Here is a 113225-nt window from a genome sequence, read left to right as displayed (position 1 = left end):
AAAGCCTCTTCGGTTGCACCTGTTGGCCCGTCTGAGGCGATGATGAACGGTGCAGTGACGCCGCCTCCGTCGCCGCTCAAGGACACGATCGACGCGAATTCCGGTCGCTTCGAGTTCTTGAAGCAGACGCTGACCCTCGGTTTGGTCGGCATCGGCGGCGTCGCGGCCCTTTTCACGGATCCGTCGCGCATTCCTGCAGATGGTTTGGCGAAATGGATATTGGTCGTTGCCGGGGCGGGGCTTCTCGTCGTCGTGGCGTTCGCCATCATGGGATTGTCGGCCTACGCAAATTTGCTGACCGTGACGGCGCGAGACCCGAGGGACCCCGACGAGGTCGCGAAGTACGCGAACGGAGTGCGCGATCACGCGCGCATCGTCATCATCGGTCTTTCGGTAGTGCTGGTCTTCACGGCAACTTTCGCGGTGAATCGCCTCTTCGCGTCATCGGGTTCGCCAGAGAGTGCTGTTGCCGCCGCCGCCGATTTCGTCGCCAAAGAAACGAAGCTCACGACCGACAGGATCCACTTCACCGAAATGGTGACCGACAACGACGCCTACGTCGTCACATATTCGGTGCCCACGACCGGTAACGACGTCACCGTCCGTGTCGGGAAGAAGGACGGTAGCATCGCGCGAGTCACGCAACAGAAGAAGCCGTAGCTCGCTCCTATAAACCGCCGACTCCGTGGAGCGGTTTAGCGAGAGAAGCCCGCGGCGAAGCGCTGATTGGCAACCCTCAACTCATTCCGCGCTCTCGGCGCACCCCCGATCGAAACGGCACGTAGCCACTCGATCTCTGGCCACCAGCATTGCAAGAAACGAACATGACCACGTCCTCTACCGTCACGCCTGCCCAAGCGCTTCTGAAGATCTTGAATCCTGCCCCCAGAGCGCAGGCCGCTCTGCCGTCCGATGCTGCCGCAGACAAGGCGATGGCGGATTTCCTTGCCGACATAGCGGCGCTGGACCGCAAACATAATCGCGGTCAATCCCTTAGCCAGGATCAACTTGCCGAACAGATTTTTCGACAAAGCCCAACGTTCAAAAACGAGCGAGCGATTATACCCTACTTGCGATACCAGTTGCGGGTCGCGTTGGAGGAGCTCACTATCCTCGATCGCGAGATGCGCGGACAAAGTGGCGGTTCGATCACCTACGCCGTCCTCTCGAGGTACGGCCGCGTCATCATCGATTTTCTGTTCGACCTGCGCGAGATACTGCCCTTCCTTCAGCGAAAGGAGGTCGGTTGGACATTCTTCAACGGCGTAAAGAATTCGCATGCCACTAGCTGGGAGATTTTTGGACTGGCGCGTGGTTTGGCGTTCCAATCCACATACGTAGCTTCGGGGCCGCCGTTCGACCACAAGATTGCTCAGATCGCCTCGATATTCGTTCTTCGGCAGGCGATGGAGCTCCGCTTTGAGCGGTTGATCGCGGTTTATCCAAACGACCGCAAGGGCAAGCCGCCGAAACTCCGGCACGGCTTCCATCAAGAATTTATAGCTGCACATCCGGAATTCTTTCAGGCCGATGGGTTCCGTGTGAAGGAGCTTCGCCATCTGTACGATTGGTGCAGCGAGATTGTACATCAGGCGTATCAGCCCTACGCATGGCAGATCTCCATGGCGTTGCGACGTGGAGGCGATCTGCTCCGTTCGCGATCGGCGCCGCCCACCGAAGCATGGTCGATCTTTAACTCCGTTAAGGTTGCGGATGTCGAAGCGATGCAGGCCGCCTACGAAAACCATTTCCTCTCGACGTACGGTCACGGCGCCTGGCTATTCACACGCGAGAAGCCCGAAGCGTTTGTCCCGAACTGGAAAAAGGAGATGGCGTTCACCAGCACCACGTACCGAGCGGTGCTCAACCGTCCGAACCTATGGATTCGAATACGAGCGCGCATTCGACGGACGTGCTTTGGCAAGCGTTCAACTGGTGCCTGACGTTCCTACTTTCAGATCGGCAGGCCAAGTTGCGGTCCAGGCCGTCGCCCTGAAGCGAGGCGAGAGACGCCCAGAAAGCGGACCGGCTTCGCAAAAGGATTTTCATTCTCATGCCGAACTAGAACATGTCATGAACATAAGAGTCGAGTCCGCCGAACGATGTCGAAAGGCGAAATTGACCCCCTGGGAAGGGTCGGTTGGCCTGCCTAGGTTTCTGCTACCGGGCGTTGCGATCTGGCGACAATTGCTTTCTATTGGCGCCTCCGACAGCAGCCGATTCGATCGTTTGGTCCAAGTCTCGAACTGCCGGACAGGCTGAAATCTCTCCGGCAGTCCTCGGCTTTCGGCGCGGACAGTCAAGTTTCGGAGTAAAACCGTGGCCCTCGACTACAAGAAGATCAAATCCGGCCTGCCGTCGGCGAAGCCGACCGACCCCCGCAAGATCTTCACTACGCTCAAGCGCGACACCGCCAAGTTCAAGCGCCCGTCGGATGAGCAGGGCGACGTATTCGACGCCTGGTACGGCAAGCGGACGCGGGCCGACAACACCCTGAAAATGAATACCGGCTCCGGAAAGACCGTCGTCGGTCTGCTGTGCCTGCAGAGCAGCCTGAACGAAGGCGTCGGACCCGCGGTGTACGTCACGCCGGACAACTATCTTCTTCGTCAGGTCATCGCCGAAGCCGGCTCCTTGGGGGTGGCCGTGACCGAAGACGAGGGAGACGCGGCCTTTCTCTCGGGAAACGCGATCCTCGTCATCAACATCTGGAAGCTCGTAAACGGCAGATCCGTCTTCGGCGTCGGTCGCGGTGGAACCAAGATCGAGATCGGTAGTCTCGTCATCGATGACGCGCACGCCTGCCTCGCAACCGTCGCCGATCAGTTCAAGATAAGGCTTTCGTCGTCGCATCCTGCTCACGATGTCTTGCTGGAGCTTTTCAAGCCGGATCTCGAGAATCAATCGGCCTCGGCGTTCTTGGACGTCGAAGATCATGATCCGCAGATTGCCATGGCGGTACCGTTTTGGGCTTGGAAGAATAAGCAAAGTGACGTTCTTCGAATCCTTCATCCGCATCGCGGCGATGAGACGCTGAAATGGCCGTGGCGGCTGGTCGAGGACGTCCTCGAACTCTGCCAGTGCGCATTCGGAGGCGGCAACGTCGAGATCGCGCCGCGCTTCATTCCGATCGACAACATTCCTGCGTTCACCGGTGCGAAGCGGCGCATCTACATGACCGCCACGCTGGCGGACGACGGCGTTTTGGTGAGCCACTTCCAAGCCGACGCCGAACAGGTCGCCGATCCCATTCGGCCCAAGGGCGGCGGCGACATCGGCGACCGCATGATCCTCGCGCCGCAGGAGATCAACCCCGACATCACGATCGACGAGATCAAGGCGCTCGTTGCGGCAAAGGCCAAGACCATCAACGTCGCGGTCATCGTGCCTTCGAAGAAAAGGGCCGAGTTCTGGTCGGATATCGCCAACCAGACGCTTACGGCCGAGAACATCGAAGAGGGGACCGACAAGCTTCGCAAGGGGCATGTCGGCTTGACGGTGTTCGTCGGCAAATACGACGGCGTCGATCTGCCTGCGAAGGCGTGCGAGCTCCTGGTGATCGACGGTCTGCCCGAGCTCTACGGCCTGCTGGAGAGGATCGAACAGGAAGCGCTCGACGGCACGCGCCGACAGCTAGTCCGCCAAGTGCAGCGGATCGAGCAGGGGATGGGGCGCGGCGTGCGTTCGAGCCAGGATCACTGCGTCGTTCTCCTTGTGGGCGCCAAGTTGACGCAACGCCTGCATCGTCCAGATGCCCGCGCGCTGTTCTCTTCCGCGACGCGCGCGCAACTGGATCTCGGACGGGAAGTCACCGCGCAGTTGAAGGGCAAGCCTCTATCTGAGATCGCGTCGGTGATGGACCTTTGCTTGACAGGCGACGACGAATGGCTCGACGCCAGCAGATCGGCCGTCGTGAATGCCGATGCCGGCGATGCAAGCCACGTTGATGAAACCGTGGTTGCGCTGCGCAAGGCCTTCGATTTCGCGCGCTCGAAGCGTTTCGATCTCGCGGAACAGACGGTCCAGGAGGCCGTCAGGAAATTGACCGAGAAGAAGGCCCTGGGCTATCTGAAGCAGCAGTTGGCCGAATACGTCCATCACAACGATCAGATGAAGGCGCAAGAGCTCCAACTGGCCGCGGTTCAGCTCAATCCCGCGCTGGTTCGCCCGATAAGCGGCATCGCCTACAGCAAGCTGAACGTTCCCAAGGACAGTCAGGCCGCTATGGCCGTGGCCTTCATGAAGCGGTTTCTCGAGTCGAACGACCTGATCATGTGGGTCAACGCGCTCATCGAATCTTTGGCGTGGGGCGAGGAGAACAGCAAGAAGTTCGAGTCCGCGATGCTCGATCTTGGTCTTTTCCTGGGCTTCGGATCGCAGCGACCCGAACAAGATACTGGTCGCGGGCCTGATAATCTCTGGGCGCTGGGCGCTCTGCAGTACCTTGTGATCGAGTGTAAGAGCGGCGCCGTTAAGGCGGGCTCGATCAATAAGCACGACTGCAATCAGCTAAATGGTTCGATGACTTGGTTCGCCGACAAGTACGACAAGAGCTGCAGCGCGACGCCCGTCATGGTGCATCCGAAGATCACGCCCGAACACGCTGCGACCCTGCATGCCGATGCTAGGATCGTCACAGAGGAGTGCTTAGCGCGACTGGTCGAGGCGATCAGGAAGTATTCGGTGGCGATCAGTCAGAAGAACGGCTATGCGGAACCCAAGGTTGTGGCCGCTCAGTTGAACCATTTCGGCCTGACGCAAAAGGATTTCGTCACGAAATTTGCCGTCCGCTCAAAGAAATCCTGAGCGCAGGCGAGGTTTGATGAACGCGAAGCTGGGCCAGAAGAAACGCAGGCGTCTCGATCTGCTCGGCCGAGAGGCCCTATGCATCTTTTGCGGCGGGACGACGCCTGCGTCGACCATCGACCATCAGCCGGCGCGGGCGTTCTTCGACGCGAAGGTGGGACCTGAAGGCTACGAATTCCCAGCCTGTGAGCCGTGCAACAAGAAGTCCAGCGCTCACGAACATGTCCTGACCACCCTTGTCAGGCTGAATGGCGGAGGGGAGCAGAACGCGCAACGGGAGGTCGACTTAGCCAAGTTTGCGAAGGCGATGAAGAACAACTTCCCTGGTCTCCTGCGCGTGCTCGGTCCAGACGAGAAGAATGGCTTCATCAGATCCCGAGGTCTTTGGGTTCCGGTAGGAAGAGCATTCCCACAGCACCTTCCCATGGTCGCGATCGATCCGCAGATCGCCGGCACCGCCGTCGACGCCGTCTTCCGGAAGCTGATGTGTGCACTTCACTACAAGCACGCGGGCAACATTCTGCCAGCAGATGCGACGATCACCGTGAAGTGGGCGACGAACGCGGGTCTACCGGAGTTCATCACCGAGGATATGAAGGCGTTTGTTGCCGGCCTTACCGAGAAACCCCCGCTCGTCCGCAACGGCAAGGACCTGTCCGACCAGTTCGACTATCGCTACTCGAAGGCGGACGACGGCAGCGCTTCGGCCTACTTCATCAAATTCCGCCAATCGCTGTTCGGGGCGGGCGTCGAGCTATCGAAACCGGGTGTTGCTGTCGAGGAGGCTGCGGAGAGGTCCGGAGAGCAGGCCCATCCGGCTCAAGACGCAAGCGGGCTGGTGACTTGAAGAAGATATCAACGATAGATTAACCAAGACCGACCGAACGAAATCGGCAGAACAGGCCGTTCAGCGATTTCGCTCGGTCCTATGGTGCCGTTTTAGCCAGATCACGCCGCGAAGCGTGACGCACTTATGTGTGTTTTGACGCTCTTTTGAGGTGCATCACACCTAGCCAGTGATCGGGTCGATTTCAATCCGGATGCGGCTGTTTGGATCGCCGGTGGCACGCAGCATCCACATTGGCAGGACGTGCTCGCGCGACCGATCCGCCTTTCCGACGGGCTCTCCGCAGAAAATGCAATTCGACCAGCCCGGACCCTGTTCTTTTCTACTCAATCCGAAGATCCGGCAGGCATTTCCTCATCCGTTTCAGCGGATTTCGCAAAAAACTATAACCATTAGGTTGCAAATTTCGGAGCCTTCCCGGCCGAAAAACGTGACACTCTTATGTGTCCTTTGACACTCTTATGAGTCCCAGCACAGCAAAGAAGACCCCGGATGGCATAATGCGACATCACTCCCAAATGAAAGTACGGCTGCACATCTTGATAGTAGTCACCCGAAAGCCGCAGCCCACCTGGAGTCTTGGATAGATGTCAGAATGTCAGCTAGGCTGGGACGAATTCGTGAGAGCGAAAAGGATCTGATCGTCCAGGTCGGCAAAAAGCGTGGGCGCATGCATCGCATCTAACCGCAAAAGAGTTTCAGTCGCCCATTCGAACTCCAATCCGAAACGCCTAAAAAATCCTCCTCGTTGCAGATAGCGATCATGGCATAAATGGCATCTCGACAAAGTGCAGGCGAAATTCTTCGGGATAACAACGTGGCAGGTTTCAGTTTTTTATACAGCTGCGGTCCTAATTCCTGAAACGAGTGTGGGTCCATCACCGTGACCGCTCGGCGCACCAAGGCATCTGCGCAAATTTCAGATGCGTCTCGATTCGATCTAAGTTCGGCATTTGCTTCAGCGCTCGACCCGAAGGTTACCTGGAAGCCACTACGCCGAAGTTTATCGACCTCATCGTCGATGCTTTCAACTCCGTAGACAAGCGATCGGCAAGCCGCATCGCGTCTCTGGTTCGGCCGGGGACCGGGAAGATAGCGGCTGACTACATGGATATGTTCGGGTCCGGCGCTGCCGACCTCGAGCGACAGCATCGGAGTCTCCCGCGTTCCTCGGGGAACGCCAAAGTATACGGGACATCCAGCTTCAATGTAGACCAGATCGTCGCAGAACAGCGTGCGATCGGCGATCCTTTGCGGCAAACGCCATCGCTCCTCACTCGATGGGCCATCCACCTGCCGCGCGAAGATTTGTTCGAAGAAACGCTTGGCCTCCCGTCTCGGTTTCGAATAGACGGTCGCCGGCGAAAGGTTCATCATCGAAAGGAACGGGCCTTCGCTTTTGGTCGCGCTCGCCACGTACTCTTTTACAGGCATATGCCTAGGCCCGTCGGACAGCGGCCACCAAAACCTACCCTCGAACGATCTCACCGAGAATTCCGGCGTGACACCGTTCTTGCCCGGACGGACGCGGCAGACGGCGGGCGCCTGCTGGGCTGCGACGGTCCGAATCGCAACCGTCCCGTCTTCCCAGAAGATTCCACATTCCGCCTTCCTGCATCTTCGTCTGACGAATTCGATGAGAAACGGCACGCTCGCCTTGACGAGAGTGTGCTTCATGCGTCCGCTTCGCCTCCTCGCTTTTTTCAGCCGGTTCTCGCTCGACTGGCTTTCCAGGAAATTAAAAGTATGGCGCCGCCCTTACCCAGCCCCCACTCATTTTGTTCATTGATGAATGAATCCTTCCGGTTCGCAAATTGTGATCTCGCGCTCCCGATAAGCCTGAATGCGGTCCATCAAAGCGCAACTGAGAGATAGCCACTTGGAGCCCCTTGTTCCCGGAGAGGCCCAAGGACTCGCGGCCGCGGGCAAAGCCCTGCCGTTCGCAGGGGAGACCGCCTGCGCGTCTGCTTCTTGAGATCGGATAAGATTGAGGAGTTTGTGTCGCACCCCCGCTGCCCCTGAAGCCTTCGGTATGGCGGCTCGGTGGTCGAGACGAGGCGCGCGGATAGGATGTAGGTCGTGATGCTCATGACCCAACTCATGATTCGAACCCTTGAACGGTCCGTCCGCAGAATCGCTAAAAGTTCGATCGAATCCGATCTCAGTCGCACTAAGCGCAGGATCGCATGAAGGTTGAACTAGAGGCGGAGGCTGGCTGGAAGTTCTAGGTTCTCAAGGGCGGCTGGACTGAGCACGTTATGACGCCATTCGGCGACTCCACGCGGAGCGCCCATCACATGAGCCTCACGAGGGATAGATCAGGCGGCCGAAACCGCAGACCATTCCGATGGTCATGCAAATCGCGACTATGGCGGCCTCTCTAAACGAAACATCGCGCATAGCAATAGTCTCCTGCTCTCAGCTTGATACACCGAGAACAGTCAAGGCCCGCGTTTGATGGGCCGGCGTTTGGAATTCGATGGTTTGACCGACCGATAGGCCGATGAGTGCCGTCCCGGCCGGCGTAAGAACCGAGAGGCGTTTCAGCGCTATCTGGGCTTCGTGCGGATACACCAACACGACGTCCCTCACATCACCGGTCTTGTGGTCGCAATAACGCACTTGCGAGCCCATATGGACGACGCCGCGCAGATCAGCATTGTCCGGCACTACATTTGCCCGGTTCATTTCGCGCGCTAGGAAGGTAGCCTCGCGCGGAAAGAGCGTCATGTTTGAGTTTGCTAACGCGTACAAGCGACGTGCTTCGTTCGTGGCGACTACTATGGGCGGTAATACCGAGCCGGACTTGCTCTTTCTCTTAGTCATTGCATTCTTTCCTCGCACTTACGCGGCGGTTGGTCCTGGATCGTCATCGAAGGGCTCTTCGTCTCTATGGACAGGCGCGCGAAACAGCAGCGGAATAGCGTTCGGCTCTGCTCGACTCACGCGTTCGACGTTGACGATGTGTGTGCATCCTGCGGCAAAAAAGGGCATCTGGCTTCCGACCTTGAGCCCGATCAGTGCCGCGCCCAGAGGTGACAACACTGGGATTTGGGTCTCTTCGAATGTGTAATCTTCAGGGTACACCAATCGCCTAGTCTCGCGCGGGTATCCCCAATTGGTCCAAAACGTCACCCACGATCCCATAGTGACGACGGAATCCAATTGAGCGGCGCGATCCGGGATGGTTTCCGCGCGATTGATTTCACCCATCAGGCAGAGGGCGTCCGTGTCACCTTGCTCCGCGGCCGCGCGCGCTAACTTTTCCAAGCGCCGACGATCGGACGCGGACATCGTAATGGTTGGAAGAAACTGGTTGGACATAGCGTGCCTCCATCCGGGATTTCACATCGTGGTTTCTTGCAAACGACCGAGAACTCTCAGCAGGCGGACGCGAACTCCCGAACTTTAGATCATGGCTATCAAGGTTGCCGATGGCCGGTTCAATGTGACATCAGGGTTGGAGCAACCGTCGATTCGAGAATGTCGCGCGTCGCGCCACCGAGAACGAACTCACGAAGCCGCGAATGGCCATAGCCACCCATAACAATCAAATCTGCCGATTGCTGTGCCGCATGAGAACGAATCCTAAGTGACACGTCTTGGCCGTGAGCGACAATATTCCTGACTTCGACAATCACATCATGCCGAGCAAGATGATGCGCTATACACAGTCCGGCCATGCTGTCATCAGCTCTCCCATCAGTTGCAACGGTTACCACTTCGACCTGTTTGGCGCGCGTCAGGAATGGCATCGCGTCGGCTATCGCGCGCGCGGCGTTGTGGCTGCCGTCCCAGCAAACAAGAATCCGGTCATACTTGACCCCGCCTTCGGTGAAATAGGGAACGATCAAGATTGGGCGACCGGATCCCAGCAAGGCTGCTTCGATCATCACCTCTCCTGAACGTTCGTCTTCCGGGTCAGCCTGAGGAAGGATTGTCAAATCGAACCTTCGCGCTGTGCGTGCAAGGAGTTCAGGGAGGCTGACCGCTCCTGCGTTGAGGACCACCGATTCGGCAGAGATGCCTTCTCGCTTGCACGTTTCCTCGAATCGGACTTTGGCAACTTCAGCGGCGGCTTCCACTTCTCGACGATAATCATCCAGAACAATAGCCGGCGCCCAATCAAACAACGCTCCAGCGCGGGCCACGTCTTGCACAAATGCAATGCCCGTGAGGTGCGCATTGAAAGTTCTGGCGACTGCTACGGCGTAGTCCAACGCGAATGCCGGCGCATCGCCCGCCGGAAGGGTCACCAGAAGGTCCTTGATCATCATCACTCTCCACTTGTCGTCGCATATACCGCTTCGCATTAAGAGCGTCTCGGCAGGACTTGAGGATCCATCTGGCGAGGACGTTAGACAAACGAATTCTATTGACGCTTGAATACATTTTTGCGGTTGCATGAGAATGGACAGCGCCTTGTCAAAACCTTTTGGTCTGCGCACGGACTCGCACCCTTCAATAATAGCTTGAACAGCCACCCTGGCGCAAAGGCGGAGCATCGTTGACGCGCGGGATCGGAGGAGGCAGCCGTCGCCTATGCCTAGCCGGCGTGGCTGATTTGTAGAGCTCGTGGATTCATCTATTCAATTCGGGGCAAGACCTCAAATTGATGAAACGGCGGCGGCGAAGATAACGTCCACTCCAGCGTAGTCGCGCCAGGCCCCCACGGATTGCCTGCAGCCTTCTCCTTCCGCACGAAGGCATTGACCATGCCCACGAAGAACACGATCAGACCAACTGCGGAGATGTAGGAGCCGATCGAGGAGATCTGGTTCAGGCCTCCAAATGCATCGGGGTAATCTGCAATTCGTCGCGGCATTCCCGACAATCCGAGAAAATGCATCGGAAAAAACGCAAGATTGACACCGACAAATGTCAGCCAGAAGTGCAGCTTGCCGACGGCTTCCGAGTACATGTATCCGGTCATTTTCGGAAACCAGTAATACCAACCTGCGAAGATCGCGAACACGGCGCCAAGCGACAGCACATAATGGAAATGCGCAACGACGTAATAAGTATCCTGCAACGTCCGGTCGATGCCAGGATTGGCGAGCACAACACCAGTGACGCCGCCGACTGTAAACACGAAGATGAACCCGATCGCCCACAGCATCGGAGTTTTAAATGTTATGGAGCCGCCCCACATGGTGGCTATCCACGAAAAGATCTTGATGCCGGTCGGTACCGCAATCACCATGCTGGCGAGCGCAAAATAAGCCTGGGCGCTGCTTGACATCCCGACCGTGTACATATGATGGGCCCAGACGAGAAATCCGATAAATCCGATCGCAACCAGTGCATAGACCATTCCGAGATAGCCGAAGATCGGCTTGCGGCTGAATGTGGAAACGACGTGGCTGACGATGCCGAAGCCCGGTAGAATCATAATGTAAACCTCGGGATGACCGAAGAACCAGAAAAGATGTTGATACAACACCGGATCTCCGCCGCCCTCCGCCGCGAAAAACGTGGTTCCGAAATTGCGATCCGTCAGAAGCATGGTAATGGCGCCGGCGAGCACAGGCAGCGACAGCAACAACAGGAAGGCCGTCACGAGGACCGACCAGGCGAATAACGGCATTTTATGCAGGCTCATACCCGGCGCCCGCATATTGAATATGGTGGTGATGAAATTGATCGAGCCGAGGATCGAGGACGCACCCGCGATATGCATCGACAGGATCACGAAATCGACGGCTGGCCCCGGATGACCCGAGGTCGACAACGGCGCGTAGAGCGTCCAGCCCGTACCAGCGCCGTTCGAGCCAGGCGCACCTTCGACGAACATCGAGATGATAAGCAGTGCGAACGACGCTGGCAGCAGCCAAAACGATATGTTGTTCATGCGCGGAAACGCCATGTCCGGCGCGCCGATCATCAGCGGCACCATCCAGTTGCCAAATCCACCCATCATCGCCGGCATGAGCGTGAAAAAGATCATGATCAGGCCGTGGCCGGTTACGAATACGTTGTAGGTGTGCGTGTTCGTGAAAATCTGCAAGCCGGCCTGCTGCAATTCCATCCGAATCACAACTGAAATGATTCCACCGATGAGACCTGCACAGATTGCGAACACGAAGTACATCGTGCCGATGTCTTTGTGGTTGGTTGAGTAGAGATAGCGACGCCAGCCGCTCGGATATGCGTGATCTCTCCCGTGCGCGTAGTTAACTCTCGACATAGCCGGCATCACTAGCTCCGATCAAGCAGTTCACCCGCGAGTGATACAAGCACCGAATGCTCCCACGGCGTTTCAGACGGTTAGACCGACTTCAGCTCGATGCTCGTTACACCGGCTGTCAGAGCAAGTCTGCTATCTGTGTCTCATCGGAGGATGCATACGACAATCGAATTTAATTGTAGTTTGAGTGCATGATTCTTGATCAATCCGACCGGCAGCGTTCTCACAAATCAACACCGGTCGCCCCCGGGAGGGCTCACAGTTCATTTGACTGCGTAGACCCACGATCAAAAGAAATGAACAGTCGCGCTCCCCAATCGCCGACCACGCTTTCCCACATCGCGAAAGTCATCAGGGGCTCTTCCCATCGATACTCAGGATGTTAGATGAGCCCTTAGGATGTACGGAGAGTCGAATGACGAAGCTGGACCCTCGTCGGCATCTGGGCGTCTAATCTGTTTAGTCTTAACGAACCGCTCTATCCACCACGTAGCGAGACTTCAGGCCACTAGCCTTCTACTCTTGAAGTGAAGCGAGCTGCCTTGTGATCAGTGCAGCAGCCAGCTGATGCAGTTGGCGCCCACCGTTGGTGATGTTTCGTTAGCAGCCAACAATTCCAGCGCGGACGATCCTTGCTAACCGTTCGCCTATCTTCTACCTAAGACCGCCTTGAATATCTGGGGGTTACCACCGGATACATCTCGTGGATCTTCCGGAACTCGCGTGCGACCTCTCCATAGCCGACTGCATCGAGGAAGCCGCAGAGAACCGTCTCAGCGTTCGCGTGCACGTTGGAGCCTTCGCCGTTCCGTTGTAGCGATTTAAGTTCATTAATCGCGTCTTGCTTGGCCATGGCGTGCTCGTTTTCTGGTTTAGGCGGAACTAGCAACTCAACCTGCCTTCCTTCCGACTTGATACGAAACTGTGTCATCGCGGCCAGTTATGGCATCGGACAGACGTTACTCTCTACAGACGCCCCCAGGATGATGTCTTTTGTAGCGACCGAACCTGACGGCATCGTAAAGGATGCGGCCAATAGCAATAGGGCTGACAGACTAGAGGTTTTCGACACGAGGTTCATCTTTTCCCCCGCGCCTTCAGTTGCTGAATCGGCGTGACGTTACTCGCCCTTTGCTCGGACTTTACGGCAACGAGCACGCTGCATGGCGGTTGATGCAAGATTGATTCGCCTACCGAGCCGTTCAACCAGCGCGCAAGCGTGCCTTGATCCCGATGACCAACGACGATTAAGTCCGCGTGTATCTCTTTCGCGGACAGAATTATCTGGTCTGTTGGCTTGCCGTACTTGAGTTCGCTGGTTGCAGCGCATCCGGCGCGTCGTACACGCCTCACGCCCTCATCAAGCACTGCCTGGATTGCAAAACGTTGATTATCGGGGATGAAAGACATGGTCTCCACGATAAGCATGCTTTCGGACGGGTCTATGACCGCAACAAGATGAACCGTCGCACCACACGCTGATGCCAACTTCTCAGCTTGAGCCAGGGCTTCGCGACCATCGGGTGAGCCGTCGAAAGCTAAGAGAATTTTTTGATACATGCGAGATCTCCCTTCTGACATTCGGACACTGAGCCGACGACCGGCGCATGCGCCGCCCGAGGTCTGAGGCTCCGCCCTGCGTCGGCACTAAGGGAATCGCGTTTACTCACGAGCCTGCCATCGATACTAAGGACGCCCGAAGCAAGGCTGTTGCACCCTCTGTTAGGGTCGCCGGCGGCTACTGCGAATGCGTATTAGTCCAGGCCGTAGGCGTTCTAAGCCGTTGAGGCGACGACCGATCGTGCCGAGAATTTCAGGACTAACAATACGCGAGCGAGCGTCCATCACCCGGCTTAGCGTTCTGAGACGAGAAGTCGCCAGCTCAACCTCCCGAAACGATGCCGGTATCCATCCGGGTCTCCTATTGTTGCGAGTCGCAGCCGGTGCACCGATCACCGATCGTCGTGCGAACGTTGCCATCAACGTATGCCCGCAATGAATTTTGACAAACGAAAAGTACTGCCACTTAGTATCGATTTTATTGATGGGAGGTTCTCGCGTGGACACGGAGCTGACAAGGACCTCTCGTTGTTATCGCGAGTGGAGGATCATCAGCGCCACTAACCGGTTCACGTCAGCCAGTCGACGGTCAGCACGCGCATTCACAAGACCAATTGGGTTGCACATTCTTTGTCCGCAACAAGGCTGGCACGCTCACGTCTGCCGGTCGACAATTTCAAAGGCACGTCCCGCCACGCGCGTTCGAACGATAGAGCAGGCGCGCCATGACATTGGAATTCCTGACGGCTTGAGCGGTACCTTGGTCGTCGGTGGACGGATTGGCCTGTGGGAAGAATTCCTGCTGAAGTGGCTTCAGAACTGATGCGCGAAGCCAGGTCGGAGATATCCGTTCGCGCCGATAGCGGTCTCGAGCCGGAACTCATGCATGGCGTCTCATCGAGGGGCGCATTGATATCGACGTCATGTACACCCCCAGAGTCGGCCCGGTTTGAAACCTGAGCATGGTTCGAGGAAAAGCTCGTCATGGTTTCGACAAATCCAAAGGGGAATCCGGAGCCTCACCCCGGCTATGTGCATGTGGGTTGGGGACCCGAGTTTTATACGAGGCTCGGCATCGCGTGCGAGATCATGCACGGGTCGCACAGCCGAAAACAACAGTAAGAGGGTTGGAAAAACTTCCGAAGCGATCGAGAAGAACGCGCTAGTGCAGGCGCAATGCAGGATGTGACAAATGGGAGGCTCGGTCCACGCGCTCCACCCTCGAAGTGGACGAAGGAGCCAGCGCGCGCATACCAAACGACAAACTGAGCCATTTCGAACTTTTCCGACGTAACAACTTTCTTGATGCAAATCGACAATATTTCTCGCTTGTGAAATTGGACCAAAGGGCGAGAGTTGGATGCAGCCCATAAGCAATAGACGACCTGACGGAAAGCAGGAGGGCTGCCGCTCCTCATCTCGTTCTCGCAGGGAAACGAAATCATGCAGAAGGCTCGGTTACTAAAACAAGCTGACTTAGACGACACCATCAAGGAGCCCACATCCACTCCGTGTGGAATGAATAGCGGCGATCCCGCTTACTTCGACTGTTGGTCTAAGGAAGAAGTACTCAGTTTTCTAACGGAGCTTCTTGAAAGGGAGCGCATCGGCGTCAAGGCGTTTGCAGCAATCGGACGCATGGCTGCCTTTCATATTGCAGATACAGACCTGGTTTTCGAGTCTGAACTGGCGCAAGCGGCGATCTGCCTTTTACTCAAGAAAGAGATTGCCATGCGAGGAGGCGCTGACGCGGTTCGCAGCAAAGACACAACTGCTATGCCTAGCGCAAAATGCAGCCTGCTGCGTGTGATTGCATTCGCAAGCTGCAATCAGACCGGATTGGCCGATATGATTGAGGAAGCCGTTATGAACATCTTCGATTCAACGCTGAATGCAAAGCTCATGTATCTGCTTCTGCTGCACCGTAAACAGGTCGAGCAACTTGAAATCCTTCACCTAAACGCCTCGGATGCGACTTCCTGATCTCTGTCAAATTCGTCGTGGGCAGCCGGGAGAACGCCTTCGTGCCGAGCTTTGAAACTAACAATTACAGACCAATGGTTGTTTGATGAATGTTCTCCACGCTGACAGCGCCGGCTCTGACATTGCTACTTATGGCCATTGTTGTCGGCCTGGGCATCGCCTTCGTGTGGATGCTCTGGGAGATCGAGCAGGCGTCCAAACCGCGACGCGGCAACGATCGCTTGGATTAGGCCACAGTCATGCAGCGCCACATGTATGAAGATGGAGGATCCTAATGGCCGCAAGAGAGACTTTTGCGCAACGGAAAAAGAGGGAGCTCGACCTTCAGTTGGATGAGGAACTGGAGGGCACGTTTCCAGCAAGTGATCCGCCTAAGATTACTCGCTTTCCCGTCAAATCCCACCGCGCTGCGGACCGAGCACAGGAAAACGTCACGGTACCAAAGAGTGGTTGAGTTCTCTTGAGCAGGCAGTCGCGGCTCCATCCGTGTTTGGGGATCGTCTTGATGCACTCACCTGAAGAGTTTTGATTTTGTAGAGAAGCACGCGATGGTGGACTCCAAACGGAAGAGAACAGCGAGCGTACCGCACGGTCTTATCGAGGCGATTCTCGGGACAGTTTCGGATGCGGTCATTGCCACCGACGCCGACGGCCGTATCAGCTTTTGGAACCCTGGGGCGGTTCGAGTATTCGGCTTTAACTCAGAGGAAGCGGTCGGGAGTTCTCTTGATTTGATCATTCCGGAAAGTCTCAGAGCACGCCATTGGGCGGGATACAATCGGGTAATGGCGACCGGCGAAAGTCATTACACCCAGGGCGACCTCTTGTCCGTGCCGGGATTGACCAAGGATGGCCGGCGCATTTCTGTCGAATTCACGATTGTTTTGTTACACGACGAAGGGAGAAAGCCCATTGGGGCTGCAGCCATCCTCCGTGACGTAACAAAGCGCTTTGAGGAGGCCCGCGAACTGAGGCGTCGGCTCACCGAATCCAGGGATCGAGATGCAAAGGATTTGGGGAAACAGCTAACAATGCAGGAAGCCGACTGTGGGGTGAACGAGATCACTCAAGGTGTAATGGTCAAGCACGCCCATCGGCGCATCAGACAAGATGTTGGAATATCCGATTGCTGCAACGACGCCGCAACGTTTGCCAACACGGCGTCTTCCTCATCGAGAGTGGGAGTGTGAAATGACCAAACTTTCTCGTCCCGAGTCCCAGTACGATGCTTTTCTATACGCGTCGGTTTGCGAGACAGATGAGATGACATTGAGCGTCTTGTCCCTACTCGCGTGTCAGGACGTCGATCCTTGGCAAGAGGCCGCACGCTTGACCCAGCTTTCCAGGGATCAGGCGATAAACAGCCTTGCTTCGACGATAGGGAAATCGAATAGCGACCGGTGGTCGCCGTCGGAAGCAAGCATACTGGCGGTTCGTTTGATCGAGCTTCTTCCTTCACATAGCCGCCCCCGTTCCAGCCCACCCTCGACGGATGACGGCAACGGCAGGCTGACGTTTTGGGTGGTCGCTGGGATGCTATTTATGTCAATCACCATATCGGGAAACAGCATGCAGAAATTGGCCAAGGACTCCAGCGTCTCGACCCATAGCGTGAGCATGGCTGTCCAGGGTGATGCCTTGACACGATCGTCCCGCGGGATTGGAACAGATTAAGACATCGGAGATACAGGAGGATATCGATGAGCAAGAGAATTGTTGCCGAGAACATCAAACTGAAACGGGCATACGATTCGGCTGGCTCGGGCGATGGCACTCGAATACTGATCGACCGTCTGTGGCCCCGTGGGGTCAGAAAAGCAGATGCTGCGATTGATCTGTGGGCCAAGGACATTGCCCCCAGCACCGCGCTGCGGAGGTGGTTCGGACATGATCCTGCTCGCTGGCACGAGTTTCGACGGCGCTACTCGGAGGAGATACATCGGCATCGCGACCGGCTCGGCGAACTACGCAGCATCGCTCAAAGAGGACGGATTACACTCGTTTTTGCAGCGCATGATGAGGCTCATAATGACGCCGTTGTTTTGAGAGAGATCCTACTTGGTCGGAGCATCCCGCGAGGGGCGCATCTTCGACGATCTGGCGCAGTGCATCCGACGTGACAAGGAAGTCCCGCCGATACAAAAAACCCAGTATCGTCCTCCACGTCAACGGAAACACGTCGCTCCGGCGCAATCCGCGCCAGATCGTGTCCAGTCGCTGAACCCCTTCAATCGTGGGGTTGCCCGCATAGTAAGCACCATTCAGTGCGCCGACGCTTGAGCCGACGACCATATCGGCGGCAATGCTGCGGCTCGCCAGCGAATGCAGCATGCCGACGTGAATGGCACCAAAGCTGCCACCGCCCGCGAACACAAATGCGGTTCTCGATCGCTCGTCATAGCTGGACATGGGGTGCCGGCTCCTATGTTCGGAGGGGGGGCGCTGCAACGTTGTGCGGCCGCGAAGCCGCGAATTGGCAGTAGAGAGCGACATCTTGCGTCACGCTCTGCATGCTGAATTGCCCGGAACGATTCTGAAGCGCGGCGTGATAGCGCGGACACGCCCGCGGCAACAGTCAGGGGACTTCAGCGCATCACGTTTCGCTCCATGGCCAGTTCGGCCTGCAGGCTGGCAAGGTCGCGGTAGATCGAGGCGACCGCAAGCACGCGGCCCTTGCGTTTGTATTCCAGCAGGCAATCCCGGGCCGCGATGCTACTGTCGAGAACAATCTCATCCCACGTCTCGGCGTGACCGACGTAGTTGATCCTTACGTCGTAATGCGTACTCCAAAAAAATGGCACCGCATCGAACGCCTCACGCTGTCCCAGCATGTTCCGAGCGGCGGTTTGTCCCTGGCGCTCCGCCACTACCCAATGCTCGACTCGGATACTTTCGCCTGAATGCGGATCGGGCCAGCGCGCGATATCACCCGCCGCATAGATCCCGGCGACGCTGGTTTCAAGATAGGCGTTCACGGTAACTCCGCGCTCCAGCGAAAGCCCAGCCCGTTCGGCTAGGCCGAGCCGCGGACGCACGCCGACGCCGACGACCACAACGTCGGCCTCCAACACGCCACCGCTTTTCAGTATCGCCCGTTTGCCATCGATCTCGGCCACGGTATCACCGAGATGGAAGATAACGCCCTGCTCTTCGTGCAGCGCGCGTACGAATTCCCCCATATCGGACCCAAGCACGCGCTCCATCGGCCGTTGCTCCGGCGCAACGACGTGGACCTCGATATCTCGTGCACGCAATGCCGCCGCGGCCTCAAGGCCGATGAAGCTGGCGCCGATCACGATTGCGCGGCGAGCGCCGTTCAGGGACGCAATGATCGCCCGGCAATCCGCAAGCGAGCGCAGCGTATGGACATGCGGCTGGTCAGCACCCGGGATCGGCAGCCTCACCGGCTCCGCACCTGTCGCCAGCAGTAAACGGTCGAAGGGAATATCGCCGCCACCTGCGATGACGACGTTGCACGCCTTGGTATCGATCGAGAGGACCTCTGTATTGAGCCGCAGATCGATACCGGCTTCAGCGTAGAAGCTGCCTGGACCCAACGGCAACCATTCTTCCGGAGCGCTGCCAGCGAGATAATCCTTTGACAGGTTCGGCCGATCGACTGGCGACGCGGTATCGTTGCTCAGCATGACAATGCTGCCGCGAAACTCCTGCCGCCTCAGCATCTCCGCCGCAGCGAATCCCGCTGCTCCGCCGCCGACGATCACGATCTTGCCGGGCGCATCAACGGGTCCCTTGCCGCGCGGTTTCGGCTGTTTGCGCTTTTGCCGAACGAAGATGCGATCGCCTTCGTACTCGATTTGCCAGACCGCAAGCGGGGTAAGCGCCGGCGCGCGGGTTGCTTCGCCGGTCCGCAAATCAAAACAGGCGTGGTGCCAAGGGCAGCGGATGCTCTCGCCGACCACAAGTCCTTCGGCGAGCGGTCCGTGATAGTGGCTGCAATGCGCGTCGACGGCAAAGATCTCCGGGCCGAAGCGTACCAGCAGAACATCCTGATCGCCGACATGCCCGAGAAGGGTTTCGCTCGTGAACGCGCTCAGCGCGATGCCCTGCGCCAGATCCGGACCACTAGGCTCCGCTTTTTCTTCTGTCATGTTCCCCTCCTTCAGAGGTTGCACTTTGCATCAAACAGCCATGCCGAGGAATTCCTGGCGCGTCAGCGCGCTGTCGCGAAAGCACCCCAACATCCGGCTGGTGACCAGATCGGTGCCGGGCTTGTGAACGCCGCGGGTGGTCATGCAGTGATGCGTCGCCTTGACGATCACGCCAACGCCCTGCGGCTTCAGCACATCGTTGATGGTGTTGGCGATTTGCGCGGTCATCTTCTCCTGGATTTGCAGGCGCTTCGCGTAAGCGTCCACCACCCGGGCTAGTTTGGAAATGCCGACCACGCGGCCATCCGGAATGTAGGCCACCCAGGCCCGGCCGATGATCGGCGCAATGTGGTGCTCGCAATGGCTTTCGAAGCGAATGTCCCGAAGCACGATCATTTCGTCGTACCCTTCGATCTCCTCGAAGGTCTTTTCCAGAATCTGAGCCGGATCCTGACCGTAGCCCGAGAAAAACTCCTCGAACGAACGGGTCACGCGAGCGGGCGTTTCGATCAGGCCGTCTCGGTCCGGATCTTCGCCGGTCCATCGGATGATGGTTCGTACCGCTGCTTCGACTTCCGTTCGGCTCGGCCTTTGAGTTTCCGGTTGCGACGCTCGTGGGTCCAGCATATGCACGTTCGGATTCATCGGTATGCCCTTCTTTGGCCGAGGTCGAAGCGACCGGCTCACGTTGAGCCGGATGGATGATCCGTGAGCAGAACGGTTCCCGAGCTCACGCAGGCAGGCCGAGCGAAGCGAAGCAGTGGTGTTCACAAGCTCGACCACCCGCAAACTGAAGAGCATTTGTCCACAGGAAGCCGATCAGTTTTGTCCAATTGCTCGCGGACTCGATGTAGCTTGGCCTGACGACTGAGCTACTTTCCTTATGGCAGCACCGATTGCTGTCAGACGGTCCTTGGTACCGTGAGCCTAACGCTCACTCCAGACAAACGAATTTACCTGACACTTAAGAACACACTTCATGCTGCGTGGTTGATGGCGGACAGGGCGAAGTGCGCGTCATCTACGCGTTCTGTGTAGCGCTCGACTTAGGTGCCTGGAACTCTACGGACTCCACCGTGTTGAGCCCTTATAGGGGGGACCGCAACGGAGGGAATTTATGGGAAAACGGTTCGCGGTTGGCGATCACGTGACCTGGAATTCGGAAGCGGGATATGTGAGCGGCACGATTATCAGGGTTCACGTCAAGGACGTGAATTACAAAGGCCATATGCACCGTGCCAGCAACGATGAACCGCAGTATGAAATCCAGAGCGATAAGACGGACCACATCGCGATGCACAAGGGCGCGGCCCTGCGTAAGACCAAAGGTTGAGAGCCGTCGCGATCACCGAACCAACCGTTACTTTCCGCTAGTTTAGTGAGATTGGACGGCGGCCACTCGTCGCGCGCACTGCCACTTTACTGAGCTCGCGAAGCGACAGCACCGAACTTGCTATCGCCATGCAGTACAGCCAGTCGCTGAGGTTCAGTCCGACGGTCGAAAACGCCTCTTGCAGAAACGGCACATAGATCGCCGCTGCATGCAGAACGAGCGATAATGCGACCGCTGCCCATAGCCAGCCATTCTCAAATAGTCCTTCGAAAGCGCTCCGCTCGTCGGAACGTGCGTTGAAGACGTTGAATAGCTGAAACAGCACGAGAGTCGTAAAAGCCATTGTCTGCCCATAACGCACATTGCCGGAGCCTTCGATCAGGCCACCGGGAAGCGACGCATCAAGTATGGTGAGCGTTCCCGTTGCCATCACCGAGCCAACGAAAAAGATGCCGGCCCACATGCGACCCGTGATCACACCTTCTCCATGAGGGCGCGGAGGCTGGCTCATCGTTCCCGGGTCCGCGGGATCGACGCCGAGGGCGAGCGCGGGCGCTCCGTCGGTGACAAGGTTTATCCAGAGAATCTGCGTCGCCAGCAACGGAAGCACAACGCCGCTACTGTCTGCCATAGCCAATCCGAGCGGCCCTGCCAACAGCACGCCAAAGAACATCGTCATGACTTCCCCGACGTTCGACGACAGCAGGTAACGCAAGAACCTCCGGATATTCGAGAAAGTCGCGCGTCCCTCTTCGACTGCGGCTACGATAGAAGCAAAATTGTCGTCGACGAGCACAATGTCTGCTGCTTCCTTGGAAACATCCGTCCCGGTAACCCCCATCGCGATACCGATATCAGCCGTCTTCAGAGCCGGCGCGTCGTTGACGCCGTCGCCGGTCATCGCAACCGTCATCCCGTCGCGCTGCAACGCCTTCACGATTCGTAACTTGTGTTCGGAATTGACCCGCGCAAAGACGGACACGTCGTGAACCGTCCGATAGAGCGCTTCGTCCGACATCGTCTCTAGCTCGGCGCCCGTGACGGCACGGCCGTCAACTGCGATACCCAGCTCGTTAGCAATGACCGCAGCCGTTTTCGGGTGATCGCCCGTTATCATGATGGTCCGAATGCCGGCGCCCCTCGCGCGCGCGACCGCGCCTTTCGCTTCGGCGCGCGGTGGGTCGATCATGCCGACGAGGCCAAGAAAGACGAGATCCTGTTCCGCGTCCTCATCAAATGCTTCGCGCGAGGAAACGGTTTTTAGCGAGCGGAAGGCGACTCCAAGTGTTCGCAAGGCCTCTCCGGCGAGTTCCTCGTTGTGCGCAAGGATCTCTGCGCGACGCGCCCCCGTCAAAGGGGTCGCTTCCTCGCCTACCAACTCGTGCGAACAAAGCATCAGCAGAATGTCCGGTGCGCCCTTGGTAAAGACGAGCAAACGTTCAGGCTGCTCGGCGTCGGTGTGAATCGTGCTCATCAACTTCCGCTCGGAAGAGAAAGGAACTTCACCAATGCGCGAGAAGCGGGCGTCAAGCAGTCTTGCCTTAAGACCAATCTTGCGTGCGGCGACGATTAGCGCTCCTTCCGTCGGATCGCCCTGTACCGTCCATCGCTGGTCGTGTTCCTGCAGTACAGCGTTGTTGGCGCGATCGGCGGCGACGAGCGCGCGTCGCAGTTCGAACCGCAGAGCGCCGTTGATTGGCCGTCCCCCATGGGCGTACGCTTCACCTTGCGGTGAGTAACCCGCACCGCTCAGGGTTACGCGGCCGCTTGCTGTATCAACCACGCGCACAGTCATCTCGTTCTTAGTGAGCGTTCCGGTCTTGTCAGACCCGATGATGTTCGCCGAGCCGAGCGTCTCGACTGCCGCTAGATGGCGTATGATGGCGTTCCTTTTCGCCATGCGCTGCACGCCAAGGGACAGCACGGCCGTCACGATCGCCGGCAAGCCTTCCGGCACTGCCGCAACCGCGAGCGCCACGCCCAGGATGAGCACATCAAAGATGGCGGGGAAGCCCCTCACATCCTCGACAAGCATGATGGTCGCGATCATTGCGACAGCGATGACCGAGACGATCACCCCGAGCAATTTGCCGACGCGGTCGAGTTCCTCTTGCAGGGGCGTGATGTCGTCCGGCACTTCCTCCAGCATGCTGGCGATGCGCCCCATTTGCGTCCGCATCCCGGTTGCCGTGATCACCGCGTGTCCGTGGCCATAAGTCGCTGCCGTGCCGCTAAAGATCATATTGTGGCGGTCACCAAGTCCGACCTCACCCGCGATCACAGCAACATCCTTTGCCACCGGCACACTTTCTCCCGTGAGCGGCGCCTCTGCCATCTGCAGCGAAATGGATTCGATCAGTCGCGCGTCAGCCGGCGCTGTATCGCCCTCTTCGAGGAGAATGATGTCGCCCGGCACGAGCGCAGTCGCTGGGATGCTCTGTTGAACGCCGTCTCGAATGACATTGGCGTGTGCCGCCGACATCCGGCGCAACTCAGCCACCGCCTGCTCCGCGCGGGCCTGTTGGAAGTAGCCCATGAGCGCATTGAGAATAACAATAGCGACAATGGCCAATGCTTCGTAAGGCAAGGCAGATTCGCGTTCGTATAGCCATAAGCCTGCAGAAATAAGGGCTGCTACGAGCAGTAGGACAACAAGGACATTCGTGAACTGCTTAAAAAGCCGCCACCATGCGGACACCGGCTTTGTCGTCGTCAGCTCGTTCTTGCCATATCGCACTAGCCTCTCGCGCACCTGTTTCTGGCTCAAGCCGAACTGTGCGTCGGACCCGAGCGCGGACAAAAGGCCGTCAACGGTCTGCCGATGAGGTTCCAATTCGCTTGGCTCGAAAGACTGGCTCTGCATATTCAAACGACCTAATCCTGCGAATTCGCTGCCCAACACGGAAACTGGCGCATTTCCCGGAGATGGCGACTGGAGCCTCGGACGATCTCACACATTTCGCAAGGTAAGAAACTGGTACAGATCCTTATTCTATTCCGACGGGACATCGCCGCATGCGCCGAAGAGGCAAGGCAGTTCATAGTCCGCGGTCGGGATTTGGCAGCATCGGCTTCGGTTCTTTCTCGAGAACATTTATGTTGCATTGAACCGACAACTAAATTCGTTTGTCTGACGATTAGTTGGTGAGTATGAATCACCGTTAGTTACCCTCGATAGCAAGCGCAAGAAGCGCCTGGTCACGGTTCGTTTCCGCCAAAGCTGCGATTCGACATTTCCCACGCTGTACGATGTCACGATCGAAGAGTTCGAACGACCTGCTGTTCACGCGGGCCGACACTTCGTGCACTCGGTGATCAAAAATGACAGTTGAAAAAACGCAGCCATGAGCAGCTGAGCGAAGTAATCTCGACGCGCGCGGCCTCAGATTAAGCTTCTAGTTTTGGGTAATGCATGACTTTTCGATCGTGCTTCAAGCCTGCGGTAATTGGTCCGCTTGATTTTCCAGGTCTCGGACTTAACTCAATCTTATGATCTGGAAAACGCAACGATCACACCTTCGCACGGGTCTCTTGCACGCTGGCAGGTAGCCCGGACGGTTTCGCGCCGGCCGGGATTTCATTTCTTCTCACTGACAGTTGAGCTGAAAAGCGCTGAGCGCCGCACGACGCCGTGTGCAAGAAGCGCATGCCGGTGGCGACTCTAGGAGTAACGTTATGATTATGGCCGGAACACTGATCATCTTGGCTCTGTGGCTGGCGTTCGTTTGGTTTGTCGATCCCGACGGCTATCGCAACGCGCGACGTGCAGTCAGCGACAGGCGGGACGGTCCATCCTCACAAAAGCGCTTTGAATGCACCTCAGCTAAAAGCCGAAGGAACAATAATGGTCTTACGCAGGGACACAGGCGCGGGGCGGCTGCATGAAGGCATCGCACTCGCGTGCAAAGCCAACGTTATGCACCAGAACGGGCGCCGCAGCACGATAACCGAGAGAGAAAAACAAGCACGACCGCGCCGAGGTGACTCGCGCACCAACTCGCAGTCAGAATTCGAAATCGAAATTAGATCGCCTAATCCATGGAGAAGAAGGTATGGCTGACTTTACTAGTCGCAGGATGGCATTCGAAAACAAATTCGCGCATGATGAGGCATTGCGTTTTAAGGCCCGCCGGAACAGGCTCCTTGGGCTGTGGGCTGCGCGGCAGCTCGGCAAATCAGGCGCAGAAGCCGCAACCTATGCCGGCACAGTGGTCATGGCCGATCTCGAGGAAGCCGGAGACGAGGACGTCATTCGCAAGGTCGTCAGTGATCTCGATGGGGCAGGTGTCCCCGCTGACGAGGGCCAGGTGCGCTGCGTCTTGGAGGGCTTCATGGACCGTGCAACCGAAGAGATCAAAGCCGGCACATGAGCTTTCCTAGCCGGCATGTGGCTGAAATCCAGCGGGTGCGTATTGAAAAGGGAGCTGTCGTGCGATGTATCGAAGACGCTTCGAACGGTAGAAAAAGGCGAAGCCTTATCCCAACGCCTTTTGCAAGGGTGATGCTCTGTGTCTCAACGCCATGTCGATCAGCATGCGTTGCGGCACTATTTTCACTACCCGATCCATAGGAAAGTCGTTGAATGAGATCAATCCGCCGTCGGCTCTGTCCGACGGGCTTCGCCCGCGAGCGCCCTCAATGGAGGGAGGCTGCGGCTCAACCAGTCTTCTCGTCGCCGGTGGCCGGCTTCGGCGTGATTTGGGTGCCTGGGATGCTACGCGTGACTTTTGGTGGATCGCTGGCCGGGAATGTTTCCTCAAGCTGACGGTTCAACTCGTCGTCAACTTCTCGTTTTTCGCGCCGCTCGCGCGTCTCATTGTCCTTTGGCACTGCGCGACCTCCGTTTTGAGCTCCGTGACTGGGCCGCGACGATACGACCTCACGTCCCGGAGGGAGAATTGCATCCGCTGGCCGAGCGGCGGCGGTTACCTGGCCACAAGCAGCGCGCCTTTGTGGCTCCAGGCGCGTTCCTCTCGGCTTCGGCGAGCCGTTTTCCCGCGTTCCGTGCAGCGGGAGAGCGACTGGAGAGACTATGGATGCCGATATCTGGGCCGGCTAGAGCCAATATGACGCCGTGGCGAATGCAGCGGCGAGGATGGCCGCAAGCGCGCTAAGCAGAACGTAATACGCGTAGAAACCGGCGAGCCTCCAGGAGCGCATTTAATGTCGAGATCTGTCTTTATGCAACACCGGGTCGATCTCCTTGGAAGCATTCATATTGCATTGAACGAACAATGAAATTCGCTTGTCTGATGTATCAATCGGTGGGTATGAGTCGCAGCTCGTTGCAATATCCGGATATCAAACGACAGATGCGTACAATCGTGACGCAGTCTGTGGCGGAAGCGCGCCGGAACCCAAGTACGCCGCCCTGTACGATGTCACGGCCGAACGCTCTGAACCAGCTTCTGTTCGCACGCTGCCGCTTCGTGCACTGAGGGTAAAATGTCGGCAGGAAAGACGTGGGCATGAGCAACATTGAGCGAAGTCATCCCGAGCAACGGCCGCCCATCGTCTTGACGGCATTGGACCGTGAAAGGTTGTTCGCGTTGCTTGGCGACGCGCCAGCGACAGTGGACAAGGAGACTGTTTGTTTTCTTCGCGAGGAGATCGATCGCGCGGATATCGCGCCAGACGATGTCGCGCCGAATTCGGTCGTCAGACTCGGTTGTGACGTGAAATTCGTCGATCACGCAGATGCGCGTATTCGACGAGCTCAACTCGTTTTTCCAGAAGAGGCTCAATGCAATCGCTGTATTTCAGTCTTAAGTCCAATCGGAAGTGCGCTGATCGGCCTTGGACCGGGGCAGTCGATCCGTTGGACGGAGCAAGGTAGAGAGCGAAGCCTCGCGGTTCTCGAAGTGCGCGCGAGCGGGCGTCGATCAAGCGATTTGAGGAGGAACGTGCGCTAAAGCGTAAGTTGCGAAGGAGCGCAGTAATCCGACGGCAGGCCTGGAACATGACGCATCGATTTTTTACAGTTGGGCACTCGACCCGCGCCGTCGGTGAGTTCGTGGACTTGTTGAGGCCGCAAGAGGTCAAGCTCGTTGTCGATGTTCGGGCCATTCCGCGATCGCGGACCAACCCCCAGTACAATGCCGCGAAGCTCGCCAAGGCTCTGTCCGAGTTTGAAATCGGCTATGAGCATATCGCCGAGCTCGGGGGACTCCGCGGCAAGAAGCAGGATGTGCCGGCGGACGTGAATGCGTTTTGGGAAAACCAGAGTTTTCACAGTTATGCGGACTACGCCATGAGCGACGAGTTTCGATCCGGCATGGCCAGGCTGCGTCAACTCGGGCACGGAACGACAGCTGCAATAATGTGTGCTGAGGCCGTCTGGTGGCGGTGCCATAGAAGGATAATTACTGACTATCTCATCACGGCGGGCGAGACGGTATTCCATATTTTGGGGACCAATCACGTCGCGCCAGCATCTCTCACTCCAGGGGCTGTACTGACAGCGGGTGGCACGTTGTCCTATCCCGATCGTCTTCTTTCCCAGAACAGGAAAGTTGTAGCAAAGCGATAATTAAATTCGTTTGTCTGGCCCGAAAGCCAAGCCTACCTCTCTCTTAACGCTCCATCCCGATTTGGAATTGTCGGCAACGAGAGCGTTATGGAGGCATCATGTCTACCCGACAGAGAAGCAGGCCTGCAGTTGCATCGGCTGTGCACATCGAATGGCCACATGTGGTCTCGACGTTCCTCTTATTGGCCGTCACGGTCCCGCCCTCCGGTTTTTTACTTCTGGCTCGAACACCTCTCTTGCTTCCATCAATGAGTTTGATCGCACTCACAATCTCAGCCATCGTCGCACTGGCCGCGTGGTGCTTGTCGTCCGACCGTCACGGCGCCGGCATTACCCTGTGGGATGTCTCGGGTGCATATGCGTTCATTGGGTTTGCAGCCGGGATGCTCAGCGATCCTCAACAAGTGCTTGAGTTCTGATCCGTGTCAGCGGAGCCAGTTCGATAATCGTATCCGATCAGTTCGCCCAACAGACCCGGATCACGCAACCCCATCGGAAGTCAGAACCGTCGGCCATGCTCCATTTCGTTTCAAACGAGGTCGCAGCACTCCTTCAGGTCATCATGATCGACCTGGTCCTGGCCGGTGACAACGTTATTGTCATCGGCTTGGCCGCAGCCGGGCTACCACTGCAGCAACGCACGAAAGCTGTCCTGGTGGGTATCATCGCTGGGACGGTCCTGCGGATAACGTTCGCCGCAGCCACCACCCAGCTGTTGCAGGTGGTGGGGCTGGTGCTTGCGGGGGGCATTCTCCTGCTTTGGGTGAGCTGGAAAATGTTCCGAGAATTGCAGCTCTCCGCAGAGCGGAAGGGAGACGCAATCGAAGCAATGAGCAATATGGACATCAATGCGGACGGGACAATTGCAAGGCATGCCCCGCGGAAGTCCTTTGCTCAGGCCGCAAGTCAGATCGTCGTGGCGGACGTATCAATGTCCCTCGACAATGTGCTGGCCGTTGCGGGCGCCGCGCGAGAGCATCTCACTGTTCTGATCATTGGGCTCGGCTTGTCGGTTGCGCTCATGGGCATCGCGGCGGGTTATATCGCTCGGCTGTTGCACAGGCGTCGGTGGATCGCCTATGTGGGATTGCTCGTGATCCTGTATGTCGCCGCAGAGATGGTCTACCGCGGGATGGGCGAGGTTTGGCCTCTGATGACCCATTCGTGACGTCGAAATCTGAATGCTGGATGAAAGATCGTGGCATAGTTAGGAAACAATGACGACGTCGTTGATCCACAACTCGCACGACGACTTCAGCGACTCCGGTGCGCAACAATTTTCAAACATAAATCCTGTACTCAAACGACAATTAAATTCGTTTGCTGGATGCCGCCGTTGATGAGATACCAAAATGGTGTTGCGGCGCTCGTCACAGACGTGATCAGGAAATCGGCGCCGATATAGGAGGACGTGATGTCACAAACCTTAACTCCAAAGGACGTCGCCAATCGTCGAAGTTTCCTCGCGCTGGCGGTCGCCACTGCGGCGATCGTTCCGATTTCGGAAAGCGCTTTCGCGCGCGATAGGCACGATCATAGCAAGGCCGCGACTGCGGTATCTGAAACACAGAAGAATGCTGCACGTGATCAAAAGACTTTTCAAACCGCAGTGGCTCTTCGAGATCTTTGGCTTGGTCACATTTTTTGGGTGCGGAACGTTTCGGTTGCAGCGATCGACAAAAATGATTCGGCGATCAAGGCCGCGGAAAAGCAAGCAGTTGCAAACGCGCAAGCTATCGCCGCCTCAATTGAACCCTTTTATGGTGCAGCAGCAAAGGATAAGTGTTTCAAGCTGCTCGCTGGCCACTATGGCGCGGTGAAAGCCTATCTGGTAGCCGCCGTAGCCGGTGATGTTTCTGCTCAAGCAAAGGCAACTCAGTCCCTTACTTCAAACGCCGACGAGATCGCGACCTTCTTGAGCCAAGCGAATCCCTATTTGCCGAAAGACGCAGTGCAAGGCCTTCTTCTGGCGCATGGCGGCCATCACATCCAGCAAATCCAGCAGTTGAGGGACCGCAATTACGACGCCGAGGCCAAGACCTGGGAAGAAATGAAGACGCATGTCTATCAAATAGCAGACGCGACAGCGGACGCCCTGGCTAAGCAATTCACTAAGAAGTTCTCCTGACGTTTTTGCTGGTTCGCATCCAGCGGCTCATCTCGTCTTTGACAGAGCGCTCCAAGGTTGCTGATCCGAGTTGAAAAACTGATGCAAAACAGGGTGGCGCATCGTGGAATCGCTATGACGATGTCCTTCTCGACTGCGGTAACGATCGCGCAAATTATGCCATTTGGCCCGACGAGCTGTGAGGTATCAAGCCGAGCTTTCGATTATTCGACTTCCGCCTTGGCGACCGCGCGCAACACGGTGAGCGCTGCACCCAATGTAGCAGCCTCTACGTTCGTTGAGTGCGCGGCATAGACCGGGAACGAGAAGCGGGGCGCGCCGGGGACTAGATGTAGTTTTCCCGATGCTAGATGGCGCTGAACTGCATGCATTCGGAAGTAACCAGAACCACCCTCCAACAGAACATAGTTGAGGGCCAAGGGACCAAGATTGGCCACCAGGCTGGGGGTCGTATCCGGAAAACTTACCGCATGATGAAGGGCAAAGTCCGGTCCCCATTCGACGTGAACGTATCTGGGATCATTTGCGCGATACGTCTTGAGGTCGGTTGTTACCAGTACGAGCTCTTCCTCAATCAGCAAGTCTACCTCTAAACCAGGTCTATGCTGGGGCGCGTACATGATCGCGATATCCACGAGTCCGGCCGCTACGTGCGTGATTAGATCTTGAGGAACGTCGACATGAACGCGAAGCGCTATGTCCGGATGCGAATGCCGCATCATCCTGACCCACTCGAGCAGAAGCGGCTGCCACAAGCTGACCTCGCTTCCAATCGTCAAAACTGCGCGGTGTCCTTCAGGTACCGCGACCTGCTGTTTTGCGCGCTGCCACAGTTGTACGAATGTCGGAGCGTAACGAAGGAATTGTTCACCCGCCGGGGTGAGGCTCGCGCCGGCCTTATTGCGAACGAAAAGCGGTCGTCCGAGCTGCTGCTCAAGGAGGCGCACGCGTGCGCTAACCGTCGTTTGCGCGACATGCAAACGGTCGGCGGCTTTGATGAAGCTTCCGGTAGAGACGATTTCTAAAAAAGTCCTGGCAAGCTCAATATCCATGCGTTGATAGCATAATTAGTGAGGTCAAATGTCAATGAAATTCGTTTGTCTGCACTGTTGTTCGATGAGAGGCTAATCGCATCATTGGTGACAAGAGAACCTGGTGCTCAACTCTACCTCGTCACCGAGGGAGCAGCTAACGCAAAACGGGTTAGCTTCGATTTAGGTACAGAGAGAAGAACTTGAATCCGATCTCAATGCTAGTGCTTGCTCTAACCTCGCTCGCGGTCGGCCCAGCTCGAGGCCAGGATGCCATGCCTGCTGGGCGCCCTGACGCCGGTGCGATAGTGTTTAAGAAATGCATGGCCTGTCACCAGATAGGCCCTAATGCTCAAAACGGAATTGCGCCGGTGCTAAACGGCGTCGTTAACCGGCCAGCGGGCCAATATCCGAACTATAGCTACTCATCAGCGAACAAAAATTCAGGTTTGGTGTGGGACGAGCGGACATTGTTCGTCTATCTCCGCGCGCCAGCGAAAGTCGTGCCGGGCACAAAGATGATCTTCTCTGGTCTGAAGAGAGATCAGGAAATATCGGACCTGATCGCTTATCTGAAGCAATTCGCTGCGGACGGCAGACAATCGAAGTCGAGGTGAGATGGACGGCTGTACGCCGGCCAATTCACACGGACAGGGACGTCCCAAGAAGATGAAACCTGCCTGTCAAACTTGCATAGGCTAAAGTCGTAACTCGCGGAGGTAAAGCGTATGGGTTCGCCGAACGATCGTCCGCTTTGTCCCGTCTGCAAGCATAAGATGGCGCTGGCGCGCATTTCGGCTGGCCGGCGGGGGTTTGAGATGCGTACGTTCGAATGCTCGACCTGCGATCGGACGGAAAATATCTCGCTCGCCGTGGATCCCATGAAGACGGACGCTGTGGGTTGGTTTGCCAGCGGACTTTCCTGACACAAAGCTGATCTTCTCCGATCTGACGAGATCAGGAAATAGCGAACGATCGCTTACCTGAAGCAATTCGTTGCCGATGACAGACAGGTTCGCCGATGAAAGACACCCAATGCGCCTACACTAACGAAAGAACTTGCCATGGGCGAGAAGCCAGACACTATTCGCGAAGCAGTCGGCGTCTTTGGGAGCGCGAATGATCTTCAGGCGGCAATCGACGAACTCCTGAGTTCCGGCTTCCACCGGGCCGATTTGAGTTTGCTCGCCAGTGAAGAGGCGGTGAATGAAAAGCTCGGCGGCGGCTTTGCGAACGTGCGCGCCGTCGAAGACAATCCGGTTGTCCCGCGAACAGCATATGTCTCGCCTGAGGCCATCGGGGACGCTCAAGGCGGCATAGTGGGTGGCCTTGTATATGCAACCGCAACCGTTGCTGCAGGCGTAGTCGTCATTTCCGGCGGAACTATCGCTGCTGCCATAGTCGCGGCAACATTCGTCGGCGGGGCGGGAGCCATTGTCGGCGCGCTCCTGGCTAAGTGGCTGGGTGATAACCACGCGCAGTATCTGCAGACGCAAGTCTCTCATGGAGGCCTGCTGCTATGGGTGCGAACCAGGGATACCAAAGCCGAAGAACGTGCAACAGACATCCTGAAGAGACATTCGTCACGAGATGTTCACGTGCACACGTTGCCGTCGCAAGCTGCGCGAGTGTAATTGGAAGTGAAGAAGAACTGTTATTGTCAGAGGGGGCGCGGCTGGCTTTGCAGCAGCTGAATGCTGCGGCGTGAGAGCTTTGCAGCCAGTATCGTGATGTTGAGTAGCGACGCTGCCGCGCCCGTGGACTGCCCGAGTCTGTCAAAGGATTATCTCGCCGGCAACGTCTCAGAGGACGGGGTGCCGCTCCGGCCGGCATCATTCTACTCAGAAAGCGCCATCGACCTGCGAGTCGCGACGGAGGTTGTTCGCCTTGATCCCGGCTCGCGGGAAATCGCGTCCTCAGACGGACAGAGTATTCGCTATCATCGATTGCTGCTTGCCACCGGGGCTGAGCCGGTTCGTCACTGGATCCCCAGGAGCGACCAGGCACGTTCATTCTCTTCGTTCGCTTGCGGATTGCCGTGCCATCATCGGACGCGCACAAACGCGCGCAGGGCAATCATTCTTGGTGCGAATTTTATCAGGCTTGAGGTTACGGCTGCGTAGCCGCGGCATCAAGGTTCATGAGACGGCAGTAGCAATCGTCAGGAAGCAAATCGCCTTAAAGGGCGGCAGCATTCTCGATGGAGACGTTGTTGTTGCTGGTATCAGTGTCCGCCCCCGAATTGACCTTCCAGTAAGAGCGGGGATTGCCGTCGAGCGCGGAGTCGTCGTGAATCCCTGTCTTGAAACAAGTGCGAAGGGAGTCGTTGCAGCTGGCGATATTGCACGCTGGCCAGACCCGCACTCTGGCGGCAGAGTTGAACACTGGATCGTCGCGGAGCGTCAGGGACAAGCCGCAGCACTCAACATGATGGGACATCGCAAGGCCGAGTTCCCCACGGAGAGGGATCAGGCAGGCGGATCCTCATAACCAGTAAGCGCCCGCAACCGCACGCCGCGTCCGGTCAGATCAACCTGCGCGACGTTGATGTTTGGCAGACGCTCGCCACCAAGCCATCGATCAGGTCTCCGGGCTTGACCCGGAATTGACCTTGCAGCCTGAAGCGATATCTTCTTATTACTGAAGCGGGTCACACCGAATTCCCACCACATTCCGGACGACACGACGCGCAGCGTTGTTCTCAGGCGCAGTGCCGGTCGGCCGGCGGCTGTGCCGGCGCTGTGGTTGCGGAAGCCTTCGCATGGGACTTGTCGACATCCTTAGACCAGGAACGGTAGTAAGCGAGCACTGTCATCAATGCGATGCCGACGACGCTGACCAGTATCTGCATCCATATATCATTCGAGACTTCGACGAGCGCGACGTGCGCCAAGACCGCAAGGAAAACACCGAAGCAGAACACTTCAAGCGATCGTTGGCCGCATTTGATGGCCGGCCGGAACGCCAGCCAGTGCAGGCCCTGCCAGTCGCGCGGCATGAACCGCGTGATGAAGAAAGCCAGGATGATGAAATGAATGAGGCGGTAGGGCGCGAGATTGGTCTTGTCATTGGGGTTGAACGCATCAACGAGCCACGCCGGCATCATGTGGGCGAGCTCGGGGAATCGTCCCCCCATCGTCATGACCAGTGCGAACACGAGGTAGGCGCTCCCTAGCACGAGCAGCGCACGCGACCGGATCAGCGGCCTGGACTCGATTGAACCGCTGAGCGCGAACCAGCCGCCGAGGATGAACAAAAGCTGCCAACAAAGCGGGTTGAAATACCACGAACCGATCGGATAGGCGGGTAAGTTCCAGCTGAAGTAACGTGCGGCAAGATAGAGCAAAAAAGATGCCGCGAGCGTCAGGTTCGGTCGCCGCAGCATCGCCCACAGCACCGGAGGGAAGACCAACATCAGCACGATGAAAAGTGGCAGCACGTCCATATTGACAGGTTTGAACGAGAGGATAAGACCCTGGTAGAGTGTCTCAGCCGGGTTACGCATAAAGTTGGCGACGTTGAACTCGTTCTCCAGGTTCGGATTGTTGTAGTGCTGAGCGAGGTACCCGATCTCGGCGATGTAGATCACGAACAGGAGCACGTGCGCCACGTAGATCTGCCAGGCATGCTTGATGAGGCGGGTGCCGCCGACCACGAACCCGCGCTCGAGCATGATGCGCGCGTAGACGAACGAAGCCGTGTAGCCTGAGATGAAAACGAACAGATCGGCCGCGTCGCTGAACCCGTAATTGCGCAGGGTGATCCAATTGACCGAATTGTTGGGAATGTGGTCGAGATAGATCGCCCAGATGGCAAATCCACGCAGCAGATCGAGGCGATAGTCGCGGCCCTTCGGCGGCAGGCGGGCGGCTGCGATCAAGCGATGCGTTCGAGATCGGCGAACACCCGATACCGCCGCTTCTCCTGTAGCCGGACCAGAGCCTGCACGAAAAGGACGCTGTAATCCATGGACCAATCTTTGCTCTGGGCGCGTTGGTATGTGTGTTGCGTTCATATCCCTTTCAGATACTCGATCAGATCCTTCTTGTTTGAATCGCTGAGATTCAGCTTGCCATCCTGGATGGGATTCTTTGGCGGGCGTCCGAGGTCCACGATTAATTTTCGTAATCGATATTCCCAGTGCTGCGATCAATTGTCATGTGTTGGACAAGCGAGTTGTCAACGGTGACAATCTCGGCGGCGATGGTGCCGCCAACCGCATTGATGTTTCCAATCTTTAGCCGCTTGTTGCCGAGACGATCAAGTTGCGCAGTGAAATAGCCGCGCACGTCATCTACGGATAAATTCATCGCCGGTACTACGTGCGATCCGAACAGCGCACTCATGCCGCCGGTGCTGCCACGCATCATATTGGGGCCCATAATTCCAGAGGCCATCATGCTTTGGCCACCTTGCATCACACCGCTCATCATTGGGCAGATCATGGCCCCACCGCCCTGCGTCGTGCCCCGACCCATCATGCCTTGATTAGTGTCGTCTTGCTTCATGCAGGGGCCCATCATACCTTGACCGGTGCCGCCGATTGTTCCCTGCGCAGTAGCTGAACCAGCGGATGCGATCCCAATGCCGAGCACCAGAGATACAGAAATAATTGTGCTTCTAGTGCTCATGGGGCGTCACTCCTATCTCCGGTTAGATTGGGCCAACGCCGAACTCGACGAGCATTAGCCGACTAGTCTAGTAACTCTATTCTGCAAGTACTTCACACAAGTCGGCTCAGCGGATTTCTCGAATGTTCAATCATTCCGCAGGAGTGGCGGCCGGCTGTCGCTGCGTCTCGTCCGACCCGGTCCTCGCCTTTTCCTCTTCGAGCCATAGATTATGGTGTTCCTTGGCCCAATTGAGATCGACGGTGCCGGTCCCCATGGCTTCAAACGCACCTTCCATGCCCATTGTACCGATATAGATGTGTGCGATCATGGCGGCGATGAATAGAACAGCTACGATAGCATGCGTGATTTGAGCGGCCTGCATACTGGCGATGTCTGTGCCATAGAAGGGGAACATCAACACATAGCCACTAACTGCGACGGCAGTGCCGCCGAGAACGACGATCCAATAGATCATCTTCTGGCCGGCGTTGAATCGGTAGGCCGGCGGGTGATCATGACCGACGATGCCGCCGCCCCGCTTCAGCCATTCCACATCGACCCGATTGGGGATATTTCCCGCGATCCACATGAGAAATATCAAGAACACACCGATCGTGAACGGGAAGCTCAGATAGTTATGGGCATATTTTGCCAATTGCGACCAGGCTGTAAACGGCTCGGGACCGATGAGAGGCAACAGTAGAGGCTTGCCGAAGGTTATGTTGAGCCCCGAAAGGGCGAGAATGATGAAACAGGTCGCCGTCATCCAATGCACGAACCGTTCGAAGCCGTTGAAACGCACGATGGCGCGTCCTGACCGTCCACTTTCGATTTTCACCATGCCGCGCCAGAGATAGAAGGCGACGAGTACGGCCAGAATACCAACGATCACGAGGCCACCGATCCAACGGAGCGTCACCTCGTGGAAATGGCGCCAATCACGGCCGGCGGGCTGCTCGATCGTGCAGGCTTTCTGATCGGGTACAGTGCAGCGACCGGAGATGCGATTCAGCTCATCGAAGAGTTGACCTTCCTTCACGGCGCTCGCCTGGGGGTTGACCATCGTAGGCTGCTGAGCACTCGCTGGCTGTACACCTAACGCCATTACGAGGAACGCCAGCGCCCCGACGATGACGCGGAATTTGGCGATAACAATTATCATGCCATATCCTCCTGGTGAGGCTCTTTCTCGAACCCCTGTGAGACTCGTTTCGAGCGTAATCGAGCCTTGACGGCCGCAGGCTCGTACTAAGTTGCGATAGTCTCTTGATACGCAGTCTTCCAGCCCCAGGCTCCAGATCCGTAGCCGCGTTTCATCACGCGTTCTTTGTAGATCTGCGCGATGATCTCGCCGTCACCGGCGAGCAGCGATTTGGTCGAGCACATCTCCGCGCATAGCGGCAGCTTGCCTTCGGCCAGCCGGTTGGCGCCGTATTTCGCATACTCTTCCTTTGAGCCATCTGCTTCAGGACCTCCGGCGCAGTAGGTGCACTTGTCCATCTTTCCGCGCGAGCCGAAGTTTCCGACGCGGGGATATTGCGGCGCGCCGAACGGGCAGGCATAGAAGCAATAGCCACAGCCGATGCAAAGATCCTTGGAGTGCAGCACGACGCCATCGGCAGTGGTGATAAAGCAGTTCACCGGGCACACCGCCTGGCAAGGTGCATCCGTGCAATGCATGCAGGCCATCGAGACCGATCTCTCGCCCGGCTTGCCGTCGTTGATGGTTACGACGCGCCGACGGTTGATCCCCCATGGGACGTCGTGCTCGTTCTTGCAGGCGGTAACGCAAGCGTTGCACTCGATGCAACGGTCGGCGTCGCAGAGGAATTTCACACGAGCCATGGTATCGCCTCCTTATGCCGCACTGATCTGACACAAACTGACCTTGGGCTCCTGCATGCCGGTTGCCGGGTCGTAGCCGTATGTCATGATCGTGTTGGCGCTTTCGCCGAGCACTATCGGATCGGACCCTTGCGGATATCTGGATCGCAGATCCTCACCGGCGAACCAGCCACCAAAATGGAAGGGCATCCAGGTCACGCCTTTGCCGACACGTTCGGTTACCAGCGCTTTCATCTTCGCCCTGGCGCTGTTCTCAGCTCCTGTGACCCAGACCCAACCGCCATCCTTGATACCGCGCTCGGCCGCATCCGCCGGGCTGATCTCGATAAACATGTCCTGCTGCAACTCGGCGAGCCACCTGTTGGAGCGAGTTTCCTCGCCGCCGCCTTCGTACTCGACGAGGCGACCCGACGAAACGATCAGCGGGAACGCCCTGGCAATGCCTCTGTCGACGGCACTCTTCTGTACCGAGAAGCCGATATTCGGAAGTCTGAACTGCTTCGCGTCGGGCAACGTAGGATATTGTGCGATCAAATCGACGCGCGGCGAATAAATCGGCTCGCGGTGCACCGGGATTGGATCGGGCAAATTCCAGGCAACCGTCCGCGCCTTGCCGTTGCCGTAGGGCGAACAACCGTGCTTGATCGCGACGCGCTGGATGCCGCCGGAAAGATCGGTCGACCAAGACACCGTGTCAATATTACCAGGGTTGCCTGCGACTTTTTCAATGGTCGCCAGTTCTGCGGCCGTAAGATCCTTGTCCCAGCCCAGTTTCTTGAAAACACCCATCGTGAATTCAGGATAGCCGTCCTTGATCTCCGAGCCCGGCAGATATGAACCTTCGGCCAGCAGCGTCTGGCCGTTGCGCTCCACTCCAAAGCGCGCACGGAATCCATTTCCGCCATCCATGACAGCAGCGTCGCTGTTGTAGAGGATGGGGGAGCCGGGATGCCTGAGCTCCGGCGTGCCCCAACATGGCCAGGGCAGACCGTAGAAGTCGCCGCCAACCTCCGGATCGTCCTTGGGCGCGCGCAGGGTCACCAGATCGAACTTGTGCTGGTTCCTCATGTGTGCCTTCAGCCGCTCCGGCGACTGGCCGGTGTAGCCCGTGCTCCAGCTTCCCCGATTCATTTCGCGCAGGACGTCCTCGGGCACCGGACGGTCGCCTTCAACCTTGATGTTCTTGAACATCTGGTCGGCGAAGCCGAGCTTCTTCGCTATTAAGTACAGAACCTGATAATCGTCCTTGGACTCGAAGCTTGGTTTAACGATTGGCTCGCCCCACTGCAGCGAGCGATTGGACGCAACGCGCGAACCGGAGGTTTCGAACTGGGTGCAAATCGGCAGCAGGTACATGTTGTCCTTGCGCCCGGCCGCCACGGCAAGCGAGGCCCAGGTGGTGGGATGCGGATCGGCGACGACCAGCAGATCAAGCTGCGGCAACGCTTTCATTGATTCCGGGATACGCGTGATGCTGTTGCTTGCGTGTCCTTGTACGAACATGCCTCGCACATTGTCCTTCTGATCAACCTGGTCCCTAGGCAGAAGTACGGCATCAAACCAGCGCGTCAGGGGAATGCCCGCAGTTTCCATCATCTTTTTGGAATCGAAGCGGGAGACCAGATAATCGTACCCGACCTCCCAGACACGACTCCAATGCTTCCATGCACCTTCGCTGAGACCGTAGTAAAACGGGGTCGTGACGGTATCGACACCAATGTCGGTCGCGCCCTGCACATTGTCATGCCCGCGGATGATGTTGGCGCCCGTCCCCGGCTTGCCGACGTTACCCGTCGCCAATAATAACATGCAGCTGGCGCGAACGTTGGCGGTGCCGACCGTATGATGGGTCTGGCCCATGGACCAAAGCAGGGTTGACGGCTTCTCGGTCGCGAATAATTTGGCGACGCGCTCGAGCTGTGCGCCGGGAACCCCACTGACGCGTTCGACCTCTTCAGGATTCCACTTGTCGATTTCCTTGCGCGCCTCTTCGAAACCGTGGACGCGCTGCTTGATGAACTCCTTGTCCTCCCAGCCATTCTTGAAGATGTGCCACATCATCCCCATCAGCACGGGAATGTCGGTGCCGGGACGAATGCGGACAAACTCGTTCGCATGAGCGGCAGTGCGTGTCATCCGCGGATCGATGACGATGAAGTTCGCCCTGTTGAGCTCTTTGCCTTCAAGCATGTGTTGCAGCGAGACGGGGTGCGCCTCCGCCGGGTTGCAGCCCATGAAGACCATGGTCTTGGAGTTGCGGACGTCATTGAAGCTGTTGGTCATCGCACCGTAGCCCCAGGTGTTGGCTACACCGGTGACGGTGGTCGAATGACAGATGCGCGCCTGATGGTCGTTGTTGTTGGTGCCCCAGAACGCCGCCATTTTTCGGAAAAGATAAGCACCTTCGTTGGAGAACTTCGCCGATCCCATCCAATAGAGTGATTCCGGCCCGGATTTCTGACGGATCTCCAGCATCTTGTTGCCGATCTCATCAATGGCCTGATCCCATCCGATGCGAGTCCACTCACCATTGACGAGTTTCATCGGATACTTTAGCCGGCGCTCGCTGTGCACCAGCTCACGCACCGAGGCCCCCTTGGCGCAATGCGAGCCCCTATTGATCGGGCTGTCCCAACTCGGCTCCTGGCCGATCCATACGCCATTGGATACTTCCGCAGTAACCGTGCAGCCAACGGCGCAATGCGTACAGATGTTCTTGTGGATGGTGACCGCAGCGCCCGGCGCGGCAGGTGGGCCGGCCTTCGCTTTGCGCACGCTCGTGAGCGGCAAGGGTCCCAAGGCGGCGAGGCCGCTGGCGGCAAGGCCCGAGCGGCGCAAGAAGGCGCGGCGATCGAGATGCTTGTTCGAGCCACTGGCGAAGGCGGCGAACGAGCCGCGGTACTTTTCGCGTTCGGTCCTCTTGATCAGCACGGTCGCCTCCCTTAGCTCGGATAACGGTTGACGCGGTAATAGGTTTTCACGTGGTCGCTTTCCTTGTAGCGAGACTTGCGTTTTTCATCGTTGCTCTCGCTATCGGCTTTCGCCTCCAGAGCAAGCGGCGACGCGGCGGCGACCGCCGCTCCCGCACCAAGCGCACGAAGGAACTGACGACGTTCTAGTGACGTCTTGTCTACCGTATGCATCACGTGTCCTCCCGGTTACGCGCTTCGGCCCTCCTTGGCAGCCTGAACGCTTCTGTCTCTGTCTCCACGAAGAGCCGGCCGAGCTTTCCCACCTGATGATAAAACTCGCCTGCCTCGGCTCGCTCCAAATCGACGAAGAAGCGACCAATCCAAGTGGCGAGATGTTTCTCGAAGAACTGCTGCTGAATCTGAACGGTTACCGGAAATTGACCACTGGCCATACCAGACATGATCTCGCAAAGAATGGCGGCGTGGTCCTCGGGTTCCGCTTGTCCCTTGGCGCGTTGGATGCCGTGCGCGCGGAGATCTTCGCGCAATCGCGCCAGCGGCCGTTCGTTGAGAAAGCCGGTGAGATAGTATGATCCGTAGGGAAGCAACTCGCCGCGTCCAACTCCAATGAAAAGGGTGAAGTACTCGCGCGCGATCCTTTCGGCGCTCGCATTGCCGGCTGCCAGCGCAAGGGCCTGATGCGCGAGGCCAAGCGGGGTCGCATCACCGCCGAGCTTTGCAATCCGATTGAGCGTGGCTGCATCTGGCGAGCGGCTCAACAGCGTGGCGAGAAGTGAATATTCCTGGGCACGGTGCGCATCGAACTCGTCGATCTCGACGGGTTGTTCATGGCCGACTTCCGGCCACAAGATCTCGCTCGCGAGATCCATCACGGCTTCAACCGACAGCGTACGCGCCGGGGCCTTAGACAACTTCGACACGGGAAGCTGAGGCGATTCGATCAGATCTGCGGGGTTGAGAACACAACCAATTGCCGGAATAGCTTCCGCAGGTCTCCGGTCGCTCGCTTCATTTTCTTTTTTTGGAGTGCCAGTGCGGATAAGCACAGTCATACCGTTAGCCTCTCACCAAATGCGCAGGTTGTGCGCTCCGTCGCTCGCTTGTGCAGAATTGCTCACTTGATGCACATGCGTAACTACACGACGTAGGGAGCGTCTCATCGAGGGAGCGATGAGACAACCGAAAATTCTTGAGAATTAAGTGCAGCTTTCTTGTTGGAGATATTCCGGGCGCCGAGCTGGAAATACTTCTTTGAGACTGCTTCCCACGGTCGCCTGCTACGTGCAGCGGACCGGCCGAATTTGGCTAGATCAGCGCGGTGTGCATTCCGTCAATGCGGATGATGCGAGCCGGTCGGCAATTTCGGCTCTTCGTCTATGCCCAAGGGATGGAGACTCACTCGCTATTGTCCGTCCCCTTCCTCCCACACCAGAGTTGGGGCGAAGCGCCGCCATGACCTCGGCGCAAAATTGGCGAGAGGCATTCTGATGGGGCGAGTTCAGATTGCGGAGCAGTGGCTCTGCCCTGTTGCGCCACGTCGCCGGCGACGTCGATCTCATCGAAGAGCTGACCTTTGGCAGATACCAGAGCCACCGATTCCGCGTTGGTTGCTTGATTCTCGATCGGATCGGATTCGCCTGCTGGCTTCTGAGAGTCTTCTGCCGGCGGCGATATGACAGGCGGGTGCACCGCAGCGGCTATTGTGTCCGGCTCTCCTAACAGCCGCGTCAAAAGCCGCCCGACTTCCTCGCCGTCGATTGGTCCGAAGCCCGCCATCGCACCAGGCGCGTTGAAGTCCCAGGAGTTCTCCGACAGACCGACAAAGTCGCGGATCGCAGGGTCTAACGACCACACGCGGCGAAGCGCCGCACGCGCCAAATCGCCAGGCACCCCGGCTTCGAGGAAGGCGCGGATATTAGTTTCGGCACCGATGGATTCGATTGTAGGCAAACTCGCAGGGTCGAATGGCAGTCCATTTTCGCCCTGCGCAAGAGCAGCCGAAGTTCCGGAGACAATGTCATCAGGGGTACTCTCCGATCTCGATTGCCTGATCTTGTCTGTAGCCGCGTCATGCTTGCGACGGGACCATCGCGCGAGAAAATCCGTGTCATTACGCATCGCCGCTCCTGTATTGCGGGCCACGCCGCGCCAACGCTTCCGGATCCGCACGATTGCGCTTACGCTTCTCGAAGGTCCGCTCGACATGGTGTTCGGAGATAAACGAGGCAATGGTATCACGCACCGAGGTGGGCATCGGCACGGCTTCAACAATTCCTTGGCCCGGTTCTGTCAAAGCCTCCCCTTCTGCTGGGTCCGCGGTGGCGGCGGCAATCTCATACGGGGGGTCGCCTGCGGTTGAGAGCAGTGCGACCCACACTGAGGGCGCGGCCGAGACGAGATTATCGCGGTAGTTTTCCGTTTCGGTGCGATAAAGCTCGATCTCCGCCGCACCGGCGTAAAAGGTCACGGTTTCTTCTTCGCTCGCAAGCTGCGTCCACGGATCTGCGTCCGGGAGGCCGCCAAGCACGGCTGTCGGGCGCCAGGTAAATTCAGACCACGGCGAACTTGCCTTGCATCGTTCGACAATGACGCCGATGGGAATCCGCACGAGTGGCGCTATTACGTTCACGCGACTGCCTCCAAGTTCTGGATCGGATGTCGGATAAAGAGATTCTGCCGTTTCGCGCGCAGCACTTTCCGCGACGTGACTGCCGGATGAGAAAGGTCGCTACGCGTGCATCCTGGAATGTCAGCCAGTGGAGACGCTGGACTGGTTCGCTGAGAGGGCAGTGTCGTCGCCTACGCATTCGTCTCCGCTGTAGCCCTTTCCATTTCCTCAATTGCGAGAACAGAATGCGCATAGGCTCCTCCGGCTCGCATTTCAGCAGCGACCCAGATCGCTTCCATCAACTCCTCCTGCGAGGCGCCGTGCCGTAACGCCGCCTTGGTGTGCCCCTTAATACAATATGGGCATTGGGTGACATGTGCTACCGCGACGGCGATAATCTGCTTGGCCTTAGCGGGTAACGCACCATCTGCGAAGACGGTCTGGCTGAACGTTTGAAAGGCAGCTTCGGTGTTAGGCGATAATTTCTTGCGTTTCTGCGCGAGCCGTTTTGCAGGCGATTGGATGTCGGGCATATGCTTCCCTCTCGCTTTCCGAGATTATCGATCCGATCTCACGCGTCCTTTACGCTTTCGTGAGCGGCTTTTCGTCCAACTCCGCATGTCAGGTTAAATCGGCGTCTGCTCTAACTCGGTGCCCTCAACGCCGGGGCTTGCCAGTCCTGCAGCAGAGGAGATTTCAGCGAAGACTCCCTGTCGATCACGAGCGACGGCTCCCGGGCGATAACCGCCGTTCGCAACTTAGCTTCACTTTTTGAGTTGGCGACAGCATCCCACAACCGCCACTCAACTTTCACATAGGTCTTTAGCTCTCTTTTCCTCGCAGGCAGGCGTGCTCTTTTAGGCCAGGGTATGCGGGTGGGCGCTTTTTACAAACGATAAATGTCGCCAGTTGATATCACTTTTTTTGATAGAATAGGGAAGCAACCATGCTGCTCCACTTTCAGCGACGGACCGACAGCCAGCGAACTTCACGCTCTACCAACGTGAACATCGGCTTGGTCGTCTGGCCGTGCGCTTATCCGCTGACCTCTGCGAGGTGCCCCTTTTTGAGGCCGGCGGCCCAAGGTCGATCTGATCTTTCCAATTTATCTGACCAGATTGTGCCCGGGATCACCGACGCGCACGCCGATCGTCGAAAACGCAACATCGACGGTCTCCTGTTGTGTATGGAGCAAATAAGATGCCCCGACCCCAATCGCTGCCGAACAGACTATCGCGGCAATAAAAGATCTCATGACGCTTCCTCCACGGACGGATGCCCTCACAAGCTAGGGTAAACAATGCACAATGCAAGATGAAGCGTTTCTGGATTCCAGTCGGCGGGGATTTGCAACGTGCGCGACCGTTCTAGCAATAAAGTTGATATCAATTGCTGACTTTTATCATTTGCCAAACTGACCTGTAGTCCTAGCGTGATCTGGAAAATCGCTCCTCACGCGTGACTATTAATCCATCAACGAACCGTCTTGAGATAGCGACTTTCGTGCGAAATGAAATGGGCGGCAACGCCGCCATCTTCCGATTTCGTAAGCCAAGCCAAGTGGTGATGCTCCAGATGTTCGCTAACGCGTTCGCCTATTCGTGGCGTGTCGATACTCGGAAGCAAGGCTCCAGTTATGCCCCTCGAAACTCTGGTCATGCCGTAGTCCCGCGGGAGGAAAACGATGACGGTCGATACCGCGCCTCATCTGATGATCTGCAACTGCGAGAAAACGATGCCGGTGGACGCGCGAGCGATTGCCCGTGCCTGTTCGGGTCAGATCACGCAGGCCAACCAGCTCTGCGGACTCGACATCGACCGGTTCAAAGCGGCACTCGCCGATAGCGTACCTATTACCGTCGCCTGCACCCAGGAAGCACCCTTGTTCCGGGAAATGGCGGAAGATCTCGCCCCCTCCCCAGCGCTCACCTTCGTCAACATTCGAGAGACCGCGGGATGGTCGAAGGACGCGGCCGCGGCTGGCCCAAAGGCCGCAGCGCTGATTGCGGCGGCAAGCGAAGATACGCCGCCCATCGCGCTGGTCACGCTCGAGAGCCGCGGCGTCGCCCTGATCTATGGCCGCGACGAGGAAGCGATCGAGGTCGGTCGCCGACTCGCCGACCGTCTCGACATCACGGTGCTTCTGACCAAACCTGGCGACGTGACTCCTCGCCACATAAACGAGTTTCCGGTCCTGAAGGGCAGCGTGCGCAATGCTCGTGGGTATCTCGGCCAATTTGAACTCACGATCGACGATTATGCATTTCCCGCGCCTTCGTCGCGCCGCCGGCTGGAGTTCGGAGTCCCGCGCAATGGCGCGGTCTCGGCTTGCGATATCGTGCTGGATATCAGCGGCGGCCGGCCGCTATTTCCCGCACATGAATTGCGGCCCGGCTATCTATGCGCCGATCCCCGCGACCGCGCCGCAGTTGAAAAAATGATCGCGGACGCCGGCCATCTGGTCGGCACCTTTGACAAACCGCGCTTTATACAGTTCGACGAATCGCTCTGTGCCCATTCGCGCTCGGGAATCACGGGCTGCACGCGTTGTCTTGACCTCTGTCCGACAGGCGCGATCACGCCGAACGGCAACGCAGTGGCAATCGACCCTGCCGTCTGTGCAGGCTGTGGCCACTGCGCTGCGGCCTGCCCGACCGGAGCCGCGTCCTATGCGCTGCCGGCCGCGGATGTGCTGATGCGGCGGTTACGCACGCTTATGCAGGCTTATCGCAAGGCTGGCGGCAGCAATGCAGTCGTGCTGTTTCACGACGGCGACCATGGCGAGCCCTTGATCGACGCGCTGGCGCGGTTCGGCGACGGTCTACCGGCAAATGTGCTCCCCGTCCGGGTCAACGAAGTCACGCAGATTGGGCTCGAGGCGATTGCTGCGCTGTTCGCTTACGGCGCAGCCGGGGCCGCGTTGCTGACGCGTGCAAAACCCAGTCACGATCCTCTCAGCCTGCGGCGGGTTGTTGAGACGTCGGGAAGCATCGTCGCAGCGCTCGGCTTCGGCGATGGGCTGGTGCGCATCATCGAGACCGATGATCCTGATCAACTACTTGCCATGCTGGAGGCGGCGCCGGCTGGCGTTGCAACGCCGAAACCCGCGAACTTCGTTCCGCGCGGCGCCAAGCGCGGGCTGCTCGAAACCGCTTTTCGCGAACTGCACCTAGCTGCGCCAGCGCCCGTCGATGTCGTGGCGCTTACGCTCGGGGCGCCATTCGGTGGCGTGTTGTTGAATGTCGATAGCTGCACGCTCTGTCACTCTTGTGTGAACGCTTGTCCGACCGGCGCGCTGTCGGACAATCCAGACCGCGCAATGCTGCGCTTCACTGAAAGCATCTGCGTACAATGCGGGCTGTGTGAAGCGACCTGTCCCGAGGACGCCATTGCGCTGCAACCGCGGCTCGATTTCCAGGCGTGGAATGCGCCGCAGCGGGTCTTGAAGGAAGAGGATCCCTTCCATTGCATCGGATGTGGCAAGCCGTTCGGCACGAAAAGTACAATCGAACGCGTAGTCGCCGCACTTGAGAAAAAGCACTGGATGTTTACCGGCGCTAATGCTCGGCGCATCGACGTCGTAAAGATGTGTGAAGACTGCCGTGTTGAGGCCGTCGTCAACGAAAGCTTCGATCCTCATGCGGTGCCGCGCCCACCGACTATGACCACCGAGGATTACTTACGCACCCGTGAGACGAGCAAAAACGATCCAATCAGGTAGTCACAAACGCCATCAACCCCGAGGCCGCTTCAACCAGATTACCCGCGAGCCGGCAATTGGTTTCTCGACTCCGTGCAGGTGGTAGTAAAGACCACCATGCCCGAAATCTGTCTTGCTGGAAACTGCAGCATGCACATTCCAGCGCTCCGGTCTGACCGCTGCATTGTTGAAGGCATCTAAAGCGGCCGACGACGTCATGAAGCACCAACCTTCATAACCTGGAAGGTCGTTTAACCAAGGCACTTCGGAGATTTGATAGGTCGCGGACGCCTCGAGTCCCGCAGGGGGATCTGCCATGAGGTCTGCGTGGAAACCCAGCAGTGCCTTCTCATACTCGAGTACTTCGATATCGACGTTGGGTGCGCGCCAAAAAATGTAAACGAGCATTGTTACCTCGTTCTGAACCGCAAAAACGGCCGCGACCATGCGTCGATGCGACAAATCGCCTAATCGCGGAGCCGTTCAGGATCTGAATGCCGCTGCTTCACCAGCGCTGCTTGGTCGCCTTCGGCGGCGATGGCCTAAGCTTCGACGTCTCTGCCCGCTTTGAGCGCAGCCCGCCGATCGGACGATTTGACTGCCTCAATCCTTGATCACGCGCTGCACAGCCCCTCGCAGCTGAGGTATGACCTCCTGTTCAAACCAGGGCTGTCTTTGCATCCAGATTCCACTTCGCCAACTCGGATGTGGAAGTGGGAAGAATTTCGGACCATATTCTGGAAATGCCTTTACCGTCTCCGTCATCGAACTCTTCCGACTTGATCCCAGATAGCGTTTTTGGGAATATTGACCAACTAACAGCGTCAATTGAAGATTTGGCAGGTGATCAAGTACGCGTCCGTGCCAGAGAGGAGCGCATTCCGGACGAGGCGGCTTATCACCGCCGTTCGCGGCCGCGCCGGGGTAACAAAAACCAATGGGAAGGATCGCGATTTTTCTCTGGTCGTAAAAGATCGAGCGGTTCAAATCCGTCCAATCCCTCAGGCGATCGCCGCTTGCGTCGTTCCACGGGATACCAGTCTCATGGACCTTGCTGCCTGGCGCCTGACTGATGATCAATAGTCGTGCACTTCCTGATGCGCGCAAAATCGGCCGGGCGCCGTGCGGAAGCTTGGCTTCGCACATCCGACAAGCACTAATTTCGTGCAAGATGCGTGATAAGGACACTCGAAGAGCACCTCAATTTGCCAGTTTGATATGGTGGACCAAAGGAGCACTGCAAGTGACAAATAGCCGACGCCGGCATATTCGCTAGTTCCAGTCGAGCGCGAGATCAATGCATCGGCATCGTGGCAAGATTGCCGCTGACCAGGCTGAAGGAGACGCCACGCTAGTCAGGACAACGACCAATCACCAAATCGCATCCTGCCAACTAGCGTGAAGCAGCACGATATCCATTACAATAGCTGACGCTGACATGAGAACGATAAGCGCGATGCTTGCCAAAACCCGCAAGCGCATCACGCGTTCGGGTCGCCGGCATTAGGATAGAGCAGTTGCTCGCCACCGATCTCGTAGTTGGCGATCACTTTTTGACCCTCGGGCGACACCAGCCAGTCGATGAACTGCTGGCCAAGTTGCGTTTTCACGCTCGGATGCTTCTGCGGATTTACCAGCATGACGCCGTACTGGTTGAATAAACGTTTGTCGCCTTCGACCGCGATCACGAGGTCGCCATCAGACGAGCAGTTCCCTGGCGATGAACTTCCTTGCCTCGCCGGTGCGTGGTGTGTTGAAGAAGGACGTTGCCGCGCCGGTTTCGATCACGCCGCCCCGGTGGAGCATGACAATTTCGCCCGCCAACCGTCGGGCTTCACCGAGATCATGGGTCGACATCACGACCTTGATGCCGCGCTGGCTGACGGCGTGGAGGACATCCTCGATCGCCTTTGCGGCGGCAGGATCGAGATTCGCGGTTGGCTCGTCAAGGAACAGCACGGCGGGGTCACGGGCGAGCGCACGCGCCAGCGCGAGGCGTTGCTGTTCGCCCCCCGACAATCGGCGAGCGGGACGATCGCTCAGGTGTTCGAGGCCGACCATTCCGAGAAGCTCCCCAATTCGATTTTTCTGTTCTGCACGCGCGATGCCTGCCGCACGTAATGCATACCGGATATTGGCGCCTGCACTGCGCCTGAGCATCGCCGGGCGCTGGAATACGATGGCGCGCCGTATCGGCGGGACGTCTTCCCGTCCACCCCATGTTATGCGTCCACGCGAAGGAGTCGTGAGACCCATCGCAATTCGCAGCAATGTCGTCTTTCCGGAGCCGTTCGGGCCGATCAAAACGGTCGGCCCACCTGGGTTCAGCGTGAGAGTGATCCGGTCAAGAATTGTTACTGCACCGGCTGCGACCGTGACGTTATCGAATGCAATCGGCAGATCGGCAGCGGGGGCGCGCATGTTCATCCCGCCAATCGCTCGCCTGCACGCCGTGAGGTCCAAGCAAGTGCGTTGACCACGACCACTATCGAGATCAGCACCATACCGAGCCCAACGGCGAGCGGCAGGTCACCTTTGGAGGTCTCCAGCGCAATTGCTGTCGTCATCGTGCGAGTAAATCCTTCGATATTGCCGCCGACAATGATGATGGCGCCGACTTCCGCTGCCGCGCGGCCAAAGCCGGCAAGCAGTGCGGTGACCAGGCTGAAGCGAGCATCCCAAATCAGAGTCGCCACCCGGCCGGCCGGCCCGATATTCATTGCGGTGAGTTCGTCACTGTATTCGATCAACAGATCCTGGATGGTCTGGCGCGTGAGCGCAGCGACGATCGGCGCGACCAGCACCGTCTGTGCGATGACCATGGCCTGCGGCGTGAACAACAGCCCCAAGGAGCCGAGCGGGCCCGACCGCGAGAGCATCAGATAGACCGCCAAACCAACCACGACCGGTGGCAGCCCCATCGACGCATTGAGTAAAACGATTACGACCTGGCGGCCGGGAAAGTGGGTGATTGCGATCGTAGCTCCGAGCGGAACACCAATGAGGGCGGCAACGAACACCGCGGACAAGCTCACGATCAGTGACAGCCGCACAATGGCGATGAGCGCGGGGTCGCCAGTAAGTACGAGCTTGAGGGCGGAAACGTTGTCCAACATGGAAAATCCTTTGTCGGACCATCTTGGGCACATGGTACGGCTTGGTCAATGATCCTTTGTTGGAATGGGCACCGCGAAATCGGCTGCGGATATGACGCGGATTGGATCAGGCGGTCAGCGCTCCTAATGACACTCCGTGTTGAGAAAATCTCGGGAAAGGGTTCTAGCAAGCTCGATGCGCAATCTCATACATCCGCAAAAATGCATTTAAGTGACAATAAAATTCGTTTGTCTAACGTCCTTGCAAGATGGATTGTCAGATCCTCGCTGACGTGACGCGCAGCGGCGAAAGTGTGCGGTGATCAATCGAAAAGGCCGTCCGTGTCTCTGCGTGAAGTTGCGGTTACGGAGGCATCATGTGAGACTTATACAAAAAGCGAAACACAGCTGATTGCCGTGACTTGAAATTGGTCGGAGTCGTCGGAGTCGCAGTGAACAGACGTCGCTAACGATCGAGGGCTATCCTCCAGAGCTTCGAAGACTACGACATTGCGCATGCACCACTGCGTTCAATGGATGGTCTTGACGCGGATTACCAGCTTCTCATCGATATCAGAAGTTTCCAAATCAAGGGCGATCCGGATGCGTCCGCCGTGATCGGATTTTCAGCACGGATTCTCACCAAAAATGAGCGCTTGGTCGCGTCTCGCGTGTTCCTGCAAAGCAGAAAGCTCGACAAGGTCGATCCGCTTTCTGGGGTCGCTGCCCTCAATAACGCATTCGACAGCATCGGAACCGAGCTGATTACTTGGACGGCTGATGCGCTTTAGCGCGCTTTGTGATCACGCGCGCAACCTCAGCACTAATGGAGCCCGCTGCCATGTTTTTCCAGCAGACCAAACGATCTCCTCTAGACAGATACGAGCGTTTCGAACTTGGCCCGACGCCGTCGGAGCAGATGCTGTGAACAGGCAGCGCGACATCCGTCTCCTGTTGGCCGACGTTGACGGGACACTGGTTACCCGCGACAAGGTTCTCACCGAAGCGACAAAGGCAGCAGCAGCGGAACTGCATGACGCCGGCCTTGCGCTTGCCATCACCAGCGGCCGCCCTCCACGCGGCATGAGCATGCTTATCGAGCCACTCAATCTGCAGGGAGCTATCGCCGGCTTCAACGGCGGCGTGTTCGTTAATCCCGATCTCTCTGTCATCGAGAGCCACACGCTTGATCTCGCGACCGCCAGACAGGCCCTCGAATTGATGCTCGACCGCGATCTTGATGCTTGGATCTACACTGCGGATGACTGGTTCATCCGCTTCAAGAATGCGCCTCATGTTGCGCGCGAGACGTCGACGGTAAAGTTCGACGCGAAAGTCGTAGCGTCCTTCACCGACGAACATTTAGCTCAGGCGGTGAAGATAGTCGGTGTCTCCGATGATCTTGACCTGGTGGCCGATTGCGAAAAAGCGGCTCAACGCATTCTGGGTAGGACTGCAAGCGCGGCGCGCTCGCAGTCCTACTATCTTGATGTGACTCACCCAAAGGCTAACAAGGGAACAGTCGTGACCACCTTATCCAAATTTTTCGATGTTCGACCTGTCCAGATTGCGACGATTGGGGACATGCCGAATGACGTATTCATGTTTCGTAAAGGCGGTTTTTCCATTGCTATGGGCAATTCCAGCGACGAGGTGAAGGCGCACGCGAGCGTGGTGACGGACAGCAACGAGAACGAAGGCTTCGCCAAAGCGCTGCGGAAGTTCGTTTTGAGGTCCGCCATGACCGGACGTGGTAGATAAAGTGGCGCGTTTGAAGGGCATATGGAGAGATCTCGTCGAGCGCACGATGGAGATACCGAGGCCACTTTTTGGTCGGCTCGATGTGGCCATTCGGCCCGCTCATGCGTTCAGTTCCCTAACTTCACCGCATAAACGGAGCTGACTTATGCCAGAAACTGCCACACACGCTCCTCTTTCGGACGAAAACGCGAAGGAATACAGCCTGCTCGACCGATATTGGCGTGCGGCAAATTATCTGTCGGTCGGTCAGATCTATCTTCTCGGCAATCCATTGCTCCGAGAGCCGCTTCGCCCGGAGCACATCAAGCCGCGATTGCTGGGTCACTGGGGGACAACGCCCGGTCTTAATTTTATCTACGCGCATCTCAACTGCGCAATTCGCAGGCGTGATCTGAATGTAATTTACATATGCGGACCAGGTCATGGCGGGCCCGGGATGATCGCCAACACCTATCTTGAAGGCACCTATAGCGAGATCTATCCAGACATTTCCCGCGACGCCGACGGTATGCGGAAGCTCTTCAGGCAATTTTCATTCCCAGGCGGAATTCCGAGCCATGCGGCTCCGGAAACGCCAGGTTCGATCAACGAGGGTGGCGAGCTGGGCTATGCGCTAGTGCATGCGTATGGCGCCGTCTTTGACAATCCAGACCTCATCGCTGCCTGCGTGGTCGGCGACGGGGAGTCCGAGACGGGACCGCTTGCTGCATCCTGGCATTCCAATAAGTTCCTGAACCCGACGCATGACGGGGCCGTTCTGCCGATCCTTCACCTGAACGGGTACAAGATTGCCAACCCCACGATCCTTGGCCGAATGAGCGACGAGGAGATCAAGCACCTTTTCCTTGGATACGGGCACGAATTGCTTTTCGTTGAGGGCGACGATCCACGAGAGATGCATCGGTTGATGGCTGACTCGCTGGAAACGGCGTTTGACCGCATTCGCACGATTCAGAAGACTGCGCGTGAAGGTAATGCAATTGGACCGCGGCCGGCCTGGCCAATGATCGTGCTGCGCAGTCCCAAGGGATGGACAGGCCCGAAAGAAGTTGACGGCCTCAAGGTCGAAGGTTTCTGGCGCGCGCACCAAGTCCCGATCGCAGACCCGCGCGGTAATCCCGATCATCTGGCATTGCTTGAGCGATGGATGCGCAGTTATGGACCCGAGACACTCTTTGACGAAGCCGGAAGTCTGCGGCCGGAATTGCAGGAACTGACGCCAAAAGGCGAGCGGCGTATGGGTGCCAACCCTCACGCCAATGGGGGACTTCTGAAGCGCGAACTCAAGTTGCCGGATTATCGCGATTACGCCATCGAGGTACCGCATGCTGGCGGTACCATGGGCGAAGCAACACGCGTAATGGGCGAATTCCTGCGGGATGTGGTGAGGCTCAACGAAGAGGCCCGGAACTTCAGGATCATGGGGCCGGACGAGACGGCGTCAAATCGGCTTGATGCAGTGTTCGAGGTCACTGAGCGGATCTGGATGGAATCCATCGAACCCTACGATGTCCACCTCGGTCAGGACGGCCGCGTTATGGAAGTTCTCAGCGAGCACCTCTGCCAGGGCTGGCTCGAGGGTTACCTGCTCACCGGGCGGCACGGCTTTTTCAGTTGCTACGAAGCTTTCGTCCACATCGTCGATTCGATGTTCAACCAGCATGCAAAATGGTTGAAAGTCTCGCGAAGTCTGCCGTGGCGGAGGCCGATCGCTTCGCTCAACTACCTGTTGACCTCGCACGTTTGGCGTCAGGACCACAACGGATTCAGTCATCAAGATCCCGGCTTCGTTGATCTCGTCGTCAACAAGAAGGCCGACATCGTCCGCGTATATTTCGCGCCTGACGTTAACACACTACTCTGGATCACCGACCATTGCCTGCGAACCTACGACCGCATCAACGTCATCGTTGCAGGCAAGCAGCCTTCACCGCAATGGTTGACCATGCAGGAAGCAGCGACTCATTGCGACGCCGGCATCGGCATATGGAGGTGGGCCGGCAGCGAGGCGATCGGTGCGGAGCCCGACGTCGTGATGGCCTGCGCCGGCGACGTCCCGACGTTGGAAACGCTTGCCGCGGTCGACCTTCTCCGAAAGGCGCTGCCAGACCTCAAGATTCGTGTGGTCAACGTCGTCGACCTCATGACACTTCAGCCAAAAGATCAGCATCCGCATGGAATTAGCGATAGCGATTTCGACGGCATATTTACGCGGGACAAGCCGGTGATCTTTGCCTATCACGGCTATCCCTACCTGATCCACCGTCTCACCTATAACCGCACCAACCACTCCGAGATGCATGTTCATGGGTTCCAGGAGGAAGGGACGACCACGACGCCGTTCGACATGGTCGTTCTCAACAGGCTCGACCGATACCATCTTGCTATCGATGCCGTCGACCGCGTCCCTGACCTTGCGGTGGCCAATGCACACGTCAAGCAGCAGTTTCGCGACAAGCTGCTCGAACACACCCGTTATGTGCGTGAACACGGCGAGGACATGCCCGAGATTCGAGCGTGGAGCTGGCCGTACAAGACGGCTGCTGAAGTCGGCGACTAACGCGTTCGCTTCACCAATCTTGTTAGCTGCCGCGGATGAAAGCGATGTCAAAAGCAATACTCGTCCTGAATGCCGGATCTTCGAGCATCAAGTTTGGTCTGTTCGCTACTGCCGGCGCCGAACCCAGGCACCTGTTCGCAGGTGAAGTCGAGAACATCAACGATAAGCCATATCTGACAGTCAAGGACATGCATGACAAGGTAGTCCTGGACCTCTGCTGGACCTCACCTAGGAAGCAGGAAGATATTCTGAAAGATATCCTGGGTTGGACAGAGCAGAATACGGGAAGCGGCGGCCTATCTGCTGTGGGACATCGCATAGTGCACGGCGGCCCGCTTTTTGTTGCCCCGACCCGGTTGACCCGAGAGACGATCGACGAACTCGCCCGCTTGACACCGATGGCTCCGCTGCATCAGGAAGCATGCCTGTCGCCTGCCAGGACATTGATCTCGTTACGTCCAGAACTGATGCAGATCGGATGCTTCGATACGGCCTTTCACGCTTCCCTTTCCCCTCCGGTTAGCCGCTTCGCGATCCCCCGCAACTACGAGGCAAGCGGTATTCGTCGCTACGGTTTCCATGGGCTTTCCTACGAATTCATTGCGGGAAAACTTCAGGAAATCTCGCCGGTCCTAGTCAGCAAACGCACCGTTGTTGCACATCTCGGCAGCGGCGCAAGCCTGTGTGCAATGCGTGGCGGCCAGAGCGTCGATACGACTATGGGCTTCACCCCGCTCGATGGGCTGATGATGGGCACCCGCTGCGGGGCAATCGACCCCGGCATCCTGCTTTATCTTCAGCGCGAGCGGGGCATGTCGACGGACGATTTAGAACAACTTCTCTATCACAAGTCGGGCTTACTGGGTGTCTCGGGCATCTCTGGCGACATGCGTTCGCTTCTGTCGAGCAGCGATCCGCGAGCAGCCGAGGCCATCGAACTCTTTACGTTCGAAGTGGCGAAAACCGTTTGCGGCATGGCCTTCACACTGGGGGGCATTGAGTGTCTTGTGTTCACCGGGGGCATCGGCGAACACGCTGCGAAAGTGCGCGCCATGATCTGCACAAGGCTCCATTGGCTGGGTCTCGAACTCGATCCAAAAGCAAACGACGACGGTGCCGATCTTGTAAGCCTCGATTCTAGTTCCGTCGAAGTTCGCGTAATTCGCACAAGCGAAGAAACAACCATCGCCCGTCACGTCCTCTCACTTATTTTTTCATCCTAGAATAAGATCACCGAGTTATCCCAAAAGTCGAAAATTGGCTCGGTTCGCCTCGGTCAGAAGCGACCGCATGCAAGTCTGCTTTGCGTCGATTGTGTTGAGAAACTCCGGCTTGTGAGCGGTTAGAAGAGCTGATTCACTCCGGCAACCATTGCCGCGAGCCTCAGGCAAGCGGGGGCTCGCGGACATTGAGGACGGTCAATTGCCGAAGTTCTCCGGTCCGTGTTTCCCAGGTGATGGAATCTTCGGCGCTGAGGCCGATCAGCGCGGCCCCGACGGGGGTGAGAACGGATATCCTTGCCTGCGAAATGTCCGCATCGCCCGGGTAGACGAGCATCACGGTCTGGACCTTTCCCGTCGTGTCATCACGGAACTCGACTTCGCTACCCATGCACACGGTCTGAGCTGACAGGCCGTCTGCAAGAACGTGCGCCCGCTCGAGCTCCTCGGTAAGGACCGACACTAGCTCCGGCATCCTGATCGCTGCCGCTCGCGCGAGTCGCGAAATTCTTTCGTAATCCTTGGCCGTGAGCGTTATGCGCGGCTTGATCTCACCGCTAACGGCTAACGCCTTGCGTTGTGTTGTCATGATCGTCTCCTATTCCTGTTCGAAATCTGCCGTTCAGGCAGCGGTCGGACCCGGATCGTCATCGTTGTCGCCCCAGTGACGCCGGCTTGCTTGATTGGCTCGGGGTCCCTGGAGTTTCCGAGCGGTCTCTCCCGGCCGCATCGGCTCTGGCTGTCGCTCCTCACGCGAAACGAGCCGAAAATTGGTTCGAGGCGGCTGTGCGTCCGTCCTTGGATTTTTGGAGAGCGTTTCGTCCGATCTGCCGTTCATAGCGCACCTCCTCCGCAGCGGATTTAGTCCGGCGGCTCTTGGATTTCAGATACGCGCCAGCACCGCTGTGCGGCCCGGAGCGGGTGAACAAGCTTTCTGAAGAATGCGCCGTATCGGCTACTGGGCGGCCGACCACCAAAGTGGCGACCCGCTACAGTCAGCTTGGTGTGATGGTCCCCGAGCTCGGGGTACGACGGCGCCCACTGAGCTCGGGGCTAAATGCCCGCGATCAGATTGCCTGCGTGACACAGGCCTCGACGAAATGTCGCAAAGCTCAACATGATGATGCAAGACTTAGGCATTCGCTGCGGAAAGTCAATGACGACATTCGCGGCGACAATCAGGCCGTGTGCTTCCAATCCGGTTGCGGGTCGTGTCCCCGCCAGGAATGCGGGTCGTGTCCGCGCCATGAATCGGTAATCAGGATGACATGCGCTGCCTCTGAGCTGGTTTCTGCACGCAGGCGCTTGGCGACTTCGCGGCCGCGCAGCCGTCGAATCACGCAGGAAAGCGCACGCAAGTCTATGGCGCGCGTAAAGGATCATGAGCATGCAATGGCGTTGCATTGAAGCGCTAATAGTTTTCGTTTGTGCGCAGCATGTTTCGACGGATAAAACGAGTTGGGACCGGCCTGCAGCAATTGAGTTGGGGCGGGCCTGTAGCAATGTCGTGTGGCACGCAGACGAAGCCGCCCAACTCCGCGGGAGCGAGAGGGTAATGACGAGATCGGGTATAAAGCGTATTAGCTTGAAAAAGTCTGCACCAGGAATGGCAAGGTTCTTCAGCCGGTCGAACCTTGATCGCTATCGCAAGTTGGCAAGCGGCAAGATCGGCCAGGCCGAACAACACCAACTATTGGAGGACCTCGCGGAAGAAATGAGCGCATTCAAGCGCGAGGCTCTCGCTGCTGGTTCTCACCGTGCAGCCGAGAGGAGCATCGTTTCTCAATCTCGTGACCGGATATGACCGGCTACAACCCAAGGAGGTTGTGATGAATGCCGACCACACTACTCAATACCATGAACCCTCGGTGAAACTGCCGCCAGTTACGATTTCGGAGACCGATCAAGAAAGACTGGTCGCTGTCGCGACCTCCGCACTGGCGGATAGGCGCGTGTCGCCGGCCGCCTCAAATCTATTAAGGGAGGTTCACCGCGCCACCATTGTCCCAGACGACCAGCTCCCAACGAATGTTGTGGCCGTCCACTCATGCGTGGATGTGCACGACAATCTCACCGGCACGAACAGCCAAATAGTCCTCGTCTTTCCAGGCGAGATACATACCACACCAGATGCGGTTTCAGTGTTGACGCCGCTGGGAGCTGCCTTAATCGGACTATCTGAGGGCGCTTCGGTCGACTGGTGCACAGCCAGCGGAGATCGAAGCAGCAAAACGGTTCTTCGTTGCAGGCAGACTCCAGCGCATTTGTCGAGGATCTTGTCACGCAGGCATTTGAAGGACGGTCCGTGCGCAAGAGAATCGTTGCCGCAAACATAATGCTAAGCGGGCATACGAGTCGCAAGGGGATCCAGCGGCGGCTCTTGCATCGGCGTTCTCAAATCGGTTGTGGGCTTCCTTGCCATTCCATTTTGACCGATCGATGTCTTGGCGCGCAGTGCCGTATCATGCATCACATGATGCGCGCCTCGCATCGCCTGAGATTTTGGGCCAAGCCCAATTCGGAGGACAACGTGGCTGCGTCACGTATGGACGCCGTGCTCAATTCGAACCAGGTAATCTTCCACCAGCTTAACGCCAGCCGGCGTCGCCAACAGATCAATCGGTTTGTGCTGGTCCAGGCCGACGGCGGGACGTTCCAGCCATTGTGCGGCTTGCTGCTTGGATCCGAAGACTAACATGGCTTTCGCCAATATTGCCGCGCGTCTTCGCCGATCTATACCTGTTAATGGCGTCGCCAAATTTGTCACCTTCAATCTCGTATTGTCCAAAGCTCGGGCGATCACGTGAGCGCCCTCGACTTCAAACGTTTCGTCCCGACCCTGTTGTCAGACTTCGTTGCCGACAGGTGGCCCCCAATCGATCTCTTCATGACGGTTATCCGGCGATATACCGGCAACCAGCTTGTCGAGGGTATAGCGACGCCTTAGCGGCGACCGCGCGATCTCGATCACCAGTTTGCCATCGCTCACGGTCATTTCGGCGGCCTTGCCGTCGCTGGCACCGATTTCATCGGCGAATGCTTTTGGCACTCGCAGTGCCAGGCTGCTGCCCCACTTCTGAAATGCCACCTTCATGTTCAGGCTCCGACATTGATGATTCAATGTTGATACGAGCCGACAATTGGTCAAGTGGTGTGCCCCCTGGGTCTGAGGGCACAAAGCCGGAACGCGATCGGTCACACTCCAACACAATAATCCGAAACTCGATTGATCTCGACGAACCCGGATCAACACGACATTCCAAAAAATGAGGGCGCGGTTTGTCGGCCGCGAAATCAGGCCGCGGACCTTCCGAGTGGCGCGTATCCTTCCGGTATCCACGGCCTCGTCGCATCCCAATAGCCCTTGCCGTTGAATCTCACGATTTCCGGCCTCCTGATCGCCATGTGAGCTCGTCCTGATCGAGGGAGAGCCCTCCAGAATGCGTTGGACCGGGCACTTGGCTGCGACGTCGATCAAGCTTGCACGCTGCTCATCGGTGAGCTGAGGGTCCGCGCTCTCACTCTAGGGGGCGTTGCGGGGTCTCCCCGCAGACGGTCCGCAGACGGGGTCGGCCGAGACCAAAGGCTCGGCCGGAGGGGAAGGCTTTCCCCTCAAAGGCAGCGCCGATTTGCTAACGAATACCGGGGGGTTCTGATCGAACAGCTTGTGTTAATCGTAATGTTGACGAACGAGCGCTCGCGCCGAAGGCGGGAGAACGCAAGTCCATCCCTGTCCGATGGGGTGCATTTGACTTAGAAGAATTTGTTCTGGGGGGTGTCGTGCAGATTGCAAAATTAGAAATCGAAAATTTCCGCGGCATCCGTGAAGGTGTAGTCCGCTTTTCGCCTCACACCGTACTCGTTGGTCCCAACAACTGCGGCAAGACTACTGTCATTGAGGCGCTGGCGCTGTTGTTCGGTCGAGACCGGATGATCCGCCAACTCACTGAGCATGATTTCTACGGCAGCAACCCGCAGCCCGCGGATCGCATTCGGCTTGTCGCGACGGTGATCGGCTTCGAGGGCGACGATCCGGCACAGCACATGGACTGGTTTCGCGAGGACCGCGGGATCGTCAAATGGTGGAATTCGGCGGACGGCACGGTGATGCCGGCGCGAAACGATCCGGCGTGGCAGCTCGCGTGCCAAGTCGCCTTTGCCGCTCGATTCCATCGACCGTCGCTCGAAGTGGAGACGCTTCGCTATTTTCACGACGACGATGCCGTCGGTGACGTTTTCGCAGAGGAGAGCGCCACAGCCTTTTCGGCGCGGCTGATACGCGACATCGGGTTTTTCCTCGTACCAGCCGCAAGGACGTGGGACCGGACGGTATCCTTCGGGTCAGAGCTTTTCCGCAGGGTCATCGCAGCCGGCGACGGCCAGCCTTCTGAATCGGTTCTGACCGAGCGGGACAGGTTGCGGGCGCCGCAGGCGAGCCTGGAGCAGGACGAGCGCCTGGCGCCTATCGTTGATCGGCTGAATCAGGAATTGCGCGGCTTCTTCCGCACCGCGCCGACCCTTCATCTTCGAGTCACGGCGACAGATAGCGACGGGCTCCTCGAGTCGGTTGTCTCGCACTACGCCCATGAGGGCGGCAATCTTCCTCTCCCCGCGCGGCGGCACGGGAGCGGCCTGCTGTCGCTCCAGCACCTTCTTCTGCTCCTGCAGTTCGGCCGGATGCGAGCCGAGTCGCACGAAGGTTTCTGGATGGCGCTGGAGGAGCCGGAATTGCATGTGCCGCCGCCGTTGCAGCGACGCCTCGTTCACCGCATCCAGGCTCTTTCGCGACAGACGTTCGTTTCGACGCATTCGCCAATGGTGGCGGCTCTTGCCGATCCCAAAGGTGTCGCGGTGCTGCGCAATGAGAATGGAGCGCTGATATCGGTCTCGTTGCTCACGTCAACTTTGCCCGCTGCGACGCCGAACAGCGTTCGAAAGCTGTTTCAGGTCAACCGCGTCGAGACAATCGCCGCCGTGATGCACGAGTTCGTCTTGGTTCCCGAGGGACGCACCGACTACGAATGGTTGGGGCTGTTGGTCCGCGCGGTCGATCTTCACCAAACCTGGGCGGCAGCGGACGAGTGCCGGTTCGACTCCTTCATCGGCGTGATCCCGACGCACGACGGTGCGGTGGTCAGAACAGTCGATGCCGTCGCGGCGCTGCACCCTCGTGTGCTCGCGATAGTCGATGGAGATGCCGAGGGTGTCGGCTATACCGCCGAGCTTGTCGCTGCAGGTGCGCCGAACTCGGGCGTGATCTTCCGGTGGCCGAACGGACAAATGCTGGAGGACATCGTTGGGTGGATCATCGAGGCGGATGCGAACGCTTGTCTCGCTGCGATCCATCTCGATCAACCGGCGGCAACCGTCGCCGACCTAGTCACGAGGCTGAAAAGCGACGTTCGAGCGACCCATGGCCTGAAGAAGGACACGTCCTCTTACGAGATCATCGCAGGCGCAATCGGAGCGAACGACGTCTGCTGCGCGCGCGCTCGATCGCTTCTCAATGCGATCACCGACGTCGCGAAGGGGATTGCCAACCCGTTGTTTGCCGCTGACGCGGCGAACCCGACTGTGAAGGTGTTTCAACCGTGACTGTGCGCGCGGTCGAAGGCGCCGCTGGATGTGGGAAGACGTTTCGGCTGATGGAGATGTTATCCGAAACGTTGGCCGCGCACCCGTTGATGGATGGGCAGCGCGTTCTCGCGCTGACCTTCATGCACGGGGCTCGTCGTCGGTTAGCCGACCGGCTTCGCGCCGTACCCGGACTCCTCGGGCGGGTGGAATGTTGCACGGTCGATAGCTTTGCCTGGCGGATCTATCGGCGCTGGCGTGGACTTGCCACAGCGCTCGGTATTCCGGTGCGGAGCGAGGGTGAATTTGATGCGGTCTGCGATGCCGCAGGAATGCTTCTCGAGCAGGCGCAGGTCCGGAGTTGGACGGCTGCGAGCTTCCCGATCGTGTTGGTCGACGAGGGCCAAGACCTAAGGCCTCAACGGTTGCGAATGTTGGCCGCGCTGTCGGCCGCGACGCGCACGCTTATTGCGGCCGACGAATTCCAGTGTCTCGACCAGGCGCTTCGTCCGAATCCGCTCGTGGCATGGATGCAAGGCGCGGCAGAGCCTGAGACGCTTGTCCAGGTGCGTCGGACCAATGTCGGAGGGCTTCTCGCGGCGGCGACGGCTATCCGCGGAGGACAGGCGCCGGTCAACGGACAAGGGTTCCGAATCTTGCAGCCGGGCGTGAGCGTCCCACTTGCCGCGACCTTGCTCGCCAATGCCATCGCGTGGCGCCAGGGCGGCAACGTCGCGGTGATCACCCCTGCTTTGCAGGGTGGATTCGCTCAGAATGTTGTGGCCCGTGTCGGTCAGGGTCCGTGTGGGCAGCAGGGAAACGGTCCGTATTCGATCCATTGGGAGGGAACGGACCGCGATGAGACGCAGGTCATCATCGGTGGCCTGCAACTCGGTGCGAATTCGGCCGGCATGGCTGCTCTCGCCGCGCTTCGTGCGCTTCCGCCCTCTGGGCCGGTGCGCGCGGCAATCTTATGGGTTGAAAACCAAATCCATGCTTTGGGACGGGCCGAGTTTGTCCGAGCGGACATCGAGGCGGTGATCGCCCGGAACGTAGCGCTTCGCCGACAGCATGGTGGTAACGCCACGCACCTGTTTACTGCATTGACGGTGCAGCAAGCCAAGAACCGCGAGTTCGACGGCGTCGTGATCATATGGCCGTATCAGGTGGGCGGCGATGTCGAGCACAAGCGACGGCTGCTTTACAATGCTGTGACGCGGGCTAGGCGATGGTGCAACGTCATTGTCCAGGGGCAGAACATCCTCGCGGCCCCGCCGTTTAGTTAGATCACTTGGCGGCGCGGACACTTCCACAATAGAGTTTGTGGAATAGACTACGCCAAAAGGGAAAAAGCCGTACAGCCAATGTTTGCACGAACAGCATTGCGAGAGACCTAGCGTATCCGAGGTGCATGAGGTTCTACCGTTGAGCGTCGATATTACCCCGCAAGAGGCGATGAAGCGCCTAGAGGAGCATTTTGGCTCTCGCGAAGGAATGCTGACACACACGCTGACGATGTTGTCGACGTCGGGGCAGCCAGCGGACGTCACGTTCTATCGGCGGAAACCAATCGTGGATGTCCGTGTGAGCACAAAGCTGGGAGCCGCTCGGCTGTATGGACTGGAGAGCCGTCTTCCAAGACTGCTGAGGCGCATCGAGTTTTCGAACGGAGCTGTTGCGGGCCTCAACGAGATCTGGACAGTGAATCCGATGCCGATGGAAGGATTTTCCCAGGCGGAACTGGACGCCGTTGACCTTGCGCAAGGGGAAGAACGGATGGGACCTGGCGGCGAGACGCTGAGGAAGATGATCCGCAAAACGTATCACTGTAAAAGCAGGTCGGAAGTCGACTACTACTTGCGCCGGTGGATCGCCTCCTAGCGGGGCGATGGGATGCTCAAGGCTGAGGCAGCTCGCCTCGATTTCGATTGATCTGGTCGCGGAGCTGAGCCGGCATCTGCCACTGCGGCGGCGGCGGATTCAGTTTCAACTCTGCGATTAGGGCGCGCTGATCCTGCAGCTCCTTCTGGCCGCGTGGATCGAGCCCGCTTTCGTAGGGCAGTAGGCGGGCCATCTCGGCCTCGGCCTCCTCGAAGGCGCCGCAGTAAGCAAGAACCACAGCATACTGACTGCGGACGGGAATGACGCGACCCGCCAGCTTCAGACCGAGGATGGTAGGCATCAGGTTTCGCTCGATGACGTCCCGCGCGCCGATGTAGTCATGTCGTCCTACGAAGTCGTCAACCAACTCCTGGCCGACTCTGACAAATGAATCCAACGAATGCGCCATCGAATAGAATTTTAGCGCATGGACATGAGCAAGGCCGGGATGCTTCCCCATTGCCTTGATCGCTTTCGCTTGCAGGTCGAGGGCATCGGCCAGATGCTTGAGATCGTCGGTATGGCTCTGATCGCCCTTCAGCAGCGGGAAAATCTTGTCAGGATTGTTTCCCATCACATCGCCGAGCCTGAGGTCAAGCAGGTCATAGTATTCAACGATCAGGTCGAGCGTCGCGGTGACGCAATCGTCCATGATTCCTAGCTCGAAAAGCGCGTGTGCGTAGTTGTACTTCGCCACGCGAAGGTGCTGCGGGGTTTGCGGCAGAACGCGGCTCAATTCGTTCATCGTCGCCTTGACGGCGACAACATCCTTGGCACGGGCGGCAAAGACCATGCGCTTCATGCCGACGGCGAGACGTTCTGATAGTCCGAGATCATTCCGGCGAACCAGCTCGTCCATGCGATCGAGCTTGGCACGGATGTCGGCGTCGTCTCCTACCTTGAAGTGCGCAAAGACGAGCCCGTCTAGGGCCCAAAAGCGGTCCTCTGCCGGGACCTCGTCTGATGCCGCAACTTGATTGAGGTACTCGGTGATCTCTTCCATATAGCCCAGCTCATGGAAGATTTCGTCCGTCGCCATTTCGACGAGCGGTTTGATGTTGCCCAGCGCGACGAACATGCGGAGCAGCAGGAAGACGCGCTGACGATCATGATTTCTGGGGAGCGCCGTCATGAGCAGATCGCGGATCGCTCCCTGCGCTTTCTTCACGGTCTCCGCTCCGCAGCTATCGAGATGAACGCGACCCAGCGGCCTCATAGCGTCGTGGACTTTGAAGCGATCCACGCCGAAAATCTGTATCGCTCCGGTCAGGCGCAATCGTCGGAAAGCGGCGGCCGCGGCGGGTTTCTCAAGCGCGAACGTCGCATTCAGAACGTCGCTGGCTTCGGACTGACTGAGAGGAACATCACTGAGACTGAGCGCAGCGACGACCCAGCGCTCATCGTCACTATAACCCTCGAACACCTCGGCGAGGATCAGTTCCTGAGCGGTCTCGACGATGTGCGTCCGCTCCTCGAGCGCGTTGCAGAGCCGAATGACCTCTCCATCATAATTGTTGGTCGCGATCTTCAGCGCGTTCTGCATATAGAGCGGCAGTCCACTCGTAAGCTTGAGCAGGCGCACATAGGTCGCATAGTCACCCCGGCACCCGAGCGATGAGCCTTCGGCGGCCGCGGTTTCATTGGTCCAGCCGAGAAGCGGTTCCGCTTGAACGCCCAGTGTCGCCTCGATGCGAGCTACCGCAGCGTTGGGCTGCGCCAGCAAAACGAAATGGAGGTGGGACGAGGCTTCGATGAGCGAAACCAAGTCGGTGGCAGGTACGCGATGTGCGTTGTCCAGCACCAGGGTCGCAGTGAGCCCGTTTTCCGCAAGGTGGCGCCCGATAGCGAAGAGGATCTCCGTCCCCGTCGCTCCGGGCAACAGAATCTCGCCTAATTTGCCGCCGGTTTTCCCAAAGAGGCGCGCCGCGAGTTCGCGGGCGACTGAGCTGGCCAAGGCCGGCCCCGAGATGTCAGCGACGTCGTAGTAGGCAAGCCTGTCGCTTGTGTGCAGGGCTGTCTGCGAGACCCAAGAGGTTTTGCCGGCTCCGGAGAAGCCGGTGACCAGTCGCACTCGATGCGAGGTGACGAGCGGCGGTTCTTTGTCCTGGGGTCGGTATCGAAGGGGCGGAGCCGGAAAGTCCTGCAGTTGAACCACCAATTGCTCAAAAAGCGCCGGAAGGTCCTGCACGACGAACGTGTGGTTGGGATTCGGCTCGATCCCCGCTGCGGCGGCCATGATCCTGCCCGCGAGTTTCCAGACAAGCGTTTCCGGTGCCAAAATTGAAAACGGCAAAGTGCTCGCTGCTGCGCGGCAGGCGGTGAAGCCATCGGAGACGCTGCTCCATGGCGCGGGCAGCGCATGCTCATTCGAGGATCTATTGCCGGGCCAAAGCAAGGCGACGTCAGCCGGCCAGACTTTGTGCCTAAGGCGATCAGATAGTTCCGGACCTGGGGCGCTGTTTGAGATGATGGCGAACGCGGCCGTTCCGCTTCGTCGACCATCCGCATGCTCGGTCCGAATCGCATCGAACCGCGAAAGAGCGCCCTCGATGTCGCCAAAAATGAGATGAGAGCTGCGTGTTTTAATCTGCGCGTAGATGCGTTTGTCGGAGAGCACCAACTCCACATCTTCGTCATTTTCGACCACGACGTGGGTCACGCCGGCGTTGGCAGCCTGAAACAGGCAGGACGCGGCATAGAGATGTTGGTAGAGAAAGCCCCGATGAACAGATTCGATCCGGGCGAGCTGACGGCTGTCCAGATTAAAGGTCTCTATATCGCCCGCGCTCGCCATGCCTGTCAGTCCCTCCGCGTCTCGTCAGCGGGGGCAGACCCACGCAGCGGATTGACGATCTCGATGCCTGCGAAATCGCGCTCGTTGTCCGTGACGACGATGCAGTCGTTGGCCTGGGCGATGGCGGCGATGATGGTGTCCAGGCCGCTGCGCGGACGCCCCTTGGCTTTGCCATCGGCCATGAGCTGGCCCCACACGAGGCCCGCACGTTCGTCGAAGGACAAGATTCGCCCTGCGAATAGAGCTTGCGGGCCTTGGGGACCTTTGAACCAGGCGTCGTCGAGTTGATCGCGCCGCTTGCCGACGGGCTTCTCCAGAACGCCTCTATGGATTTCGGCGAATTGGCTCTCGATTGCTGGCTTGAACTTGTTATGGCTGCGCAAAGGGTCGGCCCTCGTGATCACATCATAACGAACGGATTACCCTCCCTCTTGCGTAAGGTGCTATCTGACGGTCGCCCGCCTTGGCGGGTCTCATCAGAAGGACCCTGGGCCTCGACGGTGTCATACTACCGAATTGGTGACGCGCGGTCTCATCTTGAAGGAACATTATTGTCTAGGAAGAACTATTTTGTCCAAGACGAACTATATTGTCCCCAGACAACCCGTAGGATCTACGGCATCACGCCTAGATCTGGCGCTCGACCATCTTCAGCTTGAGTTCGGCGATGGCTTCCGACGGGTTCAGGCCCTTCGGGCAGGCCTTGGCGCAGTTCATGATGGTGTGGCAGCGGTAGAGCCGGAACGGGTCTTCGAGGTTGTCGAGCCGTTCGCCGGTGGCCTCATCGCGGGAATCCTTCACCCAGCGCGTCGCCTGCAGCAGCGCGGCGGGCCCGAGGAAGCGTTCGCTGTTCCACCAGTAGCTCGGGCAGGAAGTCGAGCAGCAGGCGCACAGGATGCACTCGTAAAGGCCGTCGAGCTTTTCGCGGTCCTCGTGGCTTTGCTTCCATTCCTTCTGCGGCGTCGGCGTCGTGGTTTTCAGCCACGGTTCGATCGAGGCATATTGCGCGTAGAAGTTCGTCAGGTCGGGCACCAGGTCCTTCACGACCGGCTGATGCGGCAGCGGATTGACTTTCACCGCGCCACCTGCGGCCACGTCGTGCATCGACTTGGTGCAGGCCAGCGTGTTCTGGCCGTCGATGTTCATGGCGCAGGAGCCGCAGACGCCTTCGCGGCAGGAGCGGCGGAAGGTCAGCGTCGGGTCGATGTTGTTCTTGATCCAGATCAGGCCGTCGAGCACCATCGGCCCGCAATCGTTGATGTCGACATGATAGGTGTCGACGCTCGGGTTCTTGCCGTCGTCCGGATTCCAGCGATAGACCCGGAACTCGCGCGTCTCGGTCGCGCCGGCCGGCTTCGGCCAGGCCTTGCCGCCGGTGATTTTCGAATTTTTCGGAAGCGTGAATTCAGCCATGCTTGCAAGCCTTCGCTGTCGTCATCAATACACCCGCGCCTTCGGCGGGATGTACTGGACGTCGTTCGTCATCGTGTAGTCGTGCACCGGGCGGTAATCGATCACGGTCTTGCCGTTCGGATCGATCCAGGCCAGCGTGTGCTTCATCCAGTTCTTGTCGTCGCGCTCGGCAAAGTCCTCGCGCGCATGGGCGCCGCGGCTTTCGGTGCGGTTCGCCGCCGAATCCATGGTGACCACCGCCTGCACGATCAGATTATCGAATTCGAGCGTCTCGATCAGGTCGGAATTCCACACCAGGGAGCGGTCGGTGGTCGCGATGTCGCCGATGCCGCCATGCACCTTGTGAATCAGGTTCTGGCCTTCGTGAAGGATTTCGCCGGTGCGGAACACCGCGCAATTGTTCTGCATCACGTGCTGCATGCTGTCCCGCAGCTTCGCGGTCGGCGTGCCGCCGGAAGCATGGCGGTAATGATCGAGCCGTCCGAGCGCCATGTCGGCGGAATCCTTCGGCAGTTCGGGCTGCTTGCCGTTCGGCGTCAGCTTTTCCGCGAGCCGCAGCGCAGCAGCGCGGCCGAACACGACGAGGTCGATCAGCGAGTTGGAGCCGAGCCGGTTGGCGCCGTGCACGGACACGCAGGCCGCTTCGCCGATCGCCATCAGGCCCGGCACCACGGCATTGTCGTCGCCGTCCTTCTTGGTCAGGACTTCGGCGTGATAATTGGTGGGAATGCCGCCCATGTTGTAGTGCACGGTCGGCACGATCGGAATCGGCTCACGGGTGACGTCGACATTGGCGAAGATCTTCGCCGATTCGGAAATGCCGGGCAGCCGTTCCTGCAGCACCTTCGGATCGAGATGATCGAGGTGCAGGTAGATGTGGTCTTTCTTCTTGCCGACGCCGCGGCCTTCGCGAATCTCGATGGTCATCGAGCGCGAGACCACGTCGCGGGAGGCGAGGTCCTTGGCGGAGGGCGCATAGCGCTCCATGAAGCGCTCGCCCTCGGAATTGACGAGATAGCCGCCTTCACCGCGCGCGCCCTCGGTGACGAGACAGCCGGCGCCGTAAATCCCGGTCGGGTGGAACTGGACGAACTCCATGTCCTGCAACGGCAGGCCGGCGCGCAGTACCATGCCGCCGCCGTCGCCGGTGCAGGTATGCGCCGAGGTGCAGGAGGCATAGGCGCGGCCGTAGCCGCCGGTGGCGAGAATCGTGGTCTGGGCGCGGAAGCGGTGCAACGTGCCGTCGTCGAGCTTGAGCGCGATGACGCCGCGGCAGACGCCCTGGTCGTCCATGATCAGATCGATGGCGAAGAACTCGATATAGAACTCGGCCGAGTGGCGCAGCGCCTGGCCGTACATCGTGTGCAGCATGGCGTGACCGGTGCGGTCGGCGGCGGCGCAGGTGCGCTGCGCCTGGCCCTTACCGTAGTCCATCGTCATGCCGCCGAACGGACGCTGGTAGATCTTGCCGTCCTCGGTGCGCGAGAACGGCACGCCCCAATGCTCCAGCTCGTAGACGGCTTCCGGCGCGTTGCGCACCATGTATTCGATCGCGTCCTGGTCGCCGAGCCAGTCCGACCCCTTGACGGTGTCGTACATGTGCCAGCGCCAGTCGTCCTGATGCATATTGCCGAGCGAAGCCGATATGCCGCCTTGGGCCGCGACCGTATGCGAGCGCGTCGGGAACACTTTTGTAATACAGGCGGTACGCAGGCCAGCCTCGCTGCAACCGACCACGGCGCGCAGGCCCGCGCCGCCGGCGCCGACGACCACGACGTCGTAGGTGTGGTCCTCGATCGGATAGGCTTTTCCGTTGCTGGCCGGGCCACTGCCGCTCGTGGCCTTGCCGTTACCTTCAGCAGCCATGGGCTACACTCCCGATGACAATTTGACGATCGCGTAGATCGACGCCAAGGCGACCGCGATACAAAAGAAATTATTGGCCATTACGCTGGCGAGCTTCAGCGTCTCGTTGTGCACATAGTCCTCGATGATGATCTGCATGCCGATCTTCATGTGCCAGGCGCTGGCGATGATGAAGAGGACCAGGATGATGGCGATCGGAAGCGAGCCGAGGATTTGCGCCGCGCCGGCCTGATTGCGGCCGATGAGCATCAGCACGATCACGATGACGGGCACGATCAGCAGCGTCATCGCCACCGCCGTGAGGCGCTGGCGCCAGAAATCGGTGGTGCCGGAATGTGAGGAACCGAGATTGCGGACGCGGCCGAGCGGCGTGCGCATCGAGGAGGGGCGGCTCATCGTCCGCCTCCGACCGTGTAGGCGATGATCCAGACCAGGACAGTCAGCGAAATGCCCGCGATCAGCGCGCCCCAGGTGAGGGCCTCGCGCTCGTTGGCCTTGAAGCCGTAGCCGAGGTCCCAGAAGAAGTAGCGGATACCGCTGACCAGATGGTGCAGCAGTGCCCAAGTGTAGCCGAACACGATCAGCTTACCGATGATGCTGCCGGTGAAGGCCTGGACATTGGCATACGCCCCGGGGCCGGACGCCGCTGCAATCAGCCACCAGGCGAGCAGCAGCGTGCCGAAATAGAGCGCAATCCCGGTGGCGCGGTGGACGACGGAAAGCGCCATCGTCAGGGTGACGCGATAGGTCTGCAAATGGGGCGATAGCGGTCGTTCGATCCTGGCGGTCATTCGGCGGCTTTTTTACGTTGTATGGGACCGCGGCCGGGCCCATCGGGGAACGCGGTAGACGAATTCTATTTACGGAGTCGAGTCAGTCCGCGCAACGATCAAATCGCTTGGAATGAAATCATCGTTCATTGCTATAGAGCTACGAAACGCGACTATTCAGCGGCTTGGTATACCACGGACGTTGGCCTAGCCGAAGAATTGAATGAGTATTCTGTTCATGGAGGAGCGCAGCGGGCGGGCATCGGCTCGTAACAGGCGAGCAATCGCTCCAGCAGGTGGCAGGCGGGCCAGATCGGCTCGGCCAGCCACGAGGGCGATGCCAGCGCCTCCTTCGCGGCGGTGGCGACCATCGAGGCTATTCATCCAGAGCCGACCGGATATGCGGTTTCTGCGGCCCGCTTTTCTGCCGCCGGCGAAGCGCCGCACTGCCAGGTGCATCCGCGCGACAGTGCCGATAGCACCGGTGCCTGCGAGAGATAATGGATACTCCCGCATTTCAGAAGCAGCTATGTCTCTCTGGCGATCGCCATCGCGGTCTGCCAGCGGCCGTACAGATGCGCGGGTCACAGGCGCTAACGTGGGATGCTTAGGACATGGCGGCCGGCCTCGATCCGAAGGAGCTCATCGAACTCGCCCTGCTGCTGATTGCGGTCGGCGCACTGTCGGGTTTTCTGGCCGGATTGTTCGGCATCGGCGGCGGCGCCATCCTGGTGCCGGTGTTTTACGAATGCTTCCGGCTCGCCGGCGTGCCGCTCGAGGTGCGGATGCCGCTCTGTATCGGCACCTCGCTTGCGATCATCATCCCGACCTCGCTCTCCTCGTTTCGCGCCCATTACAACAGGGGCGCGGTCGACATGGAAATCCTCAAGCGCTGGTGGCTGCCGATTGTGATCGGCGTGATCGCCGGCAGCGTCACCGCACGTTTCGCGCCGGAGCGCCTGTTCAAGATCGTGTTCGTGATGGTGGCGTGGTCGGCGGCGGCGCGGCTGTTACTGGCGCGGGAAACCTGGAAGTTCGGCGACGACGTTCCGAAGGGTTTTCTGATGCGCGTCTACGGCTTCTTCGTCGGGCTATTGTCGACCTTGATGGGGATCGGCGGAGGCCTGTTCGCGAATTTGCTGATGACGTTCTACGGCCGGCCGATCCACCAGGCGGTCGCGACCTCGTCGGCGCTGGCGGTGTTGATCTCGATCCCCGGCGCGATCGGCTATGTCTATGCCGGCTGGCCCGCCGCCGCGCGCTTTCCCGATGTGGCCGCGCTGCAGGTGCCGTTCGCGTTCGGCTATGTGTCGTTGATCGGAGCCCTGCTGGTGATGCCGACCACGCTTATTACGGCGCCGCTCGGGGTGAAGGCGGCGCATGCCCTGTCGAAACGCGCGCTTGAAATGGCGTTCGGGACGTACCTGTTCATCGTCGGTGGCAGGTTCGTGGTCAGTCTTCTGAACGGCCAGTAGCAGCTGCACGTCAGTTAGGACGGGTCGCCGTCCCTTCAGCCTTCAATCGCACCTCGCTATGTCGCCATTTGCGGACATCGCCCTGTTTTTCGAGGCGGCCGGCTTCAACCAAGGCGTGAATGCGGGCAGCGAACATTTCGTCCGTAACGCCGAGGCCGTGTTCTTGGCCTTGTTGTACGGCATCCCAGATGATGCGCGCCATTTTATGCCAGCTAGGCGCAACGACCGAGAAGATGATCTGATCGACCTGCGTCTCTGATACGGATGGCGGAAGTCGGACCTGGTTCCATCGCAGCGAGCTGCTAATGGCGGGAAACTCGTCAAACGGAAGCAAATCGGGAAAGCGCTGAAACATCGTTTGCAGCAGCTCCGAATTGAGCTTGATGACGAGATCCCTGACCGAGGCGGCATCCTTATCATGGTCTGCAAGAATGTCCGCAGCCGCCCTCGCTTCTTCAAGTTCGCGGGCTGCTGTGAGCAAGTATTCGACGATCTCGGCCGCCTGGTCTTCATCCATCTCTGCCCCCGAAGCCGCCGCGCGCCTATCTCTACGTATAGATATCCTTATACGTATCCCGCAAAATGTTCTTCTGCACCTTGCCCATGGCGTTGCGCGGCAATTCGTCGACGACGAAGACGCGCTTCGGCATCTTGAATTTGGCAAGTCTTCCGTCGAGCGCCTTCAGCACGCCCGCCTCGGTGACGTCTGCGCCCTTGTTGCAGACCAGCACCGCGGTGACGCCTTCGCCGAAATCGGCATGCGGCACGCCGATCACGGCGGATTCGATCACGCCCGGCATGGCGTCGATCTCGCTCTCGATTTCCTTGGGGTAGACGTTGAAGCCGCCTGAAATCACCAGATCCTTGCCGCGGCCCAGGATGTGCACGTAGCCCTTGGCGTCGATCTTGCCGAGGTCGCCGGTGATGAAGAAGCCGTCGTCGCGAAATTCGGCTTTTGTCTTCTCCGGCATCCGCCAGTAGCCCTTGAACACATTCGGGCCTTTCACCTCGATCATGCCGATCTCGTCGCGCGCGAGCTCCTGGCCGGTCTCGGGATCAGTGACGCGGACGGAAACGCCGGGCAGGGGATGGCCGACGGCGCCGGGAACGCGCTCGCCATCATAGGGGTTGGAGGTGTTCATGTTGGTTTCGGTCATGCCGTAGCGTTCCAGCACGGCGTGGCCGGTGCGCGCGGCCCATTCGCGATGGGTGTCGGCGAGCAGCGGCGCGGAACCCGAAATGAACAGCCGCATGTGGCTGGTCGATTCCTTCGACAGCGCCGGGCTCTGCAACAGCCGCGTGTAGAAGGTCGGCACGCCCATCAGCACGGTGGCGCGCGCCATCAGCTTGATGATCATTTCAGGATCGAATTTCGGCAGGAAGATCATCGAGGCGCGGGCGAACAGCGTAACGTTGCTCGCCACGAACAGGCCGTGGGTGTGATAGATCGGCAGCGCGTGGATCAGCACGTCCTTGTCGGTGAAGCGCCAATAGTCGACCAGGCTGTAGGAGTTCGACGCCAGATTGTCGTGCGTCAGCATCGCTCCCTTGGAGCGGCCGGTGGTGCCCGAGGTGTAGAGAATGGCAGCCAGATCGTCATTGCCGCGGACGACCGTCGCGAAGGCGGCATCGGCCTTGGCGGCGGCGTCCGTCAGTGACCCCTTGCCGTCGGGCCCAAGCGTTTCGACCTTTGCCTTCACCTTCGCCGCGATGGCGCCGATGCCCTCGGCCTTGGACGGATCGCAGACGACCAGCGCGGGCTCGGCGTCGGAGATGAAGTAGTCGAGCTCGTTCAGCGTATAGGCGGTGTTGAGCGGCAAATAGACCGCGCCTGCGCGTACGGTTGCGAGATAGAGTACCAGCGCCGGCACGGACTTTTCGGTCTGGGCTGCGACGCGGTCGCCGGGCTTGACGCCGCGCGACACCAGCACGTTCGCGATCTGGCCGGCGCGGGCGATCAGATCGCCATAGCTGATACGCGTGCCGTCGAGCATCTCGATCGCGAGCCGGTTCGGATCGTCGAGCGTGTCGAACAGGCGGGAAAACAGGTTGGCGTTGGCGGTCGTGTTCATGCAAAACTTCCCCAAGAGGGCGCTGGCCTGCGAATTTCGCAGGCTGGAATAGCAAGAACGCCCTTCAAAAAGCAACGGAGACAGTTTGCATGACAACAAATAGCGGGAAACGCGTGGCCTGGGTGACGGGCGGCGGCAGCGGGATCGGCGAGGCCGGCGCCGAGGCGCTGGCAGCCGATGGCTGGACGGTTGTGGTCTCGGGGCGGCGGAAAGATGCCCTCGACAAGGTCGTGGCCAATATCACCCAAAAGGGCGGCAAGGCCGAGGCGATCGCGCTCGATGTCAGCAACAAGGCCGATGTCGACAAGGTAGCGGAGCAGATCCTCAGTCGACACGGCCGGATCGACCTCTTGGTCAACAGTGCCGGCATCAACGTGCCGAAGCGAAGCTGGGCCGACATGGAACTGGAGGGCTGGGACAAGGTCGTCGATATCAACCTCAACGGCGTGCTCTACTGCATGCGCGCGGTGCTGCCGGCGATGCGCAAACAGAAGGACGGCTGCATCATCAACGTCGCGTCCTGGGCCGGCCGTCACGTGTCGAAGATGCCGGGACCGGCCTACACCACGACAAAACATGCGGTGCTGGCGCTGACCCATTCCTTCAACATGGACGAATGCGTCAATGGCTTGCGCGCCTGCTGCCTGTCGCCGGGCGAGGTCGCGACCCCGATCCTGAAGCTGCGTCCGGTGGTGCCCTCGGATGAAGAGCAAGCCAAAATGCTGCAGCCGGAGGATTGCGGCCGCACCATCGCCTTCGTCGCGAGCCTGCCGCCGCGGGTCTGCGTCAACGAGATACTGATCAGCCCGACGCATAATCGCGGCTTCATCCAGACGCCGGCGAATAGGGATTGAATTCGGCGCCGCTGCTGCCCCGTCATTGCGAGCGCAGCGAAGCAATCCAGCGCGCCGCAAGGGGAGATATGGATTGCTTCGTCGCTAACGCTCCTCGCAATGACGGGCGGCAAGGATTGCGCGCCGCTCCATCCAGCCCGCGCCCGACCGCCACACGGACGACGCCCGCGAAAGTTTCAAGCATCACGATAAATTATTCCCCGAAACCGGCCCAAAAACCTCCCGTAGCTCGGGCCAACGACGACGAAATCAACCGGTCCATCGACCAGCGTCGTTGTTTTCAGCACCGGCGGATGACCCGCCGGCCACAGCAATCCTCGGGAGAAGATTCATGTCGAAACGTATTGCACTTCTGTCCGCCGCCGTGTTCAGCGCGCTGGCTTTCACCGCCACCATCACCGCGCCAGTTAGCGCAGAAGAAAAGACCGTGATGGTCGGAGGTGCGGCGATGTTCCCATCCAAGAACATCATCCAGAACGCCGTCAATTCGAAGGACCACACCACGCTGGTTGCCGCGGTGAAGGCCGCCGGCTTGGTCGCGACCCTCGAAGGCAAGGGCCCGTTCACGGTGTTCGCGCCGACCAACACGGCCTTCGGCAAGCTGCCGGCCGGCACAGTCGAGACGCTGGTGAAGCCGGAGAACAAGGCGACGCTGACCAAGATCCTCACCTACCACGTCGTGCCGGGCAAGCTCGCCGCGTCCGACCTGAAGGATGGCATGAAGCTCAAGACCGCCGAAGGCGAACAGCTCTCGGTTAAGCTCCAGGAGGGCAAGGTCTGGATCGTCGACGCGAAGGGCGGAACCTCCATGGTCACGATCTCGAACGTCAATCAGTCGAACGGCGTGATCCATGTGGTCGACACCGTGCTGATGCCGGCGTCCTGAGCTCCCCGCGCGCCCCTGACTGGTCCCAACAGGGGCGTGTGGGATTGGCGGGCCGGGGCAACCCGGCTCGCTTTTTCGTGAAGGTCGATACGCGCCATGCATCGTTCTGATAGAATCATGGCAGTAACGAAACCCGGTTCCGGGCGTATATTCGATAACGAATTGCAAGCGGGGATGAGCCATGTCGGCCGTAACAGTCAGCGACCAACACGCCGCGTCAACCAAGGCAAAAGTCATTCAGCCGGCCTGGGTGCGGGCGCTGCATTGGACCAACGCGTTTGCGATGGTCCTGATGATCATGTCGGGATGGCAGATCTATAACGCCTCGCCGCTGTTCGGCTTTACGTTCCCCCGTTCGATCACGCTGGGCGGCTGGCTCGCCGGAGCGCTGCTCTGGCATTTCGCCGCGATGTGGCTGTTGATGGTCAACGGGCTGATCTACCTGGTGATGGGCTTTGTTACCGGCCGCTTCCGCAAGAAGCTGCTGCCGATCACGCCGGAGGGCGTGATTTCAGATACGAAAGCTGCGCTGACCGGCAAGCTGTCGCACGACGACCTTAGCCGATACAATTATGTGCAGAAGCTGCTCTACGCCGGCATCATCGTCGTCGGCATCCTCATCGTGCTGTCAGGTCTGGCGCTCTGGAAGCCGGTGCAACTGCAATACCTGGCGGCGTTGTTCGGCGGCTACGAGGGCGCCCGTTATGTCCATTTCTTCTGCATGGCGGCGATTGTCGCCTTCATGGTGGTTCATGTCGCGCTCGCCCTCCTGGTGCCGAAGAGCCTGCGCGCCATGATCATCGGCCGCTAGCTAGAGCATGATCCGGACCGGCACGGCCGCGTAGCGCAACGTGGGTACCGGTTTTCCGATAAGATCATGCGCAAGATATAATCACGGAGTACGACCATGGGCCGCATGCGCAAGCTTTTGATCCCCGGCGTCGACAAGACGCTTCTCGTCAGAGATGCCGTCAAGTCCGTGCCGGATCTCACGCGCCGGCGCTTCATCTCGGGCGGCGCGAGCCTCGGCGCGCTGACGCTTCTGACCGGCTGCGACGTGACGGACAGTTTCTCGGCCGAGGAGATGCTGAAGCAGGTCTCGAAATTCAATGACGGCGTGCAGGCATTGATGTTCAATCCCAATGCGATGGCGCCGACGTTCCCGGAAAGCGCAATCACAAAGCCGTTCCCGTTCAACGCCTATTACGACCTCGACGAGGCGCCCGAAGTCGACGGCAAGACCTGGAAGCTTGAGGTGAGCGGCCTCGTCGAGAACAAGAAGTCCTGGACGCTGGACGAGCTCTATCAACTGCCGCAGGTCAAGCAGGTGACGCGCCATATCTGCGTCGAAGGCTGGAGCGCGATCGGAAGCTGGACCGGTACGCCGTTGCGCGATTTCCTCAAACTGGTCGGCGCGGATACACGGGCGAAATATGTCTGGTTCCAGTGCGCCGACAAGGACGGCTACAATTCGCCGCTCGACATGCCGAGCGCGCTGCATGCGCAGACCCAGATGACGTTCAAATTCGGCGACGAAATCCTGCCGCGCGCCTATGGTTTCCCGATGAAGATCAGGGTGCCGACCAAGCTCGGCTTCAAGAACCCGAAATACGTGATCTCGATGGAAGTCACCAACGACTACAAAGGCGGCTTCTGGGAAGACCAGGGGTATAATTCGTTCAGTGGGAGTTAGTCGCCGCGGCGTCATTGCGCGACACCGGGTCGCGCGAATGCGTGCCCGATGGTAGACTTCCGCGAAGCAATCCACTTCTCCGCTTGCTGAGGCATGGACTGCTTCGCCGCTTCGCCCTCAGCGCGCGACCTCAGGACGATCCAGCCTCTTGATGCAGCTCGCCACCCCGCATCAAGCGGCGGGCGATATCGGCTGTCTGCAGTGAAGCGCGTTCTGTGGGTGAATGCGCCGCCAGATAGCGGGCAACCGCGATGAGGATGTGTCGGCCCTCGTCCGTGTCGCCCCACGCAACGAACTGCCGGACTCCCGCCTCCAGCATCTGATACGCATGGAAGCCTGCATCTTCTCGCAGCACCGCATGCGCGAGCGTGGCGATCAGCGCCTGCGGCGAATGGCCGAGCGTGAGATGCCGTGCCACCAGGCTCGCGGCGAGATCGACCTGTCTCTGCCGGTCGAAGGCATCGAGCAAGGCGGCGGCGGCGCTGATCGTCTGTGGATCCGCGGGCAGCTCATCGAGCTGCTCGCTGCTGTCGCCCGGGATGCGCGCCGGCGGCACATTGAGATAGCGAGCAAGGTAGAGTGAAGCGCGTTCTGTGGGTGAATGCGCGGGCAACCGCGATGAGGATGTGTCGGCCCTCGTCCGTGTCGCCCCACGCAACGAACTGCCGGACTCCCGCCTCCAGCATCTGATACGCATGGAAGCCTGCATCTTCTCGCAGCACCGCATGCGCGAGCGTGGCGATCAGCGCCTGCGGCGAATGGCCGAGCGTGAGATGCCGTGCCACCAGGCTCGCGGCGAGATCGACCTGTCTCTGCCGGTCGAAGGCATCGAGCAAGGCGGCGCTGATCGTCTGTGGATCCGCGGGCAGCTCATCGAGCTGCTCGCTGCTGTCGCCCGGGATGCGCGCCGGCGGCACATTGAGATAGCGAGCAAGGTAGAGCGCCATCGCTCCGTGCAATACGCCGCGCACCGCCGTGACGTGAGTGTCGATGTTGGCAGTCCCGATGCGGATCAGCATCTGGTGGACTGCATTGGCGTAGGTGAAGACGTGATGCGCCGTCTCCCAGTCGGCGTGCTCATTGGCATTGCCGAAGCGCGCCACCCTGAGCGCTGCCGCGTAGGCGAGGGATTGGCCAAGGTCGGCAGGAGCGGCACCGGCGCGGATCGCCCCCTTGAGCGCGTCAACGATTCTGGCCGGATCGTCACCGAGCAGCTCTTGAGCAAGTGCGGCGTGGCCCGACCAGTCACGCGAGCCGCGTCCGGCAGCGAGCAGGTCCGCGAGCTCGCCGGTTGATTCTTCACATAACGCAACGAGGTCAACGGGCTGGCGCCAGGCAGTCGATTCCTCGGCGCCACGGGCCGCTACCATCTGACCGACGACAGTCGGCAGCAGAGCCGCCGCGTGTTGCCAGCCGATCAGGTCGAGGCACTCGAATGCCTTGTTGATGAAGTCGAGCGAGTGCCCGGTGTCGGCGAACGCCCGCTCGGTCTCGGCGGCGAACAGGGCATCGGCGAGTTCAGCCGGGGAGAAGCCGGCAGCAATCGCCGTGAGCAGGGTCCGCTCGGCCGCCTCGCGATGGCGTACGTTTGTCCAACGCCGCAGCCAGCGTTTGAGTGCGGCCGGATCCGGCCGGCTTCCAAGCGGCGCGCGTTCCCGCCGCGGCGCCTCGCCGTCGCAGTCCGCCGCCACGCGGCGTGCGCCGTGGAATAGAGCGAGATAGGCTTCCTGCTCCGGCAGCAAAGGCAGGATATTGGCGAGTGCCGTAAGGATCGTAAGACCGACGCCCCAGCCGTCGCGATTTTGCGCCCCGAACAGCGCCACCTCCCGTACGATTTCGGTCTGCGGTACGCCGGCCGCGAGCTGACCATGTGTGGCCTTGGCAATGACGAGGCCAAGATTGTGGGCAAGGCCGTTCGCAAGCCGCTGACGCCAGTGCGCGGCGAGATCGGCATGTGTGAACGTGGTCTTCACCCAGACGTCACCATTGCGCACCTCGACCGGGCAGATCGGCACGTCGTCCGCCCACAGGTCGAAGGTGCAGCCGCTTTCGAGATCGAAGCGCGCGTGGTGCCAGTGACAGGTCAGGATGCCATCCTCGACGCTGCCGCGCTCGAGCGGGAAGCCCATATGCGGGCACCGATTGTCGAGGGCGAAGACGCGCCCGCGGTCGTAGATGACAAGGATCGGACGATGGTCACCGCGCACAACGAGCCGCCCCTTGAGCTTCAGCTCCTCAAGGCTGCCCGCAAGCGCAAATTCCTTGCTCGGCGCGTCCATGAGCATACCTCCCATTGTCGCTTTGGGGGCGCTGCAGGTACTCCGCAACATAGGCATCCTCTCGCGCAAAGGCGAGAGGATGCGGTGGTGTTGGGGCTGCGCGAAAGGAACCGCACTGGATCACGCGTTACCTCAACGCGCGCTGAAGGTGAGGCCGGCGCGCTCCGCCAGACGCTTGCGCAACGCCGGACCCATCAGCGCGCCCGGCGTCCAGGCGCCGCCTTCGCCCTGCACGTCGCGCACGAGGCAGAGAGCGCTCTCGGCGATCATCTTGCTGGTCGAGCCGTAGCCCGGATCGCGGTCGCCCCTGACGACCGTCTCGACCCGTCCGCCATCCGGCAGCTCGCCCAGGAAAAGGATGTCGTAGAAGCCCTTCTCGCGCTCTTCCCGGGACGGGCCCGCGCCGGGTTTGAGACCGCCGGTCCTGAACAAGGAAAACACCGTGGCGAACGTCTCCGTCGTCACGCCGGCGATTTCCCCCAATCCCGGCGCGACCATCATCTCGTCGTAGACGAAATCCCTGCCGTAGAGATGACCCAACAGGAAATTCGTGCGGTGCACGTTCTTGGTGTTGACCGGCGCCATGGGGAACGGCACGAGCCACGCGTTCATGTGCGGGTCGTATTCGGGGATGAGTCCCGACGGCTGAGACGGCCCGGTGAATCCCGGCGTCAATGCGAAGGGGTCGGTCAGCAGCCCGATCAGGGCCGGGTCGCGCGCGGCGGCGGCCAATGTCGCCTGGGCGCTCGCCGCGGTGCCGCCAGACATGCCGCCTTTCACCTTGCGCAGGCGGGCTTTGACCCGCCGCGCCGGGCGTCCGAATTTCTCGCGCGCCTTCTCCTGCACCGTGAGCACGCCGAGGTCGAACGGGATGGAATCGAAGCCGCAGGAGAAGACGATGCGCGCGCCGGTTCGTTTCGCCTCTTCGTGATAGGCGTCGATCATGCGCCGCATCCAAACCGGTTCGCCGCAGAGATCAACATAGGCCGTTCCCGTGGCCGCGCAGGCCGCCACCAGCCCGGGACCGTGGAGCTGATAGGGCCCGACAGTCGTGATGACCACGGCGGCACGCTCGCACATCGAACGCAGGCTGGCCGGCTCGTCGGCATCCGCCTTGATCAACGGCAAATCATCCGGTGCGCCGATGTCGACACGCACCTTCTGGAGTTTGTCGGTCGAGCGCCCCGCGATCGCCCAGGACGGAGCATCGTCGCCGCGATAGGACGTCGCCAGATACTCGGCGATGAGCCGGCCGGTGTAACCCGTCGCGCCATAGACGATGAGGTCGAATTCCCGCTTCACGACGTTGGTCCTCCTCGAGTTCCCGCTGCCGAGCTGACACCTTACCATCAGGCGACGCCACTTTATGCCGCAAACTGCTGCACTCCCGTCATCCCTCGCAGGGACGACCCGCCGATGGAGAACGCATCACGTCGAGGGTTTCCGCACTACCTTCCTCTGAAAAGCCGAGAGCATCGCGCCCAGCGCCAGCATCGCCGCGGAAACATTCAGCGCAAACGACAGGCTGCCCAGCGCATCCGTGATCGCGCCGACCACGATCGGGCCCAGCGTCTGGCCGATGCCGAATGAAATCGTCATCGCCGCAATTGCGGTGGGCCAGGCTTGCGGTGGGTAGTTGAAGCGGACGAAGGCGGTGGTGGAGCCGACCACGGCGAAGAACGCGACGCCGAATACCAGCGCCGATGCGGCGAGCAACCACACCGAGTGCCCAAAGATCGGCATCGCCGCGCCGATGGCGTTGACGCCGAGAATGATCGTGGTGGCGAGGCCGCCGCGGTCGAGCGCCAGCACGCGCCGCCATACCCAGGGCGTGATGAAAGCGCTGACACCGATCAGGCTCCAGAACGCGCTCTGCGCCGCGGCACCGCCACCGGCGTCGCGGATATAGGCGATCATGAAGGTCATGTAGGCGATGTAGCCGGCGCCAAACAGAAAGTAGCCAGCGAGATAGATCACGACCGGCGCGACGGCGAATTTGGCTGCCGTCGTTTCGGTCAGCGCTGCACCGGCATGAAACGGTGCGAGCAGGACCGGGATCGTCATGACGACAGCCAGCGCGGTCATCGCCCACCAGACCATCCACCACGAGCCCGGCCCAAAGCCCTCTAGCACGAACGGCGCCACCAGTCCGGACGCCAGGATGCCGATCCCGGGGCCGGCATAGAACAGGCTGAGCAGAAAATTCGCCCGCTCGGGGCGCGACTGCGCAATCGTCGCCGCCAGCGTGCCGCCGCCGACGAAACCGGCCGCGGCGCCGACGCCCGCCAGAAGCCGCGCAAAACTCAGGACGTAGAAATTGCCTGTGGTGGCGCAGAGCGCCAATGACAACACGCAGGCCAGCGTGCCCCATCGAACCGAAGCGGCCAGCCCAAAACGCCGGATCATCCGCGAGGCGAGCAGGGCGCCCGCGAGATAGCCGGCGGCATTGACGGTGTTCATGAAACCGGCCGCGGAATAGCTCCAGGCCAGGGTGTCGCGCATGTCAGGCAGCACCAGCGCATAGGCAAAGCGGCCGATGCCGAGACCGACGGTCGGCGCCAGCGACAGAATGAGGATCAGCCGTGCGGGATGCGCGTAACTCGCGGGACGGTCGGGGGCGTGCAAGGATTTGCTCCGGCGGAACGGCATTGTGGCAGGCCGCCAGGGGCATGCACAGGCCCTGCGGCCGCAATGGTGTCTTGCCAATCGCGCAATGCCGCTCTAGCACTCCCGCCGACCCGTCATTCCGGGCGCGGCAAAGCCGCGAACCTCAGATGCGCAATTGCGCATCGGGGAATCGCGTTGCATCCAATCTCGGGATTCCGGGTCCGGCGCGCTGCGCCGTCCCGGAATGACGAACATAGCAAGGATCTTCCATGGCGACCCATAAACTGCTGCTTCTCCCCGGCGATGGTATCGGCCCCGAAGTGATGGGGGAGGTGCAGCGCCTGATCGACTGGCTGAACGCGGCAGGCATCGCGTCATTCGAGACCGAGCAGGGACTGGTCGGCGGCTCCGCCTATGACGCGCACAAGGTGTCGATCTCGGAAGGCGACATGGCCAAGGCAACGGCCGCGGACGCCATTATCTTCGGCGCGGTCGGTGGTCCCAAATGGGACAGCGTTCCCTACGAGGTGCGCCCCGAGGCAGGTCTCCTGCGGCTGCGCAAGGATCTCGGCCTGTTCGCCAATCTCCGTCCCGCCGTCTGCTACCCGGCGCTCGCGGATGCCTCCAGCCTGAAGCGCGAGGCGGTCGAAGGCCTCGACATCATGATCGTGCGCGAACTGACCGGCGGCGTCTATTTCGGCGAGCCCAAAACCATCACCGATCTCGGTAACGGTCAGAAGCGCGCCATCGATACCCAGGTCTACGACACCTATGAGATCGAGCGCATCGGCCGGGTCGCCTTCGATTTGGCGCGCAAGCGCCGCAACAAGGTGACGTCGATGGAAAAGCGCAACGTCATGAAGTCGGGCGTGCTCTGGAACGAGGTCATGACGGCCGTCCACGCGCGCGAATACAACGACGTGACGCTGGAGCATCAGCTCGCCGATTCCGGCGGCATGATGCTGGTGAAGGCGCCAAAGCAATTCGACGTCATCGTGACCGACAATCTGTTCGGCGACATGCTGTCCGATATCGCGGCGATGCTCACGGGATCGCTCGGCATGCTGCCCTCGGCCTCGCTCGGCGAGATCGACGCCAAGACCAAAAAGCGCCGTTCGCTGTTCGAGCCGGTGCACGGCTCGGCGCCCGATATTGCCGGCAAGGGGCTGGCCAATCCGATCGCGATGATTTCGTCGTTCGGGATGGCGCTGCGCTATTCCTTCGATATGGGCGCGCTGGCCGACAAGGTCGACGCGGCGATCGCGGCGGTGCTGGCGAGTGGATTGCGTACGGCGGATATCAAGTCCGAGGGCACGACGGCAGCCTCAACCACGCAGATGGGCGAAGCGATTTTGAAGGAATTGCAGAAGCTGCACGCGTAAGCGCGCAACAAATTCGGTGTCGTCCCTGCGAACGCAGGGACCCATAACCACAGCCGTTGGTCGTGAAGCGAAAGCCGTCGACCGGCGTTCCTGGATCGAGAAGCCGCGGCGTATGGGCCCCTGCGTTCGCAGGGGCGACGGCGTGGTTATTCGATCTAAATCAATACAGCGGGAAGCGCTGAGGATAGCCACCCATATCCGACGGCGGGTTGAGCGGCTGGCGGTCGATCGGCCGGTTGAGGTTCTCGCGCGCGAACGACGGATATCCCAGATCCGGCGGGAAGGCGTAGTCCTGGAACTTGCGGTCGCCCGGCAGCACTTCGGTGCCGGCATCGAGCCAGGAGCGGGTGGTGACGTAGACGCGGGTGCGCGGGCCCTGCTGGTAGGAACGGTTGGGACCGCTCGGGCCGTAATAGGGGCGGCCGTCGCGGTCGTATTGCTGCCTGGACTGGGCGTCGGCCGAGGTCGTACCAATGGCGACGAGGGCGGCCGCGGCAAGCAACATCGCGAGCTTGCTCGCAGCAGGGAATTTTCGGGTCATTGCATCCTCGTCATTAGCTGCCCCCGCGGGGCCTGGCGGATCGCCAAATCTGTCTGGTCGCATTGTAGCCTCGGCGGGACCATCGTCACTAGGTCAATTGCGCCACACCGCGGCCGAATAATGCGGTGTGAAGCGAAAAAGTTTCATGAAAACCAGTGTCTTGGTCGCTTGTTGCCACAATTGTAAGGGGCAGCCGAAAACCAGCGGCGCGAACGATGGATTAAAGAGCGCCGCGCAGCCGCGGGTTATCGGCGCGCGTCACCCAATCGGCCGATAGCGGCGGCGCGCCTGATACGCAATCGCTGCGCCGAAGCTCGGCCCGGGCGAACAATTCGGCGAGTTTGGTATCATTGCCGGCTGTCAGCAGGATCAGCCGGTTCAGCATGCAGCCGATCTCGGCGCGGCGGGCCGGCACATCCTCGCCCAGGCAGGACCAGCCGGAGAGACGGAATTTCGGCTCGTCAACGTGCTTGAAAAACCGGAGGCAGGCGTGGGCGGCCTCCGAGCCACCGATCCGGCGAAACAGGGTCACGGCGCCGAATTTGCTGTCGATGATTCCGGCCGCATCCAATTCGCGGACCCCAGCCGGGTCCAGCCTAGCGGCAAGGTAGCCAGCGGCCGAGCCGACCTGATCGATCTCTTCGCCCGGACGATAGATTTCGAGTTCGGCGACCGGCGTGCCGCCGAGCCCGCTCCAGCGGAACACGTCCTTGCGACCACCCTCGGGATGCCGAAAAGCCTCGTAAGTCTCTATCTTGCCTGGAAAAATGAACTGGCTTACGGCGAACGCCGGTGCCATGCGCCCAGCCGGGCTCCAGGCCTTCGGCGCCGTTTCCATCGCCGTGATATCGGGCAAATGCTGCCATAGCGCGATACCGCCAATGGCCATCAGCGCCAGCGTCATCAGATAGGCGCAGAGCCGTGCCAGCGTGCCGCAGACCTCGTCCACGAAGCTTACCAGCGCCGGGTGAATTGTTGTCCTATAATGGGAATCGGCCGAACCGGCCGGAAACGAATGCATCAAACGCCCAAACGCAAACCGCCAAACGTTGTCATATCGGCGTTTCTCGCATAGAAGCGCTGCCTTCTCCCTTTCCGCTTGACGCGGCAGGGCGGCATTTTTCCTCGGAGAGTGAACGATGGGTTACAAAGTCGCTGTCGTCGGTGCGACCGGCAATGTCGGGCGCGAAATGCTCAATATTCTCGACGAGCGCAAGTTCCCCGCCGACGAGGTCGTGGTGCTGGCCTCGCGCCGCAGCGTCGGCGTCGAAGTTTCCTATGGCGACCGCACCCTGAAGGTCAAAGCGCTCGAGCACTACGACTTCTCCGACGTCGATATCTGCCTGATGTCGGCAGGCGGCTCGGTGTCGAAGGAATGGTCGCCCAGGATCGGCGCGGCTGGTGCGGTCGTGATCGACAATTCGTCGGCCTGGCGGATGGACCCGGATGTGCCGCTGATTGTGCCGGAAGTGAACGCCGATGCGGCCGCGGGCTTTGCCAAGAAGAACATCATCGCCAACCCGAACTGCTCGACCGCGCAGCTCGTGGTGGCGCTGAAGCCGCTGCATGACAAGGCCATCATCAAGCGGGTCGTGGTCGCGACCTATCAATCGGTCTCCGGCGCCGGCAAGGACGCGATGGACGAGCTGTTCTCGCAGACCAAGGCCGTCTACACCAATGACGAGCTGATCAACAAGAAATTCCCCAAGCGTATCGCCTTCAACGTCATCCCCGAGATCGACGTGTTCATGGAGGACGGCTACACCAAGGAAGAATGGAAGATGATGGCGGAGACCAAGAAGATTCTTGATCCCAAGATCAAGCTTTCCGCCACCTGCGTGCGGGTGCCGGTGTTCGTCGGCCATTCGGAGGCCGTCAACATCGAATTCGAGAATCCGATCACGGCCGATGAAGCGCGCAACATCCTGCGCAACGCGCCGGGTTGCCTCGTGATCGACAAGCACGAGCCCGGCGGCTACGTCACGCCCTACGAGGCGGCCGGCGAGGACGCCACCTATATCAGCCGCATCCGCGAGGACGCGACGGTGGAGAACGGCCTCGCACTGTGGTGCGTCTCCGACAATCTGCGCAAGGGCGCAGCCCTGAACGCGGTGCAGATCGCCGAATCCTTGATCAACCGCAAGCTGATCACCGCGAAGAAGAAGGCGGCGTAGGATTTGTAGGGTGGGCAAAGGCGCCTTGGCGCCGTGCCCACCGATCCTGTTCATTGCGTTGAGGGATGGTGGGCACGCTTCGCTTTGCCCACCCTACGACTACGCCGCGTCTGTCACGCTGCGAAACTCCTTCGCCTTCTGATCGAGCACGAACAGCGAACCCTCGGCGACGCCGAAATAGGCGCCGTGCAATTCCATCTCGCCGCGCTCGACGCGGGCGCGCACGAACGGGAACGTCATCAGATTTTCCAGTGAGCGGAAGATCGCGGCTTTCTCGATCCTGATCGTGAACTCCTGCATCGTCTCGCGCTCGCGCTGTTCGACGACCTCGCCCGGCTTGATGAACATCGCCATCCAGCGGCCGATGAAGTCGCCCGGGGACAGCGGGTCGATCTTGTCGATGAAGGCGCGAATGCCGCCGCACTGGGCATGGCCGAGCACGACGATATGCTTGATGCGCAGCACATTGATCGCATATTCCAGCGCCGCGGAGACGCCATGGGCGCCGCCGTCCGGCTGATACACCGGCACCAGGTTGGCGACGTTGCGCACCACGAAGAGCTCGCCGGGGCCGGCATCGAAAATCACTTCCGGTGAGACGCGGGAATCGCAGCAGCCGATCACCATCACGGCGGGCGACTGGCCGCGCTCGGAGAGTTCCCGGTAGCGCGTCTGTTCGGTCGGCAGCCGTTGCGAGGTGAAGGACCTATAACCGTCGAGCAGATGTTGCGGGAAAGAGGTCATGGTGCCATGCCTAACCACAAGCCGATGACGGGAACAAGGCTTTCAGGCCGCCGTGCGAGATGATATCGCGGAGGCCTCAAGGTCATCCAAGGAAACCAGCCCATGATCCGTCCGCGCCGCAGCCTGTTGTTCATGCCGGGATCTAACGCGCGGGCGCTGGAAAAGGCGCGCAACCTGCCGGCCGACGGAATCATCCTCGACCTCGAGGATTCGGTGGCGCCGGACGCCAAGGCAACGGCCCGCGACCAGATCGCCAAAGCGATTGCGGTGGGCGGGTTCGGCAAGCGCGAGGTGCTGATCCGGGTCAACAGCCTCGATACGCCCTGGTGGGTCGAGGACGTCACCATGGCCGGCAAGGCGCGGCCCGACGGCATTCTGGTTCCCAAGATCTCCACCGTCGACGATCTCAACGCGATCGCCAATCGCCTCAGCGACATCAATGCGCCCACCTCGATCCGGGTCTGGGCCATGATCGAAACCGCGCGCGCGGTGCTGGACGCCGACAAGCTCGCCGCGGCATCGCGGGATTCTGAAACCAGGCTTACCGGATTCGTGTTCGGGCCGAACGACATTTCGCGGGAAACGCGGATCCGCATGCAGCCGGGCCGCGCCACGATGATTCCGATGATCACGCACTGCATCCTGGCGACGCGCGCGCACGGGCTGGAAATTCTCGACGGTCCCTATAGCGACATCAGCAATATCGACGGCTTTGCGACCGAATGCGCGCAAGGCCGCGATCTCGGCTTCGACGGCAAGACGCTGATCCATCCGAGCCACATCGAGGCCTGCAACGCCATCTTCACGCCGCCGGCCGAGGAGGTCGAGCAGGCGCGCAAGATCATTGCTGCTTTCGAAAAACCGGAAAACGCCTCGCGCGGGGCCATCCAGCTCGACGGGCGGATGGTGGAACGGCTGCATGCCGACATGGCGCGGCGGACGATCGCGATTGCAGACGCAATCGCGGCCATGGGGCATTGATCCTCCCTTCTCTCACAAGCGAGAAGGGAACCGGGCGCCTACGAGTCGATCCGCTTGCCGAGGCCGTCGATCGTATCGGCGTTGCCGCAATATTCCTGGTAATGCGCAGCGGCGGTGCCGGCGGCGAGATCGCGGTCGCATCGGCGCTTCTGGATGCACATGGAGCAGACGCGCTCCATGTCGCGCAGCACAAGCGGTTCGGTACGCGCCAGATCGGCCTGATCGACGCCGAGCGCGGTCAGCATTTTCGGCAATTCATCGGCGGCATGCGGTCCCTGGCGGACCAGCGCTTCCAGATCGGCGGAAGACATCCGCAAATCGCTCGCGATCTGGCCGAAATTGGCGGCGTCCAGCTCGCGCATTTCCCGCAGCTCGCGCCGGTGTTTCAGCCATTCGCCGAAGATATCGACCATGCGGCTGACGGTGGGATAGGGCTTGTCCTGAACGGTCATGGCACGGCTCCCATGGTGGCTGGAATGGCCAGCGTGAGGGAGGCCGAAGCGCACGTCATTGCGCTGGATCAAAATGGGGCGCGAGAGGCCGCCGATCTTACCCTCCCCTGGAGGGGGAGGGTCGACGCTCATGAAATGAGCGGCGGGGTGGGGTGACGGTCTCTCCACATCCAACAGTGCCCGAGCGGAGAGATCACCCCACCCCGTCTCGCACTCGCTGCGCTCATGCGAGCCGACCCTCCCCCTCCAGGGGAGGGTATCGCGAGCCAAACTTCTCCGCCGCCCAGGCGTAAAGGCTGCCGGGGATCGGCTTTTCACCGCCTCGGCCCTTTGGCGAGATGTGCAGGCCGATGATCTCGGGATTGTTGAGCAGGCCCGAAAAATCCGTCGGCTCGAAGAACAGCTTCGGCTCGGCGTGCACCGCGTAGAACGACTGCTTGGGCAGCGCGTGCTGCAACTCGTTCGCGCGGCGCGCCAGCGCGGTGAGCGCGGCGGGGCCGTAGATGGCGACGCGGATGTCGGAGAGACGGCTCGATCGGCGACGTAACCGGCGCAGCATGAAGGTGAGACGATGACGCAGCGCCAGCCAGTCCGGCGTCAGATCCTCCTGCTCCATCAGGCCTTCGAACGCCCGCACGATCGGATGGTTCGCCGGCAGATACAAAACCGAATTGCCGAGCTGGCGTGGCCGCTCCCAGGCGAAATAGGGTTTTGCCGGATCGATCTCGATCGGTTTGAGCAGCAGCACGTCGGCGTCGAGCCACAGTCCGGTGTTTTCTGCCATCAGCCGCATGCGGAAGAAATCGCTGAACTGCAAAATGGTCCAGTCGCGCCAGCTTCCGTCAGCCTCGGGCGGGCGCAGCCGCTCGGCAAAGGAATGCGGCAGGATCGCTTCGGCTTCGGCGTTGCCGATGCCGTCAGGCAGGCCGGGCAGTGGATCGAAACTGTAGACGGTGACCTTGTGGCCTGCGGCAATCTGCGATCTGAGGCAGGTCAGTCGCAGCCCGTCGAGGCGGCCGTGCCAGAAGGTGACGACGTCAGGCCGCATTCGCGCCGCCTCCTTAAACAAAAGAGCCCCGATTTTTGTCGGGGCTCTCGTAGCACGATCAGGCCCAGGCGCGCTCTTTCTTAAGCTTGGCCTCGTAATCGTCGATTGACGATTTCTTTTCCATGGTGAGACCGATGTCGTCGAGGCCGTTCATCAGGCAGTGCTTGCGGAACGGATCGATCTCGAACTTCACCTTGCCGCCGTCAGGGCCGCGGATCTCCTGGTTGGCGAGATCGATGGTCAGCGTGGCGTTGGCGCCGCGCTCGGCGTCGTCGAACAGCTTGTCGAGGTCTTCCTGCGAGACGCGGATCGGCAAAATGCCATTCTTGAAGCAGTTGTTGTAAAAGATGTCGCCGAATGAGGTCGATATCACGCAGCGGATGCCGAAGTCGAGCAGCGCCCACGGCGCGTGCTCGCGGCTGGAGCCGCAGCCGAAATTGTCGCCGGCGACCAGCACCTTGGCGTTGCGATAGGCCGGCTGGTTGAGGACGAAGTCCGGGTTCTCGCTGCCGTCGTCCTTGTAGCGTTGCTCCGAGAAAAGGCCCTTGCCAAGGCCGGTGCGCTTGATGGTCTTCAGGTACTGCTTCGGAATGATCATGTCGGTGTCGACATTGATGATCTTCAAGGGCGCCGCGACGCCTTCCAGTGTGGTGAACTTTTCCATCGATCGCACTTCCCGGTTGAAAAGGTGGGACGGCCGGTGATTTATCGCGAATATGGCCCCGGCAAAAGGCCAATTTGCGCATAGGCCGCCTGTTTTGGCAGAACCGGCCTAGTCTGCGGCGGCCTCGATCGCCTCCATATCGGCGTCCGACAGCCCGAAATGGTGTCCGATTTCGTGGATCAGGACGTGGCGGACGATATGGCCCAGCGTTTCCTCATGCTCGGCCCAGTAGTCGAGGATCGGGCGGCGGTAGAGCCAAATCATGTTGGGAAGGCGGGCTATGTCCTGGTTGCTCTGCTGCGGCAGGCCGACGCCCTGGAATAGGCCGAGCAGGTCGAACTCGCTCTCGGCCTGCATCTCGTCCAGGACCTCGTCGGTCGGAAAATCGTCCACGCGGATGATCACGCCCTCGCACAGGGTACGAAATCCCTTGGGAAGGCGCTCGAACACCTCATGCGCCATGGCTTCCATTTCGGCGAGCGAGGGGGCTTTTGCTTCGGTCCACATCACGTCGTATTTAGCGTGTGTTATGCCCAGGCGCATACTAGTTTTGCGAGTTGATTTTGACGCGCCAATCGGTGACCGTACCGGGGGATCAGTTTTGGGTGGACTTCAATGAAGCGGATTGTGACGGTCGCCATATCGGCTGCCTTCTCGGCTGTCCTGGCCGGGCTTTTGCTCCCTGACGTGGCGGCTGCGGAGGCGCAGACGGCATCATCAGCGCTGCGGATCGCGCAGGCGCCGCAGCCGATCGTCACGGATGTATCCGCCCAGCGCCGGCGCCCACTGCGGCGCGTGCCGATCTATCGCAGCGAGCCGTGGGCTCCCAGTGTCTATCCGCGCTACAACCCCGGCCCCAACGCCGTGCGCGATTGCACCGCACATTACGTGCAGGAGTACCGGCCGAGCGGCACGGTGATCACCCCGCGCATGAATTGCTGGTGGCGGCCGGGCTAGATTCGTCCCCTCTCTATTTTCTGTCGAGCATTTTCTGACAGACGCCGAGTCGGGCTCTGTGGACAAACGCTGTTGCTGACGATGGTCTGCTCAAACTGCGTGCGCGAGCTTGCGGCAAGCAGCATCCGTTCATGTTCGTGGCGCATTCTTCATGTTCATGGCGCACTCATTCACACCTCATTCAAGTCACTTGCTTCAGTCTGTGCACGTGTCGCGGCGATGCCGTTAGTTGATGCAAGCCATTCGGCGCAGACGTGCATCCGACGACCCGAGGAGACTGGATATGCAGGTAGTGAAGTTTTTTGGGCTCGCGGCCGTTGGCGCCTTGCTGGCGTTTGCCGCTCCGGCCGAGCGCGCCAATGCGCTGTCGCTCAGCAATCCCGGCGCCGCCGCGGCGGTTCAGGAGGATGCCAGGTTGGCGACGACGGAAGTGCATTGGCGACATCACCATCACCGATACCACCACCATCATTATCGGTGGCATCGCTGGCACCACCACCATCATCGCCATCACCACCATCATCATCGTCACTGGCACCGCTGGTGATTGCGGCAGCTTGGCGCAGATGCCGACAGGCCCGCTTGATCGCGGGCCTGTTTCGATTTCAGCGCTCGCCTTGAAACTGGCGAGATTACCGCCCGTTATCTCTGACATCAGCATCAGCAAGAGGAGTCCATCATGAGGAGCTTGATCTCGGCAGCCATTGTCGTCGGCGCGCTCGCGGTCGCCGGGCCGGCGGCGGCGATTGATAGGGCCGCCGCGGCGCCGCAGGTGAAGGCGCAAAGCGCCGGCACATCCGACGCTACCGATTTAAGCGCGCAACGGCGCTACTATCGTCACTATGGCTATTATCGTCCGTACTACCGCCCGTACTATCGCCCTTATTACTACCGGCCCTATTATGCGCGGCCCGTCTACTATCGGCCGTATCCTTATTACGCGCCCGCGCCGTTCACCTTCGGCATCGGGTTTGGGCCATTCTGGTAGTAAGCGTGCACAACTTCTGTCAGCCGCAGAAATCTCTTCAACGCACTTTCCTGCGCATTCATCGCTGAGGTCGGCGCATTCATGGCGCGTTCACGTGTCTGTCTCTAACGTCATGTTGGGAGCGATCGCAGAGGACGCGACGCGAGCCAGCCGCAGAGCAGCGCGCGTCGCCGGTTAGGGAGGATAAATCCATGACAACATCCGATCCTGGACGCGGCCTGGTCCGCCGTCTGGGTGTTACGGCTGCGGCAGTATTCGCGCTCGCAGCGGCATCACAACAGCGCGCCGAGGCGCTTTCGCTAGCGACCCCCGGAACGGCGCCGTCAGCGAAATATGCAACCGACGGACTGACGACCGAGGTTCAACACCGCGGCGGGATGGGCGGCGGTGGCTTCCGCGGCGGTGGCGGCGGTGGCGGTTTCCATGGCGGCGGCTTTCGCGGCGGTGGCGGCGGCGGTTTCCATGGCGGTGGCTTCCGCGGCGGCGGAGCGGCCTTTCATGGTGGCGGCTTCCGCGGTGGCGGCGCGGCCTTTCACGGGGGTGGGTTCAGAGGTGGTGGGATGGCGATCCACCGTGGCGGTTTTCGTGCGGGTCCCGCCTTCCATGGCGGCGGACACCGCTTCGTACATCGTCACGCGTTCCACCGGCCTCACGTCTTCCATCGGCCGCACTTCCACCACCGGCGTCACTTCCACAGCCGCTTCTACATCGCGCCGGCCTACTACCCGGCCTACTATTATCCGCGGCGCTGCCGCGTGATCTGGACCTATTATGGGCCGCGCAAGATCTGCAGGCCCTGGTGGCGCCACCACCGCTACTATGCCTATTGGTGAGACAGGTTGAAATGAAACAGGCGCCCGAAAGGGCGCCTGTTTTCAGGTAACGCTACTGGTTAGAGCCATTTCGGTTCTGATTGAATCAGAACCGGACTCCAGGTTTTTGTTTGACGCGTTTTCTTGATGCGAACCGGTGTCCACTTCGCTGGAAAACGCTCTAGTCCCAATCCTTGCCCCGCCACGGCTTGAGCTTCCAAGGCGTCAGCGTCTCCATTCGCCATTGCTGCCAATGCTCCGGCGGCCAGTGGCTGAGGCGCGAGGCTTCCTTGGCGGAGACAGGCTGGAGGTCGACGATGCGCGGCGTCGTGCGCCGCCGCACCTGCCGCGTCGCCTCGCTGATCATATCGACAAATTCAGACTTGTCGGTCATGGCCAAAGTCCCTCGCGAAAGCGCTTCGCAAGGAACCAGTGTGCGCTTTGCCTGTTAACGGGCCGTTTCCGGAACGTCTCGCTATCTAGACAAAGGAAGCGTTATCGCCAGTCCCGGACGTCGACGAAGTGTCCGGCAATCGCCGCAGCCGCAGCCATCGCCGGCGACACCAGGTGGGTGCGGCCCTTGAAACCTTGGCGGCCTTCGAAATTGCGGTTGGAGGTCGAGGCGCAGCGCTCTTCCGGCCTCAGCTTGTCCGGGTTCATCGCAAGGCACATCGAGCAGCCCGGCTCGCGCCACTCGAAGCCGGCCTTGATGAAGATCTTGTCGAGGCCTTCGGCTTCCGCCTGCTCCTTCACGATGCCGGAGCCGGGCACGATCATCGCGTTGACGTTGGCGCTGACGGTCTTGCCCTCGGCGATCTTTGCGGCGGCGCGCAGATCCTCGATGCGGCCGTTGGTGCAGGAGCCGATGAAGACGCGATCGAGCTTGATGTCGGTGATCTTCGTTCCCGCCGTCAGGCCCATATACTTCAGCGCACGGTGCTTTGAGAGCCGCTTGGCCTCGTCCTCGATCTTGTCGGGATCGGGCACGAAGCCCGAGATCGACACCACGTCCTCGGGCGAGGTGCCCCAGGTCACGATCGGCGGCAGTTTTGCCGCGTCCAGCCGGATCTCGTGATCGAAATGCGCGCCCTCGTCGGAACGCAGCTTTTCCCAATAGCGCATCGCGGCGTCCCAATCGGCGCCCTTGGGCGATTTCGGGCGGCCTTTCAGGAATTCGAACGCCTTTTCATCTGGCGCGACCAGGCCGGCGCGGGCGCCGCCTTCGATCGACATGTTGCAGACGGTCATGCGGCCTTCCATCGTCAGCGCACGGATGGCATCGCCGGCATATTCCAGCACGTAGCCGGTACCGCCCGCGGTGCCGATCTCGCCGATGATCGCGAGGATGATGTCCTTGCCGGTGACGCCGTCGGGCAACTTGCCGTCGACCACCGCGCGCATGTTCTTCGCCTTCTTCTGGATCAGCGTCTGCGTCGCCAGCACGTGCTCGACTTCGGACGTGCCGATGCCATGCGCCAGCGCACCGAACGCGCCGTGGGTGGAGGTGTGGCTGTCACCGCAGACGATGGTGGTGCCGGGCAGGGTAAAGCCCTGCTCGGGGCCGATCACGTGCACGATGCCCTGGCGCTTGTCGAACTCGTTGTAATATTCGATGCCGAATTCCTTCGCGTTCTCCGCCAGCGCCTTGATCTGCTCGGCGCTCTCAGGATCGGGATTGGGTTTTGTGCGGTCGGTCGTTGGAACGTTGTGGTCGACGACAGCGAGCGTCTTCTCCGGCGCGCGAACCTTGCGCCCCGTCGCGCGCAGGCCTTCGAACGCCTGCGGCGAAGTCACTTCATGCACCAGATGGCGGTCGATATAGAGCAGACAGGTGCCGTCTTCGGCTTCGTGCACCAGATGGTCGTTCCAGATCTTGTCGTACAGCGTGGTCGGTTTGGACATGAGCGTAAGCTCCAAAGGAAATTCTGTGTGAGCGGTTAAGCGCGAAAAGGCGCAAGCAACAGACGTCGCAGCGTCAAGCTGCGCGCGTAAGCTCGGACGTGGCCGACGTCGCGAACCGCCCGAAGAAGCGGCCAGGCAGCCGCGAGCGGTCGTCGATGACGACGAGCTGAGCGGTGCCGAAGGCGGCGCTGGTGCGATCTAGAACCATTCCAGTCTCATATCACATGGCACATCTAAGTGCGATATGCGTTTGTTGCCACCGTCATTGCGAGGAGTGGGTCCGGCCTTGGTCTCTCCCCGTCATTGCGAGCGCAGCGAAGCAATCCATTTCTCGGAACGGGGATAGATGGATTGCTTCGCTGCGCTCGCAATTGTGCAAGTTCACTAATTCGCTGATTGGATCGCTCCTCTGGAGGACGATCCGATGCGCGATAACAGCTATGACCGGACGATTGAACGCAATTACCTGCAGAAGTGGCGGTTTCTGATCCCGGAATATGAGGCGGTCAAGGCGGGCCGATCGGCGGTGTTCAAGAGTGTTGGGGATTTCTACCGCCATCACGGAACCTGTTCGCAGACCTTCCGCAAGTATTACAACCGCTATCTGCAGAGCGGCGATGAAGCCGACCTGTTGCCGCGTCGTCGTGGGCCCAAATGGCGGGAACGGCGCGAGCCGAACGGGATCGAGGCCGAGATCATCGCTCAGCGCCAACGGGGGATGAACCGCTACGAGATCCATGCCGTCTTGCGTGAGCAGCGCGCCACAGTACCTTCGCCATCGACCATCTACCGGGTGCTGAAGCGCCATCAACTGAACCGCCGCACGCCGGCGATGCGCGAGGAGAAACGCCGCATTATCAAGGACAAGCTCGGGGAGCTCGGCCACGTCGATCTGCATCAATTGCCGCGCGACATGTTCCTCGCGCCACCCCCTGTCACGCCCTACATCATCTGCCTGATCGACAGCTGCTCGCGCCTGGCCTGGGCCGAGGTGCTGACCTCCAAGAAGGCGCTTCCGGTGATGTTCAAGACGCTGAAGATGATCAATACTCTCAACGTCACTTACGGACTGATCTTCGCCGAGATTCTGTCCGACAACGGGGCCGAGTTCGCCTCCCGCAACACCCCTCAGGAGCATCCCTTCGAGGCCATGCTGCTCGAACTCGGCATCAAGCATCGCTACACCAGGCCCTACCGGCCGCAAACCAATGGCAAGGTCGAGCGCTTCTGGCGAACCCTCGAAGAGGACGTCATCGAGGGCGCAACCTTCGACAATCTCGACCACTTCGCCAAAGAGCTGTTCGAGTACCTGATCTACTACAATAACCACAGGCCTCATCAGGCCCTTGCAGGGCTGACCCCGAAGGCCTTTGCAGCCACCAAGACCACCGCGATCCAATCAGCGAATTAGTGAACATCGACAGCAATGACGCGGAGGCGCAACAAAAAAGCGCGGGGCAAGACCCCGCGCTTTTGTCACATCCCGTTCGGGAAAAGTTACTCGCCGACGGCGGCGGCGCGGTCCTGCTTCTCGACGATGCGGGCCGACTTGCCGCGCAGGCTGCGCAGGTAATACAGCTTGGCGCGGCGCACCTTGCCGCGGCGCACCACCTTGATCGAGTCGATCATCGGCGACATCACCGGGAACACGCGCTCCACGCCTTCGCCATAGGAAATCTTGCGGACGGTGAAACTCTCGTTGAGCCCGCCGCCGGAACGGCCGATGCAGACGCCTTCATAGGCCTGCACGCGGGTGCGCTCGCCTTCGACCACCTTGACGTTGACGATCACGGTATCGCCGGGGCCGAACTCCGGGATCGACTTGGTCGCCGACAGTTTTTCGAATTGCTCTTTTTCGAGCTGTTGAATGAGGTTCATTGAAATCTCCATCGGCGGCGCGCCCAGCCTTTCGGGGGCTGCGCAAACGTCCATCTATCCTGCGCGTGTGCGGATTTGGCGCCCGTATAAGGCATCGGGCCACGCTTGTCACCCGTCTGTCGTGCTTTTTGTGCCTTTTTGGCCGCCCCGCGCGGCCCATAAATCCGGCCGCCGCGTCCGGGTCAAGGCCTTGGCCTCGGCCCTTCGCCACGCCGCCACCTTGGCGTGATCGCCCGAGATGAGGACTTCCGGGATGCCGCGGCCCTCGAACTCCTGCGGGCGGGTGTATTGGGGGTATTCGAGTAGTCCTTCGGAAAAGCTTTCGTCTACACCCGAGGCCTGCTTGCCCATCACCCCCGGCAAAAGCCGTACGCAGGCGTCGATCAGGGCCATCGCGGCGATCTCACCGCCCGACAGCACGTAATCCCCGATCGAGACCTCCTCGAGGTTCCGTGCCTCGATCACCCGCTGATCGACCCCTTCGAACCGGCCGCAGATGATCAGCGGCCCGGCCCCCGCCGCAAATTTGGCAACCATGGGCTGGGTCAATGGCCGACCCCTTGGGCTCATCAGGAGGCGCGGTCGATTTTGGTCGATGGCCGCAGCGTCGATTGCCGCGGCCAGCACGTCGGCCCGCAGCACCATGCCGGGGCCGCCGCCGGCCGGCGTATCATCGACGCTGCGGTGGCGATCGGTCGCTGAATCCCTGATGTCGCGCGCCTCCAGCACCCACAGGCCGGAAGCCAGCGCCTTGCCGGCCAGGCTGACGCCGAGCGGCCCGGGAAACATCTCGGGGAACAGGGTGAGAACGGTGGCGCGCCAAGCGGTAGTCATGCGCCCTGCATCGCGCGTCGGGCGTCAGAAATCAAATTTGCAATATGGTTGACTAGGAAACTAATTTTTTGATAGTTTCCTAGTCAACCAATGGGACCGTCATGAGAAAAGCACGTCGCGTCAGCAACCTCGAAGACCATCTCGGCTACTGGCTCCGCTACGTCTCCAACCAGGTCTCTCACGCCTTCAGCCTCAAGGTCGAGGGGCGTGGCGTGACGGTCGCCGAGTGGGTGATATTGCGCGAACTTTACGGGCAGGATTCCGTCGCGCCAAGCGCACTCGCAGACCGGCTCGGCATGACGCGAGGCGCGATCTCAAAGCTTGCCGACCGGCTCCAGGTCAAGACGTTGGTAACGCGCACGGCCGGCAAGGCCGATCGCCGCTATCAAGAACTCGCGCTTACAGCAGCCGGCCGTACGCTGGTTCCGGAACTGTCTGATCTCGCCGACGAGAACGATGCCGAATTTTTCGGAAGCTTGAGATCAGCAGATCGCGCGACCCTTGAACGCATCATGCAGGAAATCGTGCGCCAGCGCGGCCTGCGCACGGTGCCGATCAATTAGTTCATCCGCAATCCAACAGGAGAAGTCATGCAAGAGAATGTCATCCGAACTATGCAGGAATGCACCGATGGGTCGGATCACGAACGCATCAGCTTTCCCGAAGTGGTGATGAAACTGATGCAGGCTGGCGTCGAGCGCTATCATGCTGACCTGCTCCGTGCCGAGAAGATCTACTATCTGCCGTCGGGTGAATCGCATCGTGTTCAGGCCGCGCAAATAGAAGCAGTACCAGCGATGGTGTTCACGGCAGATGGCGTTGCAGCCGCGGTGCGGGCGATCCAGACGCAGCAAATCAAGTACCGTGAATTCTGCGAGCGCATCGCGCAGGCTGGGTGCGTCGGCTACATGGTGTCGCTCACGGGCCGGCGCGCGGTGTACTACGGCCGAAGCGGCGACAGTTACGTCGAGCCATTTCCTGCGGCGGCCTGATCGTCGCCTTCGATTTCCTGCGGCAGTTCGATCACCACGCGGCCATTAGCCAGATCGACCGTCGGCACGACTGCATTGGTGAACGGCAGCAGCATAGTGACGCCTTGCAGAGGCGCGATCTCGATAATGTCGCCGGCCCCGAAATTGTGAATCGCGATCACGCGGCCGAGCGGCTCGCCCGCGGCGTTGACGGCGGCAAGTCCGATCAGGTCGGCGTGGTAATACTCGCCCTCGTCGGTCTCAGGCAATTTGTCGCGGGCGACATAGAGTTCAAGGCCATTGAGCCGCTCGGCGTCCTCGCGGGTGGCGATGCCCTTCAGCGTCGCCACCAGATGGTCTTTGGCCTCGCGGACATGCGTCACCTCGAACTGGCGCGCGCCGTCTTTGGTCGTCAGCGGGCCGTATTGCTTTACGGCCAGCGGATCCTCGGTGAACGTCCACAGTTTCACCGCGCCGCGCACGCCATGCGCGGCGCCGATACGGGCGACGCAAATCGGCGTTTTCACCGTCGCGCGCCGCTAAGGCTTACGCCTTCGCGGCGGCTTCGGCGCGAGCCTTGCGCTCCTTGCGCGGCACGGCCTTTTCCGGGTTGTTGCGGGCGGCGCGCTTGACGACACCGGCCGCATCCAGGAAGCGCGTCACGCGATCCGACGGCTGCGCGCCCTTGGCGAGCCAGGACTTCACCTTGTCCATGTCGAGCTTCAGCCGCGATTCATTGTCCTTCGGCAGCAGCGGATTGAAGTGGCCGAGACGCTCGATGAAGCGGCCGTCGCGGGGGAAGCGCGAGTCGGCGACGACGACGTGATAGACCGGACGCTTCTTGGTGCCTGCGCGAGCGAGGCGGATAACGACTGACATTTAGTTCTCCTGAGTGCGGGTTTAATTGAAAGCCTGGTGGTTGTTAGTTCGTCATTGCGAGGAGCGAAGCGACGCGGCAATCCATTCTTTCTTTTCGCGGATCGATGGATTGCTTCGCTACGCTCGCAATGACGGTGTCCTCATTTCTTCTTTCCCGGAAAGCCGCCGAGGCCCGGAAGCGTCGGCTTGCCGCTGAGGCCCGTAAGGCCCGGCAGATTCGGCAGTCCCTGGCGCAGACCGGTGGGAAGATCCTTCGGCAAATTCGGCAGGCTGCCCGGACCAGCGCCGCCCTGCATCTTGTCCGCCAGCGCCTTCATCTCTTCCGGCGAGGGCGGCTTCATGCCACCGCCAAAACCCATCGCCTGCGCGATGCCGGCGAGCGGGCCGCGCTTGCCTGAGCCCATCGCCTTCATCATGTCGGCCATGTTCCGGTGCATCTTCAGGAGCTTATTGACCTGCTCGACGTTCTGGCCGGCGCCGGCAGCGATGCGCTTCTTGCGGCTGGCTTTCAAAATGTCGGGGTTCTTGCGCTCAGCCCGCGTCATCGAATCGATGATCGCGACCTGGCGCTTCAAAATCTTGTCGTCGATGCCGGCTGCCGCAATCTGGTTTTTCATCTTGGCGATGCCGGGCATCATGCCCATCAAGCCGCTGATGCCGCCCATGTTCGCCATCTGCAGCAATTGCTCGCGCATGTCGTTGAGGTCGAACTGGCCTTTGCGCATCCGCTCGGCGGTGCGCGCAGCCTTTTCGGCGTCGATATTTGCCGCCGCGCGTTCGACCAGCGACACCACGTCGCCCATGCCGAGGATGCGGCCGGCGATGCGGCTGGGGTGAAAGTCTTCCAGCGCGTCGGTCTTTTCGCCGGTGCCGATCAGCTTGATCGGCTTTCCCGTGACCGCACGCATCGACAGCGCGGCGCCGCCGCGGCCGTCGCCGTCAACGCGCGTCAGCACGATGCCGGTGAGGCCGACACGCTGATCGAACGCGCGCGCGAGGTTGACCGCGTCCTGGCCGGTCAGGGAGTCCGCGACCAGCAGCACTTCATGCGGGTTGGCCGTGGCTTTGATCTCGGCCGCCTCGCTCATCATCTCTTCGTCGAGCGTGGTGCGGCCGGCGGTGTCGAGCAGCACCACGTCGTAGCCGCCGAGCTTGCCGGCTTCGAGTGCGCGTTTGGCAATTTGCGCCGGCTTTTGCCCCGTCACGATCGGCAGCGTCGGAATGTCGAGGTCGCGCCCCAGCACGGCCAGTTGCTCCATCGCCGCCGGGCGGTAGATGTCGAGCGAGGCCATCAGCACCTTGCGCTTGTCGCGCTGGGTCATGCGGCGGGCGAGTTTTGCGGTGGTGGTGGTTTTGCCGGAGCCTTGCAGGCCGACCATCATGATCGCGACCGGCGGCACCGCGTTGAGATCGATGGTCTGGCCGTCCGCGCCGAGGGTGGCGACCAGCTCGTCGTGGACGATCTTGACCACCATCTGGCCGGGCGTGACCGACTTGACGACGGTGGCGCCGACCGCCTGCTCGCGGACGCGCTCAGTGAAGCTTCGGACCACCTCAAGCGCAACGTCGGCTTCCAGCAGCGCGCGACGCACCTCGCGCATAGCGGCGTCGACGTCGGCCTCCGACAGCGAGCCGCGGCCCGTCAGCCGATCGAGTATCCCACCAAGCTTTTCCGACAGATTGTCGAACAATGCCGTTGTCCTGTTGCTGCCCTTACGGGCGCTGCGTCGATCCACCAATGCTGTCGTCACCCGCGAAAGCGGGTGATCCAGTATTCCAGAGCAGCTCGTTTTGATCGAGAAGCCGTGGCGTACTGGATACCCCGCCTTCGCGGGGTATGACGTCCTAGATATGTCCCGGCGCAAAACGCCAAAACGATATGTCCCGGCGCAAAACGCCAAAACGATATTCCAAACACTTTCGCGCCCGAGGGCGCATCGCGCTGTCGGGCGTTGGCCTCCGGTCTCATGGGCCGGGCGGCGGGTCGAAAAGAACGTCTTTCCGAGAAAGTGGGCGGGTTAAACCCTCGGATCGGGTGAAAGTCAAGGAGAAACTAGGGCGCAATGCCCTGCGATTGAGGCGTAAGGCTTTGACATGGTTGTGTTTTTGAGATGAAGGAGGTTGGCGATCAAGCTTCCTTTCGTCGCATGTTCCAAGTTGAACCGGCGCACGCCATATAACGCCCCATGTCTCCTGTTCTCTCCCTTCTGTCGTGATGCCCATCACCCGCCGCCGCGTCTTTGCATTGCTCGCCGGGGCCGCCACGGCCGTCGGCGTGCCGTCTGTCTGGATCAGCAATATGAAAACCTATGAGGGTCCCGTCTCTGATCATTTCGACGGCATGCGCTTCTTCGATCCCGACGGCGCGCCGCCAAAATCATTGGCGGAGGTGCTGCGCTGGCAGTTCGGCACCGACCGCAAGCGCGCGAGCTGGCCGGATTGGGTGCCGAATGGGCACAGCGATACGCCGCCGCCGCGCGTTTCCGGCGACAAGGTGCGGCTGTCCTTTGTCGGCCATGTCTCCTGGCTGATCCAGACGCGGGATCTCAATATTCTCGTCGATCCCGTGTGGTCGCTGCGTGCCTCGCCGGTTTCATGGGCCGGGCCGCACCGGCACAACGATCCCGGCATTGCATTCGACGCGCTGCCCAAGATCGACGTGGTGCTGGTCTCACATGGCCATTACGATCATCTCGATGTCGCGACGCTGTCAAAACTCGCCGAAAAGTTTTCGCCGCGCATGATCACGCCGCTCGGCAACGACGTCACCATGCGCGATGCGGATGCGGCGATCAAAGCCGAGGGGTTCGACTGGCAGGATCGCGTCGAGCTCGGTAATGGCATCGCGGTGACGCTGGTGCCGACGCGGCACTGGTCGGCGCGCGGCCTGTTCGACCGCAACAAGGCGCTGTGGGCGAGTTTTGTGCTGGAGACGCCGGCCGGCAAACTCTACATCGTCTGCGATTCCGGCTATGGCGAAGGTAAGCATTTCCGCCGCGTGGCCGAGCAGCACGGCCCGCTGCGGCTGGCGATACTACCGATCGGTGCCTATGAACCGCGCTGGTTCATGAAGGATCAGCACATGAATCCGGCTGATGCGGTGAAGGCGCTGGCCGATTGCGGCGCGCAAGAAGCGCTGGCGCATCATCACGGCACGTTCCAGCTCACCGATGAGGCGATCGACGCGCCGGTCAATGCATTGGCCGATGCGCTGAAGGAAGCGAAGATTCCGCCGGAGCGGTTCGCGGCGCTGAAGCCGGGGCAGATCTACGAGATCTAACCGTGTTGTCCCTGCGTTCGCAGGGACGACGGCAATTCTCGCAAGGACGACGGGAATTACTATTCTTTTCCCTTGATCGCCCAGGACACGAGCACCATCACCGAGAGCGTCTCCTCGCCTTGCGCCACTGGAGCGCCGGCGGCCATCGGGGCTGCCATCTTGCCGCGGAAGAGCGGCGTAGGTGCGCCTTCCTCGGTAATGCTGATGGGTTCGCCGAGCGTCACGCCGGCAGTCTTGGCGTAAATCTCGGCCTTGCGGCGGGCGTCCGCGACTGCCTTCTCGCGGGCCTCGTCGAGATATTTGGATGCCTGCGTCACGCTGAAGTGGATGCCGCCGATGTCATTGGCGCCGGCGGCGACCAGCACGTCGATTACGTTCGCAACTTTGGTCACGTCGCGGATCTTGACCGTGACGCGGTTGCTGGCGCGATAGCCGACGATGGGCGAGGGGCCGGCGCGATTTGGCGCAGATTGCGGCTGCAGCGACAGCCGCGAGGTCTGGTAGTCCTTCTCGTCGATGCCGGCGCCCTTCAGCGCCAGCAGCACCTTGCCCATCGCCGCGTTGTTGGCGTCCGACGCCTCGCGCGCGGTCTTGGCGTCCGACGTCACGCCGCCGTCGATCTGGGCCTGGTCGGGCGCCACCGATACGTTCGCCTCGCCGGTCACGGAGATCGCGGGCGGCGGCACCGTCTGCGCCAATGCCGGCGCGGCGAGGCACGTAGCGGCAACGACGGCAAGGGCAAGGGGATGTTTCATCCCGATCACCTCAGCGGCACATAGACGTTGATCACCAGCTTGTCCTCCGCCGTCTTCAGGGGATCGGTGATGTATTCCTCGATGAAGGTGTCTTTGGCTTCCAGTTTCTTGTCATCGAGGTGGTTGGTGATCGCCTCATAGGTGTTGTCCATGTTGTCGTAGGAGCCGCGATGGACGAACTTCAGCGCCTTGCCCTCGGGCGACTTGCCCATGCTGAGGTCCTTGGTCAGGTTCTTGACGTCCTGGTCGACCGGAATCTGCGCCAGGAACGTAAAGCCGGTATCGTCGGTCGAGGTGTAGACGATCATCGAATTGCCCGTGGCCTTGATGCCCTGCTTGTCGAGCAGTGCGGTCAGCGCCTTGAACGAATCGATCAGGGTGTCGAACGCCGCATCCCAGTTGGCGGTGCCCTTCATCACCAAGACTTTCTTGGGCTCCAGCGTGAACTCCTCGCCGAAGGGGTCGGCGTTCTGGACGCTGGCGGCCGGCGGCGGGGGTACGGGCGTCGGGGCTTTCTCTGCGGTCGGGGCATCCGCCGGGGACTTGGTTTCGGCCGGCGGCGGGACCGGCACCACCGATGGTGCGGGGCTGGGCGTCGCCGCCGGGCTTGTGGCCGGAGGGGCTGAGGGCGCCGGCGATTGCGCCAGTGCGGTCCCGCCAAGCGCAACCATGGCGAGCGCGGCCACGGCCGCACGGAAAGTGCTGATACGGTTCATTTCAGGTATTCTCCATCCACCCCACCTGGCGGCGGCATGTCCCGGTCCGCGCCCGCCAGGATGGGCGTATTCCTAACACGCGAGGGCCGTTTTCGTCCCATGACAGATGCGTCATGGGCCCTTGCACTGGTCAACGCGCCATCATTCGCCATATAAGGCAGGCATAAATTGGGAAATTCCATGAGCGCGCTGGCCAACCACGCATTTGCCAAAATGAACGGCATCGGCAACGAAATCGTCGTGGTCGACCTGCGTGACTCCAATGCTGGTTCGAAGGCCGCCGTGACGCCGGAAGACGCCCGCGCCGTGGCTTCGCCCGCGGGCGTGCCCTATGACCAGTTGATGGTATTGCAGCCGCCGCGGCTTGCGGGCACCGAGGCCTTCATCCGCATCTACAACAATGACGGCTCGGAAGCGGGCGCCTGCGGCAATGGCATGCGTTGCGTGGTGCGCCGCCTGTTCGAGAAGACCGGCCAAACCGCTGTGACGTTTGAGACCCGCGCCGGGCTGTTGAATTGCTGGCAGGGCCCGGCGCCTGATCTCTACACCGTCGACATGGGGGCGCCGAAGTTCGGCTGGCAGGATATTCCGCTGGCCGAGGAATTTCGCGATACCCGCTACATCGAGTTGCAGGTCGGGCCGATCGATGCGCCGGTGCTGCATTCGCCGTCGGTGGTCTCGATGGGCAATCCGCATGCGATCTTCTGGGTCGACGACGTCAACGCCTACGATCTCGAGCGCTTCGGGCCGCTATTGGAAAACCACCCGATCTTTCCGGAGCGCGCCAACATCACGCTCGCCCATATCGTCGATCGCGATCACATCACGATCCGCACCTGGGAGCGTGGCGTCGGCTTGACCAAGGCCTGCGGCTCGGCCGCTTGCGCGACCGCGGTCGCCGCCGCCCGGCTGAAGCGCGCCAATCGGTCGGTCGAGATCACGCTGCCCGGCGGCAAGCTTGCAATCGAATGGCGCGAGCACGACGACCACGTGCTGATGACCGGCACCGCCGATTTCGAATATGAAGGTCGCTTCGATCCGGCGCTGTTCGCCAACGTCGCCTGAGCGCCATGAGCGTCGACGTCCTCACGTTCGGCTGCCGCCTCAACGCCTTCGAATCCGAGGTGATCGCCCGCGAGGCGGAGCGCGCCGGGCTTTCCGATACCGTCGTTATCAATAGCTGCGCGGTCACCAATGAGGCCGTGGCGCAGGCGCGGCAATCGATCCGCCGGCTGAAACGCGAACGGCCGGATGTGCGCATCGTCGTCACCGGCTGCGCGGCGCAGACGCAAGCAGAAATGTTTGCCGAAATGGCCGAGGTCGATCGCGTTGTCGGCAATGACGACAAGATGCGGGGCGAAGCCTGGCGCGATGCGCGCGCGGCGTTCGACCTGGGCCTTGGCGTCGAGACAAGCGAAAAGATCGCGGTCGCCGACATCATGGCTGTCAAGGAAATGGCGCCGCATCTGCTTGACGGGTTCAAGGCCGGCCTGCCGCGCGTCTTCGTGCAGGTGCAGAACGGCTGCGACCATCGCTGCACCTTCTGCATCATTCCCTACGGCCGCGGCAATTCGCGCTCGGTGCCGATGGGGGCGGTGGTGGATCAGGTGCGGGCGCTCGCCGAACGCGGTCATGCCGAGATCGTGCTCACGGGCGTGGACTTGACGAGCTACGGCGCCGATCTGCCGGGTGCGCCGAAGCTCGGGCAACTGACAAAACAGATTTTGCGCCACGTGCCGGAGTTGAAGCGCCTGCGGATTTCGTCGATCGACTCCATCGAGGCCGACCGCGATCTGCTCGATGTCATTGCCGAGGATGAGCGGCTGATGCCGCATCTGCATCTATCGCTGCAATCCGGCGACGACCTCATTTTGAAGCGGATGAAGCGACGGCATTCGCGGCAGGATGCGATCGAATTCTGCGCGCAGGTGCGGCGATTGCGTCCGGACATTACGCTCGGCGCCGATATCATCGCGGGTTTTCCGACCGAGACGGAAGAAATGTTCGCGCGCTCGCAGGACCTGGTGGAGGCATGCGATCTTACCTTCCTGCACGTGTTTCCTTACTCCAAGCGCCCGGGTACGCCGGCCGCGCGGATGCCGCAGGTGGCGGGTGAGGTTATCAAGGCGCGGGCGAAGCGGTTGCGCACGCTGGGCGAGGCCGCATTGCAGCGACGCTTGGCCGCAGAGGTCGGCGCGATGCGTCAGGTCTTGATCGAAAGCGCGACGCAGGGGCGTACGGAGCATTTTCTGCCGGTTGCGATATCAGGCGAAAAGCCGGGAGAGGTGATGCAGTTCGCGATCAAGGGGCATGATGGCGCGCGGCTTACGGTGTGAGCTTCTTTCCTTCTCCCCTTGCGGGAGAAGGTGGCCCAGCTCTCGCTTCTGCTTGCCGTACTTGTCGCTGGCTGGACTTTTTTGCTTACCCTCCCCTGGAGGGGGAGGGTCGGCTCACATTGAGCGCAGCGAAATGTGAGGCGGGGTGGGGTGATCTCTCCACTCGGGCACTGTTGGATGTGGAGAGACCGTCACCCCACCCCGCCGCTCATTGCATGAGCGGCGACCTACGAGCGAGCTTCGCTCGTCTCGGACCCCTCCAGGGGAGGGTGACAGCGCGATGACCTGCTCCGCAAGGGGAGAAGGGAAGTAAGCGCGGCCTTCACGCCCCATTCCACCCACATTTCCGCAACCGCTCGCGCATATGCTCCGGCGCCGGCGCTGTCACCCGCACCGGCTCTTTGTTCTTCGAAATCGAAACCACGATCTCGCGGGAATGCAGGTGCAGGATCGGCTCGCCGAACCTTGGGCCATTACCGTAGATATTGTCGCCGACGATCGGCCAGCCCATCGCTGAGGTGTGCACGCGCAGTTGATGCGTTCGGCCAGTCACCGGTTCCAGCGCCAGCCAGGCGAGGCCGTCGCCGCGGCCGAGCACTTTCCAGGTGGTGATAGCCTTCTGGCCCTCCGGGTCCGGCTTCTGCCACCAGCCGCGCTCGGCGTTCAGCCGTCCGAGCGGCATGTCGATGGTGCCTTCATCTTCGGCAGGTCCGCCTTCGACTACGGCCCAATAGGTCTTTCCGACCTTGCCGTGCTTGAACAAGAGGCCGAGCGAGGCGGTGGCCTTGCGGTGGCGTCCCAGTACGAGACAGCCTGAGGTGTCCTTGTCGAGCCGGTGGGCCAGCACCGGCGGGCGCGGCAGGCCGAATCGCAAGGCATCGAAGGAAGCTTCCAGATTGGCGCCGCCCTTGGGGCCGCGATGCACCGGCAGGCCGGCCGGTTTGTCGATGACCAGCATCAGCCCGTCGCGATGGAGCACGCGGGCCAGGATTTCGTCTGCCGTTAATCCCTGGACATCAATTGATGTGCTGGGAACATCAAAGGATGTCCCGGGCACATCGAGGGATGGCCCGGGCACATCAAGAGATGGCCCGGGAACAGCAAAGGATTTGTTGTGACTTCCGCTCATGGCGCGAAACCGCTAACACGTCCCCGACATGAGCGATACCACTCCTGGAACCCCCAAACTGAGCTGGTGGCGGCGGCTTTCGAGCGGCCTGAAGCGGACGTCGAGTTCGCTCGGCACGGCCGTCGCCGATCTCGTCACCAAGCGCAAGCTCGACCGCGCCATGCTCGACGATATCGAGGATGTGCTGCTGCGCGCCGATCTCGGCACCGCGGTCGCGGTGCGGATCGCGGATGCCGTCGGCGCCGGCCGCTATGACAAGGCGATTTCCGCCGACGAAGTGAAGACGGTCGTCGCGACCGAGGTCGAGAAGGTGTTGGCGCCGGTGGCGAAGCCGCTGGAGATCGACCTGGCGCAAAAGCCGTTCGTCATCCTCGTGGTCGGCGTCAACGGCTCCGGCAAGACCACCACCATCGGCAAGCTTGCCGCGAAACTGAGCGCCGAGGGCCGCAAGGTAATGCTGGCGGCGGGCGATACGTTTCGTGCCGCCGCAATCGAACAGCTCAAGGTCTGGGGTGAGCGCACCAAATCGCCGGTCGTTGCGGGTGCGCAGGGTTCTGATTCGGCGAGCCTCGCCTTCAACGCGCTGAGCGCAGCGAAGGAACAAAAGCTCGATGTGCTGCTGGTCGATACGGCGGGACGGCTGCAGAACAAGGCCGAACTGATGAACGAGCTGGAAAAGGTCGTTCGCGTCATCAAGAAGGTCGACGCGTCGGCGCCGCATGCGGTGCTGCTCGTGCTCGATGCGACGGTGGGACAAAATGCGCTGTCGCAGGTCGAAGCGTTTCATCGTACCGCTGGCGTCACCGGGCTTGTGATGACGAAACTCGACGGCACCGCGCGCGGCGGCATTCTGGTGGCGCTGGCGGAGAAATTCAAACTGCCGGTGCACTTCATCGGCGTCGGCGAAGGCATCGACGATCTCGCGCCGTTCACGGCACGGGACTTTGCGAACGCGATTGCAGGAATCGAGTAATGGACAAGAAAGTACCGCATCCGCTGTTCAAGCTTGCGACCGAACTCGGTCCCTTGCTCATCTTCTTCGTCGCCAATGCCAAGTCCAACCTGTTCGTCGCCACCGGCGCATTCATGGTGGCGGTGGTGGCTGCGATGGTCGCGTCTTACATGGTGACGCGGCATGTGCCCATGATGGCGATCGTCACTGCGGTCGTGGTCGTCGTGTTCGGCGCGCTGACGCTGATCCTGCATGACGAGACCTTCATCAAGATGAAGCCGACAATCGTCTACACGCTGTTCGCCGCCATTCTCGGTGGCGGCTTGCTGTTCGGCCGCTCCTTCATCGCCATCATGTTCGACCAGATGTTCAATCTCACCCCGCACGGCTGGCGCATCCTGACCGCGCGCTGGGCGTTATGGTTCTTCGCGATGGCGGTTCTGAACGAGATCATCTGGCGCACGCAAAGCACCGACTTCTGGGTTACCTTCAAGGTCTTCGGCATGGTGCCGCTGACGATGCTGTTTGCCGTAACACAGATGCCGCTGATCAAGCGCTATCATCTGGAACCGGCTTCGCTGGAGGTCAGCGAAGCGGAAGCCGGGGATGTAAGCAAGGGCTAGGTAGCGTGTCCCGGACGCGGTGCAGCGTTCTTTACGATGCACCGCAGAGCCGGGACCCATATCTCCGCTCGAGCGTGGGCCCCGGCTCTGCAGCGCACCGCTATCGCGCTGCGCCGCGTCCGGGGCACGAGATCAGCTCTTCTGCTTGGCGATGATCTTGTCCTTGATCTTGTCGTAGGTCGCCTGCGGGACGATGCTCTTCTGCACCAGCTCGTCCTTGCCCTTGTACGGGCGGCCCTTGATGATCTTCTCCGAATAGGCCTTCCCCACGCCCGGCAGCGCATCGAGCTGCTCGGCGGTCGCCGAATTGATGTCCAGCAGCTCGGCCTTCGGCGCCGGCGCCATCTTCGACTCCGAGGCCTTTGGCGCGGGAGCCATCTTGCTGTCGGACTTGGCCGCGGGCTGCGCGGTCTGGGCCATCGACGGCGTCGCCGTCAGCATGCCCAGCGTGAGCGCGGTGGCGAGAAGAGAAGCGAGCGTGAAATGACGCATATGGGTGTCCCTCCCAAGGACGGTTTTGGTAACACCCTAAAGCTAGCTGCGAATTAGTGGCGGCGCCATGGCTGCGAAATGAACGATAGATAAAAGCGGGAGATTATTTGAGCGCAATTGCTGCGATTGTCATTCCGGGGCATCGCGCAGCGATGAACCCGGAATCTCGAGATTCCGGGTCTGGTCCTTCGGACCATCCCGGAATGACATCGTCGTCACTTGAGCGCCTTCTCGATTTCGACTTTCAGCACGCTATCGAGATTGGCCGGCGTCACCGGCCCGACCAGCTTGTAGCGGATAGTGCCGTCGCGGCCGACCACGAAGGTTTCGGGCACGCCATAGACGCCCCATTCGATCGAGGCCCGGCCGTTGGCATCGGCGCCGACGGCGGTGAACGGATTGCCGTAGCGGCCGAGGAAGCGGCGGGCGTTATCAGGGGAATCCTTGTAGTTGATGCCGACGATCTGCAGCCGCGTGTCCTTCGCCAGCGCGGTAAACAGCGGCGCCTCGTCATGGCAGGGCACGCACCAGGATGCCCAGACATTGACGACGGAGACCTTGCCCTTGAACACGGCCGGGTCGAGCCCGGGCACAGGGTTCCCATTATGGACGAGTCCCTCCAGCGCCGGCAGCGTGGTTTGCGGCGCCGGCCGACCGATCAGGGCGGAAGGGATCCTGGAGGGGTCACCGCCGTAAAGCCGCAACAGGAACAGTCCGGCGACCGCCAGAAAGCCGATCAGCGGCAGCGCCACCACCCAGCGCCGGCTGCGCGGTCGATCCGATGTTGCGGGCGCGCTCATCAAATGTCCGTCGCCTGGCGGCCAGAGCGCCGGGTCACGCCGGAGGCCTCGAGTTCGCGCAGGCGCTCCTTCTGATGACGATAGTCGAGCGCGATCCAGCCGATCAGGATCAGCACGATCGCCGCGACCAGCGCGTAGGAGGTCACGATAAACGAGGCATAGGGGCCGAGCGACATCGTCAAGCCGCCTGTTGGCTGGCTTGCATCATCTGCAAGCTGCGCACGCGGCGGCGCAGGATCTCGTTGCGCATCGCCGCCACATGCAGCGTCACGAACAGCAGCGAGAAACCGACCGCCATCACGAGCAATGGAATCAGGAACGCGTTGTCGAGCGAAGGTCCGCCCATCCGCATCACCGATGCCGGTTGATGCAGCGTGTTCCACCAGTCGACCGAGAACTTGATGATCGGCAGGTTGATCGCGCCGACCAGCGTCAGCACGGCGGCGGCCCGCGCCGCCCGCGACGTGTCCTCCACCGCACGCCATAGCGCCATCAGGCCGAGATACATCAGGAACAGGACCAGCACCGATGTGAGTCGCGCGTCCCATTCCCAATAGGTGCCCCACATCGGCCGCCCCCACAGTGAACCCGTGACCAGCGCCAGAAACGTGAACGCCGCGCCGATCGGAGCGGCGGCCTTGGCCGCGACGTCGGCGAGCGGATGCCGCCATACCAGCGTGCCCAGCGCGGCAATGCTCATAACGCCCCAGACGAACATCGAAAGCCACGCGTTCGGCACGTGGATGAACATGATCTTCACGGTGGCGCCCTGCTGGTAATCGTCGGGGGCCATCGCCGCCTGATAGAAACCGACCAGCAAAAGGATCGCGGTCGCGCCCGCAAGCCACGGCAGCACGCGCGCCGTCAGCGCGAGAAATTTCGAGGGATTGGCGAGGTCGATCAGCGTCATGGCATCCTGATAGTCGTCAGCGGCGGAGCAGGCAATGCGGCATGGTTTGTTTCGCATCCCCTCCGCCAGAGTTGATCGGTGTCAACAAGTTCAGTCCAGACCGTGCCGCAGGCTGGTCGCAGCGGCAAACGGTCCGACCACGAAACTGACCAGCGAGAGCGCGCAAAGGATCGAAAACGGAGTTCCAAACGATAGCGGGCCGGTAATGGCCGCCTGTGACGCCGCAACGCCGAAGATCAGCACCGGGATCGACAGCGGCAGCACCAGCACCGCGAGCAGGAGGCCCCCGCGATGCAATGTCACGGCGAGCGCCGCGCCGATCATGCCCGTGAACGTCAGTGCCGGCGTCCCCACCAGCAGGGTCAGCGCCACCGCCGAGGTCGCCGCGGCGTCCAGGTTGAGCAACAGCCCGAGGACGGGCGTGGCCGCGATCAGCGGCACACCGGCCGCGAGCCAATGCGCCAGCGCTTTCGCGGCACAAGCGAGTTCCAGCGGCGTCCGGCCCATCACGATCAGGTCGAGTGAGCCGTCCTCATGATCGGCCGTGAACAGCCGGTCGAGCGTGAGCAGGCTGGCCAACAGCGCGCCGAGCCAGAGGATCGCAGGACCGAGCCGGGCCAAGAGTGGCAGGTCCGGTCCGATCGCGAACGGCATCAGCACCGTGACGGTGAGGAAGAACAGCACGCCGATCAGCGCGCCGCCGCCGACGCGGAGTGCGATTTTGATGTCCCGGCGAATCAGTGCGGCGAGCGCGGTCATGCGAGGCGCCCCAAGTGTGTGCTTTGTGCACTCCACTGGAGCCGCGTATGCAGCTCGCTCGCTCCCCCCTTGCGGGGGAGGGCGGGGGAGAGGGGTGGCCCAGGAAAAGGTGTTTGGGAAAGGCGCTTGTCGTTAGAGACCCAATCGAGAGAGCGCGTCGTGTGGCACCCCTCTCCCTGACCTCGAGAGCGAGCTTCGCTCGCCTCGGACCCCGCAAGGGGGGAGGGAACGGAGAGAGTGGTGACAAGTGGCTCCAAGCCGCCCACGTTCGCGAAATACGGCGTCACTTCCCGCCCCCCATCCGCAGTTCCCTCGCTTCGATCCCGAGCGGGGTGTGGGTTGCCGCAACAATGATGCCGCCGCTGGCGAGATGCTCGCGCATCACGCCCACGAATAGTTCCTGTCCGGCGGTGTCGAGCGCCGAGGTCGGCTCGTCCAACAGCCAGAGCGGCCGCCGCACCACGAGCAGCCGCGCGATCGACAGCCGGCGCCGCTGACCGGCCGAGAGAAAGGCCGCCGGCAGATAAGTGGCGTGGCCGAGCCCCACGGCGGTGAGGCACTCTTTGACGTCGCCGGTCGCCCCACCCAGAAAATCCCGCCAGAACAACAGGTTTTCCGCAACGCTCAGCGCAGGCTTCAATGCATCGCGGTGACCCAGATAGTGGGATTGCTCCGGCAGGGTCAGCTCGGCCTCGCCGCCTTCCAGGCCGATCGATCCGCCCCCCGGCACCAGGAGACCCGCGATCAGGCGCAGCAGCGAGGTCTTGCCCGAGCCGTTCGGGCCGACCACGGCCAGCACTTCGCCGGAAGCGGCCTCGAAATCGAGGCCCGAGAACACCTCTCGGCCGCCTCTGACACAACTGATTTGGCGTCCCGAGAGCCGCATTTTGCTTCGTCACAGCCCTCTGAAATTGATGGGTACCGCGTCAGAATTTGTGGGTACCGCATTGCTGCAGCACGTTTGTCGCTGTGGCGGCGCTTCTAGAAAGATTCTATAAGCCCGGAACTTGATGCAGCACACAATCGGCGGCTGCAAGCCAAGAAGCCAGCCTTCCGCTGACGGTGTTTAAATACCCTTGCTGGGTATAACTAGAATTTGGGATTTCCTGACATGACCTCGCTCGACAGCTTCAAATGCCGCAAGACCCTCAAGGTTGGCAGCAAGACCTATGTTTATTACAGCCTGCCCGCCGCCGAGAAGAACGGTCTGAAGGGAATTTCCAAGCTGCCTTATTCGATGAAGGTGCTGCTCGAAAACCTGCTGCGCAACGAGGACGACCGCACGGTCAAGAAGGCTGACATCGTCGCGGTTTCGAAATGGCTCCGGAAGCGCAAGCTCGAGCACGAGGTCGCGTTCCGCCCGGCGCGCGTGTTGATGCAGGATTTCACCGGCGTGCCGGCGGTGGTCGATCTCGCCGCGATGCGTAACGCGATGCAGGCGCTCGGCGGCGATGCCGAGAAGATCAACCCGCTGGTGCCAGTCGATCTCGTCATCGACCACTCCGTCATCGTCAACTTCTTCGGTGACAACAAGGCGTTCGGCAAGAACGTCGTCGAGGAATACAAGCAGAACCAGGAACGCTACGAATTCCTGAAGTGGGGCCAGAAGGCGTTCTCGAATTTCTCCGTCGTGCCGCCCGGCACCGGCATCTGCCACCAGGTCAATCTCGAATATCTCGCGCAGACGGTGTGGACCAAGAAGGAGAAGATGACGGTCGGCAAGAAGACCGGCACCTTCGAGGTCGCCTACCCGGATTCGCTTGTCGGTACCGATTCGCACACCACCATGGTCAACGGCCTCGCCGTGCTCGGCTGGGGCGTCGGCGGCATCGAGGCGGAAGCCTGCATGCTCGGCCAGCCGCTATCGATGCTGCTGCCGGAAGTCGTCGGTTTCAAGCTCAAGGGCCAGCTCAAGGAAGGCGTAACCGCGACCGACCTGGTGCTGACCGTGACGCAGATGCTGCGCAAGCAGGGCGTGGTCGGCAAATTCGTCGAATTCTTCGGCCCCGGTCTCGACTATCTCTCGGTGGCGGACAAGGCGACGATCGGCAACATGGCGCCGGAATACGGCGCGACCTGCGGCTTCTTCCCAGTCGATGCCGCGACCATCGATTATCTCAAGACCTCGGGCCGCAAGGCCGACCGCGTCGCGCTGGTGGCTGCCTACGCCAAGGCGCAGGGCCTGTTCCGCACGGCGAAATCGGCCGATCCGGTGTTCACGGAAACCCTGACGCTTGACCTCAAGGACGTC

112 protein-coding genes and 4 pseudogenes (2 of these 116 cut by a window edge) are annotated in these 113225 nt (G+C 60.2%); 47 read left to right on the top strand and 69 right to left on the bottom strand.

From position 1 onward, the window contains the following. The 5 genes from V1277_RS13850 to V1277_RS13830 all read left to right on the top strand — a co-directional run. A protein-coding gene (locus V1277_RS13850; RefSeq protein WP_334416652.1) for a hypothetical protein crosses the window boundary here: on the top strand, positions 1-35 show its 3' portion. The gene continues 313 nt to the left of window position 1, outside the view; only the last 35 of its 348 coding nucleotides appear in the window; its start codon lies off the left edge, out of view; the stop codon is at positions 33-35. A gap of 82 nt (positions 36-117) precedes the next feature. Then, on the top strand, positions 118-660 hold the full coding sequence (locus tag V1277_RS13845) for a hypothetical protein (RefSeq protein WP_334416650.1): 543 nt from the start codon (positions 118-120) through the stop codon (positions 658-660). Between the two features lie 164 nt (positions 661-824). Then, complete coding sequence (locus tag V1277_RS13840; RefSeq protein ID WP_334416648.1) at positions 825-1943, top strand: hypothetical protein; 1119 nt, start codon at positions 825-827, stop codon at positions 1941-1943. Positions 1944-2319: 376 nt separating this feature from the next. After that, positions 2320-4806 (top strand): helicase C-terminal domain-containing protein, encoded by a 2487-nt coding sequence (locus tag V1277_RS13835; protein WP_334416646.1) that lies wholly within the window; start codon positions 2320-2322, stop codon positions 4804-4806. A gap of 16 nt (positions 4807-4822) precedes the next feature. Then, entirely contained in the window at positions 4823-5653 is an 831-nt protein-coding gene (locus V1277_RS13830) for a hypothetical protein (protein ID WP_334416644.1), read from the top strand. A gap of 681 nt (positions 5654-6334) precedes the next feature. Here V1277_RS13830 and V1277_RS13825 read toward each other — a convergent pair. From V1277_RS13825 to V1277_RS13800, 6 genes are all read right to left on the bottom strand, one after another. Continuing rightward, a complete protein-coding gene (locus V1277_RS13825) occupies positions 6335-7330 on the bottom strand; it encodes a hypothetical protein (RefSeq protein ID WP_334416642.1) in 996 nt (331 codons plus the stop codon). A gap of 741 nt (positions 7331-8071) precedes the next feature. Next, complete coding sequence (gene rnk, locus V1277_RS13820) at positions 8072-8479, bottom strand: nucleoside diphosphate kinase regulator (RefSeq protein WP_334416640.1); 408 nt, start codon at positions 8477-8479, stop codon at positions 8072-8074. Between the two features lie 18 nt (positions 8480-8497). After that, positions 8498-8977: a GreA/GreB family elongation factor gene (locus V1277_RS13815; RefSeq protein WP_334416638.1), complete on the bottom strand. Its 480-nt coding sequence runs from the start codon at positions 8975-8977 to the stop codon at positions 8498-8500. Positions 8978-9096: 119 nt separating this feature from the next. After that, entirely contained in the window at positions 9097-9927 is an 831-nt protein-coding gene (locus V1277_RS13810) for a universal stress protein (RefSeq protein ID WP_334416634.1), read from the bottom strand. Between the two features lie 311 nt (positions 9928-10238). Further along, complete coding sequence (ctaD, locus tag V1277_RS13805; RefSeq protein ID WP_442894485.1) at positions 10239-11849, bottom strand: cytochrome c oxidase subunit I; 1611 nt, start codon at positions 11847-11849, stop codon at positions 10239-10241. A 1068-nt stretch (positions 11850-12917) separates the two neighbouring features. Then, positions 12918-13400 carry a universal stress protein gene (locus tag V1277_RS13800; RefSeq protein WP_334416632.1) on the bottom strand — a complete coding sequence of 161 codons (483 nt, stop codon included), beginning with the start codon at positions 13398-13400 and terminating at the stop codon, positions 12918-12920. 1443 nt (positions 13401-14843) lie between these two features. On the opposite strand from V1277_RS13800, the gene V1277_RS13795 reads away from it, so the two are divergent. The 3 genes from V1277_RS13795 to V1277_RS13785 all read left to right on the top strand — a co-directional run bounded on the left by V1277_RS13795 (position 14844) and on the right by V1277_RS13785 (position 16573). Beyond that, positions 14844-15383 carry a DUF6306 domain-containing protein gene (locus V1277_RS13795; protein ID WP_334416630.1) on the top strand — a complete coding sequence of 180 codons (540 nt, stop codon included), beginning with the start codon at positions 14844-14846 and terminating at the stop codon, positions 15381-15383. Positions 15384-15472: 89 nt separating this feature from the next. Further along, positions 15473-15613, top strand: a complete 141-nt coding sequence (locus V1277_RS13790) for a hypothetical protein (protein WP_334416628.1) — start codon at positions 15473-15475, stop codon at positions 15611-15613. A gap of 318 nt (positions 15614-15931) precedes the next feature. Further along, positions 15932-16573 carry a PAS domain-containing protein gene (locus V1277_RS13785; protein ID WP_442894484.1) on the top strand — a complete coding sequence of 214 codons (642 nt, stop codon included), beginning with the start codon at positions 15932-15934 and terminating at the stop codon, positions 16571-16573. A 159-nt stretch (positions 16574-16732) separates the two neighbouring features. Here V1277_RS13785 and V1277_RS13780 read toward each other — a convergent pair whose 3' ends face one another. After that, entirely contained in the window at positions 16733-17002 is a 270-nt protein-coding gene (locus V1277_RS13780; protein WP_334416626.1) for a hypothetical protein, read from the bottom strand. Positions 17003-17083: 81 nt separating this feature from the next. Between V1277_RS13780 and V1277_RS13775 the strand changes: the two are divergent. Continuing rightward, a pseudogene (locus V1277_RS13775) lies at positions 17084-17386 on the top strand (DUF488 domain-containing protein); the annotation flags it as partial. On the opposite strand, the gene V1277_RS13770 reads toward V1277_RS13775, so the two are convergent. The 3 genes from V1277_RS13770 to folE form a co-directional block, all read right to left on the bottom strand. Then, positions 17376-17714: a patatin-like phospholipase family protein gene (locus tag V1277_RS13770; RefSeq protein ID WP_334420375.1), complete on the bottom strand. Its 339-nt coding sequence runs from the start codon at positions 17712-17714 to the stop codon at positions 17376-17378. The pseudogene V1277_RS13775 and the gene V1277_RS13770 sit on opposite strands and share 11 nt — an antisense overlap. A 254-nt stretch (positions 17715-17968) precedes the next feature. Then, complete coding sequence (locus V1277_RS13765) at positions 17969-19495, bottom strand: FAD-dependent oxidoreductase (RefSeq protein ID WP_334416624.1); 1527 nt, start codon at positions 19493-19495, stop codon at positions 17969-17971. 30 nt (positions 19496-19525) lie between these two features. Beyond that, complete coding sequence (gene folE, locus V1277_RS13760; protein WP_334420374.1) at positions 19526-20140, bottom strand: GTP cyclohydrolase I FolE; 615 nt, start codon at positions 20138-20140, stop codon at positions 19526-19528. Between the two features lie 472 nt (positions 20141-20612). Here folE and V1277_RS13755 point away from each other — a divergent pair, with 472 nt between their 5' ends. Continuing rightward, positions 20613-20828: a DUF2945 domain-containing protein gene (locus V1277_RS13755; protein WP_334416622.1), complete on the top strand. Its 216-nt coding sequence runs from the start codon at positions 20613-20615 to the stop codon at positions 20826-20828. A gap of 37 nt (positions 20829-20865) precedes the next feature. Here V1277_RS13755 and V1277_RS13750 read toward each other — a convergent pair whose 3' ends face one another. Next, positions 20866-23691, bottom strand: a complete 2826-nt coding sequence (locus V1277_RS13750; RefSeq protein WP_334420373.1) for a cation-translocating P-type ATPase — start codon at positions 23689-23691, stop codon at positions 20866-20868. Between the two features lie 1189 nt (positions 23692-24880). On the opposite strand from V1277_RS13750, the gene V1277_RS13745 reads away from it, so the two are divergent. Next, positions 24881-25198, top strand: coding sequence for a DUF1476 domain-containing protein (locus V1277_RS13745; protein WP_334416620.1), 318 nt, complete (start codon positions 24881-24883; stop codon positions 25196-25198). 286 nt (positions 25199-25484) lie between these two features. Here V1277_RS13745 and V1277_RS13740 read toward each other — a convergent pair whose 3' ends face one another. Then, positions 25485-25658: a hypothetical protein gene (locus tag V1277_RS13740; RefSeq protein ID WP_334416618.1), complete on the bottom strand. Its 174-nt coding sequence runs from the start codon at positions 25656-25658 to the stop codon at positions 25485-25487. Positions 25659-26296: 638 nt separating this feature from the next. On the opposite strand from V1277_RS13740, the gene rnk (V1277_RS34995) reads away from it, so the two are divergent. From rnk (V1277_RS34995) to V1277_RS13720, 4 genes are all read left to right on the top strand, one after another. After that, positions 26297-26740, top strand: coding sequence for a nucleoside diphosphate kinase regulator (rnk, locus tag V1277_RS34995; RefSeq protein ID WP_442894483.1), 444 nt, complete (start codon positions 26297-26299; stop codon positions 26738-26740). 47 nt (positions 26741-26787) lie between these two features. Beyond that, positions 26788-27357 (top strand): DUF488 domain-containing protein, encoded by a 570-nt coding sequence (locus V1277_RS13730; RefSeq protein ID WP_334416615.1) that lies wholly within the window; start codon positions 26788-26790, stop codon positions 27355-27357. Between the two features lie 514 nt (positions 27358-27871). Next, positions 27872-28525 carry a TerC family protein gene (locus V1277_RS13725; RefSeq protein ID WP_334416614.1) on the top strand — a complete coding sequence of 218 codons (654 nt, stop codon included), beginning with the start codon at positions 27872-27874 and terminating at the stop codon, positions 28523-28525. Positions 28526-28771: 246 nt separating this feature from the next. After that, a complete protein-coding gene (locus tag V1277_RS13720; RefSeq protein ID WP_334416612.1) occupies positions 28772-29485 on the top strand; it encodes a hypothetical protein in 714 nt (237 codons plus the stop codon). A 203-nt stretch (positions 29486-29688) separates the two neighbouring features. Here the strand turns inward: V1277_RS13720 and V1277_RS13715 are convergent, their stop codons facing one another. Then, positions 29689-30537 (bottom strand): LysR family transcriptional regulator, encoded by an 849-nt coding sequence (locus V1277_RS13715; protein WP_334416610.1) that lies wholly within the window; start codon positions 30535-30537, stop codon positions 29689-29691. A 182-nt stretch (positions 30538-30719) separates the two neighbouring features. Here V1277_RS13715 and V1277_RS13710 point away from each other — a divergent pair, with 182 nt between their 5' ends. From V1277_RS13710 to V1277_RS34990, 3 genes and pseudogenes are all read left to right on the top strand, one after another. Continuing rightward, positions 30720-31133, top strand: a complete 414-nt coding sequence (locus tag V1277_RS13710; protein WP_334416608.1) for a c-type cytochrome — start codon at positions 30720-30722, stop codon at positions 31131-31133. A 447-nt stretch (positions 31134-31580) separates the two neighbouring features. Beyond that, entirely contained in the window at positions 31581-32150 is a 570-nt protein-coding gene (locus V1277_RS13705; protein ID WP_334416606.1) for a hypothetical protein, read from the top strand. A 60-nt stretch (positions 32151-32210) separates the two neighbouring features. Beyond that, positions 32211-33006, top strand: a pseudogene (locus V1277_RS34990) (NAD(P)/FAD-dependent oxidoreductase). Between the two features lie 211 nt (positions 33007-33217). On the opposite strand, the gene V1277_RS13700 reads toward V1277_RS34990, so the two are convergent. The 10 genes from V1277_RS13700 to V1277_RS13655 form a co-directional block, all read right to left on the bottom strand. Continuing rightward, positions 33218-34396, bottom strand: coding sequence for an OpgC domain-containing protein (locus V1277_RS13700; protein WP_334416604.1), 1179 nt, complete (start codon positions 34394-34396; stop codon positions 33218-33220). A 235-nt stretch (positions 34397-34631) separates the two neighbouring features. Next, the gene (locus V1277_RS13695) at positions 34632-35147 is read right to left on the bottom strand and encodes a hypothetical protein (protein ID WP_334416602.1); all 516 of its coding nucleotides are present in this window, start codon (positions 35145-35147) and stop codon (positions 34632-34634) included. Positions 35148-35277: 130 nt separating this feature from the next. Further along, a complete protein-coding gene (locus V1277_RS13690) occupies positions 35278-36291 on the bottom strand; it encodes a formate dehydrogenase subunit gamma (RefSeq protein WP_334416600.1) in 1014 nt (337 codons plus the stop codon). Between the two features lie 86 nt (positions 36292-36377). Further along, positions 36378-36974 (bottom strand): formate dehydrogenase FDH3 subunit beta, encoded by a 597-nt coding sequence (fdh3B, locus tag V1277_RS13685; protein ID WP_334416598.1) that lies wholly within the window; start codon positions 36972-36974, stop codon positions 36378-36380. Positions 36975-36986: 12 nt separating this feature from the next. After that, positions 36987-39905, bottom strand: coding sequence for a formate dehydrogenase subunit alpha (locus V1277_RS13680; RefSeq protein WP_334416596.1), 2919 nt, complete (start codon positions 39903-39905; stop codon positions 36987-36989). Between the two features lie 11 nt (positions 39906-39916). Then, positions 39917-40117 (bottom strand): twin-arginine translocation signal domain-containing protein, encoded by a 201-nt coding sequence (locus tag V1277_RS13675; RefSeq protein WP_334416594.1) that lies wholly within the window; start codon positions 40115-40117, stop codon positions 39917-39919. Beyond that, the gene (locus V1277_RS13670) at positions 40117-40959 is read right to left on the bottom strand and encodes a TorD/DmsD family molecular chaperone (protein WP_334416593.1); all 843 of its coding nucleotides are present in this window, start codon (positions 40957-40959) and stop codon (positions 40117-40119) included. Before V1277_RS13670 ends, V1277_RS13675 begins: the two co-directional genes overlap by 1 nt. A 343-nt stretch (positions 40960-41302) precedes the next feature. Continuing rightward, positions 41303-42025: a DUF3306 domain-containing protein gene (locus tag V1277_RS13665; protein WP_334416592.1), complete on the bottom strand. Its 723-nt coding sequence runs from the start codon at positions 42023-42025 to the stop codon at positions 41303-41305. Then, complete coding sequence (locus V1277_RS13660) at positions 42018-42536, bottom strand: DUF3305 domain-containing protein (protein WP_334416590.1); 519 nt, start codon at positions 42534-42536, stop codon at positions 42018-42020. Before V1277_RS13660 ends, V1277_RS13665 begins: the two co-directional genes overlap by 8 nt. A 170-nt stretch (positions 42537-42706) precedes the next feature. Next, entirely contained in the window at positions 42707-43048 is a 342-nt protein-coding gene (locus V1277_RS13655; RefSeq protein WP_334416589.1) for a carboxymuconolactone decarboxylase family protein, read from the bottom strand. 1202 nt (positions 43049-44250) lie between these two features. Between V1277_RS13655 and V1277_RS13650 the strand changes: the two genes are divergently transcribed. Then, complete coding sequence (locus V1277_RS13650; RefSeq protein WP_334420372.1) at positions 44251-46236, top strand: 4Fe-4S binding protein; 1986 nt, start codon at positions 44251-44253, stop codon at positions 46234-46236. Between the two features lie 12 nt (positions 46237-46248). Here the strand turns inward: V1277_RS13650 and V1277_RS13645 are convergent, their stop codons facing one another. The 5 genes and pseudogenes from V1277_RS13645 to V1277_RS13625 all read right to left on the bottom strand — a co-directional run bounded on the left by V1277_RS13645 (position 46249) and on the right by V1277_RS13625 (position 49331). Then, positions 46249-46623: a hypothetical protein gene (locus V1277_RS13645; protein ID WP_334416587.1), complete on the bottom strand. Its 375-nt coding sequence runs from the start codon at positions 46621-46623 to the stop codon at positions 46249-46251. Between the two features lie 195 nt (positions 46624-46818). Continuing rightward, entirely contained in the window at positions 46819-47361 is a 543-nt protein-coding gene (locus V1277_RS13640; protein WP_334416585.1) for a uracil-DNA glycosylase family protein, read from the bottom strand. Between the two features lie 335 nt (positions 47362-47696). After that, positions 47697-47912: pseudogene (locus V1277_RS13635) on the bottom strand (substrate-binding domain-containing protein); the annotation flags it as partial. A gap of 1 nt (position 47913) precedes the next feature. Continuing rightward, positions 47914-48636 carry an ATP-binding cassette domain-containing protein gene (locus V1277_RS13630; RefSeq protein WP_334420371.1) on the bottom strand — a complete coding sequence of 241 codons (723 nt, stop codon included), beginning with the start codon at positions 48634-48636 and terminating at the stop codon, positions 47914-47916. Between the two features lie 2 nt (positions 48637-48638). Further along, positions 48639-49331, bottom strand: a complete 693-nt coding sequence (locus tag V1277_RS13625; protein WP_334416583.1) for an ABC transporter permease — start codon at positions 49329-49331, stop codon at positions 48639-48641. Between the two features lie 512 nt (positions 49332-49843). Between V1277_RS13625 and V1277_RS13620 the strand changes: the two genes are divergently transcribed. The 4 genes from V1277_RS13620 (at position 49844) to V1277_RS13605 (ending at position 54854) form a co-directional block, all read left to right on the top strand. Then, complete coding sequence (locus V1277_RS13620; protein WP_334416581.1) at positions 49844-50101, top strand: ABC-type transport auxiliary lipoprotein family protein; 258 nt, start codon at positions 49844-49846, stop codon at positions 50099-50101. Between the two features lie 133 nt (positions 50102-50234). Then, complete coding sequence (locus V1277_RS13615) at positions 50235-51071, top strand: Cof-type HAD-IIB family hydrolase (RefSeq protein WP_334416580.1); 837 nt, start codon at positions 50235-50237, stop codon at positions 51069-51071. Between the two features lie 145 nt (positions 51072-51216). Then, positions 51217-53631 (top strand): phosphoketolase family protein, encoded by a 2415-nt coding sequence (locus tag V1277_RS13610; RefSeq protein WP_334416579.1) that lies wholly within the window; start codon positions 51217-51219, stop codon positions 53629-53631. Positions 53632-53675: 44 nt separating this feature from the next. After that, positions 53676-54854 carry an acetate/propionate family kinase gene (locus V1277_RS13605; protein ID WP_334416578.1) on the top strand — a complete coding sequence of 393 codons (1179 nt, stop codon included), beginning with the start codon at positions 53676-53678 and terminating at the stop codon, positions 54852-54854. Between the two features lie 160 nt (positions 54855-55014). Here the strand turns inward: V1277_RS13605 and rnk (V1277_RS13600) are convergent, their stop codons facing one another. Continuing rightward, on the bottom strand, positions 55015-55440 hold the full coding sequence (rnk, locus tag V1277_RS13600; protein WP_334416576.1) for a nucleoside diphosphate kinase regulator: 426 nt from the start codon (positions 55438-55440) through the stop codon (positions 55015-55017). 966 nt (positions 55441-56406) lie between these two features. Here rnk (V1277_RS13600) and V1277_RS13595 point away from each other — a divergent pair. Both V1277_RS13595 and V1277_RS34985 read left to right on the top strand, forming a co-directional pair. Then, a complete protein-coding gene (locus V1277_RS13595) occupies positions 56407-56655 on the top strand; it encodes a hypothetical protein (RefSeq protein ID WP_334416574.1) in 249 nt (82 codons plus the stop codon). Positions 56656-56680: 25 nt separating this feature from the next. After that, the gene (locus V1277_RS34985; RefSeq protein WP_442894482.1) at positions 56681-57187 is read left to right on the top strand and encodes a GreA/GreB family elongation factor; all 507 of its coding nucleotides are present in this window, start codon (positions 56681-56683) and stop codon (positions 57185-57187) included. A 203-nt stretch (positions 57188-57390) separates the two neighbouring features. Here the strand turns inward: V1277_RS34985 and V1277_RS13590 are convergent. Both V1277_RS13590 and V1277_RS13585 read right to left on the bottom strand, forming a co-directional pair. Then, positions 57391-57570: pseudogene (locus V1277_RS13590) on the bottom strand (antitoxin Xre/MbcA/ParS toxin-binding domain-containing protein); the annotation flags it as partial. 126 nt (positions 57571-57696) lie between these two features. Next, positions 57697-57945: an AbrB/MazE/SpoVT family DNA-binding domain-containing protein gene (locus V1277_RS13585; protein WP_334416573.1), complete on the bottom strand. Its 249-nt coding sequence runs from the start codon at positions 57943-57945 to the stop codon at positions 57697-57699. Between the two features lie 686 nt (positions 57946-58631). Here V1277_RS13585 and V1277_RS13580 point away from each other — a divergent pair. From V1277_RS13580 to V1277_RS13570, 3 genes are all read left to right on the top strand, one after another. Next, positions 58632-60446: an ATP-dependent nuclease gene (locus tag V1277_RS13580; RefSeq protein ID WP_334416572.1), complete on the top strand. Its 1815-nt coding sequence runs from the start codon at positions 58632-58634 to the stop codon at positions 60444-60446. Further along, on the top strand, positions 60443-61711 hold the full coding sequence (locus tag V1277_RS13575; RefSeq protein WP_334416571.1) for an ATP-dependent helicase: 1269 nt from the start codon (positions 60443-60445) through the stop codon (positions 61709-61711). The genes V1277_RS13580 and V1277_RS13575 overlap by 4 nt, the downstream gene beginning before the upstream one ends. A gap of 139 nt (positions 61712-61850) precedes the next feature. Next, positions 61851-62306 carry a hypothetical protein gene (locus tag V1277_RS13570; RefSeq protein ID WP_334416570.1) on the top strand — a complete coding sequence of 152 codons (456 nt, stop codon included), beginning with the start codon at positions 61851-61853 and terminating at the stop codon, positions 62304-62306. A gap of 16 nt (positions 62307-62322) precedes the next feature. On the opposite strand, the gene V1277_RS13565 is transcribed toward V1277_RS13570, so the two are convergent. The 6 genes from V1277_RS13565 to sdhC all read right to left on the bottom strand — a co-directional run bounded on the left by V1277_RS13565 (position 62323) and on the right by sdhC (position 69170). Next, positions 62323-65100 carry an ATP-binding protein gene (locus tag V1277_RS13565; protein ID WP_334416569.1) on the bottom strand — a complete coding sequence of 926 codons (2778 nt, stop codon included), beginning with the start codon at positions 65098-65100 and terminating at the stop codon, positions 62323-62325. Between the two features lie 5 nt (positions 65101-65105). Further along, complete coding sequence (locus tag V1277_RS13560) at positions 65106-65483, bottom strand: PIN domain-containing protein (protein WP_334416567.1); 378 nt, start codon at positions 65481-65483, stop codon at positions 65106-65108. A 244-nt stretch (positions 65484-65727) separates the two neighbouring features. Continuing rightward, complete coding sequence (locus tag V1277_RS13555; RefSeq protein WP_028348437.1) at positions 65728-66513, bottom strand: succinate dehydrogenase iron-sulfur subunit; 786 nt, start codon at positions 66511-66513, stop codon at positions 65728-65730. A gap of 24 nt (positions 66514-66537) precedes the next feature. Beyond that, positions 66538-68379, bottom strand: a complete 1842-nt coding sequence (sdhA, locus tag V1277_RS13550) for a succinate dehydrogenase flavoprotein subunit (protein WP_334416566.1) — start codon at positions 68377-68379, stop codon at positions 66538-66540. 3 nt (positions 68380-68382) lie between these two features. Continuing rightward, positions 68383-68757: a succinate dehydrogenase, hydrophobic membrane anchor protein gene (gene sdhD / locus V1277_RS13545; protein ID WP_065744792.1), complete on the bottom strand. Its 375-nt coding sequence runs from the start codon at positions 68755-68757 to the stop codon at positions 68383-68385. A gap of 14 nt (positions 68758-68771) precedes the next feature. Next, the gene (gene sdhC, locus V1277_RS13540) at positions 68772-69170 is read right to left on the bottom strand and encodes a succinate dehydrogenase, cytochrome b556 subunit (protein WP_334379755.1); all 399 of its coding nucleotides are present in this window, start codon (positions 69168-69170) and stop codon (positions 68772-68774) included. Positions 69171-69763: 593 nt separating this feature from the next. Between sdhC and V1277_RS13535 the strand changes: the two genes are divergently transcribed. After that, entirely contained in the window at positions 69764-70624 is an 861-nt protein-coding gene (locus tag V1277_RS13535; RefSeq protein ID WP_334416565.1) for a sulfite exporter TauE/SafE family protein, read from the top strand. Positions 70625-70634: 10 nt separating this feature from the next. Here the strand turns inward: V1277_RS13535 and V1277_RS13530 are convergent, their stop codons facing one another. Together V1277_RS13530 and V1277_RS13525 are read right to left on the bottom strand one after the other, a co-directional pair. Further along, positions 70635-71141 carry a DUF3658 domain-containing protein gene (locus V1277_RS13530; RefSeq protein ID WP_334416564.1) on the bottom strand — a complete coding sequence of 169 codons (507 nt, stop codon included), beginning with the start codon at positions 71139-71141 and terminating at the stop codon, positions 70635-70637. 31 nt (positions 71142-71172) lie between these two features. Continuing rightward, the gene (locus tag V1277_RS13525) at positions 71173-72696 is read right to left on the bottom strand and encodes a malonate--CoA ligase (protein ID WP_334416563.1); all 1524 of its coding nucleotides are present in this window, start codon (positions 72694-72696) and stop codon (positions 71173-71175) included. 89 nt (positions 72697-72785) lie between these two features. Here V1277_RS13525 and V1277_RS13520 point away from each other — a divergent pair, with 89 nt between their 5' ends. The 4 genes from V1277_RS13520 to V1277_RS13505 all read left to right on the top strand — a co-directional run bounded on the left by V1277_RS13520 (position 72786) and on the right by V1277_RS13505 (position 76129). Beyond that, positions 72786-73550, top strand: coding sequence for an SDR family oxidoreductase (locus tag V1277_RS13520; protein WP_334416562.1), 765 nt, complete (start codon positions 72786-72788; stop codon positions 73548-73550). A 331-nt stretch (positions 73551-73881) separates the two neighbouring features. Continuing rightward, a complete protein-coding gene (locus V1277_RS13515) occupies positions 73882-74436 on the top strand; it encodes a fasciclin domain-containing protein (RefSeq protein ID WP_334371873.1) in 555 nt (184 codons plus the stop codon). A gap of 181 nt (positions 74437-74617) precedes the next feature. After that, positions 74618-75247: a cytochrome b/b6 domain-containing protein gene (locus V1277_RS13510; RefSeq protein WP_334416561.1), complete on the top strand. Its 630-nt coding sequence runs from the start codon at positions 74618-74620 to the stop codon at positions 75245-75247. A gap of 96 nt (positions 75248-75343) precedes the next feature. Next, positions 75344-76129 carry a molybdopterin-dependent oxidoreductase gene (locus V1277_RS13505; RefSeq protein WP_334416560.1) on the top strand — a complete coding sequence of 262 codons (786 nt, stop codon included), beginning with the start codon at positions 75344-75346 and terminating at the stop codon, positions 76127-76129. A 130-nt stretch (positions 76130-76259) separates the two neighbouring features. On the opposite strand, the gene V1277_RS13500 is transcribed toward V1277_RS13505, so the two are convergent. From V1277_RS13500 to V1277_RS13485, 4 genes are all read right to left on the bottom strand, one after another. Then, complete coding sequence (locus tag V1277_RS13500; RefSeq protein WP_334416559.1) at positions 76260-76685, bottom strand: hypothetical protein; 426 nt, start codon at positions 76683-76685, stop codon at positions 76260-76262. After that, positions 76639-78408 (bottom strand): Rieske (2Fe-2S) protein, encoded by a 1770-nt coding sequence (locus V1277_RS13495; protein ID WP_334416558.1) that lies wholly within the window; start codon positions 78406-78408, stop codon positions 76639-76641. The genes V1277_RS13500 and V1277_RS13495 overlap by 47 nt, the downstream gene beginning before the upstream one ends. 132 nt (positions 78409-78540) lie before the next feature. Continuing rightward, positions 78541-79710: a saccharopine dehydrogenase family protein gene (locus tag V1277_RS13490; RefSeq protein WP_334416557.1), complete on the bottom strand. Its 1170-nt coding sequence runs from the start codon at positions 79708-79710 to the stop codon at positions 78541-78543. A gap of 126 nt (positions 79711-79836) precedes the next feature. After that, positions 79837-81033: a YbfB/YjiJ family MFS transporter gene (locus V1277_RS13485; RefSeq protein ID WP_334416556.1), complete on the bottom strand. Its 1197-nt coding sequence runs from the start codon at positions 81031-81033 to the stop codon at positions 79837-79839. Positions 81034-81284: 251 nt separating this feature from the next. Here V1277_RS13485 and leuB point away from each other — a divergent pair, with 251 nt between their 5' ends. Next, on the top strand, positions 81285-82397 hold the full coding sequence (leuB, locus tag V1277_RS13480) for a 3-isopropylmalate dehydrogenase (protein ID WP_334416555.1): 1113 nt from the start codon (positions 81285-81287) through the stop codon (positions 82395-82397). 160 nt (positions 82398-82557) lie between these two features. Here leuB and V1277_RS13475 read toward each other — a convergent pair whose 3' ends face one another. Both V1277_RS13475 and V1277_RS13470 read right to left on the bottom strand, forming a co-directional pair. Then, on the bottom strand, positions 82558-82938 hold the full coding sequence (locus V1277_RS13475; RefSeq protein ID WP_334416554.1) for a hypothetical protein: 381 nt from the start codon (positions 82936-82938) through the stop codon (positions 82558-82560). A 220-nt stretch (positions 82939-83158) separates the two neighbouring features. Beyond that, entirely contained in the window at positions 83159-83887 is a 729-nt protein-coding gene (locus V1277_RS13470; RefSeq protein ID WP_334416553.1) for a hypothetical protein, read from the bottom strand. 190 nt (positions 83888-84077) lie between these two features. Between V1277_RS13470 and V1277_RS13465 the strand changes: the two genes are divergently transcribed. After that, positions 84078-85112, top strand: a complete 1035-nt coding sequence (locus V1277_RS13465) for an aspartate-semialdehyde dehydrogenase (RefSeq protein WP_334416551.1) — start codon at positions 84078-84080, stop codon at positions 85110-85112. A 99-nt stretch (positions 85113-85211) separates the two neighbouring features. Here V1277_RS13465 and V1277_RS13460 read toward each other — a convergent pair whose 3' ends face one another. After that, positions 85212-85856, bottom strand: a complete 645-nt coding sequence (locus V1277_RS13460) for a carbonic anhydrase (RefSeq protein ID WP_334416550.1) — start codon at positions 85854-85856, stop codon at positions 85212-85214. A gap of 102 nt (positions 85857-85958) precedes the next feature. On the opposite strand from V1277_RS13460, the gene V1277_RS13455 reads away from it, so the two are divergent. Then, the gene (locus V1277_RS13455) at positions 85959-86837 is read left to right on the top strand and encodes an HpcH/HpaI aldolase/citrate lyase family protein (RefSeq protein WP_334416549.1); all 879 of its coding nucleotides are present in this window, start codon (positions 85959-85961) and stop codon (positions 86835-86837) included. A 38-nt stretch (positions 86838-86875) separates the two neighbouring features. Here V1277_RS13455 and V1277_RS13450 read toward each other — a convergent pair whose 3' ends face one another. The 4 genes from V1277_RS13450 to V1277_RS13435 form a co-directional block, all read right to left on the bottom strand. Beyond that, positions 86876-87289, bottom strand: a complete 414-nt coding sequence (locus V1277_RS13450) for a DUF6455 family protein (protein WP_334371892.1) — start codon at positions 87287-87289, stop codon at positions 86876-86878. A 223-nt stretch (positions 87290-87512) separates the two neighbouring features. Then, entirely contained in the window at positions 87513-88337 is an 825-nt protein-coding gene (locus V1277_RS13445) for a hypothetical protein (RefSeq protein WP_334416548.1), read from the bottom strand. A 58-nt stretch (positions 88338-88395) separates the two neighbouring features. Continuing rightward, positions 88396-89001 (bottom strand): 3-isopropylmalate dehydratase small subunit, encoded by a 606-nt coding sequence (leuD, locus tag V1277_RS13440; protein ID WP_065744777.1) that lies wholly within the window; start codon positions 88999-89001, stop codon positions 88396-88398. A 108-nt stretch (positions 89002-89109) separates the two neighbouring features. Next, a complete protein-coding gene (locus V1277_RS13435; protein WP_334420370.1) occupies positions 89110-89508 on the bottom strand; it encodes a metallopeptidase family protein in 399 nt (132 codons plus the stop codon). Between the two features lie 108 nt (positions 89509-89616). Between V1277_RS13435 and V1277_RS13430 the strand changes: the two genes are divergently transcribed. Next, the gene (locus V1277_RS13430) at positions 89617-89958 is read left to right on the top strand and encodes a hypothetical protein (RefSeq protein ID WP_334416547.1); all 342 of its coding nucleotides are present in this window, start codon (positions 89617-89619) and stop codon (positions 89956-89958) included. A 181-nt stretch (positions 89959-90139) separates the two neighbouring features. Here V1277_RS13430 and V1277_RS13425 read toward each other — a convergent pair whose 3' ends face one another. Beyond that, positions 90140-90625 (bottom strand): hypothetical protein, encoded by a 486-nt coding sequence (locus V1277_RS13425; protein ID WP_334416546.1) that lies wholly within the window; start codon positions 90623-90625, stop codon positions 90140-90142. Between the two features lie 12 nt (positions 90626-90637). Here V1277_RS13425 and V1277_RS13420 point away from each other — a divergent pair, with 12 nt between their 5' ends. Continuing rightward, on the top strand, positions 90638-90946 hold the full coding sequence (locus V1277_RS13420) for a hypothetical protein (protein WP_334416545.1): 309 nt from the start codon (positions 90638-90640) through the stop codon (positions 90944-90946). 323 nt (positions 90947-91269) lie between these two features. Here the strand turns inward: V1277_RS13420 and V1277_RS13415 are convergent, their stop codons facing one another. The 4 genes from V1277_RS13415 to V1277_RS13400 form a co-directional block, all read right to left on the bottom strand. After that, positions 91270-91641 carry a hypothetical protein gene (locus tag V1277_RS13415; protein WP_334416544.1) on the bottom strand — a complete coding sequence of 124 codons (372 nt, stop codon included), beginning with the start codon at positions 91639-91641 and terminating at the stop codon, positions 91270-91272. A gap of 298 nt (positions 91642-91939) precedes the next feature. After that, positions 91940-92152 carry a hypothetical protein gene (locus V1277_RS13410; protein ID WP_334416543.1) on the bottom strand — a complete coding sequence of 71 codons (213 nt, stop codon included), beginning with the start codon at positions 92150-92152 and terminating at the stop codon, positions 91940-91942. 101 nt (positions 92153-92253) lie between these two features. Beyond that, positions 92254-93660, bottom strand: coding sequence for a 3-isopropylmalate dehydratase large subunit (gene leuC, locus V1277_RS13405; RefSeq protein ID WP_334412130.1), 1407 nt, complete (start codon positions 93658-93660; stop codon positions 92254-92256). 73 nt (positions 93661-93733) lie between these two features. Continuing rightward, entirely contained in the window at positions 93734-93868 is a 135-nt protein-coding gene (locus tag V1277_RS13400) for a hypothetical protein (RefSeq protein WP_256470161.1), read from the bottom strand. A 216-nt stretch (positions 93869-94084) separates the two neighbouring features. Between V1277_RS13400 and V1277_RS13395 the strand changes: the two genes are divergently transcribed. Then, entirely contained in the window at positions 94085-95071 is a 987-nt protein-coding gene (locus V1277_RS13395; protein ID WP_334416542.1) for an integrase core domain-containing protein, read from the top strand. Between the two features lie 86 nt (positions 95072-95157). On the opposite strand, the gene rplS is transcribed toward V1277_RS13395, so the two are convergent. Next, positions 95158-95538, bottom strand: coding sequence for a 50S ribosomal protein L19 (gene rplS / locus V1277_RS13390; protein ID WP_028348467.1), 381 nt, complete (start codon positions 95536-95538; stop codon positions 95158-95160). A 108-nt stretch (positions 95539-95646) separates the two neighbouring features. Beyond that, complete coding sequence (gene trmD / locus V1277_RS13385; protein WP_334416541.1) at positions 95647-96372, bottom strand: tRNA (guanosine(37)-N1)-methyltransferase TrmD; 726 nt, start codon at positions 96370-96372, stop codon at positions 95647-95649. A 101-nt stretch (positions 96373-96473) separates the two neighbouring features. On the opposite strand from trmD, the gene V1277_RS13380 reads away from it, so the two are divergent. Together V1277_RS13380 and V1277_RS13375 are read left to right on the top strand one after the other, a co-directional pair. Then, the gene (locus tag V1277_RS13380) at positions 96474-96935 is read left to right on the top strand and encodes a MarR family winged helix-turn-helix transcriptional regulator (protein WP_334416540.1); all 462 of its coding nucleotides are present in this window, start codon (positions 96474-96476) and stop codon (positions 96933-96935) included. A gap of 27 nt (positions 96936-96962) precedes the next feature. Beyond that, positions 96963-97364 carry a DUF1398 family protein gene (locus tag V1277_RS13375; protein WP_334416539.1) on the top strand — a complete coding sequence of 134 codons (402 nt, stop codon included), beginning with the start codon at positions 96963-96965 and terminating at the stop codon, positions 97362-97364. Here the strand turns inward: V1277_RS13375 and rimM are convergent. From rimM to ffh, 3 genes are all read right to left on the bottom strand, one after another. Next, positions 97334-97870: a ribosome maturation factor RimM gene (rimM, locus tag V1277_RS13370; RefSeq protein WP_334416538.1), complete on the bottom strand. Its 537-nt coding sequence runs from the start codon at positions 97868-97870 to the stop codon at positions 97334-97336. The two genes, V1277_RS13375 and rimM, sit on opposite strands and share 31 nt — an antisense overlap. A gap of 19 nt (positions 97871-97889) precedes the next feature. Beyond that, a complete protein-coding gene (gene rpsP / locus V1277_RS13365) occupies positions 97890-98222 on the bottom strand; it encodes a 30S ribosomal protein S16 (protein WP_334365619.1) in 333 nt (110 codons plus the stop codon). 140 nt (positions 98223-98362) lie between these two features. After that, a complete protein-coding gene (ffh, locus tag V1277_RS13360) occupies positions 98363-99913 on the bottom strand; it encodes a signal recognition particle protein (protein WP_334420369.1) in 1551 nt (516 codons plus the stop codon). A 524-nt stretch (positions 99914-100437) separates the two neighbouring features. Between ffh and V1277_RS13355 the strand changes: the two genes are divergently transcribed. Further along, positions 100438-101502, top strand: coding sequence for an MBL fold metallo-hydrolase (locus tag V1277_RS13355; protein WP_334416537.1), 1065 nt, complete (start codon positions 100438-100440; stop codon positions 101500-101502). Positions 101503-101561: 59 nt separating this feature from the next. Here V1277_RS13355 and V1277_RS13350 read toward each other — a convergent pair whose 3' ends face one another. Together V1277_RS13350 and V1277_RS13345 are read right to left on the bottom strand one after the other, a co-directional pair. Then, the gene (locus tag V1277_RS13350; RefSeq protein ID WP_334416536.1) at positions 101562-102257 is read right to left on the bottom strand and encodes an SIMPL domain-containing protein; all 696 of its coding nucleotides are present in this window, start codon (positions 102255-102257) and stop codon (positions 101562-101564) included. A 5-nt stretch (positions 102258-102262) separates the two neighbouring features. Continuing rightward, positions 102263-102973, bottom strand: a complete 711-nt coding sequence (locus V1277_RS13345) for a GyrI-like domain-containing protein (protein WP_334416535.1) — start codon at positions 102971-102973, stop codon at positions 102263-102265. A gap of 180 nt (positions 102974-103153) precedes the next feature. On the opposite strand from V1277_RS13345, the gene dapF reads away from it, so the two are divergent. Together dapF and mtaB are read left to right on the top strand one after the other, a co-directional pair. After that, a complete protein-coding gene (dapF, locus tag V1277_RS13340; protein WP_334416533.1) occupies positions 103154-104038 on the top strand; it encodes a diaminopimelate epimerase in 885 nt (294 codons plus the stop codon). Positions 104039-104043: 5 nt separating this feature from the next. After that, entirely contained in the window at positions 104044-105309 is a 1266-nt protein-coding gene (gene mtaB / locus V1277_RS13335) for a tRNA (N(6)-L-threonylcarbamoyladenosine(37)-C(2))-methylthiotransferase MtaB (RefSeq protein WP_334416531.1), read from the top strand. Between the two features lie 322 nt (positions 105310-105631). Here mtaB and V1277_RS13330 read toward each other — a convergent pair whose 3' ends face one another. After that, a complete protein-coding gene (locus V1277_RS13330) occupies positions 105632-106267 on the bottom strand; it encodes an RluA family pseudouridine synthase (protein ID WP_334420368.1) in 636 nt (211 codons plus the stop codon). 199 nt (positions 106268-106466) lie between these two features. Between V1277_RS13330 and ftsY the strand changes: the two genes are divergently transcribed. Together ftsY and V1277_RS13320 are read left to right on the top strand one after the other, a co-directional pair. After that, entirely contained in the window at positions 106467-107411 is a 945-nt protein-coding gene (gene ftsY, locus V1277_RS13325) for a signal recognition particle-docking protein FtsY (protein ID WP_334416530.1), read from the top strand. Continuing rightward, positions 107411-108013 carry a septation protein A gene (locus V1277_RS13320; protein WP_028348479.1) on the top strand — a complete coding sequence of 201 codons (603 nt, stop codon included), beginning with the start codon at positions 107411-107413 and terminating at the stop codon, positions 108011-108013. Before ftsY ends, V1277_RS13320 begins: the two co-directional genes overlap by 1 nt. 132 nt (positions 108014-108145) lie before the next feature. Here the strand turns inward: V1277_RS13320 and V1277_RS13315 are convergent, their stop codons facing one another. The 6 genes from V1277_RS13315 to ccmA all read right to left on the bottom strand — a co-directional run bounded on the left by V1277_RS13315 (position 108146) and on the right by ccmA (position 111860). Next, positions 108146-108505 carry a ComEA family DNA-binding protein gene (locus V1277_RS13315; RefSeq protein WP_334371926.1) on the bottom strand — a complete coding sequence of 120 codons (360 nt, stop codon included), beginning with the start codon at positions 108503-108505 and terminating at the stop codon, positions 108146-108148. Positions 108506-108720: 215 nt separating this feature from the next. Further along, complete coding sequence (locus tag V1277_RS13310; RefSeq protein WP_334416529.1) at positions 108721-109305, bottom strand: DsbE family thiol:disulfide interchange protein; 585 nt, start codon at positions 109303-109305, stop codon at positions 108721-108723. Further along, positions 109305-109481: a heme exporter protein CcmD gene (ccmD, locus tag V1277_RS13305; protein ID WP_334416528.1), complete on the bottom strand. Its 177-nt coding sequence runs from the start codon at positions 109479-109481 to the stop codon at positions 109305-109307. The genes V1277_RS13310 and ccmD overlap by 1 nt, the downstream gene beginning before the upstream one ends. Positions 109482-109483: 2 nt before the next feature. Then, a complete protein-coding gene (locus V1277_RS13300) occupies positions 109484-110215 on the bottom strand; it encodes a heme ABC transporter permease (RefSeq protein ID WP_334420367.1) in 732 nt (243 codons plus the stop codon). Positions 110216-110305: 90 nt separating this feature from the next. Next, the gene (gene ccmB / locus V1277_RS13295) at positions 110306-110974 is read right to left on the bottom strand and encodes a heme exporter protein CcmB (RefSeq protein WP_334371935.1); all 669 of its coding nucleotides are present in this window, start codon (positions 110972-110974) and stop codon (positions 110306-110308) included. Between the two features lie 283 nt (positions 110975-111257). After that, the gene (gene ccmA / locus V1277_RS13290; RefSeq protein WP_334416527.1) at positions 111258-111860 is read right to left on the bottom strand and encodes a heme ABC exporter ATP-binding protein CcmA; all 603 of its coding nucleotides are present in this window, start codon (positions 111858-111860) and stop codon (positions 111258-111260) included. Between the two features lie 225 nt (positions 111861-112085). On the opposite strand from ccmA, the gene acnA reads away from it, so the two are divergent. Beyond that, positions 112086-113225, top strand: partial view of an aconitate hydratase AcnA gene (gene acnA / locus V1277_RS13285; RefSeq protein ID WP_334416526.1) — the start only. It continues 1581 nt past the right edge of the window; the window shows 1140 of its 2721 coding nt (coding positions 1-1140); the start codon lies at positions 112086-112088; its stop codon lies beyond the right edge, outside the window.

This window comes from Bradyrhizobium sp. AZCC 1588, assembly GCF_036924735.1.
Classification (GTDB): domain Bacteria; phylum Pseudomonadota; class Alphaproteobacteria; order Rhizobiales; family Xanthobacteraceae; genus Bradyrhizobium.
The sequence above is the reverse complement of the archived record's forward strand: the minus strand, read 5'-3'. Positions and strand labels throughout refer to the sequence as shown.

Coding starts and splice junctions, on each gene's coding strand:
- V1277_RS13840 (WP_334416648.1), top strand. CDS start 825: ATGACCACGTCCTCTACCGTCACGCCTGCCCAAGCGCTTCTGAAGATC.
- V1277_RS13830 (WP_334416644.1), top strand. CDS start 4,823: ATGAACGCGAAGCTGGGCCAGAAGAAACGCAGGCGTCTCGATCTGCTC.
- V1277_RS13825 (WP_334416642.1), bottom strand. CDS start 7,330: ATGAAGCACACTCTCGTCAAGGCGAGCGTGCCGTTTCTCATCGAATTC.
- rnk (WP_334416640.1), bottom strand. CDS start 8,479: ATGACTAAGAGAAAGAGCAAGTCCGGCTCGGTATTACCGCCCATAGTA.
- V1277_RS13815 (WP_334416638.1), bottom strand. CDS start 8,977: ATGTCCAACCAGTTTCTTCCAACCATTACGATGTCCGCGTCCGATCGT.
- V1277_RS13810 (WP_334416634.1), bottom strand. CDS start 9,927: ATGATCAAGGACCTTCTGGTGACCCTTCCGGCGGGCGATGCGCCGGCA.
- ctaD (WP_442894485.1), bottom strand. CDS start 11,849: ATGCCGGCTATGTCGAGAGTTAACTACGCGCACGGGAGAGATCACGCA.
- V1277_RS13800 (WP_334416632.1), bottom strand. CDS start 13,400: ATGTATCAAAAAATTCTCTTAGCTTTCGACGGCTCACCCGATGGTCGC.
- V1277_RS13795 (WP_334416630.1), top strand. CDS start 14,844: ATGCAGAAGGCTCGGTTACTAAAACAAGCTGACTTAGACGACACCATC.
- V1277_RS13790 (WP_334416628.1), top strand. CDS start 15,473: ATGTTCTCCACGCTGACAGCGCCGGCTCTGACATTGCTACTTATGGCC.
- V1277_RS13785 (WP_442894484.1), top strand. CDS start 15,932: ATGGTGGACTCCAAACGGAAGAGAACAGCGAGCGTACCGCACGGTCTT.
- V1277_RS13780 (WP_334416626.1), bottom strand. CDS start 17,002: ATGCTCACGCTATGGGTCGAGACGCTGGAGTCCTTGGCCAATTTCTGC.
- V1277_RS13770 (WP_334420375.1), bottom strand. CDS start 17,714: ATGCTGCATTCGCTGGCGAGCCGCAGCATTGCCGCCGATATGGTCGTC.
- V1277_RS13765 (WP_334416624.1), bottom strand. CDS start 19,495: ATGACAGAAGAAAAAGCGGAGCCTAGTGGTCCGGATCTGGCGCAGGGC.
- folE (WP_334420374.1), bottom strand. CDS start 20,140: ATGAATCCGAACGTGCATATGCTGGACCCACGAGCGTCGCAACCGGAA.
- V1277_RS13755 (WP_334416622.1), top strand. CDS start 20,613: ATGGGAAAACGGTTCGCGGTTGGCGATCACGTGACCTGGAATTCGGAA.
- V1277_RS13750 (WP_334420373.1), bottom strand. CDS start 23,691: ATGCAGAGCCAGTCTTTCGAGCCAAGCGAATTGGAACCTCATCGGCAG.
- V1277_RS13745 (WP_334416620.1), top strand. CDS start 24,881: ATGGCTGACTTTACTAGTCGCAGGATGGCATTCGAAAACAAATTCGCG.
- rnk (WP_442894483.1), top strand. CDS start 26,297: ATGAGCAACATTGAGCGAAGTCATCCCGAGCAACGGCCGCCCATCGTC.
- V1277_RS13730 (WP_334416615.1), top strand. CDS start 26,788: ATGACGCATCGATTTTTTACAGTTGGGCACTCGACCCGCGCCGTCGGT.
- V1277_RS13725 (WP_334416614.1), top strand. CDS start 27,872: ATGCTCCATTTCGTTTCAAACGAGGTCGCAGCACTCCTTCAGGTCATC.
- V1277_RS13720 (WP_334416612.1), top strand. CDS start 28,772: ATGTCACAAACCTTAACTCCAAAGGACGTCGCCAATCGTCGAAGTTTC.
- V1277_RS13715 (WP_334416610.1), bottom strand. CDS start 30,537: ATGGATATTGAGCTTGCCAGGACTTTTTTAGAAATCGTCTCTACCGGA.
- V1277_RS13705 (WP_334416606.1), top strand. CDS start 31,581: ATGGGCGAGAAGCCAGACACTATTCGCGAAGCAGTCGGCGTCTTTGGG.
- V1277_RS13695 (WP_334416602.1), bottom strand. CDS start 35,147: ATGAGCACTAGAAGCACAATTATTTCTGTATCTCTGGTGCTCGGCATT.
- V1277_RS13690 (WP_334416600.1), bottom strand. CDS start 36,291: ATGATAATTGTTATCGCCAAATTCCGCGTCATCGTCGGGGCGCTGGCG.
- fdh3B (WP_334416598.1), bottom strand. CDS start 36,974: ATGGCTCGTGTGAAATTCCTCTGCGACGCCGACCGTTGCATCGAGTGC.
- V1277_RS13675 (WP_334416594.1), bottom strand. CDS start 40,117: ATGCATACGGTAGACAAGACGTCACTAGAACGTCGTCAGTTCCTTCGT.
- V1277_RS13670 (WP_334416593.1), bottom strand. CDS start 40,959: ATGACTGTGCTTATCCGCACTGGCACTCCAAAAAAAGAAAATGAAGCG.
- V1277_RS13665 (WP_334416592.1), bottom strand. CDS start 42,025: ATGCGTAATGACACGGATTTTCTCGCGCGATGGTCCCGTCGCAAGCAT.
- V1277_RS13655 (WP_334416589.1), bottom strand. CDS start 43,048: ATGCCCGACATCCAATCGCCTGCAAAACGGCTCGCGCAGAAACGCAAG.
- V1277_RS13650 (WP_334420372.1), top strand. CDS start 44,251: ATGCCGGTGGACGCGCGAGCGATTGCCCGTGCCTGTTCGGGTCAGATC.
- V1277_RS13645 (WP_334416587.1), bottom strand. CDS start 46,623: ATGCTCGTTTACATTTTTTGGCGCGCACCCAACGTCGATATCGAAGTA.
- V1277_RS13640 (WP_334416585.1), bottom strand. CDS start 47,361: ATGTGCGAAGCCAAGCTTCCGCACGGCGCCCGGCCGATTTTGCGCGCA.
- V1277_RS13630 (WP_334420371.1), bottom strand. CDS start 48,636: ATGCGCGCCCCCGCTGCCGATCTGCCGATTGCATTCGATAACGTCACG.
- V1277_RS13625 (WP_334416583.1), bottom strand. CDS start 49,331: ATGTTGGACAACGTTTCCGCCCTCAAGCTCGTACTTACTGGCGACCCC.
- V1277_RS13620 (WP_334416581.1), top strand. CDS start 49,844: ATGGATGGTCTTGACGCGGATTACCAGCTTCTCATCGATATCAGAAGT.
- V1277_RS13610 (WP_334416579.1), top strand. CDS start 51,217: ATGCCAGAAACTGCCACACACGCTCCTCTTTCGGACGAAAACGCGAAG.
- V1277_RS13605 (WP_334416578.1), top strand. CDS start 53,676: ATGTCAAAAGCAATACTCGTCCTGAATGCCGGATCTTCGAGCATCAAG.
- rnk (WP_334416576.1), bottom strand. CDS start 55,440: ATGACAACACAACGCAAGGCGTTAGCCGTTAGCGGTGAGATCAAGCCG.
- V1277_RS13595 (WP_334416574.1), top strand. CDS start 56,407: ATGACGAGATCGGGTATAAAGCGTATTAGCTTGAAAAAGTCTGCACCA.
- V1277_RS34985 (WP_442894482.1), top strand. CDS start 56,681: ATGAATGCCGACCACACTACTCAATACCATGAACCCTCGGTGAAACTG.
- V1277_RS13585 (WP_334416573.1), bottom strand. CDS start 57,945: ATGAAGGTGGCATTTCAGAAGTGGGGCAGCAGCCTGGCACTGCGAGTG.
- V1277_RS13565 (WP_334416569.1), bottom strand. CDS start 65,100: ATGGCGAGCGCGGGCGATATAGAGACCTTTAATCTGGACAGCCGTCAG.
- V1277_RS13555 (WP_028348437.1), bottom strand. CDS start 66,513: ATGGCTGAATTCACGCTTCCGAAAAATTCGAAAATCACCGGCGGCAAG.
- sdhA (WP_334416566.1), bottom strand. CDS start 68,379: ATGGCTGCTGAAGGTAACGGCAAGGCCACGAGCGGCAGTGGCCCGGCC.
- sdhD (WP_065744792.1), bottom strand. CDS start 68,757: ATGCGCACGCCGCTCGGCCGCGTCCGCAATCTCGGTTCCTCACATTCC.
- sdhC (WP_334379755.1), bottom strand. CDS start 69,170: ATGACCGCCAGGATCGAACGACCGCTATCGCCCCATTTGCAGACCTAT.
- V1277_RS13535 (WP_334416565.1), top strand. CDS start 69,764: ATGGCGGCCGGCCTCGATCCGAAGGAGCTCATCGAACTCGCCCTGCTG.
- V1277_RS13530 (WP_334416564.1), bottom strand. CDS start 71,141: ATGGATGAAGACCAGGCGGCCGAGATCGTCGAATACTTGCTCACAGCA.
- V1277_RS13525 (WP_334416563.1), bottom strand. CDS start 72,696: ATGAACACGACCGCCAACGCCAACCTGTTTTCCCGCCTGTTCGACACG.
- V1277_RS13520 (WP_334416562.1), top strand. CDS start 72,786: ATGACAACAAATAGCGGGAAACGCGTGGCCTGGGTGACGGGCGGCGGC.
- V1277_RS13515 (WP_334371873.1), top strand. CDS start 73,882: ATGTCGAAACGTATTGCACTTCTGTCCGCCGCCGTGTTCAGCGCGCTG.
- V1277_RS13510 (WP_334416561.1), top strand. CDS start 74,618: ATGTCGGCCGTAACAGTCAGCGACCAACACGCCGCGTCAACCAAGGCA.
- V1277_RS13505 (WP_334416560.1), top strand. CDS start 75,344: ATGGGCCGCATGCGCAAGCTTTTGATCCCCGGCGTCGACAAGACGCTT.
- V1277_RS13495 (WP_334416558.1), bottom strand. CDS start 78,408: ATGGACGCGCCGAGCAAGGAATTTGCGCTTGCGGGCAGCCTTGAGGAG.
- leuB (WP_334416555.1), top strand. CDS start 81,285: ATGGCGACCCATAAACTGCTGCTTCTCCCCGGCGATGGTATCGGCCCC.
- V1277_RS13475 (WP_334416554.1), bottom strand. CDS start 82,938: ATGACCCGAAAATTCCCTGCTGCGAGCAAGCTCGCGATGTTGCTTGCC.
- V1277_RS13465 (WP_334416551.1), top strand. CDS start 84,078: ATGGGTTACAAAGTCGCTGTCGTCGGTGCGACCGGCAATGTCGGGCGC.
- V1277_RS13460 (WP_334416550.1), bottom strand. CDS start 85,856: ATGACCTCTTTCCCGCAACATCTGCTCGACGGTTATAGGTCCTTCACC.
- V1277_RS13455 (WP_334416549.1), top strand. CDS start 85,959: ATGATCCGTCCGCGCCGCAGCCTGTTGTTCATGCCGGGATCTAACGCG.
- V1277_RS13450 (WP_334371892.1), bottom strand. CDS start 87,289: ATGACCGTTCAGGACAAGCCCTATCCCACCGTCAGCCGCATGGTCGAT.
- V1277_RS13445 (WP_334416548.1), bottom strand. CDS start 88,337: ATGCGGCCTGACGTCGTCACCTTCTGGCACGGCCGCCTCGACGGGCTG.
- leuD (WP_065744777.1), bottom strand. CDS start 89,001: ATGGAAAAGTTCACCACACTGGAAGGCGTCGCGGCGCCCTTGAAGATC.
- V1277_RS13435 (WP_334420370.1), bottom strand. CDS start 89,508: ATGTGGACCGAAGCAAAAGCCCCCTCGCTCGCCGAAATGGAAGCCATG.
- V1277_RS13430 (WP_334416547.1), top strand. CDS start 89,617: ATGAAGCGGATTGTGACGGTCGCCATATCGGCTGCCTTCTCGGCTGTC.
- V1277_RS13420 (WP_334416545.1), top strand. CDS start 90,638: ATGAGGAGCTTGATCTCGGCAGCCATTGTCGTCGGCGCGCTCGCGGTC.
- V1277_RS13410 (WP_334416543.1), bottom strand. CDS start 92,152: ATGACCGACAAGTCTGAATTTGTCGATATGATCAGCGAGGCGACGCGG.
- leuC (WP_334412130.1), bottom strand. CDS start 93,660: ATGTCCAAACCGACCACGCTGTACGACAAGATCTGGAACGACCATCTG.
- V1277_RS13400 (WP_256470161.1), bottom strand. CDS start 93,868: ATGGTTCTAGATCGCACCAGCGCCGCCTTCGGCACCGCTCAGCTCGTC.
- V1277_RS13395 (WP_334416542.1), top strand. CDS start 94,085: ATGCGCGATAACAGCTATGACCGGACGATTGAACGCAATTACCTGCAG.
- rplS (WP_028348467.1), bottom strand. CDS start 95,538: ATGAACCTCATTCAACAGCTCGAAAAAGAGCAATTCGAAAAACTGTCG.
- trmD (WP_334416541.1), bottom strand. CDS start 96,372: ATGACTACCGCTTGGCGCGCCACCGTTCTCACCCTGTTCCCCGAGATG.
- V1277_RS13380 (WP_334416540.1), top strand. CDS start 96,474: ATGAGAAAAGCACGTCGCGTCAGCAACCTCGAAGACCATCTCGGCTAC.
- V1277_RS13375 (WP_334416539.1), top strand. CDS start 96,963: ATGCAAGAGAATGTCATCCGAACTATGCAGGAATGCACCGATGGGTCG.
- rpsP (WP_334365619.1), bottom strand. CDS start 98,222: ATGTCAGTCGTTATCCGCCTCGCTCGCGCAGGCACCAAGAAGCGTCCG.
- V1277_RS13355 (WP_334416537.1), top strand. CDS start 100,438: ATGCCCATCACCCGCCGCCGCGTCTTTGCATTGCTCGCCGGGGCCGCC.
- V1277_RS13350 (WP_334416536.1), bottom strand. CDS start 102,257: ATGAAACATCCCCTTGCCCTTGCCGTCGTTGCCGCTACGTGCCTCGCC.
- V1277_RS13345 (WP_334416535.1), bottom strand. CDS start 102,973: ATGAACCGTATCAGCACTTTCCGTGCGGCCGTGGCCGCGCTCGCCATG.
- dapF (WP_334416533.1), top strand. CDS start 103,154: ATGAGCGCGCTGGCCAACCACGCATTTGCCAAAATGAACGGCATCGGC.
- mtaB (WP_334416531.1), top strand. CDS start 104,044: ATGAGCGTCGACGTCCTCACGTTCGGCTGCCGCCTCAACGCCTTCGAA.
- V1277_RS13330 (WP_334420368.1), bottom strand. CDS start 106,267: ATGCTGGTCATCGACAAACCGGCCGGCCTGCCGGTGCATCGCGGCCCC.
- ftsY (WP_334416530.1), top strand. CDS start 106,467: ATGAGCGATACCACTCCTGGAACCCCCAAACTGAGCTGGTGGCGGCGG.
- V1277_RS13320 (WP_028348479.1), top strand. CDS start 107,411: ATGGACAAGAAAGTACCGCATCCGCTGTTCAAGCTTGCGACCGAACTC.
- V1277_RS13315 (WP_334371926.1), bottom strand. CDS start 108,505: ATGCGTCATTTCACGCTCGCTTCTCTTCTCGCCACCGCGCTCACGCTG.
- V1277_RS13310 (WP_334416529.1), bottom strand. CDS start 109,305: ATGAGCGCGCCCGCAACATCGGATCGACCGCGCAGCCGGCGCTGGGTG.
- ccmD (WP_334416528.1), bottom strand. CDS start 109,481: ATGTCGCTCGGCCCCTATGCCTCGTTTATCGTGACCTCCTACGCGCTG.
- V1277_RS13300 (WP_334420367.1), bottom strand. CDS start 110,215: ATGACGCTGATCGACCTCGCCAATCCCTCGAAATTTCTCGCGCTGACG.
- ccmB (WP_334371935.1), bottom strand. CDS start 110,974: ATGACCGCGCTCGCCGCACTGATTCGCCGGGACATCAAAATCGCACTC.
- ccmA (WP_334416527.1), bottom strand. CDS start 111,860: ATGCGGCTCTCGGGACGCCAAATCAGTTGTGTCAGAGGCGGCCGAGAG.